This window comes from Pseudoalteromonas sp. CH_XMU1449-3 (genome assembly GCF_037027245.1).
In the GTDB taxonomy this organism is placed as follows: domain Bacteria; phylum Pseudomonadota; class Gammaproteobacteria; order Enterobacterales; family Alteromonadaceae; genus Pseudoalteromonas; species Pseudoalteromonas shioyasakiensis.
Genome location: NZ_JAYMDY010000007.1, coordinates 1 through 115343, shown reverse-complemented (window position 1 = coordinate 115343; position 115343 = coordinate 1). Strand labels below are relative to the sequence as shown.

Annotated in this window: 117 protein-coding genes (1 of these 117 running past the window's edge); 62 read left to right on the top strand and 55 right to left on the bottom strand. The window is 39.5% G+C overall.

The window, feature by feature from the left end:
- Positions 1–1730: the 3' portion of an ATP-binding protein gene (locus WA256_RS10705; protein WP_335991199.1), read on the top strand. The gene continues 670 nt to the left of window position 1, outside the view; 1730 of the gene's 2400 nt are visible here — the last part of the coding sequence; its start codon lies off the left edge, out of view; it ends in the stop codon at positions 1728–1730.
- Here the strand turns inward: WA256_RS10705 and WA256_RS10700 are convergent.
- The 6 genes from WA256_RS10700 to WA256_RS10675 all read right to left on the bottom strand — a co-directional run bounded on the left by WA256_RS10700 (position 1727) and on the right by WA256_RS10675 (position 8369).
- On the bottom strand, positions 1727–2560 hold the full coding sequence (locus WA256_RS10700) for a UDP-2,3-diacylglucosamine diphosphatase (RefSeq protein ID WP_335991197.1): 834 nt from the start codon (positions 2558–2560) through the stop codon (positions 1727–1729). The genes WA256_RS10705 and WA256_RS10700 overlap by 4 nt on opposite strands.
- A gap of 141 nt (positions 2561–2701) precedes the next feature.
- The gene (locus WA256_RS10695; protein WP_253108570.1) at positions 2702–4426 is read right to left on the bottom strand and encodes a proline--tRNA ligase; all 1725 of its coding nucleotides are present in this window, start codon (positions 4424–4426) and stop codon (positions 2702–2704) included.
- A 113-nt stretch (positions 4427–4539) separates the two neighbouring features.
- Positions 4540–5244: a tRNA (N6-threonylcarbamoyladenosine(37)-N6)-methyltransferase TrmO gene (gene tsaA / locus WA256_RS10690; RefSeq protein WP_335991194.1), complete on the bottom strand. Its 705-nt coding sequence runs from the start codon at positions 5242–5244 to the stop codon at positions 4540–4542.
- A gap of 98 nt (positions 5245–5342) precedes the next feature.
- Complete coding sequence (locus WA256_RS10685; RefSeq protein WP_055198360.1) at positions 5343–5915, bottom strand: outer membrane beta-barrel protein; 573 nt, start codon at positions 5913–5915, stop codon at positions 5343–5345.
- 239 nt (positions 5916–6154) lie between these two features.
- The gene (locus WA256_RS10680) at positions 6155–6619 is read right to left on the bottom strand and encodes an acyl-CoA thioesterase (protein WP_054561436.1); all 465 of its coding nucleotides are present in this window, start codon (positions 6617–6619) and stop codon (positions 6155–6157) included.
- Positions 6620–6722: 103 nt separating this feature from the next.
- Positions 6723–8369 carry an electron transfer flavoprotein-ubiquinone oxidoreductase gene (locus tag WA256_RS10675; protein ID WP_335991190.1) on the bottom strand — a complete coding sequence of 549 codons (1647 nt, stop codon included), beginning with the start codon at positions 8367–8369 and terminating at the stop codon, positions 6723–6725.
- Between the two features lie 193 nt (positions 8370–8562).
- Between WA256_RS10675 and WA256_RS10670 the strand changes: the two genes are divergently transcribed.
- Both WA256_RS10670 and WA256_RS10665 read left to right on the top strand, forming a co-directional pair.
- Positions 8563–9312 carry an electron transfer flavoprotein subunit beta/FixA family protein gene (locus WA256_RS10670; RefSeq protein ID WP_054561438.1) on the top strand — a complete coding sequence of 250 codons (750 nt, stop codon included), beginning with the start codon at positions 8563–8565 and terminating at the stop codon, positions 9310–9312.
- The gene (locus WA256_RS10665) at positions 9313–10239 is read left to right on the top strand and encodes an electron transfer flavoprotein subunit alpha/FixB family protein (protein WP_063527731.1); all 927 of its coding nucleotides are present in this window, start codon (positions 9313–9315) and stop codon (positions 10237–10239) included. It abuts the gene before it with no gap.
- Between the two features lie 65 nt (positions 10240–10304).
- Here WA256_RS10665 and WA256_RS10660 read toward each other — a convergent pair whose 3' ends face one another.
- The gene (locus WA256_RS10660; protein WP_335991185.1) at positions 10305–11234 is read right to left on the bottom strand and encodes a substrate-binding domain-containing protein; all 930 of its coding nucleotides are present in this window, start codon (positions 11232–11234) and stop codon (positions 10305–10307) included.
- Between the two features lie 153 nt (positions 11235–11387).
- On the bottom strand, positions 11388–12785 hold the full coding sequence (asnS, locus tag WA256_RS10655; protein WP_335991183.1) for an asparagine--tRNA ligase: 1398 nt from the start codon (positions 12783–12785) through the stop codon (positions 11388–11390).
- Positions 12786–13056: 271 nt separating this feature from the next.
- On the opposite strand from asnS, the gene WA256_RS10650 reads away from it, so the two are divergent.
- A complete protein-coding gene (locus WA256_RS10650; RefSeq protein WP_054561441.1) occupies positions 13057–13491 on the top strand; it encodes an ATP-binding protein in 435 nt (144 codons plus the stop codon).
- A gap of 50 nt (positions 13492–13541) precedes the next feature.
- On the opposite strand, the gene bioA is transcribed toward WA256_RS10650, so the two are convergent.
- Positions 13542–14834, bottom strand: coding sequence for an adenosylmethionine--8-amino-7-oxononanoate transaminase (gene bioA / locus WA256_RS10645; protein ID WP_063527893.1), 1293 nt, complete (start codon positions 14832–14834; stop codon positions 13542–13544).
- A 98-nt stretch (positions 14835–14932) separates the two neighbouring features.
- Between bioA and bioB the strand changes: the two genes are divergently transcribed.
- From bioB to htpX, 5 genes are all read left to right on the top strand, one after another.
- Entirely contained in the window at positions 14933–15973 is a 1041-nt protein-coding gene (gene bioB / locus WA256_RS10640) for a biotin synthase BioB (RefSeq protein WP_054553903.1), read from the top strand.
- A 7-nt stretch (positions 15974–15980) separates the two neighbouring features.
- Entirely contained in the window at positions 15981–17114 is a 1134-nt protein-coding gene (locus WA256_RS10635; RefSeq protein ID WP_130166358.1) for an aminotransferase class I/II-fold pyridoxal phosphate-dependent enzyme, read from the top strand.
- Positions 17111–17908 carry a methyltransferase domain-containing protein gene (locus WA256_RS10630; protein WP_335991177.1) on the top strand — a complete coding sequence of 266 codons (798 nt, stop codon included), beginning with the start codon at positions 17111–17113 and terminating at the stop codon, positions 17906–17908. The genes WA256_RS10635 and WA256_RS10630 overlap by 4 nt, the downstream gene beginning before the upstream one ends.
- A 7-nt stretch (positions 17909–17915) precedes the next feature.
- Positions 17916–18599, top strand: coding sequence for a dethiobiotin synthase (gene bioD, locus WA256_RS10625; protein ID WP_130166356.1), 684 nt, complete (start codon positions 17916–17918; stop codon positions 18597–18599).
- 174 nt (positions 18600–18773) lie between these two features.
- Positions 18774–19634: a protease HtpX gene (gene htpX / locus WA256_RS10620; protein ID WP_054561446.1), complete on the top strand. Its 861-nt coding sequence runs from the start codon at positions 18774–18776 to the stop codon at positions 19632–19634.
- A 38-nt stretch (positions 19635–19672) separates the two neighbouring features.
- Here the strand turns inward: htpX and WA256_RS10615 are convergent, their stop codons facing one another.
- A complete protein-coding gene (locus WA256_RS10615) occupies positions 19673–19876 on the bottom strand; it encodes a hypothetical protein (RefSeq protein WP_054561447.1) in 204 nt (67 codons plus the stop codon).
- Positions 19877–19956: 80 nt separating this feature from the next.
- Here WA256_RS10615 and WA256_RS10610 point away from each other — a divergent pair, with 80 nt between their 5' ends.
- The 11 genes from WA256_RS10610 to WA256_RS10560 all read left to right on the top strand — a co-directional run bounded on the left by WA256_RS10610 (position 19957) and on the right by WA256_RS10560 (position 25807).
- The gene (locus tag WA256_RS10610; protein WP_335991172.1) at positions 19957–20436 is read left to right on the top strand and encodes a GNAT family N-acetyltransferase; all 480 of its coding nucleotides are present in this window, start codon (positions 19957–19959) and stop codon (positions 20434–20436) included.
- Positions 20437–20518: 82 nt separating this feature from the next.
- Complete coding sequence (locus WA256_RS10605; RefSeq protein WP_054553896.1) at positions 20519–20950, top strand: DUF3859 domain-containing protein; 432 nt, start codon at positions 20519–20521, stop codon at positions 20948–20950.
- Positions 20951–20971: 21 nt separating this feature from the next.
- On the top strand, positions 20972–21382 hold the full coding sequence (locus WA256_RS10600) for a GFA family protein (RefSeq protein ID WP_335991169.1): 411 nt from the start codon (positions 20972–20974) through the stop codon (positions 21380–21382).
- A 5-nt stretch (positions 21383–21387) separates the two neighbouring features.
- The gene (locus WA256_RS10595; protein WP_335991165.1) at positions 21388–21699 is read left to right on the top strand and encodes an antibiotic biosynthesis monooxygenase family protein; all 312 of its coding nucleotides are present in this window, start codon (positions 21388–21390) and stop codon (positions 21697–21699) included.
- A gap of 257 nt (positions 21700–21956) precedes the next feature.
- Positions 21957–22343, top strand: a complete 387-nt coding sequence (locus tag WA256_RS10590; protein WP_335991162.1) for a group I truncated hemoglobin — start codon at positions 21957–21959, stop codon at positions 22341–22343.
- The gene (locus tag WA256_RS10585) at positions 22334–23218 is read left to right on the top strand and encodes a GGDEF domain-containing protein (protein WP_335991160.1); all 885 of its coding nucleotides are present in this window, start codon (positions 22334–22336) and stop codon (positions 23216–23218) included. The genes WA256_RS10590 and WA256_RS10585 overlap by 10 nt, the downstream gene beginning before the upstream one ends.
- 501 nt (positions 23219–23719) lie before the next feature.
- Positions 23720–23899, top strand: a complete 180-nt coding sequence (locus WA256_RS10580) for a hypothetical protein (RefSeq protein ID WP_335991157.1) — start codon at positions 23720–23722, stop codon at positions 23897–23899.
- A gap of 195 nt (positions 23900–24094) precedes the next feature.
- Positions 24095–24610 (top strand): hypothetical protein, encoded by a 516-nt coding sequence (locus WA256_RS10575; protein ID WP_304637022.1) that lies wholly within the window; start codon positions 24095–24097, stop codon positions 24608–24610.
- 103 nt (positions 24611–24713) lie between these two features.
- Positions 24714–25142, top strand: coding sequence for a hypothetical protein (locus WA256_RS10570; RefSeq protein WP_335991154.1), 429 nt, complete (start codon positions 24714–24716; stop codon positions 25140–25142).
- A 70-nt stretch (positions 25143–25212) separates the two neighbouring features.
- Positions 25213–25521, top strand: coding sequence for a hypothetical protein (locus WA256_RS10565; protein ID WP_130166351.1), 309 nt, complete (start codon positions 25213–25215; stop codon positions 25519–25521).
- Between the two features lie 49 nt (positions 25522–25570).
- Positions 25571–25807, top strand: a complete 237-nt coding sequence (locus tag WA256_RS10560; RefSeq protein WP_062565347.1) for a hypothetical protein — start codon at positions 25571–25573, stop codon at positions 25805–25807.
- A 528-nt stretch (positions 25808–26335) separates the two neighbouring features.
- Here WA256_RS10560 and WA256_RS10555 read toward each other — a convergent pair.
- A complete protein-coding gene (locus WA256_RS10555) occupies positions 26336–27544 on the bottom strand; it encodes a porin (RefSeq protein WP_062565348.1) in 1209 nt (402 codons plus the stop codon).
- A gap of 171 nt (positions 27545–27715) precedes the next feature.
- Positions 27716–28237: a TetR/AcrR family transcriptional regulator gene (locus WA256_RS10550; RefSeq protein WP_335991149.1), complete on the bottom strand. Its 522-nt coding sequence runs from the start codon at positions 28235–28237 to the stop codon at positions 27716–27718.
- 206 nt (positions 28238–28443) lie between these two features.
- Between WA256_RS10550 and WA256_RS10545 the strand changes: the two genes are divergently transcribed.
- The 7 genes from WA256_RS10545 (at position 28444) to WA256_RS10515 (ending at position 36882) form a co-directional block, all read left to right on the top strand.
- Complete coding sequence (locus WA256_RS10545) at positions 28444–30030, top strand: ABC-F family ATPase (RefSeq protein WP_082401562.1); 1587 nt, start codon at positions 28444–28446, stop codon at positions 30028–30030.
- Positions 30031–30177: 147 nt separating this feature from the next.
- On the top strand, positions 30178–30660 hold the full coding sequence (gene purE / locus WA256_RS10540; RefSeq protein WP_054553887.1) for a 5-(carboxyamino)imidazole ribonucleotide mutase: 483 nt from the start codon (positions 30178–30180) through the stop codon (positions 30658–30660).
- Between the two features lies 1 nt (position 30661).
- Positions 30662–31810, top strand: a complete 1149-nt coding sequence (locus WA256_RS10535; protein WP_063529038.1) for a 5-(carboxyamino)imidazole ribonucleotide synthase — start codon at positions 30662–30664, stop codon at positions 31808–31810.
- Between the two features lie 154 nt (positions 31811–31964).
- The gene (locus WA256_RS10530; RefSeq protein ID WP_335991145.1) at positions 31965–32195 is read left to right on the top strand and encodes a DUF2798 domain-containing protein; all 231 of its coding nucleotides are present in this window, start codon (positions 31965–31967) and stop codon (positions 32193–32195) included.
- Positions 32192–33124: a YeiH family protein gene (locus WA256_RS10525; protein ID WP_335991143.1), complete on the top strand. Its 933-nt coding sequence runs from the start codon at positions 32192–32194 to the stop codon at positions 33122–33124. Before WA256_RS10530 ends, WA256_RS10525 begins: the two co-directional genes overlap by 4 nt.
- Complete coding sequence (locus tag WA256_RS10520; RefSeq protein ID WP_335991139.1) at positions 33121–34284, top strand: endonuclease/exonuclease/phosphatase family protein; 1164 nt, start codon at positions 33121–33123, stop codon at positions 34282–34284. Before WA256_RS10525 ends, WA256_RS10520 begins: the two co-directional genes overlap by 4 nt.
- Positions 34285–34389: 105 nt before the next feature.
- Positions 34390–36882, top strand: a complete 2493-nt coding sequence (locus tag WA256_RS10515; RefSeq protein ID WP_335991137.1) for a prolyl oligopeptidase family serine peptidase — start codon at positions 34390–34392, stop codon at positions 36880–36882.
- A gap of 72 nt (positions 36883–36954) precedes the next feature.
- On the opposite strand, the gene WA256_RS10510 is transcribed toward WA256_RS10515, so the two are convergent.
- The gene (locus tag WA256_RS10510; RefSeq protein WP_335991134.1) at positions 36955–37548 is read right to left on the bottom strand and encodes a hypothetical protein; all 594 of its coding nucleotides are present in this window, start codon (positions 37546–37548) and stop codon (positions 36955–36957) included.
- Positions 37549–37600: 52 nt separating this feature from the next.
- Positions 37601–38185 (bottom strand): rhombosortase, encoded by a 585-nt coding sequence (gene rrtA, locus WA256_RS10505; protein ID WP_335991130.1) that lies wholly within the window; start codon positions 38183–38185, stop codon positions 37601–37603.
- Between the two features lie 85 nt (positions 38186–38270).
- On the opposite strand from rrtA, the gene ggt reads away from it, so the two are divergent.
- The 3 genes from ggt (at position 38271) to WA256_RS10490 (ending at position 42750) form a co-directional block, all read left to right on the top strand.
- A complete protein-coding gene (gene ggt / locus WA256_RS10500; RefSeq protein WP_063528475.1) occupies positions 38271–40028 on the top strand; it encodes a gamma-glutamyltransferase in 1758 nt (585 codons plus the stop codon).
- Positions 40029–40202: 174 nt separating this feature from the next.
- Positions 40203–41897: an NAD-dependent malic enzyme gene (locus WA256_RS10495; RefSeq protein ID WP_335991465.1), complete on the top strand. Its 1695-nt coding sequence runs from the start codon at positions 40203–40205 to the stop codon at positions 41895–41897.
- Between the two features lie 136 nt (positions 41898–42033).
- Positions 42034–42750 carry an SIMPL domain-containing protein gene (locus tag WA256_RS10490; RefSeq protein WP_062565358.1) on the top strand — a complete coding sequence of 239 codons (717 nt, stop codon included), beginning with the start codon at positions 42034–42036 and terminating at the stop codon, positions 42748–42750.
- 6 nt (positions 42751–42756) lie between these two features.
- On the opposite strand, the gene WA256_RS10485 is transcribed toward WA256_RS10490, so the two are convergent.
- Positions 42757–44109: a DUF2254 domain-containing protein gene (locus tag WA256_RS10485; RefSeq protein WP_335991122.1), complete on the bottom strand. Its 1353-nt coding sequence runs from the start codon at positions 44107–44109 to the stop codon at positions 42757–42759.
- Positions 44110–44228: 119 nt separating this feature from the next.
- Here WA256_RS10485 and WA256_RS10480 point away from each other — a divergent pair, with 119 nt between their 5' ends.
- The 5 genes from WA256_RS10480 to WA256_RS10460 all read left to right on the top strand — a co-directional run bounded on the left by WA256_RS10480 (position 44229) and on the right by WA256_RS10460 (position 47321).
- Positions 44229–44603, top strand: coding sequence for an MAPEG family protein (locus WA256_RS10480; RefSeq protein ID WP_304637013.1), 375 nt, complete (start codon positions 44229–44231; stop codon positions 44601–44603).
- A gap of 1 nt (position 44604) precedes the next feature.
- Positions 44605–45507 (top strand): substrate-binding periplasmic protein, encoded by a 903-nt coding sequence (locus tag WA256_RS10475; protein ID WP_335991115.1) that lies wholly within the window; start codon positions 44605–44607, stop codon positions 45505–45507.
- Positions 45504–46136 carry a sulfotransferase gene (locus WA256_RS10470; RefSeq protein WP_335991113.1) on the top strand — a complete coding sequence of 211 codons (633 nt, stop codon included), beginning with the start codon at positions 45504–45506 and terminating at the stop codon, positions 46134–46136. The genes WA256_RS10475 and WA256_RS10470 overlap by 4 nt, the downstream gene beginning before the upstream one ends.
- 45 nt (positions 46137–46181) lie before the next feature.
- On the top strand, positions 46182–46754 hold the full coding sequence (locus tag WA256_RS10465; protein ID WP_058585009.1) for a tRNA-(ms[2]io[6]A)-hydroxylase: 573 nt from the start codon (positions 46182–46184) through the stop codon (positions 46752–46754).
- Between the two features lie 195 nt (positions 46755–46949).
- A complete protein-coding gene (locus WA256_RS10460) occupies positions 46950–47321 on the top strand; it encodes a hypothetical protein (RefSeq protein WP_055197077.1) in 372 nt (123 codons plus the stop codon).
- Here the strand turns inward: WA256_RS10460 and WA256_RS10455 are convergent.
- Complete coding sequence (locus WA256_RS10455) at positions 47313–48020, bottom strand: metallophosphoesterase (protein WP_335991108.1); 708 nt, start codon at positions 48018–48020, stop codon at positions 47313–47315. The genes WA256_RS10460 and WA256_RS10455 overlap by 9 nt on opposite strands.
- Before the next feature lie 245 nt (positions 48021–48265).
- Here WA256_RS10455 and WA256_RS10450 point away from each other — a divergent pair, with 245 nt between their 5' ends.
- Complete coding sequence (locus WA256_RS10450; RefSeq protein WP_335991105.1) at positions 48266–49843, top strand: ATP-binding cassette domain-containing protein; 1578 nt, start codon at positions 48266–48268, stop codon at positions 49841–49843.
- A gap of 59 nt (positions 49844–49902) precedes the next feature.
- Positions 49903–50283 carry a hypothetical protein gene (locus tag WA256_RS10445; RefSeq protein WP_335991103.1) on the top strand — a complete coding sequence of 127 codons (381 nt, stop codon included), beginning with the start codon at positions 49903–49905 and terminating at the stop codon, positions 50281–50283.
- Between the two features lie 203 nt (positions 50284–50486).
- Here WA256_RS10445 and WA256_RS10440 read toward each other — a convergent pair whose 3' ends face one another.
- The gene (locus WA256_RS10440) at positions 50487–51242 is read right to left on the bottom strand and encodes a hypothetical protein (RefSeq protein ID WP_335991100.1); all 756 of its coding nucleotides are present in this window, start codon (positions 51240–51242) and stop codon (positions 50487–50489) included.
- A gap of 49 nt (positions 51243–51291) precedes the next feature.
- The gene (locus WA256_RS10435; protein WP_335991098.1) at positions 51292–52155 is read right to left on the bottom strand and encodes a hypothetical protein; all 864 of its coding nucleotides are present in this window, start codon (positions 52153–52155) and stop codon (positions 51292–51294) included.
- 204 nt (positions 52156–52359) lie between these two features.
- On the opposite strand from WA256_RS10435, the gene WA256_RS10430 reads away from it, so the two are divergent.
- Entirely contained in the window at positions 52360–52521 is a 162-nt protein-coding gene (locus tag WA256_RS10430; RefSeq protein ID WP_335991096.1) for a hypothetical protein, read from the top strand.
- A 218-nt stretch (positions 52522–52739) separates the two neighbouring features.
- Here WA256_RS10430 and WA256_RS10425 read toward each other — a convergent pair whose 3' ends face one another.
- Entirely contained in the window at positions 52740–53177 is a 438-nt protein-coding gene (locus WA256_RS10425) for a hypothetical protein (protein WP_335991093.1), read from the bottom strand.
- A gap of 1071 nt (positions 53178–54248) precedes the next feature.
- Here WA256_RS10425 and WA256_RS10420 point away from each other — a divergent pair.
- The 5 genes from WA256_RS10420 to WA256_RS10400 are packed head-to-tail and all read left to right on the top strand — an operon-like array spanning position 54249 to position 59782.
- On the top strand, positions 54249–54644 hold the full coding sequence (locus WA256_RS10420; RefSeq protein ID WP_054553848.1) for a response regulator: 396 nt from the start codon (positions 54249–54251) through the stop codon (positions 54642–54644).
- A 7-nt stretch (positions 54645–54651) separates the two neighbouring features.
- The gene (locus WA256_RS10415; RefSeq protein WP_062564391.1) at positions 54652–55545 is read left to right on the top strand and encodes an AAA family ATPase; all 894 of its coding nucleotides are present in this window, start codon (positions 54652–54654) and stop codon (positions 55543–55545) included.
- A gap of 3 nt (positions 55546–55548) precedes the next feature.
- Entirely contained in the window at positions 55549–56508 is a 960-nt protein-coding gene (locus WA256_RS10410) for a DUF58 domain-containing protein (RefSeq protein WP_335991089.1), read from the top strand.
- 2 nt (positions 56509–56510) lie between these two features.
- A complete protein-coding gene (locus tag WA256_RS10405) occupies positions 56511–58451 on the top strand; it encodes a transglutaminase family protein (protein ID WP_335991086.1) in 1941 nt (646 codons plus the stop codon).
- A gap of 8 nt (positions 58452–58459) precedes the next feature.
- The gene (locus tag WA256_RS10400) at positions 58460–59782 is read left to right on the top strand and encodes a Na+/H+ antiporter family protein (RefSeq protein ID WP_175081940.1); all 1323 of its coding nucleotides are present in this window, start codon (positions 58460–58462) and stop codon (positions 59780–59782) included.
- Positions 59783–59823: 41 nt separating this feature from the next.
- On the opposite strand, the gene WA256_RS10395 is transcribed toward WA256_RS10400, so the two are convergent.
- Positions 59824–61794: a response regulator gene (locus WA256_RS10395; protein ID WP_062564395.1), complete on the bottom strand. Its 1971-nt coding sequence runs from the start codon at positions 61792–61794 to the stop codon at positions 59824–59826.
- Between the two features lie 173 nt (positions 61795–61967).
- Between WA256_RS10395 and WA256_RS10390 the strand changes: the two genes are divergently transcribed.
- A complete protein-coding gene (locus WA256_RS10390; protein ID WP_063529898.1) occupies positions 61968–62873 on the top strand; it encodes a gluconeogenesis factor YvcK family protein in 906 nt (301 codons plus the stop codon).
- On the opposite strand, the gene WA256_RS10385 is transcribed toward WA256_RS10390, so the two are convergent.
- Positions 62838–63170 carry an Hpt domain-containing protein gene (locus WA256_RS10385; protein ID WP_062564397.1) on the bottom strand — a complete coding sequence of 111 codons (333 nt, stop codon included), beginning with the start codon at positions 63168–63170 and terminating at the stop codon, positions 62838–62840. The two genes, WA256_RS10390 and WA256_RS10385, sit on opposite strands and share 36 nt — an antisense overlap.
- A gap of 20 nt (positions 63171–63190) precedes the next feature.
- Between WA256_RS10385 and WA256_RS10380 the strand changes: the two genes are divergently transcribed.
- A complete protein-coding gene (locus WA256_RS10380; RefSeq protein WP_335991076.1) occupies positions 63191–64225 on the top strand; it encodes a glycosyltransferase family 4 protein in 1035 nt (344 codons plus the stop codon).
- On the opposite strand, the gene WA256_RS10375 is transcribed toward WA256_RS10380, so the two are convergent.
- From WA256_RS10375 to WA256_RS10310, 14 genes are all read right to left on the bottom strand, one after another.
- Complete coding sequence (locus WA256_RS10375) at positions 64194–65648, bottom strand: sigma-54-dependent transcriptional regulator (protein WP_335991073.1); 1455 nt, start codon at positions 65646–65648, stop codon at positions 64194–64196. The two genes, WA256_RS10380 and WA256_RS10375, sit on opposite strands and share 32 nt — an antisense overlap.
- Positions 65649–65751: 103 nt before the next feature.
- Positions 65752–67209 (bottom strand): SpoIIE family protein phosphatase, encoded by a 1458-nt coding sequence (locus WA256_RS10370; RefSeq protein WP_335991070.1) that lies wholly within the window; start codon positions 67207–67209, stop codon positions 65752–65754.
- Between the two features lie 8 nt (positions 67210–67217).
- Positions 67218–67916, bottom strand: coding sequence for a cellulose synthase operon protein YhjQ/BcsQ (locus WA256_RS10365; RefSeq protein WP_063527518.1), 699 nt, complete (start codon positions 67914–67916; stop codon positions 67218–67220).
- A complete protein-coding gene (locus WA256_RS10360; protein ID WP_335991066.1) occupies positions 67913–69979 on the bottom strand; it encodes an SLBB domain-containing protein in 2067 nt (688 codons plus the stop codon). The genes WA256_RS10365 and WA256_RS10360 overlap by 4 nt, the downstream gene beginning before the upstream one ends.
- Before the next feature lies 1 nt (position 69980).
- A complete protein-coding gene (locus tag WA256_RS10355) occupies positions 69981–70838 on the bottom strand; it encodes an OmpA family protein (RefSeq protein ID WP_054561489.1) in 858 nt (285 codons plus the stop codon).
- 8 nt (positions 70839–70846) lie between these two features.
- Positions 70847–71167, bottom strand: a complete 321-nt coding sequence (locus tag WA256_RS10350; RefSeq protein WP_054561490.1) for an STAS domain-containing protein — start codon at positions 71165–71167, stop codon at positions 70847–70849.
- A gap of 180 nt (positions 71168–71347) precedes the next feature.
- Positions 71348–73159: a sugar transferase gene (locus WA256_RS10345; protein ID WP_335991061.1), complete on the bottom strand. Its 1812-nt coding sequence runs from the start codon at positions 73157–73159 to the stop codon at positions 71348–71350.
- A gap of 9 nt (positions 73160–73168) precedes the next feature.
- Positions 73169–74248 (bottom strand): glycosyltransferase, encoded by a 1080-nt coding sequence (locus WA256_RS10340; protein WP_062564403.1) that lies wholly within the window; start codon positions 74246–74248, stop codon positions 73169–73171.
- Positions 74245–75720: a GumC family protein gene (locus WA256_RS10335; RefSeq protein WP_335991059.1), complete on the bottom strand. Its 1476-nt coding sequence runs from the start codon at positions 75718–75720 to the stop codon at positions 74245–74247. Before WA256_RS10335 ends, WA256_RS10340 begins: the two co-directional genes overlap by 4 nt.
- Positions 75721–75889: 169 nt before the next feature.
- Entirely contained in the window at positions 75890–77047 is a 1158-nt protein-coding gene (locus tag WA256_RS10330; protein WP_335991057.1) for a glycosyltransferase, read from the bottom strand.
- Positions 77044–77754 carry an acyltransferase gene (locus WA256_RS10325; protein WP_335991055.1) on the bottom strand — a complete coding sequence of 237 codons (711 nt, stop codon included), beginning with the start codon at positions 77752–77754 and terminating at the stop codon, positions 77044–77046. Before WA256_RS10325 ends, WA256_RS10330 begins: the two co-directional genes overlap by 4 nt.
- Positions 77747–79111, bottom strand: coding sequence for an O-antigen ligase family protein (locus WA256_RS10320; RefSeq protein WP_335991054.1), 1365 nt, complete (start codon positions 79109–79111; stop codon positions 77747–77749). The genes WA256_RS10325 and WA256_RS10320 overlap by 8 nt, the downstream gene beginning before the upstream one ends.
- Complete coding sequence (locus WA256_RS10315) at positions 79095–80513, bottom strand: lipopolysaccharide biosynthesis protein (RefSeq protein ID WP_335991052.1); 1419 nt, start codon at positions 80511–80513, stop codon at positions 79095–79097. Before WA256_RS10315 ends, WA256_RS10320 begins: the two co-directional genes overlap by 17 nt.
- A 9-nt stretch (positions 80514–80522) precedes the next feature.
- A complete protein-coding gene (locus WA256_RS10310) occupies positions 80523–81674 on the bottom strand; it encodes a glycosyltransferase (protein ID WP_335991049.1) in 1152 nt (383 codons plus the stop codon).
- Between the two features lie 220 nt (positions 81675–81894).
- Here WA256_RS10310 and WA256_RS10305 point away from each other — a divergent pair, with 220 nt between their 5' ends.
- Together WA256_RS10305 and WA256_RS10300 are read left to right on the top strand one after the other, a co-directional pair.
- Positions 81895–82812, top strand: coding sequence for a glycosyltransferase family 2 protein (locus WA256_RS10305; RefSeq protein WP_335991047.1), 918 nt, complete (start codon positions 81895–81897; stop codon positions 82810–82812).
- Positions 82809–83213 carry a response regulator gene (locus WA256_RS10300; protein ID WP_253108742.1) on the top strand — a complete coding sequence of 135 codons (405 nt, stop codon included), beginning with the start codon at positions 82809–82811 and terminating at the stop codon, positions 83211–83213. The genes WA256_RS10305 and WA256_RS10300 overlap by 4 nt, the downstream gene beginning before the upstream one ends.
- On the opposite strand, the gene WA256_RS10295 is transcribed toward WA256_RS10300, so the two are convergent.
- From WA256_RS10295 to WA256_RS10280, 4 genes are all read right to left on the bottom strand, one after another.
- On the bottom strand, positions 83186–84100 hold the full coding sequence (locus tag WA256_RS10295) for an endonuclease/exonuclease/phosphatase family protein (RefSeq protein ID WP_335991043.1): 915 nt from the start codon (positions 84098–84100) through the stop codon (positions 83186–83188). The two genes, WA256_RS10300 and WA256_RS10295, sit on opposite strands and share 28 nt — an antisense overlap.
- A 307-nt stretch (positions 84101–84407) precedes the next feature.
- Positions 84408–84842 carry an acyl-CoA thioesterase gene (locus tag WA256_RS10290; RefSeq protein ID WP_054561502.1) on the bottom strand — a complete coding sequence of 145 codons (435 nt, stop codon included), beginning with the start codon at positions 84840–84842 and terminating at the stop codon, positions 84408–84410.
- Positions 84843–84847: 5 nt separating this feature from the next.
- A complete protein-coding gene (locus WA256_RS10285) occupies positions 84848–85666 on the bottom strand; it encodes a M23 family metallopeptidase (protein ID WP_269408647.1) in 819 nt (272 codons plus the stop codon).
- Positions 85659–86516, bottom strand: coding sequence for a 6-carboxytetrahydropterin synthase (locus WA256_RS10280; protein WP_062564414.1), 858 nt, complete (start codon positions 86514–86516; stop codon positions 85659–85661). Before WA256_RS10280 ends, WA256_RS10285 begins: the two co-directional genes overlap by 8 nt.
- Before the next feature lie 207 nt (positions 86517–86723).
- Here WA256_RS10280 and fabA point away from each other — a divergent pair, with 207 nt between their 5' ends.
- Positions 86724–87239 (top strand): bifunctional 3-hydroxydecanoyl-ACP dehydratase/trans-2-decenoyl-ACP isomerase, encoded by a 516-nt coding sequence (fabA, locus tag WA256_RS10275; RefSeq protein ID WP_054553819.1) that lies wholly within the window; start codon positions 86724–86726, stop codon positions 87237–87239.
- Between the two features lie 78 nt (positions 87240–87317).
- Here fabA and rmf read toward each other — a convergent pair whose 3' ends face one another.
- Entirely contained in the window at positions 87318–87488 is a 171-nt protein-coding gene (gene rmf, locus WA256_RS10270) for a ribosome modulation factor (RefSeq protein ID WP_036968408.1), read from the bottom strand.
- A 374-nt stretch (positions 87489–87862) separates the two neighbouring features.
- On the opposite strand from rmf, the gene acuR reads away from it, so the two are divergent.
- From acuR to gloA, 4 genes are all read left to right on the top strand, one after another.
- Positions 87863–88495, top strand: a complete 633-nt coding sequence (gene acuR / locus WA256_RS10265) for an acrylate utilization transcriptional regulator AcuR (RefSeq protein WP_055021350.1) — start codon at positions 87863–87865, stop codon at positions 88493–88495.
- Positions 88496–88556: 61 nt separating this feature from the next.
- Positions 88557–89549: an acrylyl-CoA reductase (NADPH) gene (gene acuI, locus WA256_RS10260; protein WP_335991032.1), complete on the top strand. Its 993-nt coding sequence runs from the start codon at positions 88557–88559 to the stop codon at positions 89547–89549.
- A 90-nt stretch (positions 89550–89639) separates the two neighbouring features.
- A complete protein-coding gene (locus tag WA256_RS10255; RefSeq protein WP_055021352.1) occupies positions 89640–90056 on the top strand; it encodes a VF530 family DNA-binding protein in 417 nt (138 codons plus the stop codon).
- Positions 90057–90294: 238 nt separating this feature from the next.
- Positions 90295–90825 (top strand): lactoylglutathione lyase, encoded by a 531-nt coding sequence (gloA, locus tag WA256_RS10250; protein ID WP_335991028.1) that lies wholly within the window; start codon positions 90295–90297, stop codon positions 90823–90825.
- A 73-nt stretch (positions 90826–90898) separates the two neighbouring features.
- Here the strand turns inward: gloA and WA256_RS10245 are convergent, their stop codons facing one another.
- The 11 genes from WA256_RS10245 to WA256_RS10195 all read right to left on the bottom strand — a co-directional run bounded on the left by WA256_RS10245 (position 90899) and on the right by WA256_RS10195 (position 101728).
- Positions 90899–91111 carry a CPXCG motif-containing cysteine-rich protein gene (locus tag WA256_RS10245; RefSeq protein WP_253108750.1) on the bottom strand — a complete coding sequence of 71 codons (213 nt, stop codon included), beginning with the start codon at positions 91109–91111 and terminating at the stop codon, positions 90899–90901.
- 67 nt (positions 91112–91178) lie between these two features.
- Positions 91179–91598: a DUF6678 family protein gene (locus WA256_RS10240; protein WP_253108752.1), complete on the bottom strand. Its 420-nt coding sequence runs from the start codon at positions 91596–91598 to the stop codon at positions 91179–91181.
- Positions 91599–91609: 11 nt separating this feature from the next.
- Positions 91610–93433 (bottom strand): protein kinase domain-containing protein, encoded by a 1824-nt coding sequence (locus WA256_RS10235; protein WP_335991024.1) that lies wholly within the window; start codon positions 93431–93433, stop codon positions 91610–91612.
- A gap of 55 nt (positions 93434–93488) precedes the next feature.
- A complete protein-coding gene (locus WA256_RS10230) occupies positions 93489–93977 on the bottom strand; it encodes a hypothetical protein (RefSeq protein WP_062564421.1) in 489 nt (162 codons plus the stop codon).
- A gap of 108 nt (positions 93978–94085) precedes the next feature.
- Positions 94086–94847: an SDR family oxidoreductase gene (locus WA256_RS10225; protein WP_062564422.1), complete on the bottom strand. Its 762-nt coding sequence runs from the start codon at positions 94845–94847 to the stop codon at positions 94086–94088.
- Between the two features lie 9 nt (positions 94848–94856).
- Positions 94857–95747 carry a 3-hydroxyisobutyrate dehydrogenase gene (mmsB, locus tag WA256_RS10220; RefSeq protein ID WP_335991019.1) on the bottom strand — a complete coding sequence of 297 codons (891 nt, stop codon included), beginning with the start codon at positions 95745–95747 and terminating at the stop codon, positions 94857–94859.
- Positions 95748–95764: 17 nt separating this feature from the next.
- Positions 95765–96907 (bottom strand): enoyl-CoA hydratase/isomerase family protein, encoded by a 1143-nt coding sequence (locus tag WA256_RS10215; RefSeq protein ID WP_063528917.1) that lies wholly within the window; start codon positions 96905–96907, stop codon positions 95765–95767.
- Positions 96907–97686, bottom strand: coding sequence for an enoyl-CoA hydratase (locus tag WA256_RS10210; RefSeq protein WP_063528916.1), 780 nt, complete (start codon positions 97684–97686; stop codon positions 96907–96909). Before WA256_RS10210 ends, WA256_RS10215 begins: the two co-directional genes overlap by 1 nt.
- Before the next feature lie 10 nt (positions 97687–97696).
- Positions 97697–98854 (bottom strand): acyl-CoA dehydrogenase family protein, encoded by a 1158-nt coding sequence (locus WA256_RS10205; RefSeq protein ID WP_063528915.1) that lies wholly within the window; start codon positions 98852–98854, stop codon positions 97697–97699.
- A gap of 110 nt (positions 98855–98964) precedes the next feature.
- Positions 98965–100455, bottom strand: coding sequence for a CoA-acylating methylmalonate-semialdehyde dehydrogenase (locus WA256_RS10200; RefSeq protein ID WP_335991011.1), 1491 nt, complete (start codon positions 100453–100455; stop codon positions 98965–98967).
- 91 nt (positions 100456–100546) lie between these two features.
- Entirely contained in the window at positions 100547–101728 is a 1182-nt protein-coding gene (locus WA256_RS10195) for a thiolase family protein (RefSeq protein WP_335991009.1), read from the bottom strand.
- 341 nt (positions 101729–102069) lie between these two features.
- Here WA256_RS10195 and WA256_RS10190 point away from each other — a divergent pair, with 341 nt between their 5' ends.
- The 9 genes from WA256_RS10190 (at position 102070) to WA256_RS10150 (ending at position 111805) form a co-directional block, all read left to right on the top strand.
- Complete coding sequence (locus tag WA256_RS10190) at positions 102070–102504, top strand: MerR family transcriptional regulator (protein WP_036968456.1); 435 nt, start codon at positions 102070–102072, stop codon at positions 102502–102504.
- Between the two features lie 44 nt (positions 102505–102548).
- Positions 102549–103724, top strand: coding sequence for an isovaleryl-CoA dehydrogenase (locus tag WA256_RS10185; protein WP_135924632.1), 1176 nt, complete (start codon positions 102549–102551; stop codon positions 103722–103724).
- A 9-nt stretch (positions 103725–103733) separates the two neighbouring features.
- Positions 103734–105341, top strand: a complete 1608-nt coding sequence (locus WA256_RS10180) for a carboxyl transferase domain-containing protein (protein ID WP_135924635.1) — start codon at positions 103734–103736, stop codon at positions 105339–105341.
- Positions 105342–105351: 10 nt separating this feature from the next.
- Positions 105352–106122 carry an enoyl-CoA hydratase/isomerase family protein gene (locus WA256_RS10175; RefSeq protein WP_335990999.1) on the top strand — a complete coding sequence of 257 codons (771 nt, stop codon included), beginning with the start codon at positions 105352–105354 and terminating at the stop codon, positions 106120–106122.
- Between the two features lie 8 nt (positions 106123–106130).
- Complete coding sequence (locus WA256_RS10170) at positions 106131–108095, top strand: acetyl/propionyl/methylcrotonyl-CoA carboxylase subunit alpha (RefSeq protein WP_335990998.1); 1965 nt, start codon at positions 106131–106133, stop codon at positions 108093–108095.
- On the top strand, positions 108095–109000 hold the full coding sequence (locus WA256_RS10165) for a hydroxymethylglutaryl-CoA lyase (RefSeq protein WP_063528911.1): 906 nt from the start codon (positions 108095–108097) through the stop codon (positions 108998–109000). The genes WA256_RS10170 and WA256_RS10165 overlap by 1 nt, the downstream gene beginning before the upstream one ends.
- 11 nt (positions 109001–109011) lie before the next feature.
- Positions 109012–109710 carry a CoA transferase subunit A gene (locus tag WA256_RS10160; protein WP_335990995.1) on the top strand — a complete coding sequence of 233 codons (699 nt, stop codon included), beginning with the start codon at positions 109012–109014 and terminating at the stop codon, positions 109708–109710.
- 11 nt (positions 109711–109721) lie between these two features.
- The gene (locus tag WA256_RS10155; protein WP_054553796.1) at positions 109722–110378 is read left to right on the top strand and encodes a 3-oxoacid CoA-transferase subunit B; all 657 of its coding nucleotides are present in this window, start codon (positions 109722–109724) and stop codon (positions 110376–110378) included.
- A 548-nt stretch (positions 110379–110926) separates the two neighbouring features.
- Positions 110927–111805: a LysR family transcriptional regulator gene (locus WA256_RS10150; protein ID WP_062564433.1), complete on the top strand. Its 879-nt coding sequence runs from the start codon at positions 110927–110929 to the stop codon at positions 111803–111805.
- 45 nt (positions 111806–111850) lie between these two features.
- Here the strand turns inward: WA256_RS10150 and WA256_RS10145 are convergent, their stop codons facing one another.
- On the bottom strand, positions 111851–112198 hold the full coding sequence (locus WA256_RS10145; RefSeq protein ID WP_335990992.1) for a hypothetical protein: 348 nt from the start codon (positions 112196–112198) through the stop codon (positions 111851–111853).
- Positions 112199–112297: 99 nt separating this feature from the next.
- Positions 112298–112750: a hypothetical protein gene (locus tag WA256_RS10140; RefSeq protein WP_335990990.1), complete on the bottom strand. Its 453-nt coding sequence runs from the start codon at positions 112748–112750 to the stop codon at positions 112298–112300.
- A 372-nt stretch (positions 112751–113122) separates the two neighbouring features.
- On the opposite strand from WA256_RS10140, the gene WA256_RS10135 reads away from it, so the two are divergent.
- Positions 113123–113545, top strand: a complete 423-nt coding sequence (locus WA256_RS10135; RefSeq protein ID WP_055197207.1) for a hypothetical protein — start codon at positions 113123–113125, stop codon at positions 113543–113545.
- A gap of 69 nt (positions 113546–113614) precedes the next feature.
- On the opposite strand, the gene WA256_RS10130 is transcribed toward WA256_RS10135, so the two are convergent.
- Both WA256_RS10130 and WA256_RS10125 read right to left on the bottom strand, forming a co-directional pair.
- Positions 113615–114532 carry a hypothetical protein gene (locus WA256_RS10130; protein ID WP_335990986.1) on the bottom strand — a complete coding sequence of 306 codons (918 nt, stop codon included), beginning with the start codon at positions 114530–114532 and terminating at the stop codon, positions 113615–113617.
- 34 nt (positions 114533–114566) lie between these two features.
- A complete protein-coding gene (locus WA256_RS10125; protein WP_335990984.1) occupies positions 114567–114986 on the bottom strand; it encodes a hypothetical protein in 420 nt (139 codons plus the stop codon).
- Positions 114987–115343 lie beyond the last annotated feature (357 nt).

The following is a 115343-nucleotide window of genomic DNA, read 5'->3' as shown; positions in this document are numbered from 1 at the left end:
GTGAACAGAGCACTCATTATTTCTCGATTACCATGACACCTGTTTTTGATGCAGCGAAGCAGCAATTTCAAATAGCGGCAATACTACGCAATATTGATTCACTTAAGTGCGCTCAACATCAACTAGAAAAGCTTAATGTAACACTAGAAGAAAAAGTAAAAAGCCGTACAGCCGAGCTCGAAAAGGCCACCGAAGAAGCATTAGCTGCTAGTAAAGCTAAAAGTGAATTTGTCGCTAACATCTCCCATGAAATCCGCACTCCGATGAATGGTGTCCTTGGCATGCTCGAAATGCTTGAAGAAGAACCATTATCTACTCAGCAAATGCAATACTTACATTATGCAAATACCAGCGCTAACTCATTGATGACACTGAACAATGACATTCTCGATTTTTCAAAAATTGAAGCTGGTAAACTTGATTTAGATAGTCATGAGTTTGATGTTGTTTCAGTGTGCAGTGATTTAATAACATCAATGGCTGTTCAAGGTCAGAAAAAAGGTATTGAAATACTGTTCGATGCGCATGCTATTACTAAGCGTACCGTAATGGGTGATAGCCACCGCTTAAAACAAATTCTCAATAATTTATTGAGTAATGCATTTAAATTTACCCACAAGGGTCATGTTAGCTTAACGGTAAAAGAGCAGCTGCATTCAGATAACACGCTTTGCCTAAGCTTTGTAGTTGAAGATACAGGTATTGGTATTTCGAAAGAAAACCAAAGTAAATTGTTTGAAGTATTTACCCAAGAGGACTCAAGCACAACACGCCATTATGGTGGCAGTGGTTTAGGGCTTTCAATAAGTCGAAAGCTCGCTCAGTTGATGGGCGGTGATATTATCGTTGAAAGTGAAAAAGGAAAAGGAAGCCGCTTTTGTGCAAGTATCACAGTGTCACTCAGTGGCTCATTAAAAGAGCAGGGTGCGATTACGGCTTTGAATAACAAACAAGTTGGTTGTGCAGTTTTATATGCTCTACTTGGTCAGAACATTGAAACCCAATTAGAGAAAACTTGTCAGCCTGAGCCATCGAAAGTTTCTCGATTAAGTGATATACCTGAAAATGTTTTCAATCAGTTAGATTTACTTATCATTGATCATAAACACCCAGAACTAAATAATGTGTTGAGTTTTGCAAATCAATACCCTGACACCTGTGTATTAATTTTAGGTGTTATGGCATCACTTAAACAAAAAGAAACATTACCGAGCAATTGTACTGTTATTGCAAAACCTGTCACTCCAGATGAATTAGCCTATAAACTCGCGGTTTTATTTAATGATAATAACTCTGTTATTGAGCGTAAGAATACTGATACTAAAGAAATTATTGAGCTTGATTTAACATCTCTTTCAGTGCTTATCGTCGACGATAACATGATTAATATTGAGGTGAGCAAAGCGATTTTAAGAGATAGCCATGTTCATATTGAATCAGCCAGCGATGGTCTTGAAGCAATTGAGGTATTGAATAATAGCGAAACTCAATTTGATCTGATCTTGATGGATTGCCAAATGCCAAACTTAAATGGGTATGACTGTACCAAAGCAATCAGGCAGGGAAAAACAGGCGAGAAATACCAAGATGTGGTGATCATAGCCATGACCGCAAGTGCGATGGCTGGCGATAGAGAAAAATGCCTCAGTGTTGGTATGAACGACTATATCACCAAGCCAATTAAACAAGCCACATTGCGTAAAAAGCTATCAATGTGGCTGAAGGCTTAAGCGGCATCGCGTTCTTTATTAAATGAAGGTTTAGGCGTTAATGCACTAATATCAGCAGAGTGAATCACTTTTTGTGTTTCACTCCAGTGCAATAACTCAATACGGCCAGAGCTGTTTTCAACTAATGCAGTGCAGCTCTCAATCCAGTCGCCATCATTACAATACAAAATTTCATCAACCACTTTAACGGCTGGGTGATGAATATGCCCACAAATGATGCCATCGACGGCTTGTTTTTTTGCTTCGTGGATTGCCGCTTTTTCAAATGCGTCAATTGCTTCACGTGCTTTATGCACTCGCGCTTTTATCCAAGAGGCCAATGACCAATAATTACCGCCAAATAAACGGCGAATGCGATTAGTCCAACGATTTAAAAAAAGTAAAAAGTCGTATCCTGCATCGCCTGCAATACTGATTAATTTGTTGTAGCGGGTTGCTGAGTCAAAATCGTCACCATGTAACAGTAAAAACCGTTTGTTGGCTTTTGTGGTATGGATATATTGTTTATGTACTTCGATACCGAATAATGAATCATTAGCATAATGGCGAAAGGTTTCGTCGTGGTTACCCGGTATATAGATCACTCGAGTGCCGTCTTTTGCTTTTTGTTGAATAAGCGCTAATACATCATAATGGCTAGGGTGCCAAAAGAACTGTCGTTTCATTGACCATAAATCGACAATATCACCGACCAAATACAGAACATCGCATTCAATCGCATTTAAAAAGTCTAGTAAATACTGCGCTTGGCAGTCTTTATAACCTAAGTGAACGTCGGAAATCCAAACGGCAGGATAGTGGGTTTTACTACTGCAAGTGGTGTTATTCATGGCATTTACTCATGGTGTAATAAAGTAAATGCTAGGCAGAATCAATGACAGTTAAAAGACGCTTTAGCGAAACATCTATGACAATTAATAAAACAAAAAAACCGCCGAAGCGGTTTTTTAAATTTTGTAGAGCTGACTTAATTAGCCTTTAACAAGTGCGGCAATTTCGGAAGCGGCACTGTCTAAATCAAGCATTAGCTTTTCACCAGTACGACGGTTTTTAAGCTCCACCTTATTTTCATCAAGGTTACGCTCACCAATAACTAGCGTGAAAGGCACACCTAGTAATTCCATGTCGTTAAACATAACGCCAGGGCGCTCTTTACGGTCATCAAACAACACATCTAAACCTGCATCTTTTAAACCTTTGTAAAGGTTATCTGCAATGTCAGGAATACGATGAGACTTATGCATGTTCATAGGAACAATCGCTAAATCAAAAGGCGCGATAGGTTGCGGCCATTTAATACCGTATTGGTCGTTGTTTTGCTCAATAGCGGCAGCTACGATACGTGATACACCAATGCCGTAACAACCCATTGTCATTACTTGGTTTTTACCTGATTCACTTAATACGCCTGCTTTCATTGCTTCTGAGTACTTAGTGCCAAGTTGGAAAATATGGCCAACTTCAACGCCGCGTTTAATTTGCAGTGAACCTTGGCCACACGGGCTTGGATCGCCTTCCACGATATTACGGATATCAGCCACTTCGTAGTTTTCTACATCGCGATCCCAGTTGATACCGCTGAAATGTTCACCATCTTTATTAGCACCAGCTACAAAATCAGCCATTACGTTAGCTGTGCGGTCAACAATGATTGGCATTGATAGGCCGACTGGGCCTAATGAACCTGGTTTTGCGCCAATAGCAGCAACGATGTCTTCTTCTTTTGCCATTTCAAGCGGTGAGTCTACAAGCGGGTGTTTCTCAGCTTTTAACTCGTTTAGATCATGGTCGCCACGTAATACAAGGGCAACTAAACCACGTTGTTCGTTTTCATCTGGTGCGCCATACACGATTAATGTTTTCACGCCGCGGTGAGGTTTAACACCATAGTGCTCTTTAAGCTCAGCAATTGATTTTGCATCAGGCGTTGGGAATGCTTTTAGTTCTTTGCTTGGAGCTGGGCGCTCTTCAGTCGGTGCCAGTGCTTCTGCTTTTTCGATATTTGCAGCATAATCACTTGCATCACTAAATGCGATTGCATCTTCGCCTGATTCTGCAAGCACATGGAACTCATGTGACACGCTACCACCGATAGAACCGGTATCAGCGATAACAGGGCGGTAATCAAGACCTAGGCGCTCGAAGATGTTGCAGTATGCTTTGTGCATTACTTGGTATGTTTTCTCTAAACACTCATCACTTAAGTGAAAAGAGTAAGCATCTTTCATCGTAAATTCACGAGCACGCATTACACCAAAACGAGGACGAACTTCGTCACGTACTTTTGTTTGTACTTGGTAAAGAGTAAGCGGTAATTGCTTATAAGAGCTCACTTCTTTACGTACAAAATCTGTGATCACTTCTTCGTGTGTAGGGCCAAGTGCAAATGGACGGTTGTGACGGTCATTAATACGTAGTAATTCAGGACCAAACTGCTCCCAACGACCAGACTCTTCCCAAAGATCAGCTGGTTGGATAATAGGCATTAACATTTCGATAGCGCCTGCTTTATCCATTTCTTCACGTACGATGTTTTCTACTTTTTTAAGTACGCGTAGACCAGAGGGCAACCATGTATACAAACCCGACGCAACGCGGCGGATCATGCCTGCTCGTAGCATTAATTGATGAGAAACAATTTCTGCATCAGACGGAGTTTCTTTAAGTGTTGCGAGTATATATTGACTGGTACGCATCTCTATTCCAAGTAGTGTTAAAATTATTATCGTTTACTCAAGACGTTTGAGTAATAACAAGGCGCTAAGTTTACCAGTGGAAGCACTGACACTAAAGCGCTATATGCTAAAAACTAGCATTTTTCAATGCTGGTCACTGTATTATGATTGTCCTGAACATGCCACCTAATATTAAAATCATATAAGGTCATGCCGTAGCTTTGTTCTGAGTCACGTTGCTTTTTATAAGCAGGGCGAGGATCTTGCTTTAATACATTGCTTATAAACGCTTTTAATTCAGGTTGTTCGGTCTGTTTTTCGATAAACGCCAGGGCTTCTTCACTAAAATCAACACTCATATCGGTTTCTGGTCGGGTATCGGCAAAGCCTGCGGTGGCATCGGTCATTGCGTCTGAGTAGGGCAAATAAGGTTTAATATCTAAAATAGGTGTGCCATCGAGTAAATCGATACCTGAAAGCAATAAGCTTAATTGACCATTTTTATATTCAATGCCTTCAAGTTTTACAGCACTCATGCCAATTGCATTTGGGCGAAAGGTTGCACGTGTTGCAAATACACCTTTACGTTCATTACCGCCTAGGCGAGGGGGTCTCACCATTGCTGAATAGCCTTTATCTGCGGTTTCATGAAATCTGAATAGTAACCAAATATGGCTAAATTCATCGAGGCCGCGTACAAACTCTTCACGATTAAAATCGCTGCTGAATACCAGCTTTGCTTTAGCTTCAGGAACCAAACGAGGTTGGCGAGGTATGGCAAACTTTTGTTTATAAGGAGATTGAATATGGCCGACGGCAGTTAATTGATATTCGCTCATTGTGCATTGTCGTTAAGAAAATCTGCCGACATTTTACATGCAAACACAAAAAAAGGCAGTCGAGACTGCCTTTTAATATTTAGACTACGCAGTCTAAATTAAAACATGTATTGGAATGATACAGACGCTACATCCATATCTGGGTCAATATCATCTTCTAATTTATAGCGCTCATACTCTAAACGTACTTGCATGTTTGTTGTGAAGGCATATTCTACACCTGCACCATAAAATACATCACCACCGTCTGAGTCAGCACTGATGCTGCCAAGCTCGCCTAGGTCTTGCTCAATTTCAGCATCCCACTCTAGCCAACCACCTTTGGCATAAACAGAAAAGCTATCTGTAATTGGGGCTGCTAAGCGTGCTGCTAATGAAACACCGTCAATTTCAGCTTTAGAATCGATATCGCTTACTTCATCAAAATTTTGATAAGCAAGTTCAAGGCTTAAGTACTTGTTAAACTGAGTTCCAATATAACCTTTCAGCATTTGTGAATCGTCATCAAAGTCAGTGTCATTTTCACTGTCTTCAAACTCAAAAGAATATTGGCCGTAGCCGATACCGGTATAAATACGCGGAGAATCCATTTCGGTAATATCTGCATGTGCAGCATTATTAAAACCTAGTAGTGCTAAAGAAAGTGCAGAAAGTGAAATTGCTTTAATCATTTAATAGCTCCTTTATAAAATAAATAAACGAATGTTTCGCGTCATTCACAAGGAGTATTGCAACGGCAATGCCAAGCTGAAAACAAAGCCTAAAGTATTGTTTTTAGGCTTTATAAAGTGGTTTTTTGTTCAGTTTGTTGAAACTGTAATCAGGCATTCAGTTTGGCAGTCGTAACAATTTCAGGGTGCTCTGTAGAAGTTACTAGGTACAGTTTATAATTTTTTGTTGCTTTAAATTTTTAGGCTTTTTGTAAAAGGGTTTCTGTTTCTATCGCGATCTCTTTCATTTTTATCGCATAGTTTTCGATTTTCTTTTCTTCGTCTGTCACTGCAGTATATGAAGGGACTTCGATTGGATAGCCTGCTTCATCCATAGCAATAAAACTAATAACACAATGATTGGTTTCAACTAGGTTTTGGGTTTTAGGGTCGCCGCAGCGTACTTGAATGAAGATTTGCATGCTTGTTTTACCTGTGTGGGCAATACTGGCTTTAACTTCGACTATTTGGCCAACCAAAATAGGGCGCTGAAACTTTACACCCGCAACAGAAACAGTTACGCAGTAATGACCGCTCCAACCTGCAGCACAGGCGTAACCAGCTTGGTCAATCCACTTCATTACCACACCACCATGAACTTTACCGCCAAAATTGACATCGGTAGGTTCAGCTAAAAAACGAAAGGTTACACTTGAAGACGGCATACTTTACTCACTTTTATAAAACACGACATTTTCAGCATAGCCTAAAAAAGGGGCCGAAGCCCCTGCAATTTAGGATAAATTTTAATTAAATGAGTAACGTGCGTTACATATTAGGGTAGTTTGGCCCGCCAGCTCCCTCAGGTGTTACCCAAGTAATGTTTTGACTGGGGTCTTTTATGTCGCAGGTTTTACAGTGCACACAGTTTTGTGAGTTGATCACAAACTCTTTTTCACCTTCAACTTCTTGTACTTCGTAAACTCCCGCAGGACAGTAGCGTTGTGCTGGCTCATCAAATTGCGGTAAATTCACTTTAATTGGAATCGAGTTATCTTTTAGCTTTAAATGGCATGGCTGTGATTCTTCATGATTGGTATTTGATAAAAACACCGATGAAAGTTTATCAAAGCTAAGTTTGCCGTCTGCTTTCGGGTAGTCGATTTTTTCGGCCTGATCAGCTGCAACTAATGTGGCATGATCTGGCATGTTGTCTTCAAAATTAAACGGTAAGCTGCCACTAAATAGGTTTTGATCTAGGGTGTTATAAGCACCACCTAAGAACTTACCCAGTTTGTGCATAACAGGGCCAAAGTTACGTGATTGATAAAGCTCTTTGTACGCCCAGCTTTGTTCAAAAGCTGATTTATATTCAGCTAAATCGGCATTTTCTTTACCGTCGCTAAGAGCTGCTACTATCACATCAGCAGCAACCATTCCTGATTTCATGGCTGTATGATTACCTTTGATCTTAGCAAAGTTTAATGTGCCGGCATCACAACCCACAAGTAAACCACCCGGGAAGTGCATTTTCGGTAACGAACGTAGGCCACCTTTAGCAATGGCTCTTGCGCCATAGGCTATACGTTCACCGCCTTCTAAAACATCTTTAAAGACAGGGTGATGTTTCATGCGTTGGAATTCATCAAACGGGCTTAAATGTGGATTTGAATAGTTAAGGTCAACAATTAAGCCCACCACAACTTGGTTGTTATCGCTGTGATACATAAACGCACCACCACTGGTATCACCGGTTAACGGCCAGCCTGTGCCATGTACGACTGTGCCTTCTTTGTGTTTACTCGGGTCTATTTGCCAAATTTCTTTGAATCCCAAACCGTAATGCTGTGGTGATGCATCTTTATCAAGGGCAAAGTGTTTGATTAGCTCTTTACCTAAATGACCGCGACAGCCCTCAGCAAATACTGTGTATTTAGCTCTAAGCTCCATACCCGGCATGTAACCATCTTTTTCGTTGCCGTCTTTATCAAGGCCCATATCGCCAGTGATAATGCCTTTCACTGTTTCGTCTTCAATAATCAAAGAGTGAGCACTAAAACCAGGGAATATTTCTACCCCTAAGTTTTCCGCTTGCTCTGCTAAAAAGCGACATACATTACCCATAGAGACAATATAATTGCCTTCGTTGTGGAATGTTTTAGGGCTAGCAAAGTGGGGGATTCTGGTGGCTTTTTCACTGTTATTGAACCAGTAAATATCATCTTGCGTTACTTTAGTGGTAACTGGTGCGCCTAATGACTGCCAATCAGCTAATAACTCATCTAGTGCTTTGGTTTCAAAAACCGCACCCGATAAAATGTGTGCGCCCACCTCAGAGCCTTTTTCTACCACACAGATCATTAATTCTTGTTGTTTTTCTTGTGCTTGTTGAGCCAATCTAATCGCAGTTGATAAACCTGCTGGGCCTGCGCCTACGATGACTACATCAAATTCCATGGTTTCGCGTTCGACCATATAAACCTCTTCTCGGTGACGGACCTGCTGTAAAGAACCTTATTTCATACTTGCAAATGAAACGTTACAGGCTGTGAATACTTTAAGGTTATTTTAGGTTGACGTTTACGTCAACAGGAAGTAGTCTGAATTCATAAAATAAATAAGTTGACGTTTAGGTCAACTTTGAGAACACACAATTGATGGAGTCACGATGAAAGTCCTCGTTCCAATTAAAAGAGTAATTGACTACAACGTCAAAGCACGCGTTAAAGCCGATAAAACGGATGTTGATCTAGCTAATGTAAAAATGGCGATGAACCCGTTTTGTGAAATTGCAATTGAAGAAGCTATTCGTTTAAAAGAAGCAGGGACGGCCACTGAGGTTGTTGCTGTGACTATTGGTAATAAATCATCTCAAGAGCAATTACGCACGGCTTTAGCACTCGGTGCCGATAAAGCCATTCATATTGAAACAGAAGAAAAGCTTGAATCTTTACATGTTGCTAAATTACTGAGCAAGATTGTAGAGCAAGAATCACCTGAGCTGGTTATTTTAGGTAAGCAATCGATTGACTCTGACAACAATCAAACTGGTCAAATGCTTGCTGCTTTAACGGGTCGTGGCCAAGGTACCTTTGCATCTAAAGTCGATGTTCAAGCTGGTACGGTTAATGTAACGCGTGAAGTAGACGGTGGCTTACAAACAGTTGCTCTTAAACTACCTGCTATCGTAACCACAGACTTACGTTTAAATGAACCGCGCTATGCTTCATTACCAAACATTATGAAGGCAAAGCGTAAACCTCTTGATGTAATTGCTGCTGATAGCCTAGGTGTAGACCTTGCGCCTCGCGTACAGTTGGTAGAAGTAAACGAGCCAGAAAAACGCAGTGGCGGCATTGTCGTTGAAGATGTTGCGACATTAGTAGAAAAGTTAAAAACAGAAGCGAAGGTGATCTAAATGAAAACATTAGTGATAGCCGAACACGATAAAGGTGTTCTAAAGCCTGAAACCAATAAAACGATTACTGCTGCTGTTAAACTAGGCTTTGATGTAGATTTACTACTTGCAGGCGAAAACTTATCAGCAATGAGCGAGCAAGCAGCGTCAATTGCAGGTGTTAGTAACGTACTTATTGCTGATGATGCAGCTTATGCAAATCAACTTGCAGAAAACCTAGCTGATTTGGTTTTATCTTTAGCTGATAACTATTCACACATTGTCGCAAGTGCAACAACAACGGGTAAAAACTTTATGCCACGTGTTGCAGCACTTCTAGATGTTGCGCAAATCTCTGAAATCATCGACGTTATTGATGCAGATACCTTTAAGCGTCCTATTTATGCAGGTAATGCAATTGCGACAGTTAAATCATTAGATAGCAAAAAGGTTATTACTGTTCGTGCAAGTAGCTTTGATATTGCACAAGAGCAAGCGCCAGTAGCTGTAACTAGTGTTGCTGGTAAAGGTTCTGTTGGTCTGAGTGAGTTTGTATCAGAAGAACAAACTGAGTCTGAGCGTCCAGAGCTTACTGCAGCACCTGTGGTTATTTCAGGTGGTCGTGGTATGCAAAATGGTGAAAACTTTGCGTTATTAAATGGTATTGCTGACAAATTAGGCGCAGCCATTGGTGCTTCACGTGCTGCTGTTGATGCGGGCTTTGTACCAAACGATATGCAAGTAGGTCAAACCGGTAAAATTGTTGCCCCAGATTTATATATTGCTGTGGGTATTAGTGGTGCGATTCAACACTTAGCGGGTATGAAAGACTCTAAAGTAATTGTTGCTATCAATAAAGATCCTGATGCGCCAATTTTCCAAGTTGCTGACTATGGTTTAGTTGCTGATTTATTTGATGTGTTACCAGAGCTAGAAAGCGCTCTGTAATTCATAACGATTCTGGTTGTTAAAAGCTGTTCACCTTTTTAGGTGCGCAGCTTTTTTTCGTTTAACTATTTTACCGGAAGGTAACCAAACTCAAGCATTTTCTGTTGTATCTTGTTTGATTTAACAATCACAGCGAGCTTGTCGCCAATCTTTTTTGAGCGGGGTGATTGTGTGTTTACTATTAGCACCAGCGGCCTTACAAAGGCATAGTCGCCACTTTGAATTGATTCAACAGAAGGGCTTACACCGTCGATCTCAAGTAACGTTACTCGATTAATACGTCTGTCATTTTCTAATTTACTAATAGCGCCATATGAATCATAGGCAATGGCATTTGGAATACGCTGGACTATACCCAGCGCTTGATTGAACTGATCATAAAGCTCTACTTTTTGTTTAGAAAATAAACCTCTATTACCCGCCATTTTTAGGCGTATGTAATTACTGCCTGGCTCTTGTATATAATCTAAGTTTAAATATTCCAAAAACACATCAAAACTACCATGACTAGTGCCTTTACTAAAAAGCAGGATCTCATCATTTTTTGCGCTTAGCTCGGGAGTATAAGGAGAAACCTCAGACCACGCCTTTAGTTTTCCTTGGTAGATATCGCTCAGCTCTTTAGTGGTAAGTTCAGTGATGTTTAAGTTTTTATTTACAAAAAATGCGATTGCATCTTGGGCTATGATTATTTGCCGCAAAAAGGGCCAGCGTTGTTGCTCTTCTTTTGTTAAATATCGAGAGCTGGTGCCAATATCAATTACATTATCGGCAATGGCTTTAATCCCTTTGTCACTGCCCATTGGCCTAATTTGTATACTATTTCCAAATTCTTGGCTTAAGTCGTCTTTTATATCGACTAATAATTCTGTCACTGTGGTTGAGCCAGCAATAAAAATAGGCTTCGAATAAATATTTTCTTCAATTGCATACGCACTATGTGCAGAAATAAGAGTTGTAGATAGCAAAAGGGCTTTCATCGAGCGAAATAGCATATAGACACAAACTCCTTAATAGTTAGCTTCCTATCAATATAGGCAATGTGTCTGGCTTTGCTAATTCTTTAGGCTGTAAACTTTAAAATATTTAATGATTTACACACAAAAAAGCCGCTCGAAAGCGGCTTTTAAATTATGTGGCGTTACTTATTAGTAAGTCGCGCTGCCTTTTGTACGAGGGAAGGCGATAACGTCACGTACGTTACCCATACCTGTTACATATGCAACTAAACGCTCAAAACCTAGACCAAAACCTGAGTGCGGTACAGTACCGTATTTACGTAGGTCGCGGTACCAGCTGTAATCTTCTTTGTTTAAGCCCATTTCTTTTAGACGCTTATCTAATACATCTAGACGCTCTTCACGTTGAGAACCACCGATGATTTCACCAATACCTGGTGCAACTACGTCCATCGCTGCCACTGTTTTGCCGTCTTCGTTTTGACGCATGTAGAAGGCTTTAATATCACGCGGGTAGTTTTTAATAACTACTGGCGCATTAAAGTGCTCTTCAGCAAGGTAACGTTCGTGCTCAGACTGTAAATCTACACCCCATTCAACAGGGTATTCGAACTTCTTACCACACTCTTTTAAGATTTCGATAGCATCTGTGTAATCAACTTGTGCGAAATCTTTAGTTACGAACTCTTCTAAACGAGAGATAGCTGTTTTCTCAACACGTTGTGCAAAGAATTCCATATCATCACGACGCTCAGTTAATACTGCATTGAAAACATATTTCAGCATGTCTTCAGCAAGTTTTGCGATATCTTCTAAATCTGCGAATGCAACTTCAGGTTCAACCATCCAAAACTCTGCTAAGTGACGAGATGTGTTTGAGTTCTCAGCACGAAAAGTTGGGCCAAAGGTATAGATTTTTGACATTGCTGAGGCATATGTCTCACCATTTAATTGACCAGATACTGTTAAGAATGCTTCTTTACCGAAGAAATCTTCACTGTAATCGATATCGCCTTTATCTGTGCGTGGTAAGTTTTGCATATCTAAAGTAGATACACGGAACATTTCACCGGCACCTTCACAGTCACTTGCAGTGATGATCGGTGTGCTGATCCAGTAGTAACCTTGCTCATGATAAAAACGGTGAATCGCTTGTGCTAAACAGTTACGTACACGGGTTACCGCGCCAATGATGTTAGTACGAGGGCGAAGGTGTGCGTGCTCACGTAAATATTCAATGCTGTGACGTTTCGCAGACATAGGGTAGGTGTCTGGGTTCTCAACCCAACCTAATACTTCTACAGAGTTAGCTTGAATTTCGAAAGACTGACCTTGACCTGCAGAAGGCACAAGAACACCTGTTACAGATACAGAACAACCCGCAGTTAAACGTGTTACTTCATCATAATTATTGAGTGAATTAGGTACTACCGCTTGAATAGGATCAAAACACGAACCGTCATGAACGGCTAAAAATGAAATTCCTGCTTTTGAATCGCGGCGTGTACGGATCCAGCCTTTTACTGTTACTTGGCTGTCTACCGCAACCTTGCCTTTTAATAGCTCTGAAATCGCTAAATGGCTCATCTTCACTCCAATGATATAAGTTGCCTAATATAATAATGCTGTGCATTGCACTTGAATCGACTATCTTACCCTCGTAAATCAAATAAAAAAACTATTGAGGCGTACTCTTTAGTAGTTTTTCTTCAATTGAGTAAAATAGCAGCAATATTTTGCGTAAAATTTGCGTTTATTTAAATTCTCGCTGCGCTAATTGGTTATTTTGTGGCATTATTAACAATTCTCAACAGGATAACTGTCCTTTAGTCTTTAATTAAATTGTATAACAGGTGCTATGAAACAAGTTTTTATTCTTCGCGGCTTACCAGGCTCAGGTAAATCATATTACGCACAAAGCCTTGCTGATGAGTTGGTAGCTGGTAATGAAAGTGATTATGTCGTGTGCGCAACAGATGATTATTTTTACAATAGCGAAGGTGTGTATCAATTTGATAAGTACAAGTTATCTGAGTATCACAATCTAAACCTTGCACGCTTTATTAATGCCTTAGCAGAAGAAATTCCGTTAGTAATTGTTGATAACACTAATATTAAAAAGTGGGAATTTATCGCCTATGCACAAGCGGCTACCGCACTGGGTTATCAAGTAAAAGAAGTGATCGTTGGTGAAATTAAAGATAAATCATTGCAGCATCTTTACGCCAAGCGCTGTGAACATAAAGTACCGCTTCGAATGATCAGTAAAATGGCTTATATGTTTGAATGGTAAAGTTTAAAGGAAAAGGAAGCATTAGCTTCCTTTTTTAATTGCCTGGTTTTTCAATACGCCTGTTGTTCAATGGCTGCATAAATAGCATTGCATAACTTAGTTAAGCTTTGTTCGTCGCTTATGTAAGGCGGCATCAAATAAATTAACTTGCCAAACGGGCGTATCCACACACCTTGCTCTATAAAAAAGCGTTGAATTTTTGCTACATCAACAGCTTGATTAAGCTCAACAACTCCAATTGCCCCCAATGTTCGCACATCAACGACTGCATCAAGTTGCTTACACTTTGCAAGCTGGGTTGTTAGTACATCATTTATATGTTCAATTTGTTCTTGCCACGGTTGCTCTAATAGTAAATCAATACTCGCGCAGGCTGTGGCACAGGCAAGTGGGTTACCCATAAATGTTGGGCCATGCATTAATACGCCGGCTTCACCTTCACTAATGCCAATAGCGACTTTGCTGGTGGTTAATGTCGCTGAGAGCGTCATCATGCCGCCCGTTAATGCTTTGCCAATACATAAAATATCAGGCTCAATGTTGGCGTGCTCAACAGCAAACAAGGTGCCGGTGCGACCAAAGCCTGTAGCGATTTCATCACAAATAAGTAAAACATCATACTTATCACACAGAATGCGTAAGTGTTTTAAGTAATCAGGGTGGTAAAAATTCATGCCCCCAGCATTTTGCACTATGGGTTCAATGATAAATGCCGCAACATCTTGGTGGTGAGCTGCAAAGTAGCTTTCAAGCGTATCAGCTTCTGCAGGGCTAAACTCGCCATTAAATTTAGCACTCGGCGCAGGTACAAAAACATGCTCAGGTAAAAAACCAGAGTACATACTGTGCATTGAATTTACAGGGTCGCAGACACTCATGGCAGCAAAGGTGTCACCATGATAGCCCTTAAGTGGCGTCATTAGTTTTTGTTTACCAGTATGTCCTTTACTCAGCCAGTATTGAAGAGCCATTTTTATTGCTACTTCAACACTCACAGAGCCACTGTCGGCTAAGAACACCTTATCGAGTGACTCAGGTGTGATACTGACTAGCTTTTTACTCAGTTCAACAGCAGGCTCATGAGTTAAACCACCAAACATGACATGGCTCATTTTGCTAACTTGTGCTGTTATTGCTTCATTTAAAACAGGGTGGCAGTAACCATGAATCGCACTCCACCAAGAGGCCATACCATCTATTAGGCTTTCGCCTGTTTCTAAGAAAATACGATTTGCATTGGCATGACTGACTGGGTAAACGGGAAGGGGCTGAGTCATAGAAGTATAAGGGTGCCAAATATGCTCACGATCAAAATCTAAATCTATTGGTTGTTTATTAATCATATGTAAACTTTATATCGCTTCAGTTCGTTGACAATGTTACGACAAGTCGTAGACTAAGCCAATCAAACCGTCCCAATAATTTAAAAAAAGAGACTATTATGGAGCACGCAGTTGTCCGTCACGATTGGACTCACCAAGAAGTAAAAGCATTATTCGAAATGCCGTTCAATGATTTGTTATTTAAAGCGGCCAGTGTGCATCGTGAAAACTTCAATCCAAATGAAGTACAAATTTCTACTTTGTTATCGATTAAAACCGGTGCTTGCCCAGAAGATTGCAAATATTGTCCTCAGTCAGGTCATTATAAAACAGACTTAGACCGTGAACGCCTTATGGAAGTAGAAAAAGTGGTTGAGCAAGCGCGTGTTGCTAAAGAAAAAGGCGCAACCCGTTTTTGTATGGGTGCTGCGTGGTCTGATCCGAAAGAACGTGACATGCCATATATTTCAAAAATGGTAAAAGAGGTTAAAGAGCTAGGCCTTGAAACCTGTATGACGCTTGGCATGCTGGATAACGAAAAAGCCCATGCATTAAAAGACGCGGGCCTTGATTATTACAACCATAACTTAGATACATCACCTGAGTATTACCAGCAGATCATTACAACACGTACTTACCAAGACCGTTTAAACACCATCGATAACGTGCGCGATGCCGGCATGAAAGTGTGCTCTGGTGGTATTGTTGGTATGGGCGAGCAGGCTGCTGACCGTTTTGGTTTATTAATGCAATTAGCTAATTTGCCGCAGCAGCCAGAGAGTGTGCCAATTAATATGTTGGTTAAGGTTAAAGGCACGCCACTTGAAGATGTCGAAGACTTAGACCACTTTGAGTTTATTCGTACCATTGCTGTTGCACGTATAATGATGCCGAAAAGCTATGTTCGTTTATCTGCTGGCCGTACGGCGATGAATGAACAAATGCAATCTATGTGTTTCTTTGCTGGTGCTAATTCAATTTTCTACGGTGATAAACTACTGACTACAGAAAACCCTGAAGCAGACGCTGACATGATGCTGATTAAAAAATTAGGCATGAACCCAGAAACCCGTGAAGATTATTCTGATGAAGCGGTTGCAGCATCACTTTCATCAAAAGTTGCTGATAAAGCAACATCAGAACTATTTTACGAAGCGTAATATTTAAATGGCTTTTGATTTTATTGCCGAGCATCTTGTTGAGCGACAAGCAGATGCATTACTGAGAAAGCGCCAACTTGTTGAGCAATCAACCGGGCGCTTTATTCAGGTTGCAGGTAAACAGTATTTAAATTTTGCCAGTAATGACTACCTTGGCTTTGCTGATGATTTTATTGAAATACAAGCGCAGCATCTAGGTAGCCACAGTTCAGCATTAGTGAATGGTTATAATAAACCACAACAACAGCTTGAACAGCGTTTATGTGAGTTATTAGGTTATGAAAGCGCCATGTTATTTAACAGCGGGTTTAGTGCCAATAGCAGCGTATTAAAAGCGTTGTTTCAAGATAAAAGCGTGGCGCAATCATCGGCAATTTTTCAAGATAAGCTTAATCATGCCAGCCTAATCGATGGTGGCCTTCATTCTGCCGCTGCCATGGTGCGGTTTAATCATAACGACCTTAGGCACTTAGAATCTCGGTTACAAAAGTCAAAAGCAAAGCATAAGCTCATAGTGAGCGAAGGGGTGTTTTCGATGGATGGCGATCAAGCCCCCATTGAAGCGCTCTGTAAACTTGCTAAACAATACAATGCGTGGTTGATGATTGACGACGCCCATGGCTTTGGCGTATTAGGCGAGCAAGGCTTAGGGAGTTGTGAGGTAATCAAGCCTGATTTACTGATCATCACCTTTGGCAAGGCACTAGCAAGTAGTGGTGCTTGCCTGCTTGCATCAAAGAAAATGATTGATTACATGCTGCAGTTTAATCGTGAATACATTTATTCAACGGCAATGTCACCACTGATGGCAAGTTGTACTCTTGAACGACTCGAAAAGTTACTAAAAGCAGATAAGAGACGCTCTCAGCTTTCAGAGAATATTGCCTACTTTAGAGCGCTTGCCAAAGAGCATAACTTAGCATTAATGGAATCAACAACGGCTATTCAGCCTTTGGTATTGGGCGATGCAGAACACACGCTTGCCGTTGCTAATAAGCTTAAAGAGAAAGGCGTGTGGTTAACCGCTATTAGACCGCCAACGGTGCCTTTTAATACGGCACGACTTAGAGTCACCATAAGTAGCGCACATCAAGCTGACGATATAAAACAGCTTGTTGATTCGCTAGTGGAGTGTTTATGAGTGTTCAACTGCAAGCGCCTTTAAGCTTTCAACACAGTAATAAGCTAACAACACAAACTAAGTTCTCTAAAGCGGCTGCAAATTACGCGAGCCATGCTAATGTTCAAAAACAAGCGGCTGCGCACTTATTCAAAATGATGGCCAGTAAACATCAGCAGGGTACTTGCCTTGATTTAGGTGCTGGGCCTTTAGTTAACACGGCAATGCTTAAAACACACTTTGATACTGTATTAGCAATGGATTTAAGTCATTCCATGCTCAGCACAGAACAAAACCCGCATTGTTTAAAAGTGTGTGCTGATATGGATAACCTACCATTACAGCAAAATTCGCTAGATTGTGTGTTTAGTAATTTTGCAATGCAATGGTCTGCTGATTTAAAAGGGCTACTTAAAAGTCTTTTTTACTCCCTAAAAGCAGGCGGCAAGGTTTATTTAAGCTGTGTGGTAGATGGATCCCTTACAGAAATCAAACAGGCTTTTGCTTGTTTAGACGAGCAAAACCATATTAATCAGTTTCATTGTGCTAGTCATATTATTGAGTATGCAAAATTGGCGGGGTTTAAACTCAATTTTGCAGCTGATAGATGTTATGTAGATGCCTATAACTCTCCATTAGAAGCACTGCGTTCAATAAAAGCAATTGGTGCTACATCATTGCAAACTAAGCAAAAACGTCAAGGGTTATTAACAAGGCAGGCACTTAATAGTGTTTGTAAGGCTTACCCTCTGGTTGATGGGCATGCTAGAGTGAGCTATCAAGTTGTCCTTTTAGAACTAGAAAAAAAGAATTAACTCAAAAATGAAAGAATTTTTTATCACGGGTACAGACACCGATGCCGGAAAAACCCATGTCACCAGTTTATTATTAAACTTACTAGCTCAACATAAACAACGTGCGGTGGGTTTTAAACCCATTGCAGCAGGTGCAGAAGAAGCATTTGGGCAGCTAGTCAATGATGATGCATTAACCTTAATGGAAAGCTCATCAATTGGGGTTAAATATAACATAGTTAACCCCTTTACCTATGAGCCACCCATTGCACCGCATATTGCAGCTGCCCAAGTAGGTGACAGACTGACATTTGATAAGCTCGATACTGCTTATGCAAATGTAAAAGCACTCAATACCGATTATATTCTTACAGAAGGTGCAGGAGGTTGGTGTTTACCTATCAACGAAACCGATTTACTCTGCGATTGGGTTAAATCACAAAACCTTGATGTTGTGCTAGTAGTAGGCATGAAGCTTGGTTGCCTTAATCACGCACTATTGACAGCTGCTCACTTTAAAGCGCTCGGTGTAAATTGTGTGGGTTGGATAGCAAATCATGTAGACCCAAACATGCGTGAACAAGAGGCCAATTTAGAAACACTAAAATCAGCATTACCTTTCCCGCTTTTAGCGATTAGTCCGTATACAGACGGCACCCCTAAATTAAAAATTTACAAAACCTTACTTGAAATTTTATCTATCAACCCATAATAATTGAGTTGTTACTTTTGACATACTCTGTCACAATTGGTTGCAATTAGTTCCTTGCAACCAATTGCATAAGCCCTAAACTGAGTTGGTAGAACACCCAGATAATTTTATTAACTAACGATTTTTAACCATGTCGTTAGTTAATACAATTGGTATGTTTATTCTGAGGTTTTTATGAAGCGTGTATTTTTGTTTCTACTTACAAACTTAGCGGTAATGCTAGTGTTAGGTATTGTGTTGTCTATTGTGATGAGCGTACTGGGTATTAGCCATCGCAGTTTAGGCGGCATTTTAGTTATCTCAACTGTATTTGGTTTTGGTGGCTCGTTTATTTCGTTATTTATGTCGAAATGGATGGCAAAAAAATCAACCGGTGCACATGTTATTGAACAGCCTCGTTCTGAAACAGAACAATGGTTAGTTTCGACGGTAGCTGCGCAAGCGAAAAAAGCAGGTATCGCAATGCCAGAAGTGGCTATTTACGATAGCCCTGAAATGAACGCATTTGCGACTGGTCCAAGTAAGAACAACTCGCTGGTGGCTGTGAGCACAGGTTTATTACACAACATGAATCAAGATCAAGCTGAGGCGGTATTGGCTCATGAGGTATCCCACATTGCAAATGGTGACATGGTAACGCTTACTCTTATTCAAGGTGTAGTGAATACCTTTGTTATCTTTATGGCGAAAGTATTGGCAGGTATTGTTGATAACTTCCTTAATAGTGATGAAGAAGAGGGCGGTAGTAGCTGGACTTACTTCTTGTTCGATATGATTTTCCAAATGTTATTTGGTGTTCTAGCAAGTGTGATTGTTGCTTACTATAGCCGTAAACGCGAATTCTCTGCGGATGCCGGTGCAGCTAAACTAGTAGGTGCAGACAAAATGCGTAGCGCCCTTGAGCGTTTAAAACAAAACCACCCATCACAACTAGAAGGTTCAATGATGGCGTTTGGTATTGCAAGCGGTAAAGGTGTTGCCGAGTTATTCTCATCACACCCACCACTTGATGAGCGTATTAACGCATTACGTTAATTTTAAACACGAAAAAGCCAGCTTAATGCTGGCTTTTTTTATTGTTGGTTTTTCTCTCGCTCGAGTTGTTGTGGCAATAATACCTCAACAATTTCACGGGCCGGTAAGGTATACCTTACACCATCGAACATTACAGATGTGTGTTCATCAATACTGGTGATCCCTGTTAAGGTCCAGCCTTCACCGCGCTCTTTACAGTAAACTGTAGTGGTAGGTTGAATTACTTTAAATTCTTCACTCATCGAACTTAATCTAATTGCTTGAAATTGCGTTTATAGTAAGACAATAATGCCAGCTCATAAAGCAAAAAGAAGAAATTAACGTGTCTTGCCACGATGACTTAGCCTTTGACTTACGCCCAATTCGTCATAGAGATTGCCAAGCGATATGGGATATTTTAAAAGATCCCCAAGTGCAAACATTTAACGATTACGATGCTGATATAACGAAAGGTGACGTGTATGACTTTATTCAAGGCGACATAGAACGTTTTTATAATCAACAAGGCATTCGTTTAGTTATTGTTTTACGAAGTAGTGGGCAGGTTATTGGCAGCGTAGGCATATTTAACATAATTGACGGGCAGGGCATGTTGGGGTTTGAGTTATCGTCACAATACTTTGGCAAAGGAATAATGCAAAAGGTACTAGATATGCTATTTGAAAAACTCACGACCTTTGTACCTGCTCCGCTAAACAGTGTGTTAGCTTTAGTTAACCAAAATAACAGCGCCAGTATTAAACTTTTAACTAAATGTGGTTTTCAAGAACATGACGCACATTGGGTAAAATACATTAGTTAATTACTATAATAGTACAATCTTGTTCTGCTAGGGTTGCTACTATAAAATAGCGCCTCATTTTTAAAAAGGAGCGCTTGCAGCTATGGCAAAAGCCAAACCAATTACCAGTATTGAAAGTTACGGCATTTACAGTCATTGGGATGCAAAAGAAAAAGACCTGCCTCAAATCACCGAGTTTACAACAGACGTTCCTGCACAGTTAGATATTGAATTTGGCTTTATAGTTAACATTAAAAAGGCCAAAGGACAAAAAATTAAATTTTGCGTTTACCACCCAGATATCCCCGATGAAGATGGCGAGATCATGCCACCTTTCGAGGGCGAACAGTACGTTAAAACAAACGATTGGCAGTTTTATTTAGGTGATACGATATGGGCACCTGTTGATAATAAAGTAGGTATTTGGCGCATGACTATTGAGTTAAATGGCCATATAATTGCTGATAAATCCTTTAACTTATTAAAGGAAGCCGAAGGCACTGCCACTGAATTTTGGAAGCATCGCGGTTATTAATCTTTAAACCTGAGAGGGACTATGTATCAAGGAAGTTGTTTGTGCAGCAAAGTAAAAGTAACTATTGCTGGTGGCATAGACTCAATTATTCATTGTCATTGCTCCTTATGTCGTAAAAACTCAGGCACAGCCTACGCAACCAATGGCTTTATTCAACGAGATGGTTTTAACCTCACAGAAGGCAAGCAGCATTTAAGTGCGTTTGAATTTAAACCCGGCAGAATTCGCTATTTTTGTAGCTGTTGTGGCTCGCCTATTTATAGCGAAAATAAAGATGACCCAAGCCGCTTACGTATTCGCTTAGGTTTATTAGATAGCGATATAAACGAGCGTCCGATTAGCCATAACTTTGTAAGCTCTAAAGCAAATTGGGATACATTTGACGCAGAAATACCATGTTATGATGGTTTTGAACCAAGTAGAGGGAAGTAACAGCTATGATAGCGAATACACCAAAACCGCCATATTACGCCGTGATTTTTACGAATACCTTATCAGATGATACCGTCGGTTATGAAGAAGTGGCTAATAGAATGGTTGAGCTTGCAGAGCAACAACCTGGGTATTTAGGTATGGAGTCTGTTCGTGATGGTTTGGGTATTACGGTGTCGTATTGGCAAAGCTTAGATGCAATAAAAGCCTGGAAACAAAACGTTGAGCACTTAAACGCCCAGCAGCTCGGCAGAGACAAATGGTACAGTGCGTTTACAACGCGTATTGCTAAAGTAGAACGTGATTATTCGTTGTGATAGTCATTAATGATAAAAAGAACACATCATACTATATTGGGGTGAATTTCAATCTCAGCTTATCTTTAGATTTAAGATTTTTAATCAACAGATATGGTGTGTAAGAGGGGGGAAATAATATACACGTGCAAAAAATGAGAATAATCGCATTATTGCTTATTCAAAAAATGCAAAATCTCTTTTCCTTTCTATAATTTAAATATCAATAGCTTGCAGACTTTCTTGTCATCTTTTGCGGTGCCTTATTAGCTAGTTAAATGTTTATCGATAATACAGGACTCGGTGTGGAATCTTCTTTGTTCATCAAGTACGGTGGTTTTTCTAGAATTTATAATGTCATAGAAAAGTTTTATGACAATATTTTGAAGTCAGAAACCCTTAATTCACATTTTAAAAATACCAATATGGAAAGGCTGATTCATCATCAAACAAGTTTTATCTCATCTTTAATGGGTGGACCTGATTACATCAGTGATGAACAGCTAGCACAAGCCCATAAAAATTTAGGTATTAATCTTAAAGATTGGCAAGAAATGATAAATATCTTGTCGCTTACATTTTCTGAACAAGGAATATCAGAAGACGACGCGAAGCAAGTCATAGCTAAGCTTGAAACAAAACGAGACTTTATCGTATGTCATTAGAACAAAACAACGCGGATTATTCTGTTTTAAATTATTTGCAGTTACCTGTCGTTGTTTTTTCGGCTAATGAACACAAGGAAGTATTTCAAAACAACTCATTTCAACTTGTTGCACAGCATTATCTAAATGCATCGAACAATCCAACTAACAGAGGCTTAGTACAATTAATTATTTCAAAATTATTAGAAAATGATACAGATAAGCTTGAAGTAGAAATTAATGATGCTTCATATCGTCATATATTTAGGTTTACTGCCAATGTAGTCGGTGAGAACGTCATTGTTGAAGGTGAGGATATAACCGAACTTAAGAGAAATCAGTTTTTGTTTAACAGGACAAACTCATTGTTAGAAGACTACTGTAAGCAAATGTTTGAACTTGCTCATACTGACCAATTAACAAATGTGCCAAATAGGCGAGCCTTGTTTGCAAAATTCAGTCAATTACAATCAAATCATAAAGAGTTTAGTTGTACTGTTTCTCTGATCGATCTTGATCACTTTAAGCGTTTTAATGATTCATTTGGCCATGATTTTGGCGACCAAGTATTAGTCACATTTGCGAAGCATGTAAAAGATAGCATTGATGATACGTGTTATTTTGCAAGACTTGGCGGTGAAGAGTTTTGCCTTATTCAAATAAACAATAAAGACACGTTTTGTTTTGCCAATACAGAAAAACTACTTCAAACAACTAAGACCATAAAGCTAATGACACCTGATAATTCAAATATAGGCATGTCGTTTAGCGCTGGTGTTGCTGTGTATGGTAATGACGGCATTTCACTTGATGAGCTTTTGAATAATGCCGATAAAGCACTTTATATTGCCAAAGAGAATGGCCGTTCGCGTGTAGTAAAGTTTGAAGGTGCTTAAAGCGCTAAATTGATTACTGTTACTTAATACATTTTAGATTCGCTTAAAGATTAACATCTAACTTTGCAGCTCTCCTATCTATCTCTATATACCTAACACGTAAAGGTTATGTTCAAAAGTTAAGTATTAACCATCACTCGGTTTATCTGAAATTAGTGCCTTCTATTGTAAAGCTTTCTTTTGCCTAGCAATTAGTTAATTAGTCTGGTAGAAAGTAATAATAAAAAAGCGAATTTTCATGTTTAAATAAACACGCTACTAGTTAGCTATAAGCATATTTTTGGGCTTGGGATTATGTGTATCAACCTAGATTCATTTGAAGTTTTTAATCTTGTGTTGGGGAGCTGTTCAAGTTTACCTGATGGATATCATGAAAAAGGGAGTGTTAGTTATCATATTCAAGGTTCAATTATCAAATGTATATCTGTACGTTTAAGTGAATTTTACTCTAGAGGTGAAATTTATACTGGCGATTTGTTAGTTAATGAAGAAGTTGTTGCTATGAACCCACAATTTCAACCTGAAACTATTACGCATAAGTTCTCTAACCAAACTGACTATCGGGACGATGGGGTTGAAGTGAATTATCAATTTAAAGTTGAAAAGGTTAATATTGAATTTAGCTGGCATTGGCTTGCTGATAAATTAGCGCCAAACTATATCTGTATTGAAATTGATTAGTGTAAAATATGCTAACAAGCTAATTAATGAAGACAAATATTGGTTATCAGCTTTTATTTACTATGTATCCTTTGCAAGAAACTAGAAATATATTTGATAATTAAATGCTGTTGAAAAGTAGCTAAAGTAGATGTCACTTAGGCTGTTACATGCCTTAGAATAGATTTTCGCTTCTTAAGCTTTACAGGACTGACTATGAGTCTGGAAAAAGGAATCCATATTAGAGAACTTCATAATTTTTTTAATCATATCTTCGAATATGATGTTTCAGTTTATGAAGCGTATTCAGATTTTGATAGTGACCTGAAACATTTTTCCTCTTTAAATGAAATAAAAGATTACGTTACTTATAGACTTCAGAAAACTGAAGACCATCACAAAGATATAAATTTATCATTACATTATAGAGATTCTTGCGGCCAAGTATTTATTGAAAAGCACGACCTCAACGCAGATAAGTGTAATGGTGCCAAATACCGATATACCAGCGATGGGTGGGGCATTATTAACTTTAACGTATTAATTGAAGGCGACTATTTTTGTTTGTTTTGCTTACACTGTCGTTGTGAAAAAGAGGCGAAGGACTGGGAAGATACATTTCCTGAATTTGGTAATCCTAGTTCTTGGGATTGGAAAAAAGTAAATTATCATATTAATAGACTTACCAAGTCTTATAAAAATATTCATAAAAAGCTAGCAGTAAAACTCTAAATAGACCGTGCTCTAGGGCTATTTTAGTATGCATTGTATTCATTCTTCACTTTGTTTAGTCTATTATTTATAGCTTGTTATTTGAGCATTAGGTTTCAATATTATGAATAAATGGAAATTCCTTCGTTTTGCTTTAATAACCTGTGTAGCAGTCTCATCTCTATTTACACCGCTTGAGCCGAAGGCTAACCCGGCTATCAATTTGAGTGCATTAGGTGTTATTTTTGTATTTACCTTTTTGGCTCTTTTATTTGTTGTTGGCATGCAAGTTGTTAATCCACCATCAACAAAGGTATGGCACAAGCCAGATTGGAATCGCAATCCATTCAGCTTGGAAGATCCAATACAGTTCTTTCATCTTGCTGCGTATATAATGCTTGTTCAAGGCGCTGTTGTTTTATTTCGGTTGCTTCTCTCAAGTATTCCATTTTACTTAGAAAGCTTAGTCCCGTTCATTATAGGGGCTGGCGCACTAATTGGAATCAAGCTTGCTATGCTTTTTTTTAGGGTGAAGTATGCTGAAAACACCTAACAACAGAATTAGAACGTTCATTATGATGCGGTTATTTAGCTACCCTATATGTATTACGAAGAGTTGAATAATGAATGAAATAATGGAACAACTGAGAGACAAGAAATCCCAAAAACGTCGTTCAGCAGCGAAGAAGTTGCGGAAGCTAAAAGATATTAACGCTGGTCCGTATTTATTGGCTGCGCTTGAGAATGAACTCAATGATGAAAGGACTTGGGAAACACAGTATCTGATGATCATGGCTATAGGTGAATGTGATTATAAGCCAGCATTGCCATTTTTAAATGGACTCGTAAAGCAAGATAATAAAGCAACTATGCTTTACGTCGCTATTGGAGATGCAATAGTAAGACTTTCTACAGAGAGCTACAATATTTAAGCTTATTGATATTGGCAATGAGGCACTCATTGAAGGGGCTTTTCGAGCAATGGCTATGCTAAAAATGATACCGGGTGATAGTGAGATAGAAAAAATTATCAATTACGTTGCTGCAAAAGATTTGAACCAAGGTATTCATTTTTGGGTCGTAGCAGCAGCTCCAGGGTGGTCAGGATCAATAGTAGAAGAATGCTTAAATTATTGTGAAAGGTCACCGCGTGAAGAAATCACCAACGCTGTTGCTCTGGCACGTAAGGGAAAGTACAAGAAATGGAGTCCACTGTAAGATGAAAAGGAGTAAATACGCCTTAACGCGTAGCTACCTAGCATCATTTTTAATTTTATTTAGTGGCGGAGTCAATGCAGTTGTTGAGCTATAAATACTTAAAATGAACGGCTAATAGGGTAGTTATAATCTTTATAACAAGTTTAAGCCAAACGTTTTATGACTTGGCATCATACAGTTCCAAAAAACACTCAATATTTGTTTAACTTAAGTGTGCTTAATGTAACTAGCATCACACCAATAGCAAAGCCCATTACTAAACCTCCCGATAAATCGGAACTAACACCAAATACCGTATCCGATTCTCTGACATTTGTTAGCCAGTGAAAGAGCATGAACGAAACGCTAGAAATTGAAGAAAGTAGAATTAGCTTTACCTTGTTAGACACAACAACCTCAAATATTGACGTATTTTAGTTTTATGGTTGTTAAGTAATAGCAGACGTTGATTGATATTGCGAACAATCTTGAAAGTGTGCAATTGGATTAGAAAAAAGCCCACAATAGTGGGCTTAGTGTTTATCGTAACTACAAAGTGTAATTAAAACCAATGGCAATACCGTCATCTTCGGTTTGTGACATCTGTGCTTCTTGATCAGCGTCATTACTCGAGAAGTCGCTAAAATCTTTACGAGCTTCAATATATAAAATGGTGTCTTCTGCCATAAAGTAGTGCGCACCAATTACTGCAAATTGGCGTTTAAACACATCTTCAGGGTCGGCATTAAAGTTCGGCTGAATAACATAGTCACTACCTGCATCAAAAACGTTATAAGCAACAAAAGTACGTATGTCATTATCAAAGCGGTAGCTTAAAATTGACTCTAAACCAACAGCATCTTTTATTAAGCGGCCTAAGTTGTCGGTATCGTGGTTTTCGTTTTTATTTATATTCGCTGATGCATACCAACCCGGTTTATAAAAATCACCATAGGTAATGCCCATACCATAAATTAAATCGTTTACTGATTGATTTCTGCCACCTGCGTACACAATATCGAACTGGCCACGGTTAACACCAGCAGTGACTTTTAAATTAGGGCTAACCGAGTAGGTGAGTGCGGCGCCATAAGTCGAGTTAAATTCTACTTTTTGTGCAGCATTATTGCCTTGGTTCCAAAGTACTTCACAAGAGCTTCTTGAAATATCAACGATGTCGCAGGTATAAAATTCATCAGATTTTAGCTGTGCCTGAAGAGCAAGATGAAAATCACCCCAGGTATTACGATACTGCAGTACTTTATCGCCGCGGCCTGTGCCATTTACAGCTCCATCATCTTTATTGTAGGTATAAACACCTGCAGCATTACCATCCCACACTAAGCTGTAGTTGGTGTTATAAACAACGTCGTACCATGCGCCCCATTGTTTACCTAATGTAACTTGGCCGTAATCGTCATGTTTAAGGCCAACATAGCCTAAGCGGTTATATAAAAACTCATCTTGAATTGATTCAAAGCGATTGCTGTATACGATATCGCTGCTACCAACAGGGTTTACACCCCATTCAAGTAAAGCAAACGCTTGCCAGCCGTTCTTTAATTGGCGCTTAAAATCAAAATTAATGCGTGATGCACCGTTTACTACCTCAGTTTCGCCTTGCGTATTAATCACCCTTGCATCGATAAAGCCACCAACAGTAACGCTATTGGTTTGATCGTTATAGATCTCTATGGCATTGGCTGTAGGTATGGCAAGCATGCCTGCAACAAATAAGGCAGTGTGTGTTCTTTTCATAAAGTACCTTGATTAAATATTGTCCCTAATAGGTATAATTTAGTTAAGGAACGGAGATTATCAAAGCTAAAATAGGGTCAAAAGTGAAAAATTATCATGCAACAAACCGACTTTGAGGAAAAATTATTCACTTTAGGTTCACTATATCGAATTATCAATGAGTTACTGAGCCTAAAAAACAGACACTTTCTGGCTTAACGTTCTGAGCATGAGTTTAGTGTTTGGTGTTTCGGCGCCTAAACCATACAACAAGGTCATAAAATAGCAGTCGAGTAATATAGCTGCTTTTACTTTATTAAATTGCGGTTGGTCGGCAAAAACTAATGATTGGATTAGCTCCATGTGCTGTTGCTGGAATGATTGCGAAAACAATCGCTGGCTAAAAAGCACTTTATAAAAGCGGTTGTGTAAACAATAAAACTGATAAAAATATTGCGCGTAATGATTTATCTTTAAGCGAGCAGGGCGGTGAATATCGGTTTCTTTTGCGCGCTCTAACACATCATTAAATTTATCTTCGAGGCAAGCTTCTAAAACAGCCACTTTATCTACAAAATGATTAAACAAGGTGCCAACCGCTATGTTACTTGCTGCTGAAATTTGCCGCGTTGAAGTATCGTTAAATCCTTGCTCAGTAAAGAGTCGCCAAGCCGCCTCTAAAATACGTTGGTGAGTATCGCCATGTTTGCTCATATTTAACCTGCTGTTTTTATTTGGTTATTTTAAAAGTGAGCGTGCTCATATATATTAATGAGCGCGCTCATTAAAGGTAGACGATAGTGATGAGCCTGTAAAATGAGCAAGTGTATTTAATTAAACTTTCATGGCGTGCCAAGCGGCTTTAGTTTAAAATTGCCCGCAGTTTCGTTTTTACTTTTTACCCGCTGGAGGGTACCGCTATCATTAGTACAGCTAATATCACCATGCAATTTGGTGCTAAACCTTTATTCGAAAATATCTCAGCAAAATTTGGCGATGGTAACCGTTACGGTTTAATCGGTGCGAATGGCTGTGGTAAATCAACCTTCATGAAAATCCTAAGTGGTGAACTAGAGCCATCTTCAGGCAATGTCAGCACAGATCCAAACGAGCGTATTGCTAAACTAAACCAAGACCAGTTTGCTTACGAAGAGTTTTCTGTAATCGACACAGTGATCATGGGACATAAAGAGCTGTGGGAAGTAAAAAAAGAACGTGACCGTATTTACAGCTTACCTGAGATGAGCGAAGAAGACGGTATGCGTGTAGCAGACCTAGAAACTGAGTTTGCCGAAATGGATGGTTATTCAGCAGAAGCTAAAGCAGGTGAGTTACTAATTGGTGTAGGTATTGGCACAGAGCAACACTACGGCCCTATGTCTGAAATTGCACCAGGTTTTAAACTGCGTGTGTTACTTGCGCAGGTACTGTTTTCTGATCCAGATATCATGTTACTCGATGAGCCTACCAATAACTTGGACATTTACACCATCAAGTGGCTAGAAGACGTACTAAACCAGCGTGACTGTACCATGATCATCATTTCGCACGACCGTCACTTCTTAAACTCAGTATGTACACACATGGCCGACATCGATTACGGTGAGCTTCGTATTTACCCGGGGAACTACGATGAGTACATGTTTGCAGCTACGCAAGCTCGTGAGCGTCTACTAAGCGAAAATGCCAAGAAGAAAAGCCAAATTGCCGAACTTCAACAGTTTGTATCGCGCTTCTCTGCGAACGCTTCAAAAGCAAAGCAAGCAACATCACGTGCTAAACAAATTGATAAAATTCAGCTTGAAGAAGTTAAAGCATCTTCTCGTCAAAGCCCGTTTATTCGTTTTGAGCAAGAAAAGCAGTTATTCCGTAATGCCTTAGAGCTAACAAATTTAACACAAGGCTTTGAAGAAACATTATTCAGTGGCCTTGAAGGCCTAGTTGAAGTAGGCGAGCGTATTGCAATTATCGGTGAGAACGGTGTTGGTAAAACCACACTTTTAAATACTCTTGCTGGTCGTTTAGCACCGAAGCAAGGTGAATTTAAATGGTCTGATAACGCTAATATCGGTTATTACGCTCAAGACCATGCTGACGAGTTCGAACAAGACATGAACTTATTTGAGTGGATGGAACAATGGCAACAAGAAGGTGACGACGAACAAGTTGTTCGTAGTTTCTTAGGTCGTATGCTGTTTTCACAAAACGATATCAAAAAGTCAGTAAAAGTGATTTCAGGCGGTGAGCAAGGCCGTATGTTGTTTGGCAAAATTATGATGCATAAACCAAACATCTTATTAATGGATGAGCCAACCAACCATATGGATATGGAATCTATCGAAGCGCTTAACTTAGCACTTGAAGCATACGAAGGGACATTATTGTTCGTATCACACGATAGACAATTTGTATCATCGCTTGCAAACCGTATTTGGGAAATTAAAGACGGCAAAGTTATCGACTTTAAAGGTACATACACTGAGTACCTAGCAAGCAAAGAAGCTTAATTAGCTGATGAGTGATTAAAAGCCATGCATGTCATGGCTTTTTTGTGCTTCTAGAGTCGCATCTTAATGTGGTTTGGGTATATAATACCGCCACAAAATAAGGACAAAAGTCCGCTTTTTAGAAAACTATTTAACTGAGGTGTATTTATGACTGTTGGCATTATTATGGGTTCCAAATCAGACTGGCCAACGATGGAACATGCGGCGTTAATGCTAGAAAAATTCGGCATTGAATACGAAACTAAAGTTGTTTCTGCTCACCGTACCCCTCAATTACTTGCTGACTATGCAAGTTCAGCTGCAGATCGCGGCATTAAAATAATTATCGCAGGCGCCGGTGGTGCTGCGCACCTACCAGGTATGGCTGCGGCGTTTACATCACTGCCAGTGTTAGGTGTACCAGTTAAGTCTAAAACACTTAATGGTGTTGATTCATTATTATCTATCTGCCAAATGCCTAAAGGTGTTGCGGTAGGTACTCTTGCTATTGGTGAAGCGGGTGCTGCAAATGCTGGCCTTTTAGCGGCACAAATTTTAGGTTGCCAACAGCCTGAAATCTTCGCAAAAGTTGAAGCTTTCCGTAAAGAACAAACAGACACTATCTTAGCTAACCCTAATCCTGCAGAGTAATATGAATATTCTAATTTTAGGTGCAGGTCAGTTAGCTCGCATGATGAGCTTAGCGGGTGCACCGCTTGATTTAAATGTTGTTGCCTACGATGTGGGTAGTGAAAAAATCATTCACCCATTAACCGGTGAAGTTCATAACAGCACATTACAACAAGCTATTGATAACGCAGACGCGATTACAGCAGAGTTTGAACACATTCCTGATGATGTACTTACACTATGTTGTCAAAGCAATAAGTTTTATCCGGGTAAAGCGGCAATTAAAACAGGTGGCGACCGCGCACTTGAAAAAGCATTACTTGATAAAACAAATGTTGAATGCGCGCCTTACCAATTAATTACAGAAAAAGCACACCTTATTGCTGCTGTAGAGCGTTTAGGCAAGCCGCTTGTGATCAAAACTTGCCAAGCGGGTTACGATGGTAAAGGGCAATGGCGCTTAAAGTCTGATGATCAAATTGACCAAATTTGGTCAGAAATGGCAGATTTCATAGCATCAGGCACTGAAAGTGCGCCGCATTCTATTATCGCTGAAAAGATGATCCCATTTGACCGTGAAGTATCTATCATTGGTGCACGCGACAAAGCGGGTAACACCGTTATTTATCCATTGACTGAAAACCAACACACCAATGGTGTACTTACGCTTTCAGTTGCGGGTAAAGAAAAAGCAGCGATTCAAGAACAAGCAGAGCTGGCATTTAACAAGTTAGCGCAAGAGCTTGACTATGTAGGTGTATTAGCAATTGAGTTTTTTGATGTACAAGGTACGTTATTAGTAAACGAAATTGCACCACGCGTTCATAACTCTGGTCACTGGACACAGCAGGGTACACACTGCTCACAGTTCGAAAACCACATGCGCGCTGTTGCAGGTTTACCATTAGGTAGTACAGAGTGTCTTCGTCCTACTGCTATGATCAACGTATTAGGTCAGCCTTCAATCCCACACTCAGTACTAGCAACGCAAGACGTTACAAGTCACTGGTATGGTAAAACGGCTAAACCGGGTCGTAAAATGGGTCATATCAATGTATCGGCTGATAACCTTCACCAATTAGGTGAGCGTTTAGCGGCACTGGCTGAAATTTTGCCAGAGCAAGACTACCCAGGAGTAGCTGATACCAGCACTCAACTTATTTTAAACTAATCAGTTTAAATTCTTAAAAGCCGAGTTTATCTCGGCTTTTTAATCGCTATTATTTATCCACAAACTTCGCTAATTTTGTACCTCTTATCTCAAAGCACTTGCGTCAAGAACATCTTGCTATAGACTAATATTTTTATATTAATATTAGTTCGTTATGTTACATCCTCGATTTAGAACAGTCGTATTTGCGTTCTTTATGGCGCTGTTTATGTCTGGATTTATGTCTTTAGTGATCAGCATTTTTAACGTTGGTTTAATCGATAACATTGCAAGCATTTGGCTTAAAGCATGGGCTTTTGCATTTTGTGTGGCATTTCCTACCGTTATTTTTGTTGCACCTGTGGTGCATAAGCTAACCAATAAACTTATCAGAGCGCCGTTGTGATAGCCGAACGCCCAAAGCAGTTTCTATTTATTGCACTATTTTTAGTATCAGCATTACCATTTGTTGGCTCTGCTACGGCACTTGTAGTCGGTGCTTTATTTGCCATGATATTAGGTAACCCATTTGCAGCGCAGTCACAAAAAATAAGTAAATGGATGCTAAAGTTGGCGGTGATTGGCTTAGGCTTTGCTGTTGATTTTAATCAAGTAATAGAAGTAGGGCGTAGCTCTATTGTGCTTACCATAGTCAGTATTACCGCGATTATTGGCCTTGGTGAAATTTTATCTCAGTTATTTAAGTTAAATAAAAACACCGGTGTACTTATTTCATTTGGTACCGCCATTTGTGGTGGTAGCGCCATTGCAGCAATGGCGCCGGTTATAAAGGCCAAAGATCACGAAGTAGCTATCTCACTCGCTGTAGTGTTTTTATTAAACGCCCTTGGCTTAGTGTTATTCCCAATGATTGGCCATTACATTGGCCTGACTGAGCAACAATTCGGTGTTTGGGCAGCACTTGCTATTCACGACACCAGTAGTGTAGTGGGGGCTTCCGCTGCGTATGGCGCATCAGCGCTTGCTATTGCCACAACCATTAAACTAACCAGAGCGATGTGGATAATCCCTTATACAAGCATCGCGGGTGTGTTTTGGAAATCGGATGAAAAAGCCAGTATCCCATTGTTTATATTTGGTTTTTTAGCAGCTGCACTGATTAATTCGAGCTTTCCTGAGCATCAAACACTATGGCATGCACTCAATGTTGGTGCTAAACAAGTGTTAGTAATGACCTTATTTTTGATTGGTAGTGGTTTATCTATTTCAGTCTTAAAACAAGCGGGCATTAAACCTTTTATCATGGCGATGATCTTATGGATCATTGTCAGCAGTATTATTTTACTACTTATAGTAGACGGATTTATTTCATGAAAAACGCTTTATTAACTTCTTCAATAGCACTGGCTGTAGGCTTATTTGCTAATAATGTATCGGCTGCTGATTTACGTGTTGCCACCTTTAATGTGAGTATGGATGCAACTAACTATGCTAAAAAAGGCGAATCAATAGATAAAGATGCTTTAAGTAAAGCATTAGCGAGCAACCACCAGCAAATTCGTAACATTGCCGAAATTATTCAGCGAGTAAGACCTGATGTAATTTTACTAAATGAATTTGATTATATTGATGCAGACAAAGGCATTAACGTATTTCGTAAAAACTACCTGCAAGTATCGCAAAATAAGCAAGTTGCCATCGATTACCCGTATTACTTTATTGCACCTGTTAACACTGGTTTACCTACTGAGTTTGACCTAGACAACGATGGTGTAAAGGGGCATTACAAAGGTGACGCACACGGCTTTGGCTTCTTTGAGGGGCATTATGCAATGGCAGTATTGTCGCGCTATCCAATCGATTTAGATAAAGCGCGTACATTACAAACATTCAAATATAAAGATATGCCAAATGCACAAATGCCTATCGACCCTAAAACAGGTAAAGACTGGTATTCAGCTGAAGAATGGCAAGCAATTCACCTAAGCTCTAAATCATTTTGGGATTTACCAATTGATGTAAAAGGCAAAACGTTTCATTTGCTTGCTTCACACCCAACGCCGCCTGTTTTTGATGGTGACGAAGACCGCAACGGTAAGCGTAACCACGATGAAGTTCGCCTAGTTGCAGATTACATTAACAATGCAAACTATATTTACGATGATAAAGGTCAAAAAGGTGGCTTAAAAGCGAAAAGCCGCTTTGTTATTGTTGGTGACTTAAATGCTGCGCCAGAAGGGGGTAAGGCACGCCCGAATACCACTGACCAAATTTTAAAAAATCCATTAGTAAATACCTCTTTTACGCCAACAAGCAAAGGCGCTAAAGAATCGTATAAAGAAGATTACGCTAAAAACTATACCGCTTATTGGCAAGCCCGTGCTGATTACGTTTTACCATCAAATTATGGTATTGAGATAAACGATGGTGGAGTTTTTTGGCCACAGAAAAACTCTGAACTGTTCCGTTTAATTAAAGATCGTAACGCATCGTCTGATCATCGTATGGTATGGCTTGATATCAGCTTAAAATAAGCTGTTATTAAACGGAAATCTTTGGCTGTTTATCCTATAAAAATTGCTATTTCATCAGTGCTTCTGCTTAAATAGGGCGAATTATAATAACCCGTAAGAAGCACTATGAAATTCAAAACCACTGCTAATAAAACGTTAGTGGCTCTCGCAGTCGCATCTAGCTTCATGCTAGCAGGTTGTCAATCAACCGCCTCAACGCCTTCTGAAGAACAAGTTACCAATGTAGCACCCGTTGTTGCTACTCCTGCTGATACAGGTTCAGCTGAAATCACGTTAGAGCAAGCAATGGCTCACCCTGATTGGTTAGGCCGTCAGCCTGAGCGTGCTTTCTGGAATGGTGATTCTAACAGCATTGTTTATGCACAAAAGCAACAAGGCAATGAGTTACGCGATTTATACGTTCAAGCGGTAAATAGCCAATCTGCATCACAATTAGCGTTAAACAAACTACACACTGTAGGCGCTAAAAATGCCGTTTATTCTGCAGATAAGAAACAACAGGCTTATGCATTTGAAGGTAATATCTTCGTTAAAAACCTTAGCACTGGGCAAATTACACAAATCACTCACGACAGCGCACAGCAATCAAAACCACAGTTTTTAACTGATGGTAGCCTTGCATATCGCCAAGGTAATGCATTTTATAAAGTTGATTTAGCAACGGGTCGTCAAGTTGAATTAGTTAACTTACACCTAGACGATGCACCTAAAGGTGTACAAGAGCCAGACACTTACATTGCAAAAGAGCAGCACAAACTAATTGATTACATTGCGCTGACGCATAAAAACAAAAAAGATCGTGAAGAGCGTAAAGCACAAATTAACGAGCAAAACGACAGCATTGCTAACGCACAATTTTATTTAGGTAAAGGTAAGCGTTTAGCCGATGTACAGCTTTCACCAAATGGCCAAGCCCTTGTTGCAGTAACCACAGAAAGCCGTTCATGGCGTGATGAAGGCGATATAATGCCTAATTACATTGCCGATGATGCACGCGTAAAAGCTGAAAAAGTACGCCGTCGTGTTGCTGATGAAAAGCCAATCAGCTCAGACGTTGTTTACATTGACCTTAAGTCAGGAGAGCAAACAACCCTTGCATTCGATACCTTACCAGGTTTTGATGAAGACGTACTTGCAGCAGTTAAGAAAGAAAACTACGCTCGTGATGGCAAAACTTATAAGTCTGAAAAAGCACCACGTGCCATCAACTTAATGATGGATTGGGGCTGGGACCAAAGTGCAATCCAATGGAACACAGATGGTTCAAAAGTGGCACTTATGCTTGAAGCATGGGACAACAAAGACCGTTGGTTAGCCACTGTTGATACACAAAACAACAAACTTGTTTCGCAGCACCGCTTACACGACGATGCATGGGTTAACTATGCATACAACGATTTTGGTTGGTTGAACAACTCAGACACGCTTTACTACTTATCTGAAGAGTCTGGTTACAGCCACATTTATAAAAAGCCACTTAATGGTAAAGCAACGCAGCTAACTAAAGGCCAATTTGTTGTTTCTAACTTAACGTTAACAGCTGATAACTCAGCGATTTACTACAAAGCCAACGTTGAGCACCCAGGTCTTTACGAAATCTATCGTGTAAACCCTGCAACCGGTGAATCTGAGCAAGTAACAAACCTTGATGGTATGACTGATTACCAGTTAAGCCCAGATGAAAGCAAACTATTGCTAACTCATTCAAAAATTATGTCGCCGCCTGAGCTTTATGTTGCTGATGCAAAAGCAAATACTCAAGCGACGCAGTTAACGCACACGGTTTCTGATGAGTTTTTAGCGAAGAAACTAATTGCACCTAAGATTGTTGCTGTGCCTTCAAGCCACACTGATCAGCCAATTTATGCAAAAGTATATTACCCAGCTGATTATAAAGAAGGCGAAACAGGTAAAAACCGTAAAGCGGTTATCTTTAACCACGGTGCTGGTTACCTACAAAACTCACACATGGGTTGGTCTGGTTACTTCCGTGAGTTTATGTTCCACTCACTATTGGCTTCAGAAGGCTACGTAGTAATGGACATGGACTACCGTGCATCGAAAGGTTACGGCCGTGATTGGCGTACAGCTATTTATCGTCAAATGGGTACACCTGAGATCCAAGATTTAGCAGACGGCGTAAGATGGATGGCAGACAACGCAAACGTAGATACACAAGCTGTAGGCACTTATGGTGGTTCTTACGGGGGTTTCATGACGTTTATGGCGCTATTCACACAACCTGATTTATTCAAAGCAGGTGCTGCACTTCGTCCGGTAACTGATTGGGCTCACTACAATGGTCCTTATACGTCTAACATCTTAAACCACCCAGATGTTGACCCGATTGCTTATGAAAAGAGCTCACCAATTTACTTTGCTGAAGGTCTTAAGAGCCATTTATTAATTAACGCGCCTATGGTTGATGACAATGTATTCTTCCAAGACTCAGTACGCTTAGTACAGCGCTTAATTGAGCTAGAAAAAGAAAACTTTGAAACAGCTATCTTCCCAGTTGAACCACATGGTTTTGTACAACCATCAAGCTGGTTAGATGAATACCGCCGTATTCATAAGCTATTTAAAGAAACGCTTTAATTCAATAGCGTTAATTAAAAACAGCCACTTTAAGTGGCTGTTTTTGTTTGTAATAGAATTATCCAAAAGGGGTTATTTGCAGTAAAATTCACTCACATCGAGTACAGTCTTACCTTGCTCTGAGTCGTTTTCAAAAATTAAATTATCACCCTCTAAACTCATTTTATAGTCTTTCATCCATGATAGATTAGTTATTAACTCCAATTCATAGCGATTAAACGAAGCAGGGCACTTTAAATACACATAATGGTGAGCAGTTCCAAAAGCTCCAGGGTCTGATGTGTAGACATAAAAGGTGCGATATTCAAATGCCTGTTCTTGGTGAACGTAATCAGTATTTGAGTTAAACATGATGTTGAATAATATAAGTAAACCAATACCAAAGAACATTAAGCATGAATACAAAATACTAAGAATAAGGGTTAAATGAGCAATAATTTTATTCTTAAACGATTCTTTAACGATACTGTATTTTGCTAACAACAGACAAAACCCAATACAAAGTGAACAAAATACTATGGTGTAATAAATATTATCAAGGCTTGCCATAAACGTTGGTGAAACAAATTTTAAGTTTACCAATTGGCCAAATAGCCCAGCCAATAGAGGCCCGTAAAGGCAAAATAAGATAATGCGAAGGTAAATATGTCCTTTATTTTCATTCATTTAAAATTCCTTTTTCTAGTTAACAAAGAACAGTTGTAAAGCGCGAGTAAGGTTACCCGCACTTTTTTATTATTTTTATAAAGACAGGCAAAGCGAGTAGAGTGCCGCCAATTGCGCCGATAAAGTGGGCATCAATGGCAACATTAGAGGCGATTAGCTGACTCACCGATTCACTCGGGCCTGCTATTTGCTCCCAAATCACTTTAGCCCAAGTACCAGCAAACAATAACCAGCCAGAAAACATGCCTGCTTGTACATCTTTAACTGCTCCCCAAATGATCACTCCGTGCAGTAGAGCACTTAATCCGGTGTAAATTTGGATATCTGGGCAAAATAGCCACACACCTAAGCCACACCATAATGCAAGAATGGCAATATTAAACGCATAGCGAGCAGGGCTTGTATGCTCAGCGTGCAGAGCCCAAATTAATAAAATTCCGGCACAATTTAAGCCTAAATGAGGCCAATTTGCGTGCACGAATTGACTAGTGAAAATGCGCCAAAATTCACCATTTGCAACTAACTCACGGTTAAATTCGAGATATTCATTTAAGTTAAAAGTAGCAAATAAGGAACTTAGTATTACTAAACACAATGGCGGCAGAATATATTCTAGTTTCAGGGGCAGGTTTATCATGTTATTTTTGTTGTATCTGAGATTGTCGCCTATTGTGCACGTTTAATTTTAAGATGCCAAATACACTACGGGATTAAGTTTATTTATGTTATTCAAAACCAAAGCGCTGTTAGCTCTGTCCACCTCTTTAATTTATTCAACGGCTATTTTTGCAACCCCTGCAAAAATTGAAACTCGCGAACCTGAAGCTGCTACAGGCTTTGCTCATAAACAGGTTGTTGAAGGCGATAAGTACATGGTCGCAGCAGCAAACCCTTATGCAGTAAAAGCAGGGCAAAAAATGCTTGAGCTAGGCGGCTCAGCAGTTGATGCAGCCATTGCAACGCAATTAGTACTGACACTGGTAGAACCGCAATCGTCGGGCATCGGTGGTGGTACGTTTATGATGTACTTCGACAGCAAAACCAAAAGCCTAACCAGTTTTGATGGCCGCGAAACGGCTCCAAGCAATGCTGATGAAACACTATTTTTAGATAAGCACGGTAAAGCCGTAAAATGGATTGAAGCCGTTGTAGGTGGTCGTTCTGTTGGTGTTCCAGGTATTTTAGACGCATTTGCCACCGCCCATAAACGTTACGGCAAGTTAGAGTGGCAAACCTTGTTTGGCCCTGCTATTGAATTGGCTGATAAAGGCTTTATTGTTTCGCCGCGTTTACATCAATTATTGGCTAAAGAGTTAAATCCAGGGGTTACTAAGCTACCTGTTATTCGTGACTACTTTTTCCCAAATGGTAAACCGCTTGCTGTAGGTACGGTTAAAAAGAACCCTGAACTTGCCGCGCTTTATAAAGATATAGCGAAACAAGGCATTGATGCTTTCTATAAAGGTGAAAACGCCAAAAAACTTGTGCATGCAGTGCAAAACTCAGCAGTTGCACCGGGTACTTTAACGGTTGAAGACTTAGCTAATTACAAAAGTAAAGAGCGTGCACCTGTGTGTGTTGATTATCGCCAATACGAAGTGTGTTCAATGGCACCACCTAGTAGTGGTGGTGTAGCTGTATTACAGATTTTAGCCTTACTCGAACATAAAGACATGGCTAAACTTAAACCAAACTCTGTTCAAGCATTGCATTACTTTACCCAAGCATCGCGTTTAGCGTTTGCTGATCGCAACGTGTATATGGGTGACCCTGACTTTATGCCAATCCCAACACAAGGATTACTCGATAAAGACTACCTTGCAGGTCGTGCAAAGCTTATTTCTGAAAAAGATGCTCACGCAGAAGCAGGCACACCGCCTAATTCACTTGCGTACGCGCAAGATGATGCTTATGAGTTACCATCAACAACTCATGTATCGATTGTTGATAGCCAAGGTAATGCGGTTTCGATGACCAGCTCTATTGAAATGGCATTTGGTTCAACAGTAATGGTGAACGGGTATATTTTAAACAATCAACTAACAGACTTTGCTTTATCGCCTACCAAAAATGGTAAGCCATTAGCTAATCGCGTTGAAGCAGGTAAACGCCCGCGTAGTTCAATGTCGCCAGTCATGGTGTTTAACAAAGACGGCAGCTTACGCTTAGTGGTTGGTTCACCGGGTGGTAGCCGTATCATTGATTATGTAGCTCAAGTGGTTGTAGGTGTGCTTGATTGGAACCTAGATGCGCAAACAGCTATTAACTTACCGCGCATTACTAATCGCAATAATTACACAAGCCTCGAAAAGGGCACTGAACTTGCCAACGCCGAAGCTGATTTTGTTAACCGCGGACACACAGTTCGTATCCTAGATTTAAACTCTGGTTTACATGCTGTTGAAGTTAAAGACGGTAAACTTTATGGCGCAGCCGATCCGCGCCGCGAAGGCATCGCTTTAAGTGATAAAAGCCACTAAAAACAAGCTCAGCAGCCTTAAAGCTGCTGAGTTTTCATGTATACTATCTGCTATGCTATTTAGAGCATAAAATTCATTTTCTTCAATGGTCTGACAAGGTGAATTGTCATTGCAATTTCGCCTTCAAGAGTAATAATGTCAGGTCATAATTATGACGCATCAAAGCTTGGAAATATGACTACAAATACCGATCCAAATTATCTTTATATTCCTTATTCAGGCCCAGGTCTGATCGAAACGCCACTATTAAATAAAGGCAGTGCTTTTTCACAAAAAGAAAGGGAAAATTTCAACTTAGCCGGTTTACTGCCACCGCGTTATGAAACGATCGAAGAACAAGTTGAGCGTTGTTACCAACAGTATTCAAGCTTTAGCGATAATTTAAACAAGCACATCTACCTTCGTGCTATTCAAGATAACAACGAAACACTTTACTACCGTTTAGTGCGTGATCATCTTGAAGAAATGATGCCAATTATCTACACACCAACGGTAGGCGATGCCTGTGAAAAATTCTCAGACATCTACCGCAGTGCTCGTGGTCTATTTATCTCTTATGAAGATCGTTTCCAAATTGATGATATTTTACGTAACGCGACTAAAGGCAAAGTAAAAGTTATCGTTGTGACTGACGGTGAGCGTATTCTTGGTCTAGGTGACCAAGGTATTGGTGGTATGGGTATTCCAATTGGTAAATTATCACTTTACACAGCATGTGGTGGTATTAGCCCAGCTTATACGCTACCAGTGATGATTGATGTTGGTACGAACAACGAAAAACTACTTAACGACCCTATGTACATGGGTGCTCGTCATAAACGTATTTCGCAAGAAGAGTATGACGAATTCTTAGATCTATTCATCAAAGCAGTTAAACGTCGTTGGCCAAATGTGTTACTTCAGTTCGAAGACTTTGCACAACCAAATGCAATGCCATTACTAAAACGTTACCGCGATGAAATCTGTAGCTTTAACGATGACATTCAAGGCACTGCTGCGGTAACTGTAGGTTCTTTACTTGCTGCATGTCGTGTTAAAGACGCGAAGCTTTCTGAGCAAAAAGTTGTGTTTGTTGGTGCAGGTTCTGCGGGCTGCGGTATTGCTGAGCAAATTATCAGTACTATGGTTGCTGAAGGCATTAGCGATGAGCAAGCGCGTTCTCAAATCTTCATGGTTGACCGTTTTGGTCTGCTTACTGAAGGTATGGAAGGCTTACGTGACTTCCAACAAGCACTTTGCCAATCTAAAGATGGTTTAAGCGAGTGGACATACAGCGGTGAGTACGCATCGTTATTAGATGTAATGCACTGTGCACAACCAGATATCCTAATTGGTGTATCTGGCCAACCTGGTTTATTCACAGAACAAGTTATTCGTGCAATGCACGCATCTTGCTCACAACCGATTATCTTCCCGTTAAGTAATCCGTCTAAGCAAGTTGAAGCGCTTCCATCAGATGTTATCGAATGGACAGACGGTCAAGCAATTGTTGCCTCTGGTAGCCCATTTGATCCGGTTGAGTATAACGGCCAAACGTTCCCAATCCCACAATGTAACAACAGCTACATTTTCCCGGGTATTGGTTTAGGCGTAATTGCTGCTAAAGCTACACGTATTACAGATGCAATGCTGATTGTATCAAGTGAAACACTGGCTGAGTCTTCACCACGTGCAAACACTGGTAAAGGCAGCTTATTACCAGCACTCACTGAAATCCAATCGTTAAGTAAACGTATTGCTTTTGCAGTAGCGAAAAAAGCGATGGAAGAGGGTGTTGCACTAGAGCTGAGCGATGAAGCGCTATGGGCAGCAATCGAGAAAAACTACTGGCTTCCAGAGTACCGTAACTACAAGCGTCGTAGTATCTAAGCTATAACACGCTGAGTAATTGAAAAAACAGGCTTTTAAAGCCTGTTTTTTTATATCTTAATAATAGAGTCTTGTTCATATTCAATTAACCCTTTAAGGTGATAATGAACGGAGTTTTTAATTAAGGAACAGTATTATGCGTAAGTTAGTTTTTACCGCTATGGCCGCCGCGCTAAGTTTTAATGCGTTAGCAGAAGCAACACCTGATGCGCCTCATATTTATATTCAAGGTAACGCAACGGTTAAAGCAATCCCAGATAACGTTAAACTGACAGTAGGTATTGTTGAAGTAGATAAAGATTTAATTGCCGCTAAAAACAAAGCCGATGCAACCATGGCGAAAGCAATTAAGCTTGCTAAAAGCCAAGGTGTAGAAGAAAAGGGCATTTATGCCTCTAATATCTCAATTCATCGCCAAACAGAATATAACCGCGAAACAGGTAAGCAAAACTTTGTAGGCTACAGAGTAACGCGTAGTTTGTCTGTTACCTTAACTGATATTAAAAAATACCCGATTATGCTTCAGCAACTAGTGAACTCGGGTATTAATGAGATCAATCAAACTCAGTTTGTATCAAGCAAGTACGAAGAGCTACAAAAGAAAGCGCAAAAGCTTGCTATTAAAGATGCGCGTGCTGCTGCAAAAGAATTTGCCAGTGACTATGGGGTTGAACTTAAAGGCCTATATACTGCATCAAGTAGCCCTCTCGATACAGGTAGCCAACCTTATATGCGTGCCAGCAAAATGGTTATGGCAGAAGCTGCACCAGATAACTATGTACCTGATGCATACAACGGTGGTGAGCTTACGATTAGCGCAAGCAGCTATGCGGTATATCTAATCGAAAACTAAATTCAGTTATTGATTGCTGGCAAACCTTGCCAGCAATTTTTCACCTTGCTGCTCTGAAATACGAGCAATCGCTTTTAGCATATTAGTAATCTGTTCACGGTCGTACTCATTACTAATATGCGTATCTATATCTTCAATAATTGCCCCTAAGTAAACAAACAGGCTATCTTTGGCTTTCTCGTTATCAGATGCTCTAAACAATATGTTTTTAAATGCCTCAAGCACGTTAACCATTACATAGGCGTCATTTTTTGCATAGTTACGAATTGGCGTAAAGTTATCATGCAACAGCTCATCGAATGATGTTTCGTGTATAAATAAGTGTGGTTGATTGTTATCGCATCGTTTAAGCGAGTAGTTCACATCGTAAATGTCTAAACGCAATATGAGCAATATACTCAACATATCAATGGCTTTTACCGCAGTACCGGGATCGTTAATACCCGGGCTCATAGCTTTAACTGCGATTTCTGAAATTTGTGTCATACCGTAGCGGTAATGGTCACTAATATATTCTTCGATATAAAAAATAAAGCAGTCTAGTAATTGCTCTACCAGTTCAGGCTTGTCAGATAGGTCGGTATCACATTTTAAAAACGGATAACCTTTAACTGTAAAGAAGCCTTGCTTAACTGAAATATAAATTTTAATACCGTGCTGTTGGCATAGTGCGCACAATTTATCGGTATGAGCGCCTTTAAAGTAGCCTTCTGTTTTACTTTTAACACTATGCCAGTCATCAAACTCAGGAAAATGTTCAACAGGATTTTCTTGTTGCATGCCAATTATGCATTTAAGCTCACCTTTGGTATTTTTAAACAAGTCGTTTAGTACATTATCGACCTGAATTGCTTTTGAAATTGAGTGAATAAAAAACACAAAAAAGCCCAGCGAAATTAAACCAAACACCAAAGAAAAGAAGATACCGAGTGATGGGATCCCCATGTCGCCATCGCCAATGGTACGTATGTTTATCAACATTAATATGGTGTAGATAATACTGCCAAGATAAAACCCTAGCACTAATTGGTGTGACTTACGGGTAATAAGCCCAGGTAACACACGCGGTGAGAGGCTGGCACTGGCACTATTAAGCACCACCATAACCATAGAAAAGCTAAAAACCGTTAGCGAGATAATGCTGCCTGCAAGTGTACTGAGGATGGTTCGGGCGTTCTCTTCGCTATCGACCAGTAACACGCCGATCAACTTTTTAAATTCCATAGATAATGACGAATACTCGACCGCTGTAGTTATTAAACCAAATAATAAAAACACCACAGAGAGCAATGAAGGGTAAAAACCGATACTACTGATCATCTCGCGGTAGTTATCGGCGATTTTTCTTGGCGTAAACATGCACTTCCTTAAGAACTGTTAGACATTAAATATCATACTGAGCTAACCTAACTACTTACTTAACAGCCTAGCAATAAACAGTGCTAAGCGTCTAACTTTAAATAAAAATTGGAAAAACTGTGATTGTTTCAACGTTTGCTGCCATTTTGGCCATTTTATACATTCAACTTAGCTTTCGTGTAATTAAACTGCGTAAAGCAAAGCGCATTTCACTTGGCGATGGTGGCGATGCTAGCCTACAAGCGGCAATACGCGCTCATGCTAATTTTATTGAATATGTGCCATTTTCATTGATTATGCTATTTTTATTAGAGTACCAAGGTCTTCCAAGCCATTTTTGCTATATTTTAGGGGCAATGCTCTTGGCTGGCCGTTTTTGTCATAGTTATGCACTCGCTGATAATCTGATGAAATTACGTGTATTAGGGATGATGCTAACTTTCTTAACTATGTTGATCAGTGCCGTGATGTTATTAGTTACACAGGTATTCTAATATGCAGAAGGTTGTTTTTACTTTACTACTTTTGTTATTTTCGATTTCAGGCGTAGCTGAAGTAAAAACAATCAATGGCAAAAAAGAAATAACTATCCCTCCAGCAACACTCAATATTATTTATCCTAAAACCATGCCAAGCCTCATTGAGGATAATTATTACCCGTTGCTTTTACTTAAAACAGCATTAAAAAGAAGTGGTTATAGATATACACTTACCCCTGCGGCAGAAGTGTTAGGGCAAAATCGTGTTTTAAAAGAAATCGAAAAAGGCACCATTGATGTTTCTTGGACCATGACCAATAAAGAGCGAGAAGAGCGTTTATTACCAATACGCGTGCCGCTTTTCAAAGGTTTGTTTGGTTGGCGTGTTATGTTCATTAACGAGCAAAATCTAGCGCACTTAAGTCAGCTAAAAACCTTAGATGATTTAAAAAGTATCTATTTTTTACAAGGTCAGGATTGGCCAGATACCAAAATATTACGCGATAATGGCTTAGTAGTTTCTACCTCATTAGATTTAGAATTTTTGTTTGTCATGCTTGAAAGGGGGCGTGGCGATTTATTTCCTCGATCTATCCTCGAAATCAATGACGAATATGAAGTATTCAAAAACCAAATGCCGCTGGCGGTACTTCCTCAGTTAATGCTTAAATATAAAAGCCCAATTTATTTTTTCTTTAATAAGAACGAACCAGAAATAGCCAAAGCAGTTAATAAAGGCTTAAAAATTATGCGTAAGAGCGGTGAGTTTGATGAGCTTTTTGATAAGTACAACGGCGAAATTATTAAAAACGCCCACCTACACGACAAAATTGTTATAGAATTGCGCAATTATGATTTACCAAGGTTAACCCCAGTCAACGACAAATCGCTGTGGTTATCATTTGATCAGGTGCCATGAGCTCTAAAATATTTATAATCGGTTTACCACGAACCGGCACAACCAGTATCTGTAACAGCTTTTTACAACTCGGATATAAAACCGCCCACACAGCCTATACCCAACAAGCAATTACAACCGCAAACGTTATTGCCGATACCCCGGTATTTAGCGAATACGCCTTACTTGATAAACATTTTGCAAATAGCCGTTTTATCAACCTTGAGCGCGATTTAACTAAGTGGCTGCCTTCGATTAGGCAGTTATTAACACGTATGCACACTAATTTAATGCGCCCAGATGGTGGCTTTAATATCCATTTAAAGCGCTGTTATCTCGATGTTTTTGGTCAGTATAGCTTGGCAGAGTTAGAATCTGATGAATACTTAACAACGTGTTATAACCGTCATCAACAGCAGGTAGCAGATTATTTTAAAGGCCGTGAACAGCAGTTATTAAAACTGGATGTAGCTGATCCAAACAGCCCGCAATTACTTCAGCAGTTTTTAAACACTCAGCAGCCAATTAACTTTAAACAGCTTAATATAGGCGGTAAGGTCACAGCGTGGAATGATATAAAACATCCCGATAAAGTGTCGTCGACCCGAAGTGGTAAAATTGATAAATCTCTTGGTTATAATCACACGTAAAATACGTTAAAATCGCCGCCATTATAAGTTTAGTTGTTCCTTATCATGTTTGAATTGAAATACCACACGCCATTTGAATGGACAGAAGGTGTCTTAGCTGACTTCGATACCTTTTTACAAGATCATGCTGCAGCAGAGAAAAAAGCTTCTGGTATGGCTATGTCTATGCTTTCTCATTACCCAGACCGTCGTAAGCTTGTTAAAGCCATGACAGACTTAGCACTTGAAGAAATGATCCACTTTAAGCAAGTTTTAAAGCTATTAATGGAACGTGATGTATCACTTGGGAATGACCAAAAAGATCCTTACATCAAACAAATTCGTGCGGTATTTAGAAATGGTCGTGATGAATTTTTAATGGACCGTTTATTAGTAGCAGGCGTTATTGAAGCACGCGGTCACGAGCGCTTTTCGCTTGTTGCAGAAGCTTTACCAGCAGGCAAAGAAAAAGAGTTTTATGTCGCGATTGCTAAATCAGAAGAAAAACATAAGAACTTATTCGTCGAGCTTGCCTACGAGTATTTCGATAAGCAAGAGGTTGATACACGCCTTGAAGAAATCCTTATCGCAGAAGCCGAAATCTGTAAAAATATTCCGTTTACAGCAGCGCTTCACTAGTGTGATGCTTGTGTATTAGGCCTTTTAGCCTAATACACAAATTAATGTTTTACCCCAAAGCAGTAAATTAGGGACTAAAAACAATAATTAAGTCTCCAGAAAATAGTTTTGCCAATCCTAATTGATTAAATAAACAGCATACATTCATCTTTCTCTCCTATAGTTAAATTAGTACCTAACTTTGAGGAATAGAGCATGAAATGGATGATGACTCTTACAACGCTGTCGTTAATAGGGATTGTAATTACCGGTAATTCAATTTACACCGAAGTTAAAATCTTTCGTTCCAACGATAAGCCAACCGAAATAACCGCTAGTATGTATCGCTCGCTTATTTGGCATAGTGATATTTATAAAGACGATCAGTTTTTAAATACCGCGCAAAGCTACTTCAGCGATGGCAAAATTGATACGCGTGAATACAGTAAACTTACGAGTTTAGCGAGCAAAATTGCCGGCCCTATCATCTACATTCAAGAAACCGATGAGCAACTGTGGCATGCAAGGTTAACCTATAAAAAATACCTTGAAGAAAAAACGGTCGAACGACTGGCAAGTTTACATTGATGAAAACTGCTTGATCAGCGTGTTAAGCTCAACAATGGTGGGCTTACCGCTGAGATAGTTTGTATCAAGATGGTAACTATTGCCAAGCCAATAGGGCTTTTTGGTCGTGTTATGGCCATGCACAGAAAAATCGATACTTGGATTTATTAGCGGCTTTTTGGCTTTGGTTAAGCTTCTATCCCAAAGCAATGCGCCAATCGCTTGTTGTATATCTTGTTTAGGATTTTGCCAATCCCAATCAGCACAGGTAGTATGCGAAAAACCAATTTTTAATGTGCCGTATTCAACATAGTAAGAAAGCGGACAGTTAAGTAGTTGCTTACAGGCGAATTCGAGCTCTTCATCTGTTGCTTCTAGATGCCAGCGGCCGCCATTCTCAACCCATAAACGGTAGTAACCTTTATCCTTTGCAAGTAAAGACTCAAGCAACATATGCTCGTGGTTACCAAGGCACATATGAACACCAAGCTCTTTAAAACGTGCAAGTAACGCAATGCTGTGCTCACCCCGGTCAATCACATCACCCAGTGAAAACAAAATATCTTTGCTTGGGTTAAAATTAACAGAGCAAAGCGCCTGTTCAAATTTAGTTAAATCTGCATCTAAATCGCCAATAACAAATACACGTTTGCTTTTTTCAAGTTGCATCTTAACTTGAATTGGGTTTTGCGAGGCAAGAGGGCTTTTAACTAAATTCAAAATACATTCCTTTAAGCAGTGTGTAGCTTAAGACTATCATAACTCGTTGCTATTTGAGCACAGGGTGGTTATTATCTAGCCTCACTTTTTAGGAGTTACCGCCAACATGAACAACTAAACCTGTTATCCAATTTCATTTTTATCTTTTTGGACCAACAGGGTTAGTAGGCGTTGCTCACTATCACTTTTAATATATTATTTCTCGTGTGATCACACGCTTATGCCCCTGTAATACGTGAGGCACTATGCCACAACTTCAAGCTTTTAGTTTATGTTACCAACATGACAATGGCGATGTTGTATTTAACGACCTTTCATTTTCACTTACTGCTAAAGTCACCGCTATAGTCGGCAGGAACGGCTGCGGTAAATCTATATTAGCGTCAATACTTGCTAAGCAAAAAGAGCCTAGCTCTGGTACGGTTGTTTGTCATTCATCCCTCGGTTTTTACAGGCAAATGAACGATGTAAATCAGGCTGAAAAGCAAACTATTGCTGAGGCGATTGGGCTAGAGCCAGTGTTTAAAGCCCTTGAAGCGATTAATCAAGGGCAATTTACAGAGCAAAATTTAACTTTGCTTGAAGGCAATTGGGACTTAGCAGATCGCTTTAATGCAGAACTTGTAAGGCTTGGCGTAAACAACAAAACCCCTTACTCATTAAGCAAACATTTTAGTGGCGGTCAGCTTAGCCAATTAAAGCTTTGGGCACTATTTACCTGCATAAAGCCCGATATTTTAATATTGGATGAGCCATCAAACCACCTAGATGCAAAAGGCAAAAGCTGGCTTATAAAGCAAATACACAACTTTAAAGGCCAATTATTACTAATAAGTCACGATCAAGAATTATTAGAACAAGCCAATGAAGTTTGGGAGCTAACAACCCTTGGTTTAACCCAGTATGGTATGCGTTTTTCTGAGTACCAAACACTAAAACAGCAGCAAGTTGCTGCCCTTGAAAACAAGTTAAACCACGTTGTTAAACAGCAAAGTAAGCTCAAAGCAGCAGAGCAACTACAAAAGCAAAAAGCACAACAACGTGCAGGTCAGGGCGCAGCCCTCAGAAAATCAGGCAGCCAGCCTAAAGTGCTAATGGATGCTAAAAAAGATAAAGCCAGCGCTAATTTATCATCTCAAAGTAAAAATGCAGCTAAGCGAGAGGGTATACTCACTCGTAATAAACAAGAGCTTTCTAGCCAGCTTGAACAAACTAAAGCGCAGCAATTTTATTTAGCGCAATCAAATGAAGCTAAGCACCAAAAAGTATTTAGCCTAGAGAACGTTGTATTAGCACACGGCACAAAAAAACCAATTAATTTACAGGTGTTCAGTGATGATAAAATTCATTTAGCGGGTGCTAATGGCACTGGTAAATCAACCTTACTTAAAACTCTGACATACGACACACCAGTAAAAGCAGGGCAGTTACATTGCAATCAAGCACTCTATTATTTAGACCAACATTTTACATTAATAAGCAACAAGCTAACCCTGCTTGAAAACGTGATGACTTACTGTAAAAACCTAGATGAAAGCACCGCACGAACTCTACTTGCCAGTATTGGCTTTAGAAAAGACGCTGTTTTTAAACACGCCGCAGTTTTAAGTGGCGGCGAGAAAATGAAGCTAGCCATGTGTATCGTCAGTAATATTGAAAGCACCGCATTTTTGTTACTCGATGAGCCCGGTAATCATCTCGACCTTGAATCAAAACAGCTCTTGGCACAATCATTAAGGGGTTTTAAAGGTGGGTTTATACTCGTAAGCCATGATAAATATTTTGTAGAAAGTATCGGCTGCAATAGGCAAATTGTATTATAAAATAGCCATTTATAAATAAGCGTGCTAGGGTGGTTGTAGGTACATTACAAGGAATGACAATGAATTTTACAGCCGCTTACCGTATTTTTACTGCTTTATTCATGCTGATAGTAACTATTGGACTAGGCATGACACTGAATGATTTTACTTCGGTGATATACGTGTTCGTGCCGTTATTATTAATGCTAGTCAGTTCATTTATGCCGTTTTTTAAACAGAGAAAACTGCGATTAATGCTGTTTGCAGCCCCAATCATTATTCTTTACTGTTTTGGCTTTTACCCTTGGCTTACAAATTATCAAGAAGTCGCCGCTTCATCATCCACCTCAACCCTCGATTTTATCATCATCCCAGTGTGGGCTACCTTATATGGCGCGGGTTTTGTTGTATTGCATGAAATAGCGCTGGGTGTTGCTAGGGCGTTTGATTGGGGGAGGTGAGTAAGAAATCGCACCTTCAAGGCCATAAATCTCTGTGACGTTAATGTTTTTGTTTAAATGAGTTTGTTTATTCGGCACTATCTTAAAGTGAGAGCGTTTGGGTAAGGTTAGTGGTACTGTCATCGTTACCAGGCTTTAAGTAAAACACTGGTAACGAGTATAAAATTTAGGGGATTAGCTTTCGGCTGAAAAGGGGTTTACAGCTAATTAAATAGTTCACAAAAATCTTTGAGCTTTTTTTTATCATAGGGTTTTATTTTCAAATATTCGTTTTCATGTGCGATTAAAGCAACATCTTTCAAAAACTCTATTTCAGCTTCGATAGCAGGTTTATCATGCTTAAAAAATGTAAATTCAAGTACGCCTATTTTGAAAAATATCATTACATTGAAAACATGCTTATCTAACGTACCATACAAATTAAGTTTATATGCAGTTTTGTGTCTTTCATCACTAATTTGACGATACTGTTGAAATAAATAGGTTGCAGATACATTGAAGTTCACATCACAATTAGCAAGTAAATTGTATGTTTCTGTACAAACATCATTATCAGCTAGAATGTCAGTAACAAAGGAATCATAATATACGTTTAATGCTTCTACACACGATATAATAGGGACTTCATCTTCATCTGATATTTGCTTATTAAGTTTTCTCTTAAGATCATCCAAATAAGTTGATGTGGAGTCCATAAGAATATGGAAATTGTTATCGTAATTCTGCTGTTCTAATCCTAATTTCGTGTCCTTCCATGTTAAGTAGAGCAAAAAAATTGTTATGAACAAGAATATGGGAGAAAGTAAGTTGTTGAAGTAAGTTGCAGTGTCTATCCAATTTTTGAGTGGTGCATCAAAGTGGAAATCAAACCTTAAATAAAAGAACAATAAGGAAATAATAACAGAAGATAATGCAGCAAAAAGTGACCCTTTCGCATAGATGTTTTTATCATTTTTCATGATTATACTCTTAGACTTGACTTTTATTTGTGAATAAATCTTTTTTACTTTATGGTGCACTTTTAGAATTTTCCATAATTATTAAGTTGTTTTCTATTATAAGGCCCCAGGCTCTAGGTGAAAGGCCCTTCAGTAAAAGCTTACCTTCTGCATGGTTAAGCACAATATTTGCAATTTCAACAAAAACTGTGTTTAGGTCATTTTTTTTTGCAATTTCTTTAGAATCAAATAGGCTTGCTATTATTTCAAGGTAGAAAATCCAAGATAGCATACTCACTCGAGGGTAATATGTTGTTATTACAATTTTTTTGTACTTTTCTGAATTGATAAGCTGCAACAATAATCCCAAGGAAATTAGCTTTTCTCTATAATCAAAAAATAATTTTGAGTATGTAACTCCCTCCAATAAGTTACTTGAGTTTTCTTTTTTCATTTTGTTGATATGAGTGAAATGCTCTAGAAAGAAACTTTCTCTACTCATGTATTTTTTTAATATATTACTTTTTTCACCCTTGTAATTAATTCCCTCAATTGGATTTTTCTTGTCTGACTTGTGTACTGTAATATTATTTCCGACCATATGAATGCTTATTGTTTCTAAATCCAATTCTTTCAATGAGTTCATTAGTTGACTTATTAATTCTTGTAATGTTGAAAAGTTTTGTAAATTCAACTGTTCCTTAAGTGAATCCCTTGTTTGTGAAAGTTCAGCTTTGCTTGTTTGCCAAGTAAGGAAAATCAGAATAGAAGTTATTGCTAGTAATGGAGGTGTAAGAACCCCATTAAAATAGCTAGCAGTATTTACCCAATTTTCAATTGGTGTGTCGGGATTAAAGTTAAAATTAGAAAAGAAAAAACCGCAAAAAGTTAAAAACATTAAAACTAACGCTATCACATATATTGCAATACCCATCTACATTCCCTCGCTTAAAAATTCCTTTTTACACGAATCTCAATTACTTAACAACTAAGCAGCCCCACGTATAGAGCGGATAATTGCACCATTACTTTGAATGTTCGCTACAACAACACCCACCACTTCACGCGCAATGTCTTGGACAATAAGCTATTGGAAGAGCTTCTTAAGTTAGTTCAGGCATAAGGCATGGAGTAGGGCATGACAGTCGATGCAAACTCAATAAACTTACTTTTCATTGTTATTGTGCAAATTGGTGGTGCGTTCGCTACCGTTGCCGCATTAAGAACAGATATCACTTGGATAAAACAGGTAATTAAAAAACACGGTGAAGATATTACGAAACTACAGGATAAATTATAATAGCGTCATTAGGTAAATATTTAGCAGCCAAATTGCTAACAGAAGCATTTATAAAGCGTGTCTGTTTAGCTACCGCTAAGCACTTAGCGAGTAAGTCGGAAAACAAACTTGATGACGAGTTAGTAAGTGCGTTATCAGAAGCTTTAAATTAAATTAAAGTTTCTTCTGAAGGCTTTTAAACAAAAGCCCGCTAATACAGCGGGTTTCTTCAAATTTAATTAAACTAATCTGGCTTTATCGATTATTTGTATAGCACCATAACCCCGTGTAAGTACACTAGAACTTAAACTTAACCTTTTATGTGCTCTTGACGAACCCATCTCGAATAAACTTGGAGCTTCTTCCAGTAAATCTAAGAAATCTTTGATTACAGCATGTTCCAATAGATTTTCTTTTGGGGGGAACGTTATTTCCCTACAATATATAATTGCATTTAAAGCTCTCAAATGCTCTGAAATGCAAGTGTGTATATCATTGAATTCTTTATTGTTTTCTGCGATAAGGTATTCGCTAAAATAGCTCAAATCTGTTAGTTGATGTTCAAAATCATAAAGCACTTGAGACATATTATTTGCTTCATCTTTCCATAGATTAAAATCAAACTCTTCAGGTTTTCTATATTTTTCAAATAATGCACTTAATACAATTTTGTTCATGTCGACTAGCTCAGAAGAGAGTGGTCGCAATTGTGTTACAACGAATGACCTGAATTTTTCAGAGCCATTTCTGAGTCGATATATTAAATACTCCTTATATGCGAAAAATACAGCAGCAAGAGTAAAAACACCTCCATTGAAGCTACCAATTGAAGATAGAGAGTTAGCCGCCGATAGTTTTTCACTAATTATTAACCAAGTGCCGAAGAGTGAAAGTACACCAAGTAAGCACAAAAGTATCTTACTAAAATACTTAATATAAAAGTAAGAAAACGAAATTTTGGGTTTTATTTTCATATTTAAAAATGAGCTTAAAAATTGAGTGAAAAGGTTACAGTCAATATAGATGTTAGTAAATGGCCTGTATGGCCATTTACTATTTTTTATGCTGTTTTTTTATCTCCATACTTTAACACAATATCTTTTAAAGCAAGCTGATCACTCATTTTGATTAAGTCATTACAATTGATATTCAGCGTCTAGCTTACTTAAACCAAATCGTACAGCTATCCAATTTGATCTTGTAGGGCATCTACGTGGCTTTCGTTATTAGGAACAGCTTATTGTAAAAATAAATCATAGTTAATGAACTTAAAGGCATAACGGTTACAGGCAGTGAAAACAAAATTGGTTTTATATTTTTGTAAGCCATACAAGAAACACATTTCAAATCTAGGTTCGTAAAATTCACAGTTGTAGTCTTATTGAAATGAAGTAAGTTTGTTGAAAATTTACAAAGTAAAAATGAGCAGTTCATAAAAAGCTATAGAACCGTGAAAACCCAAATTAAGCAAAAAAGGGGCTAAAAAACCTTAAAATCTAACGACTAATGAGGCTGCTAATATACATAAATATGTTATTTAACATAATATAAATTATAGGAAGTAATGCATCTATACATAGCTATACCTATTCTCTGTGCATGTTAAGTCCAATACTAGACGGTATCGGACATTAAGATGGTGTTTTATCATATTATTCATTTTATTAGTGCTTGTTTCTTGAGCTTAGTTATCTCATGACTTATATTAAAACTATCAACTTGAGATGTAACGATAAGATGTAAACGATATGGAATTTGTGAAGCCGTTAGAACCTATTCTGATAATCGATGATATGCAAGATATCCGCGACTATCTAAATCAAATTTTAACTGGTCTTGGTTTTGACGATATTTTAGAAAGTCGAGATTTTGAATCAGCTAAAACCGTTATTGAAGAAAAGTCGCCTAACGTAATCTTTCTTGATATTGAACTACCTAATACTGACGGTACGGAAATTCTTGAATACTTAAATGACCGCCATCCCCATACTCATGTTGTTATGTGCTCTGGCCATAATAGTCTTGAGAATGTGCAAAACACCTGGGAATTAGGTGCTAAAGGTTTTATCGCCAAACCATTCAACGCAAAAAAAGTCGACTCTGTTATGAAACGTCTAGAATTGATGGAAACCATAACAAATTAAGTAGTTTATGAATTCGACAATCCAACTCATTATAGATGACCTATCAACGGTTATTTTTGGTAAGCAACAACAAATCAAACTCGCCTTAACGTGTTTATTTAGTGAAGGCCACCTGTTAATTGAAGATTTACCAGGCATGGGAAAAACCACTTTATCTCATGCACTTGCCGCAGTTCTTGGCTTGTCATATCAACGTATTCAATTCACTAGCGATTTATTGCCTTCTGACATTCTTGGTACAAACATCTTTGATGCTAAAGAACATAGTTTTTCATTTCATCAAGGCCCGGTATTTAGCCAAGTTGTATTAGGAGATGAAATTAATCGTGCAGGTCCTAAAACACAAAGTGCACTGTTAGAAGCAATGGAAGAAAAACAAGTGACGGTAGATTCGGTTAAACACGCCCTACCATCACCATTTTTTGTGATTGCTACGCAAAATCCAGTGCATCAATCTGGTACTTATCCGTTACCTGAGTCACAATTAGACCGCTTTTTCATGCGTATTAGTTTAGGCTTTCCTGATAAACAAGCTGAGAAAAACCTCATTTTAGGCCTAAACAATCGTAATTATGACGACTTACCTGTTCGTATTAATCCTGAGCAGCTTGCTGTTATTCAAAAAGAAATTAATAAAGTAACGATAAGCAACTCGGTGGTTGATTATATCCTTGAGCTAGTTGCGTTTACTCGCCAAGATAACCATTTTGTAAACCCACTATCTCCAAGAGCCAGCATTGCGCTTGCCCGAGCTGCAAAGTCATGGGCGTATATTGAAGGTCGTGATTTTGTAATGCCTGAAGATGTACAAGCGGTTTTCCCAAGCGTGACTGATCACAGGCTTGGCTTAAACGCTGGTGACAGTGGCTATGCACTTAAACATGTGCCTGTAAGCTTATAAAACATGTTTAAGCGCCCTGCTTTTATTGATCAATTTCGTCAGTCAGTTTTTAATAAGTTATTAAAAAATAAGCACAAAACCAACGAAATTGAGCTTCAACATAAAACGATTTATGTATTACCCTCAAAACTTGGTGGGCAGTTTTTACTAATTGCATTACTGAACTTTGTGATGGGCATTAACTATCAAAACAACCTGATTTTAGCCATGGCGTATTTAATGGTGGTTGTTTTGGTGTTTGCGATACTCACCGGCTATAAAAATGTGCGAGGTTTGTCAGTTAAATACCAGTCAGTAAACGAAAGTTATGCGCCAAAAGCCCCTATTGCGCTTTTTCAAATTCAAGCACAATCATACTGTGAACTTATAAAACTGATTAATGACAACCTTGAATCTGAAACTGTGTCACTACAAAGTAAAGAGAAAAAGACCGTTGAAATAGCGCTAAAATTCAGTGAACGTGGTGCATATGGCTTTGATAGAATCAAAATCATTAGTCACTTTCCATTTGGTTTGGTGTCTGTATGGAGTTATATAGAGCCAACCGAAACGGTTTATGTTTACCCTCAGCCTATCGCCACTGAAAAGCTTGATACTCAGCTCCATGACAATGACGTACATGACGGCGATAACGCACAAGTTAAAGCCGGTAATGATGACTTTTATCAGCTTACCCCTTTTGTGCAAGGAACAGCGCTTAATAAGGTATCGTGGAAACACTACGCTAAAACTCAGCAGCTATTAACGAAAGAATTTACCAGTGACGCATCACAGGAATTAGCACTTAAATTCAATATGTTGAGTGGCAATAATGAGCATAGATTAAGCCAGTTATGTTTTTTGGTTAATCAACTAACCGACCAACATATGGCGTTTTCGTTAACCTTACCCAATAAACACATTGCGAAAGGCCAAGGGATCAATCATCAAAAAGCCTGCTTGCAAGCATTAGCGGAGTTTTAATTTTGAAGACACCGCTTATAAATACCGTTTTATCACTGCTGTTTATTGTTACCAGTGGCTTTTTATTTACTGAAGTACCTACTCCATTCTTAGCCATATTGGCTGGCCTTAGCTTTTTAAACCTGTTTTTAGGTAAGTTTTATAAAAAACTAAATGGATTGGTGGCGAATATTTTGGCTGCGGTTTGCTTAGTTGCCTTATTTGTTCTGGTTGGCGTGGGCGATACGGTCAAGTTATTTGTATCCATGATGCTACTTGCTAGCAGCTTTAAATTGCTACAAGCGAAAACCGTTAAACAGTATCAAACCGTTTGTTTACTAGTATTTTTTAACCTTTCAACGGTGTATTTGTTTCATCAAGGGTTATTTGAAACCTTGGTAGTCAGTGTACTTTACATTGTTAACTTCGCGGTACTTGGCTATTTAACTAGCCCGCAAAGCTTTAAGGCCGCTAACAAACAAAGTTTTAAAACCATACTACTAGCCTTACCCATAGCGGCGTTTTTGATTTTATTTTTACCTAAAATTCCAGCGTTTTGGCAGCTACCGGGGCCAAAGCTTGCTAAAACGGGTTTATCAGAGCAAGTTAACCCCTTTTCTATTGCGAAATTAGCGGAATCTGATGACTTAGTTTTTCGGGTAGAACAACAGCCAGGGCAAACCTTACAAGCCCCCTATTACTGGCGCAGCCTTATTCATGATGAGTTTAATGGTAGTGAATGGCTAATATCGGACATTTTGAAGTCTCAACAATTTAACCCAATTCGCCGTACAATTACTCAAAGTAATAGCGTTAATTATCAGGTTATTGCAGAGCCCTCATCATCAAACTGGCTGTTTGGGCTTGGCTTTGCGCAAAGTGCTAATTCTGATGTGCACTCAACCTACAATGGCTTGTTAAAACGTAAAGGTAACTTAAACAAAAACATTAAATACGCGGTAACTAGTAGTGAGGCTAAGCTGAGCCTAAATGACTTTGAAAAACGCTTATATACCCGCTTACCGAAAACAACTAATCCGCAAACGACGGCACTGGCAAACGAGCTGGCTGCTGAGCATGAAAATGCGCAAGCTTACTTTAACGCGTTGCTTGATTACTTTAATCAGCAGCAGTTTGCTTACACATTAACTCCTACACCCATGAATGGTGATAATACGCTAGACCAGTTTGTGTTTGATACCAAACGTGGCTTTTGTGGTCACTATGCCAGCACCGCTGCATTTATGTTTCGTGTAGCCGGTTACCCTGCCCGTGTTGTGTCTGGTTATTTAGGCGGAGAACAAACTAAAGCCGCTACGCTGAACATTTACCAATATGATGCCCATGCATGGGTTGAAGTGTTCTTTGATGAAAAATGGCACATATTTGATGCTACCGCTGTTGTTGCCCCGGAACGTTTAAACGGTTCGTTATCACAACTGGGTGATTTAAACGAAAGCTTTAACGATAATCTTAACTTTGGTCTAAAACGCTGGAGCCATTTTAAAGCAATAAACTGGCTTAGAATTCATCTTGAAGAACTCGACTATAAATGGACTAACTGGGTGCTTACGTTCGACCAAGAATCACAACAAAGTCTATTTGATTCACTTTTTGGTAATAAGTCAGCATGGCTAACACCTTTAATTGTGTTAGGTACATTATTACTGAGCTTTACTGGCTATTTCTTATATAACAAACGCCCTATTCGAAGTAGAGAGCCGCTGGTTGATGACATCACTAAGCTTTACCTGTGGGCAAAAAAGCAAGGCATTGAGCCAGTTGATACCAACACGCCACTACAAAATATTGCTTTAATTAAACAGCAAAAGCCTAGATCAGAGGCATATTTAAGTGAGTTTGAGCAAATAATCATCGAAGTACGTTATCAACAGCAATCATATAACCAAAATCGCAAAAACCGCGTACGAGTTCTGTTAAACTCTCTCAAAACAGCCAAATAGAGAACAATATGAATGCAGTAATTGTCGGCGTTATGTTGATGCTGATCCTGACACTTTGTCGAATTAATGTCATTGTGGCGATGACGGTAAGCGCAATTGTAGCGGGTTTGACCGCAGGCCTTGGTTTATCACAAACCGTTAATGCATTTAATGATGGCTTATCGGGCGGCGCTGAAATAGCACTGAGCTATGCGATGTTAGGTGCATTTGCGGTGGCTATTTCTAAGTCAGGTTTAACACGTATTTTAGCGTCTAAGTTACTAAAGCAAGTGAACGAGAATAGCCATAAAGGCGAAACAACGCTTAGTTATCTTATATTAAGTATTATTTTACTGTGTGCGATTTCATCACAAAATTTGATACCCGTACATATCGCTTTTATACCAATTCTAATTCCGCCTCTACTTGTGGTGTTTAACAAGTTACGCCTTGATAGACGTGCCATTGCGTGTATCTTAACCTTCGGCTTAGCCACCTCTTACATGGTGCTACCTTATGGTTTTGGTGGCATTTACTTATACTCGATACTACACAAGAACCTCACTGAAAATGGCCTAGAAATTGTTAATACTCAAGTGCCGATGGCAATGATCATTCCAGCCATTGGGATGTTATTTGGTTTATTGGTTGCGGTGTTTATATCTTATCGAAAACGCCGTAGTTACGAGTCTCACAGCCTAACAGAGCAACAGCAAGAGGTTGTAATTGAGCAGCCTAAAAAGGTGTTAGCAGTGGGAATTACCGCCGTACTTTGTTCATTAGTGGCACAAAATATTAGCGGCTCTATGATCCTAGGTGGTCTTGTTGGGGTAGCTATATTTACCTTATTTGGTGTTGTAAAACTTGAGCAAAACGGCGATGTATTTAGCAAAGGCATTGCTATGATGGCGATGATTGGCTTTATTATGATTTCGGCGCAAGGCTTTGCTTCGGTGATGAAAGCAACGGGTGATGTTGCTTCATTAGTTAGCTCTGCTGCAGGAATGATTGAGGGTAACAAGCCACTTGCCGCAGCATTAATTTTACTCGTTGGCTTATTGATCACCATGGGCATTGGTAGCTCGTTTTCGACAGTGCCAATTATAGCCACCCTGTTTGTACCACTTTGTATGGAATTAAACTTTTCGGTCATGGCCACAGCTGCACTGGTTGGCACTGCTGGTGCGCTAGGTGATGCAGGCTCCCCTGCCTCTGACTCAACACTTGGCCCAACATCTGGCCTAAATGCAGATGGTCAACACGACCATATTTGGGATTCAGTGGTGCCTACTTTCATCCATTTTAATATTCCGCTACTTGTTGCTGGCTGGGTTGCGGCAATGGTGTTGTAGAGTCGAGTTACTTTTTGTTAAAAGCCCCATTTGGGGCTTTTTTATTGGCTAAACAAAATACGCAGTGCGCGGTTTAGATCATGAAAGCGAATGGGTTTTGTCAGCACTTTGTTCATCCCTGCTTCTAAGCAAGTGGCTTTATCTTGATGAGATGCATTAGCTGTTAAGGCGACAATGGGTAAAGTCATTTTTAATTCTTCACGCATGTATTTAGTTGCTGTAATACCATCCATCACTGGCATCATCATATCCATCAAAACTAAATCAAAGCTTTGCTGTTGTACTTTATCAATTGCTTGTTGGCCATTATCTGCAAGGGTGACATGGTGATTGAGCTTTTCTAAAAAGGTTTTTATAAGTACTTGGTTGGTTTTGTTATCTTCTGTAACAAGAATAGCCATTGGCTCAAGAGTTTGCTCATGTTCAATAGCTTGCTGATCATCGGCGACGATAGAGTATGGTATGTAAATATTAAACTTAGTACCAATATTGATTGCACTTGCCACTCTTATCTCGCCTTTCATTAAATCAACTAGGCTTTTGGTAATGCTAAGCCCAAGGCCAATCCCTTCTACTTGTCGATTTACACCGTAATCATGCTGTTTAAAGGCATCGTAAATGCTGGCTATTTGAGATTGAGAGATCCCCTGACCAGTATCTGCTATCTCAAATAACAAATGGGTGTCATTAAAATCGGCTCTGAAATTGACAGTGCCTACTTTGGTAAACTTAAAGGCATTATCTAAAATATTAAACAGAATTTGCCCGACCCGAACCCCATCGATATTAATTTTGTTTGGTAAGCCATCGCTTATCTCTGTGGTAAATAATACATTAGAGCCTTGAGTGGTTTCTTGAAACTGTGCAGTAATATTTTTAACCAGCGCATTTATATCTGTTGCTTTAACATCAAGCTCCATCGAGCCACTTTCAATTTTTGAAAAATCCAGTACATCACTGATCAAATCAAGTAATAAGTCAGCGCTTGAGTTTGCGTAATCGAGCCAACGTGTTTGCTTGTCATTAAGTTCTGAATCGGCTAACAACTCCAACATGCCTACAATGGCGTTCATAGGTGTTCTGATCTCATGAGACATCACCGTTAAAAACTGAGACTTTGCTTGGTTTGCTTCTTCGGCTTTTTCTTTTGCTAATTGTAGTGCTTGCTCGCGGTCTTTATTTACAGTGATATCTTTGGCAATACCTAAATAACCGCGAAATTTCCCGCTTGAATCAAATTGTGGCTTACCACTCAAAGAGACCCAGGCCGGAGGCGACGAATTAACTTCAAATTCAAAATCTAAAAATTCAGCATGATCTGCCAGCAAGTGTTTAAAGTGTGACCATTTTTTTAACTGATTTTTTTCCTGCTCAGTGATGATGGCATCGAAATTTTTATGTAAAAAATGGCGCTTGTATAAGTTACTGTGGCTGGCGGTAGTTAAAACATTAATAAAGTGCTCATCTTTATTAGTACGCCAAAACCATTCGCTGGCGAAGTCTCTGAATAACTCAGATAACTCGCCTAGTCTTGTTAGTAAAGAGGTTGAGTGAAACTTTTGCCTGTTAAGCCTTGTTTGCGCAGCTAATTGAACCGCTACTTGCTGTAATAAGATTTTAATTGCGGTTTGTGATTTATCATTAAAACTAGCCTGCTCTTTTATATCGAAAAAGACCAAACACTGCGTTGTGTGTTCAGAGATATCAACATGAAAAATTAGATTATTTACGAACTCATTACTATAAAACAGTGAGTTATCTTCATTAAATAACCACTGTGACTGCGCTTGTTGTAACTTTGACTTTAATATTGTTTCGTCAAATTCAATGTACTTAATAGTACGCATTTCGAGGGATGCTTTTGAATCTTCGAAGTTTATTAAGCAAAACTCTTTAAACGAAAAATATGGCAGAAGCACTTTTTCAAGTTGAGCTTTTAATGCACGGCTATCGTTTATGCCATGAAATGCCGTTAGCTCAAGTTGTAATTGCTCTAAGTTTAACTCTGCCATTGCCATTCCTAGTTAATATTGCATCGCATATTGCAAATATAGAAAACAGTTCTCAGTTTAGCCATAAAAATATCAAAATAAATTATTTAAATTTCATTGTGTTATATAAATCCGAACACTTGGTACGGCCCATGCTAACTAAATATTAATCAAGTTTAACCAAGGTGACTGTTATGAAAATAGTATGCATAGGCGGCGGACACGGTTTATCCCATATGTTAAGTGCAATTAGACCTCACTGCGCCGAACTGACAGCTATCGTTGCAACCACAGACAACGGCGGAAGCACAGGTAAATTACGTAAAAGCCAAGATGTAGTAGCCCTTGGTGATATTAGACGTTGTTGTTTGCAATTAGCTGATAGTGACTCATTAATCCATCAAGTTTTTCACCACCGTTTTGATGGTGGTGAACTTAATGGTCACAGCCTTGGTAATTTAGCCTTATTAAGCTTAACCCAACAAACTAACTCAGCAACTCAAGCGGTTGCATGGTTCAATGCCATGTTGGGTAATTCAGAAACGATTCTACCTATGTCAGACGAACCGACTGATTTACTAGCGGTTATGTCATCAGGCATCAAAGTATTTGGTGAATGCGATATTGATTCACAAGAAGAGCTCCCAGACTATTTAACGCTCTCACAAGATGTGAATGCTGCTCCTGGTGTGGTTCAAGCTATTGAAAGCGCCGATATGCTAATAATTGGCCCTGGAAGTTTAATTACCAGTGTAATGCCTGCCATGTTAGTTGAAGACATAGCTAAAGCGGTGCAACAAACATCAGCATGCCGATTATTTATCGAAAATATTGCCAAAGAAGCCAGCGTAATTAAATCGCTCGATATGCAACCGGTTGATTGGCTCGAAGGCATGCTTGGTTACCGGTTTTGTGACATGAGTATCTCTTTAGATGCGCTTAGTGAAATTGTGTCTCACTTTGACGATGTTGTTAAATCGCCAAACCAGCAGCACGACATTGAGCAGCTAAGTAATGTATTTGGCGAAATATTAAAAATGCCGTTAAGCCTAGAAGCTGAGCAACTAGTCAGTAGCAATCAAACTTTGCGCGTGAGTTAGCGTTTGTGCAAATTGGTCTTGCAGTAAGGCTATTAAGCTTTGTAATTCATCGTCATATTGTGATGTCTTCGCTTTTTGCTCAATTTGTTCTGCAAGGCCGCCTACGGCTAATGCCCCGTAACTACGGCTACTGCTTTTTAAACTGTGGGCATTTATTTCGATTTCGGACTGTTTCGTTGCGTCAGCAAGATCTGCAACGATTTGGCGGGACTCAGTGATATATACCTGCAAAAGTTGTTTTGCTAGGTCGTCACCAACATCCTGTTGTAATTGCGTAAAGGTCGCAGTATCTATCATGGTCTCACCTTGGAGTGAATATGAAATATAGTGTTATTTTATTCGTAGATTCAAGCTTAATTGGTGGCATCGAAAGCCATTTGATTGCCATGAGTAAGCTATTAGAACGATATAATATTATGAGCTCGGTACTATTTTATCAAGATCATAATAACCGTGAATTATATAAGCGCTTAGAAAATGCAAATATCACTTTCGGTTTTGCTGGCGGAAATTTAAAAAGCTTGAACGAAATACTAAAAATGTTTCCTCGCTCAGCGTTACTCCATACCCATGGGTACAAGGCAAGTATCATGGGCAAGTTAGTGTGTCGCTGGCAAAACCGCCCTTGTATTTCAACTTATCATGCTGGAGAAGCTGGCACGGGTAAGGTTTATTTTTACAATAAGCTCGACAAATTGCTAAGTTACTTTTCACTTAACTTTGCTGTTTCTAGCAAACTCACAGAAGAGCTTTACAATGCTGAATTACTTGAAAATTTTATTCAAGTAAATGAGCCTACTAAAGTTTTAGGTCTAAAAAATAATGATCAATTAAACGTTGGATTTGTTGGTCGTTTATCCCATGAAAAAGGCCCTGACATTTTTATTGAAACAGCCAAACGATTCAACACACCTAACTTAAAATTTCATATGTTTGGTGATGGCCCTATGGTCAATGAGCTTGATATGTCAGGGGTGAGTTATCATGGCCAGTGTGAGCAACAACAAATATGGCAACAACTTGATGTATTGGTGATCTGCTCTCGTGCTGAAGGTCTACCTATGGTGGCATTAGAAGCAATGGCACACGGGGTACTCGTTATTGCATCGCCTGTTGGTCAGTTACCACAGATAATAAAGCACCTATCAAATGGGTTAATGATGACTGAAAGTACAAGCGATGCTTTGCATAAACAGCTAAACAACGTACTTATGTTGAGTGTAGATCAAAGAAGTTACATGCTAGGCAATGCACAAAGACTTATTAAACAACGTTTTTCTGGAGAGGAGCAATTTAAGCAGCTAGATAGAGTCTATAACTCTAGCTTACTTGCATCTCTTCCCAGCTTTTAATTTTACGATAAATCGTAGATGGACTCACATCCAAAAGAGCGGCAGCTTTAGGTATATTGTTATCACAAGCATCAATGGCTTGCTCAATATAACGTTTTTCTACCAGCCAAAGCGGTTCAATATCGGCTTGAGAAAATGCTGTTGCAACTTCGCTGATGACTGGAGCGGCTTCCATTGATGGTGCTGCAAAACTTTGTGACGGCATCACCTCTGGGGTTACAGCATTAACCGTTGCTGCGGCTGGTTGTGATTGATTTTGTGCATTTGGTAATGCTGGGATCATACTCGCTTCAATGTAGGCTTCATCATGCAAAACAAGAATGTTACGTATGGTATTTTCTAATTGGCGAACATTACCAGGCCAGCCATAGCTCAAAAATAGATTTTTAACGCCTTCTGACATGCCTTTGTATGCACGGCCTTCTTCTTTACTTATTTTTTTAAATAATGCATCGGCAATTTCGATCACATCTTTGCCACGCTGATTCAACGGCGGTAAGGCAATAGGGATAACATGAAGGCGATAATATAAGTCTTCACGAAAACGGCCTTCTTGCACTTCTAATAATGGGTCGCGGTTGGTGGCGCATACAAAGCGTACATCCACTTTAACTTCTTTTTCGCTGCCTACTTGCTGGTAACAACCGGTTTGTATAAAGCGCAGTAGTTTACTTTGCAGATTGATGTCCATTTCACATAGTTCATCTAAAAACAACGTACCACCATCAGCTTGTCCTGCGGCACCTTCGCGATTGGCAATCGCGCCAGTAAATGCGCCTTTTAAGTGACCGAATATTTCACTTTCTATTAAATCTTTGGGTATTGCTGCACAGTTAAGGGCTACAAAGGGTTTATTCGCACGCGGTGACGCTAAATGTACCGCACGGGCGCAAAGTTCTTTACCGGTACCGCTTTCACCAGTAATAAACACAGTGGCTTTACTTGCCGATGCTGATTTTATGATTTGGTAAACAGATTGCATTTCTGATGAGCTACCAATCAAATCATAATATTTACCGTTCTCGTAAGTTGTTTGATAGCTTTTGACTGTTTGTTTTAAATCTTTAAGTTTTAATGCGTTGTTTACTGTAATGCGAAAACGATCGGCTTCGATTGGTTTTTCTAGAAAGTCACTGGCCCCGAGTTTGATGGCTTTTATTGCCATTTCTTTAGTGGCATGCCCTGTTAAAACAATCACTTGTGGAGCTGAGTCTGGGTCTAAAGAGGATAAAATATCTAGCCCGTTCATATCAGGCAGCATAACATCTAAAATCACTAAGTCAGGCTCAAACTCCTGTAATGCAACGACGGCTTGCTCACCATTGTAGGCAATGCGTGTTTCGACCCCGGTTGGGATCAAATATGATTGGTACATCAGCGCTAGCGATTCTGTATCTTCAACAATGAGTATTTTAGGTGGCATTACAGACTTCCTTTATTATCGTTTTATGCTGAGATAAAGTGATTATTTAACAGTTCCTTATTAGTAGCTTAGTGCGTATTTGACCGGTTTGTAAACTCAAACTTTAGTGTTTATTGATCACAATTAACGAGGCATCGTCTATTTCAGCAGTTAACTCAACTTGGCTTGCCTGCCAAAGTGCATAAGCAAACTCTTCACTTTGCACATTTTCGTCAGTTAATTTAGTAATAATTTGGTCTACATCACTTAATTGCTGATTATCAAGCCAACCATCGGTGAATAATAAAATGTGTTCAACGTCATTCAAGTCATAACTATAATGTTGATAAACATGATCATCACTAAGGCCCAGTAAGGGATCAGTGCCGCTTAGCTGGATCAATTTACCATTTTTGGTTATCACACAGGGGGCTGGATGACCTGCGTTAAACCAATGAAGTGTGTTATTTTCAATAAAACTTATTAGTAAAGTGACTAAACTAGTTTTACATAAACGCTGTTCATACAGGGCTTGGTTCAAGGTTGTTAAAACGTTTTGTATCGGGATTTCTGTCGCTAAACAGCCACTTAAAAAGCCCTTTATGGCAAAACTTTCTTTTAGTGCTGTTATACCGTGCCCCATCATATCGCCAATAATCACGGGCGCTTGTTGCTGGTGGGGATACATGCAAAAATCTCCTCCATTTTGGCTGATAATGGAGCCAAAATTATAGGTATTAAACCCCCCTATTTTTTGCCTTGTTTGCATACGCTCTTCATTAATTAAATACTTTAATGCAGAAAAGCGATGCACAATGCGCTCGATACTTTGCAATAAGCGAGTTTTGCTTACGGGTTTTACTAAATAATCATCAACCCCTAACAGGTTTATACGTTTTATAAGTTCTTCACTGTCATCACCTGTCAGCATAACCACAGATAAATTAGTTTTTAGGTTGGATTGATTAAGCTTTTTAAGTAATGGCTCACTGGTGCCATTTTTAAGTTTATAATCGAGCAATAAAATTGTTGCCCCAGAGGTGAGAATTTCTTGCCAACCCGATTCACTGTCTTCGCAGCAAATAACCTGAAAATGCTCAGATAAATAAGCATTCAGCAAAGCAAGTTGTGCTTTATCATCGTCTATGTAGATAAGCGTGGGTCGCTTATCGATATTGGTTAAACAAAAAGAGAATGTATTCTGTTGGCCAACAGTTTTATAACAAGCGTTTGGAAAGTAATGCTTGATGAGGGCAACGCCCATGCCCCCTTCCACTAACTCGCCACTGTCTAATTGCCACCCTGATGCTTGTTGATTAAATAAATCATAGCTTGGCATGCTGTCTTTAAATTCAATTAAAAGCTGTTTATCGGGCAGTTTATGCATAGCAAACTGCACATGCATTGACGTTTCTTGGCTATGGCGTAACAGATTAGTTAGGTACTCGGTTGCTACTAACCCTGCAGCATCAATATCTTGATTTTTAACACTAATCGCTGTTAAAACATGTTTTAAAATATGACGAATCTCACTAACTGTAGGCCAGTCTAAACTAAATGATTTTTGGTATAAGCAGTCCATACAGGTTCTCAATAAGGTAAAAACAACCAACGCTGTTTAATAACTTTGTTTAATAAGTACTCTGTGAGTTTAGGCCATTTTGGTTGAAACGCTTTGAGCGTTTTCACGATGCGGCTACCCAATGGAGCAAACTGATGCTGAGCGACAACAATTTTTACGTTATTAACTCCAGCGTGTTCTAGATTTGCCATACCGTGACATAGAGCTTCTTCGTCGTTATAACCAAGTGATACCGTTAAAAATGTCAGTTCGGTACATAAACTAAGCGCATGCAGCGGTACATTGCCGCGATTACATTTAAGAGCTGGGCTCATATCTAAAAAAATATAGTCATACTCTTGTTTTATGCGTTCTATTGCATCATTTAGTACGCTTTTATTTTTCACCGATTCAAGCTCTTTAAGGTGCGCCATGGTGAGCAAGTCTACCTGCTCTGTATTGATGATATTCAGCTGACACGAAATATCGCTGAAGCACCAAGACTCAGGGGTTTTTGGCTCATCAAACTTAAATGGATTTAACGGATTTAAGTCGATAATAAGCACTTTGGCAGCTTGCAAACTTAAGCGCTGTGCAACACTAGCACAAAGTGATGTAGAGCCTTCGTTACCGGTTAACGAAATAAAGCAGATGCAACGGGCTTTACTGTTATCTATTTCGTTACACACGGCTTCAAGTTCTTGGTATTGCGCTGGTATTAGTTTCATAAGCCCACCACTAAAGCTACAACAGTAATAAAGTCTAAGAAGTTTGATTTAAACTGGCTCATTAAATCTTGGCCTTTGTCTGGTACATATAAAGTATCGCCAGCACGTAACACAGGGATATACGCTGAGTTAGGGTTTTTAACGAATTCTTCTAAATCAAATACACGAGACTGTTCTTTACAACATGAATGATTTACCACCACGATTTTGTCGATAAGCGCTGAGCTTGATGGGCCGCCCGCTTCTGCTAATACGTCAAGTACCGTCATGGTGTCATCAAAGCTGTAACGACCTGGCTTTTCAACAGCACCCATGATGCGAACTACTTGCTCTTTTGGCGTACGTAACCAGTCTTTATCTTTTTCTGGGATATAGATGGTATCGCCCGGTAAAACATGTGGAAATAAGGTTTCATCACCGGTTTCAAAATACAGTGCAAGGTTTAATTTACTGACTCTTGCTGCATTTCCGTTACGATGAGTAATACGAATATTGCGTAAGTCAGCGTTATCTGTAGGGCCATCAGCAGCGGCTAAAATGTCGATAAAGTGCATATTAGTATTAAATGCATAGCGACCTGGTGAGCCCACCTGCCCCATAATGTAAATAGACTTGCTTGATTCTTGACGGATCCATTGAGATTTATTGTCTGCAGGGTCAACCGGTAACTCTTCAACAATAATGGTGTCGCCAGCCATTAAATTTGGCAGTTCATATTTGCCCGAATCATTAATAGTGTATTGCTCTAAATCGAAACGTTTGGTCACATCACCGTTTCTTACAATTTTAATATCATTGATATTGGCACCCTTAGTTGGGCCACCGGCATGCGCAAGTAAATCAGTAAAGTCCATTTCAGGGCTCCACTCATAACGGCCCGGAGATAAAATGGCACCAATAATTTTGATGGCACGTTTTGGCGGTACTTTTAACCAGCTTTTTTCGTTTTGATCGGTTTTCTCTGGTACAAAAATCACATCGCCTGGGTTAAGGCTTGGCACTTTTACTGTGACTATTCCTTCGCTGTAACCTTGTAAGTCAAATAAGATGCTTTCGCCTGCTGGAGTTAAGATTTTAATCTGACGAGTTTCAGCAAAACGGGTTGGGCCACCTGCATTAGCCAGAATATCTAAAAAGCTGGTGCTTTCGCCTGCTTCATAAGCGCCCGGCTTTTGTACTTCGCCCATGATATAAACTGTTCTTGAAGTGGTATTTACATCATCAACCATGATAGGCACATAAATAGTAGAACCCGCTTTTAGCTCAGGCATAGTGTCGTTATTAGGTTTATCTAAATACGCTTTTAAATCGAACACGACTGGGGTTTTATCGACGATAACGCGAATTTTGGTTACATCTGCATAGCGGGTTACACCCTCAGCACGCATTAGCGCATCGAGTACACTCATGTTTTCTTTAAATGAAAAGCTACCAGGATTGTGCACCTCGCCAAGCAAAGTAATAGCACTGTTATCACTTGCATCACCTGATGCACTTAAGGTTTGTGCATCAAAGTCAATTTGTACGTTACCTAACAGCGGAGACACTGGCACAAAGACAGTGTCAGAGCTTTGTAATGCTGGTAATAAGTCAATGTTGCCTGAATCTAAGTATGCTTTATAGTTAAACTCAATCATCTCGGTGCCACGGCGAATTTGTAAACGGTCTAATTGAGCGCCTGGTTTTAAGCCGCCTGCACGGGCGATGACCATTTGAATGTTGCCATCTTTAGGAATACTTACTTGTGATGGGTCGTTCACATAGCCCATAACATTGATAAAAATATCTCGTGAATGAATTTCGACATAAAAGTCATCCATCGCCACATACATTTCACTTAATGCTGTGCGTAGCTGGCTTTGCACATCATCTAGCTGTAAGCCTGCTACTTTAAAACGACCTAGCTCTGGTAAGGTAATAGCACCTTCTTTATCAACTTCAAACGGTTCGCTAAATTCAGCTTCGCCTGGTAGGTATAAGTAAAGTTTATTACCGACTTCAATCTCTTCTGCGAAAGTAGGTAACGCGAATATAAGTAAGCAAAGTAAGATTAACTGTTTCATGTTATTGCTCCTTAGGACCATTTAAGATTTTGGTCCAGCTGGATAATGCATGTTTTTGTTTAGTGGCTTTATCGTCACTCATGTCGATAATAATTGCCTCTACTCGTCTATCTGAATGACGTTTTGAGCGTGAGTCAGGTTCGTCGCTGTACGGTGTTAAACTTCCTTGCGTTAAGGTTGTTATTGTCGCAGGGTTTACACCATAAATACCTAGCCAGTGTTTTACTGTTTCGGCACGCTTAAGTGCTAACTCATAGTTGTTTTGTTGCTGACCACTAATGTCAGCATGACCAACAAGCAGTAAGTTAACTTCATCAACTTGTTTAATTAAGTCAGCCGCTTGTGCTAAACGTGTGATGTATTTAGGAGTAACCTGAAAATCATTCAGCGAGAACTGGTTATCACTATTTAAAAGCTCAGTGATCTGGTCTTTAAGTGATGCTGTCATGTTTTTTTCAGTATCAGTAACGCCTGCACATTGGCTCATCGCATTAACAGTTTCAAAGTGCTTCGCAAGCTGATTTAAACCGTGATAGTGAATAAGTAAATCATGCTCAGCATCAGACCACATTTGCGCTGCTATTAGACGTCTTATACGGTTTTCGTATATTTGTGCTTTTAGCAGTTGTGCTGGCATACATTGCTGTATACCTTGAGCTTTTAATAAATCTAACTTTAAAACATGATGTTCAAATTCGCTTAGCACCACGGTTTCTTGTGTGTCGTAAATCATCTCGTGTTGTTCATCAGTAAGCGGATAATTTTGATATTTTTCAGCCCAGCCTCCTTGCCCCTCATCAGGCCAAGAAGCACATCCACCAAGCGTTAGCAAAATGATTGTAAATAGTATGTGCTTCATAAATCACCTCACGCGATATCAGCTTGTTCGATAAATGGAATCGTCTTATCAACTCTTAATAGACTCATTAGTTTGTGTGGTTGCCCAGACACATTAAGCAGTGATAATTTTTGCCCTTTTTTCTCGATGCGTTTGTATAGGAACACCATGGCACCAATGCCAGATGAATCAATAAACGTAGTAGAGCTAAAATCGAGTACCACACTTTGCTGTTTGCCATGTGCAACTTCTTCAAACTGATCTTTAAAGCCATCGACGGCTAGACCAGAAAAGTCACTAGGTAGTGAAATTAGTTTGGTATCGTTAGAAAATGATGTGTTGTTAGCCATGATCTTCACCTTAGTTAAATTGGTTAGTCATAGTAACTAGTACAACTAAAATGCCAGTTTATAAGATGTTGAAATTTAAAGGCTAAATAATGGGGTGATGCATAATGCAATTAACTTTTTGCTGTTAATTTGCATTATGCAACGTGATTTGCTTAATTCATTTTGCAAAATTGAGGTGGTTTACTGCCCTTTACCAGTAAAAACGACCTGTAATGTTTTAATCACAATTGAAAACTCAAGCTTCGCCCAAGCACGCGGTGATGACATACTCAGTGAATAGGCGTAATCCCAGCCAATTTTACTGCGTGCATCGTCTATAGTTTCATCGTAGCCGTTCATCACTTGAGCAAGACCAGAAATACCTGGTTTAACACCGTAAGTACGTTGGCAAAAATAAGGGATGTCTTTTTCTAATTTACCATAAAACACAGGGCGCTCTGGTCTTGGACCAATTAGCGACATCTCGCCTTTAAGCACATTAATTAATTGCGGAAGTTCGTCAATTCGTGTTTTACGCATAAAGCGCCCTACTGCCGTTATTCTTGGGTCATCTTTACTGGCCCACACAGCACCAGAGCGTGACTCAGCATCAACCACCATAGAGCGAAACTTATAAACATAAAATAATTCAACGAAGTCATCTGAGCTTTCACCCACTCTAAGTTGCTTAAATATGATAGGACCTTTAGATGTAAGCTTTATAGCCAGCGCTGCAATTAAACAAACAGGCCAAACTAGACTTAACGCAAATAAGGCACCTGCAATATCTAAGCTTCGTTTGATGACTTTAATAACAGACTTGGTTTGTGCTTTACTCGCAGATTTTACACGTTGCCAAGGAGTGTCAAAGTAACCTTGTTCATAACGAATGATCCCCCAAAGTGCTAAAAAGTAGCTGTTTAAGATGTAATTAACTTTATCGACGATAGGAATACGTTTTTTAAAGGCGAATATAGTTTTAACCGCTTGCACTGTATGAAGCGATAAAATGCCTGTAGCAATAAATTGTGACCATACAGATTGCGTGACGATAGCCTCTATAAATACACAAGCATAAATACAGGCTAAAATAATTGGCATAACCCCACGTAATACTTTGTGCGAGAAAAAGTTCATACAAGTCCACCCTAAACGCGGATTAAGTAATAAAAGCAGCGCTTTTATTTGTTGCCAATTACCGGCACCTAATCTTACTCGGCGTTTATAATCTTCACTTTGCTCATCGCATTCGCGCTCGTAAATGACAACGTCTTCATCAACAACAGCTTTCCCGCCTTTGCTTAAAGCTTTCATTGATAGCACGAAGTCGTCGTTAATTGTGTTTTTGTCTAATTCATTTGCATACTCTGCGCGCATGGCAAACATAGCTCCTGGTACGCCAATCACAGCGCCAAGGTTCGACTCTGATTTTTTCACTTGGTTTTGGTACTGCCAGTAGGCTTTTTGCGCATCTGGTGCATTTTCATCTAAGGTGTAAACACCTGTAGAAATTGCCACTTGCGGATCTCTAAATTGCTTAGCTACTTTGTTTAATGCATCAATGCTCAATAAAGCACTAACATCAGTGAACAGTAAAATATCATTGTGATATTTCGCCATCCCCATCAAGGTATTTAACCCTTGTACTTTCCCTTGGTTTTCATCACGATGGTGAAAATAGCACTGCACGCCTTGCTTATGTAATACCTGCTGTGCTTTAAGAGCTTGTTGATAGCTTTTATCGGTGCAACCATCAAAATAAACATGAATAGAATAATGGTGAGTGTCATATACTAGTGATGCTAGGTTATAAAGCTTTTCTGCAATATGCTGTTGTTCATTGTAAGCACACATCAAAACAGCAATATTCGGTGTGTAGTTGTTATCAAAAACGGTTTGCTTGCTTGGTTTTTGCTTTTTGCCTGCAACACACTTTAGTAATAATGGGTAGCCAATATGATGATATGCAGCAATACACATTAAAATGATAAATAATGTAGTAAAAATAGTCATGGTTGGCTCCTACACTGCTAATGCAGAATATAAATTGTCGTATTTACTACTCATGGTTCTTGCATCAGCGACTGCAATTGCATGATGACGAATGCAAAGACCATGTGGCAGTTTACATGCTCTCAAAATAGCCGGTGCAAGCTTGTTAAACTCGTTCAACGATACAAGCTCACCTTCGTTATCGGTGACAACTTCATGAATTCCACCTACATCAGACGCTACAACTGGAATACCACATGCCATGGCTTCAATAATCGATAATGGCAAACCTTCACGCTGTGAATACAAACACATCACGTCGATACTCGAATAAAAGGCTCGCATATCGTGAACGTTGCCTAAAAAGTGCACACGCTCGTTAAGCCCTAAATTACGTACCAAATTCATTAAAATGACTTTTTGATCGCCATCTCCAGCAAACACCATATGGTAATCTTCAGGTAAGTAATGCAATGCATGAATAAGATCTTTGTGTCCTTTTCCTGCAATTAACCTTGCAGCACAGCCAACTAGCTTAACTTTGTGGGGTAAATTGAGCTGATTTCTGGCGGTTGATTGATTAATTGCGACAAAATTATCACAATCTATACCATTTAAAATGGTGCGCTCAGGAATGATTGCTGTTTTAGCTCTAAATTCATCGGCAACAATTCGTGCATCTGCGACCCAATAAATATTCGTTAATGAGTTAAGTAACTTAGTGAAAGTACATTGTTTAACGTTATTTAAATACCAGGCATCATGAATTGTTGATATATGACGAACCGTATCACCGGTCAACGCACAAGCAAGGCCTGCATAAATAACAGGGCCAACATGATGACTGTGAATAATATCGATATCATGCTCTTTTATTAATGCCTTTATCTTTGCGATAACAGAAATACTCACGCCTGGTTTTTTGTTTAAACAAATAACTCGATGGCTATATTGTTCAAGCTCTGGCCATTGCTCAAACGCAGATTGTCTGTCTCCTTCAAGAGAAACAATTATACTCGAGCTACTAAATTGACTGTTTTTGAGTAAAGTAATTGCCATTTTTTCTAGGCCACCTACTTGTAGGTGTTGAACTAAGTGCATGACATTCATGATTTATCTCCTTCAATATTACCGAAGTTAGTTTCGGCATTGACGATAGGAAGTACTGTTACCACCTCTGCGCTGGTAAGTTTTTCGATGGTTTTAATATCTTTTAAGTGACTATCACAAAGTGCAGCAACAAATACGCTTGCACTACCTGTGAAAATCCCAAGCACAATGCCAACGATAACGGTCATCAGCATTGAGGTATTGATAGGTTGTGTTGGGCTATAAGCTCGCTCGATAGTTTTAACTTTGTCAGGTCCTTCGTATTTAACTAATTTGCCCGTAACTTTGGCCATTTCGTAACGGCTCAGCATGTCTTTATAAAGTGACTGTTTAACATCGTAATCACGCTCTAGTTTACGTAATTGTTTTTCTACATCACTGGTTACTAACAGACGTTCACTGACAAGCTGCACTTGCTCTTCGAGCATTGCAAATTCTTGTTCTTGCTGAAGTAAATTATTACGGGCCTCTTCAAGCGCAAGAAGTTGTGAAACTAAAACGCTGCTCTCTTTACCATCACCAGACGGAAGCGTATTAACCATTTGCCATAACTGATCAAGATCCGTTGTGTCTAGCTCTTCACTAGATTCTAACAGCGCCTGTTGGCGACTTTTTAAGTTTGCCAGTGTGCGTTTTTTCTCGATAATCTTGCTATGTTTATCGGTATAGCGTGTTCTCAAAAGACTTAACTCTGATTCAGTACGAATTATCTTTTCTTCTAATTTGCCTAAAATTGGATTGGCTTGCCCTACTTTACTCACTAAGGCATTCAGTTTTGCTTTAGCCCCTGAAAGAGCAATTAGCTTTTGTTGTTTTTCACTTAGTAAGCTGTCGAAGGTTTGGCGATTGCTATGTAATACATCGGGTAAGGTATTACTGTTTTTGGTTTTAAAATCAGCCAGTGCTTCTTCAGATAATTCAAGTTCTTCGCGTAAACTATCGAGCTGTTTAAAGAAAAACTGCTCAGAAGTATCAAGTGACGCCTTTGTAGGCGCTAATAAACGTTCAATAAATTTTTCGACAACCTTTTCAAGCACTGGCTTCATTTGTGATTGGTCATGCCAAATAAAGTTTATGCGGACCAGCTCATCACCAATTAAAGAAAGTGATAACGCTTTAGATAGTTTTTGATGAATTTCTTCAACTTGTTTTGGAGTAGCATCTTCAGCTATTAATTGGGTTTCTTTTGCTACTGCAATAAGTACCTTACGGCTGATAACTAAGGTACGCAGTGCTGCCATACGATCAGAAAGTTGAAACGAAAAAGACAGATCATCTAAGTAAGGATTAAGTAGTGCAGACTCTTCGATTAAGATGGTTGCGTGATTGGTATATTGTTTTTGCGCAGATAAACCAAGTGCAATGACGACGATTGGCACAATGCAAAACGGAATAATAAAGAGCTTAATACGCGTGTAAAGCGCATAAAGCCCTAAATAAATTAACCGTTTGATCTGCTCTTTAACTAACATACTTTACCTTTTGCTTTGCATTTTGCGAAATTGCTCGGTTTTAATTTGCAAATTGATAAAAACAACCGAGATTTCTATAGATAGTTAGTTAATTGCAGTTAGTGAGCCAAAATGAAAAAAGCCGCATCTTGTAGCGATACAAGATGCGGCTTTGGGTTGAAAGATTTATTTAGCAAAACCTAAGTTGTTTACAGACTAACTTGGCTTTTGCTTGCCAGCTATGATCCTTTGCTTGCTGAGATTGGTTTGCTCGCCAATTCAAGTTGTTTGATTTACTTAGGCTTACAGCATAGTCTAATCGCTGAATAAAGCCTTGGTGGTTGTCTGCTATTAATATGGTCTCTTGGTATGGATTAACCGCAGCAAAGCGTGTTGTCACAATAGGTGTGCCTGTGGCTATGTATTCTTTTAATTTAAGTGGATCACAGGCTCTGATCTGCTCATTATCAACAAATGGCAATATAGATACCTGCCAATGCTGAGAAAATGAAGCTAAACGATCATGCTCTACAGCCGGTATATGGGATACATTGTCTAACTTAAGTAGCTCAGAGAAGTCTTCGACAAGGTGGCCTATCAATACTAATTGATACTCAGGCCTTTCTTTAGCTAGCTTCAACAATAAGGCTTTATCAAGCCAAGCATTCAAGGAACCATAAAAACCAATAATAGGTTTGCTTATTTGCTTCAGTTCAACGGCTTTTGTGGTTTGCGCGGTAAAGAGCTCTAAATCGACACCATGAGAAAGCATTTTAACTTTAGATTTCGGCATTTTGTTGGCAAGAAACTCACTCACAACATAAATGGTGTCTGCTTTGGCAATAAGGTCACTTTCAAAAGGCGCGACCATTTTATGATCAACACCCGCAAGTGCCGAGAAGTCATCTCCGCAGTAATAAATGACTTTATCCTGCTCTCGCGGTGAAATTAAACTAATTGCCGTAGGCACACTAAGCCAATAAACAATTGGCTCATCATCTATGAAACCTTTTCGATTAAAAATCCATTTATTAAATAGCCTTACTATAACGCTATCGTGCCAAGGTAAAACCGCTAATGTGTGTGCTGTTAAATTAATGTTCTGGCTAGTATTCGTTGTTTTAGCATTTGGCCTATTGCGCTTAGATGAAAAAAGGGTGCGCTTTGATAAAAAAAGACTTTTTAATTTATTAAAAACTCGTTTCAAATCAATCAAGCGAAATGTTGGTTTTCGCATACCAATCGAGTTAATCCAAATAACCTGATGTTGTTTTGCTAGTTGTTTAAATAGGTGCTGTGTACTACTTGGGTGACTTTGCCAGTCTTCGCCGAATACAATAAATTTCATAGCGTCCCCTCCAGCTGTTTAACAATTTTTGCTGGATTGCCAGCAACAATAGTATTTGCTGGCACATCTTTAGTAACTACAGCGCTTGCAGCAACTATAGCACCCTCGCCTATTGTTACACCTGCAAGCACAGTTGCGCCGGTGCCTATCCAAGCGCCTTGTTTGATAATGATATCACCAACTTGGCATTCATCATCAGGCTCACCTAGAGCACGTCTTTCAGAGTTTAAAGGGTGACCAGGAAAACCAGCTAAAAATACCCGACCTGCAAGGCGAACATCATCTTCTAAAACAATTTTTCGACCAACAGAAAACGCATTCTGCCAACCAATATCAACATTACTGCCAATTATAAGTTTGGGTGTGTAATTACCATGACTACGCCCACAAAAAGTACTGATGCCACTAATTCGTGTGTTGTCATTACAGCTAATTTCAAGTTTTCCTAAAATTTGCGGCATGCCAGAATACAGGTATAAATTTGCTTTTGAGCCCTTGATTTGGCTTTTAAATAGTGGTGTGTAATAAAAAATGCGCCCTAGCTCATTCACTACTTTTTTAACCAATAAATGCAATTTATATATAAATGAATGAATACCTGGGATAACCCACATTTGCGGATTGCGAATCGATTTCGCAAATTGAAAAAGTGATTTTGCGAATGGGCTGTCGCTTGATTTAAGCCATTGTTTAATATTTTCACTCATGTGAGGTCTCCCTTTGTTTATCGATTACAAGCTTTTCTAAGGCAATAGTTAAAGCAAGAATGATATATATAGGCCATGTAAATGCCTGAGTTAAAAAGGTGCCTGACACCATAAAGCCAATTAGGCCGCCCTTTAGCGCTTTCGCATTTACATCAATTTGTTTGTCATTAATCTGTTTATTCATTAAGAAAACACGGTTCAAGGAGCGATAAATACAGGCAATCACGAGCACAAAAATGCATATTCCTACGATGCCTGTTTCACCTAATACCTGAAACCACGTACTGTGTACTGCATGATTCTTGCCATCCCAATGTGGGCTATAAAAATAGTAATTAACGACAAAGTTATTAACCCCAACCCCAGTTAATGGATTATGTATTGCCATATTGATTGCAGCTTGCCAAGCGTAGATACGACCCATTGCAGATTCATCAACACCGCCTTCATGGGAGCCGCCACTTTGCCTATCTGCAATACCTGCAAAAGCAACCATGGCTAACATGCCCACGGCACCAATACAGCCGACCACTACAGGATTTTTAACTTTCTGGTAAATAAAGAAACTAAGTACAGCAGCAATGCCAAGTAAGCCTCCTCGGCTTTGTGTTGCAATAACACCGCTGATTGCGATAACTAAGCAAATAAATGCAATGATGCGTCTAAATTTATGGGCACTTGAATCAAATACTTCAGCAGCTAAAAAAGAAACGGGAAACATCATTACAAGTGATAAATCGTTAGGATCACCAAGTTGTGAGCGAAGTTCTCGCGAAATAGTGACGCGAGTTCCTTCTACTAGGCCGATGCCATTCATTTTGTTACTTAGGGCAACTAAGGCAATGGCGGCACCTGAGATCATGATGCCAATTCTAACCACATTAAAATGCTTTAATGTGCTCATCCACCACGAGATTGCAAATACCATAATGAGTACTTTTGTTAGTACACCTGACCAGTACTCCATCGCTAAACCCCGATTTGAGGCACTAAAAACGCAAACAGTCAGCCAAATAAACCAAACAAAAAATATCAGATGATTAGTATGCCAATGTGGCTTTAATTTTTGTGAGATAAATAGATGCCAAGCTATTCCCAATAGCGACGCAAGCGCGAGTAACTTAGGAATTTTAAAAGGCATTAAAAAAGGAAAAGCTTCGTGTAATCTAAAGTAGCTAAATAAAATAAACAAAATTATAAAAGCCACACTTACCTTTACTGCAGTGAAAGCGGCAAAAGGTAATAGCAGCAATGCAAAAACTGCTATCGGGCCCAAAATGGCATAGGTAACAACCACAAGTAAGGTTACTAAAATGCCATTAATGAATAACTGATTTTGTTTATAGTAATTGAGCATGGTGATGCTCCTTCATTAAGCTTTTTATTACTTGCTTAATTAATGCTCTATATTGATAAGCCAAACCAACAATATAGATAAAACATACGATCCATTTAGCCAAACTAAGTTCGATAAACTGTAAAGTGATCACTGTTATAGAGCCCAATGCTAACCAGCTTGGTACTAATGCTCCAAAGTTTAGCTTTAGAGGCTCGAAATACTGACTAACTGAGTAAAGGCAAACTAATTTAAAACTTTGCATAATGATTAGCGCCAAAATAGCGCCTTCAACACCAAGTTTTGGCACTAAAAAGTACAGCAGACTAAGACCTAAAAGTGCTGTAAAGAAGTTTATAATTGATACAAACACACCATTCTTATGCATGTAGCAACCAATATTGAAAATATCGCTGTGATGGCGTATGGCAACAACAATAATTAATAAAATCAGCCAGCTATCTTTGCCATGGTATTCAGCAGGAAGTACTGAGTTTAATACGATTGGTGCCAGTAAACTCATCAAAACACACATAGCTAAGCCTGCATTTAATGAGGTTATTGCATAATTTTGATATTGCTTTTTATCTTGCTTAATTAAGCTAAAGCGTTTGGCGAACCACCAAAGCCTAATGGGCTCAAATGTGAACGAAGTTATAATGGCAAATTGCGCTGCAACGTAATAACTCGCTAAAACACTCTCGTCAAATTCAGCAACGATAAACCAGTTTTCTGCCCCATTACCGGCATAAACAAATAAACCTGATGCGATAATTGAAGTTAAGAATACAGTCTGTGATTTTTTTATTCTCCAGCTAAAGCGAGAATAACTCACTTTAAGTGCACTTCGCATATCACTTAAGGTTAAACACATAATAATGAACGTGCAGACAACACCTGAAACCATTACACCGGTTACATTAAAACCAAGAACTAACAAAGTGATTGTTAAACAAGTTTGTATGACAGCATGCGCAATACTATAAAAACAATACTTTTGCGCGTGACCAAATAACCTGTAGTAGGTGTACGGGATAGCAAGTACCGAGGCAAAAGTTAAATTTAAAATAAGTAACCTAAAATCAATCACCTTTATTTGCGCAGGTAAGGTTGCAATAATTTGCTCGCTAAATATAAAGCTACAGCCTAAAAAGATCGCACTAAAACAGATTGTTAATACCAGAGAGTCTCTAAATAACGCCATTTTTTCACGAAAAGATGGGTACTGTTGTTTTAGTAGTAGCTCAGGTAAACCAAGAGAAACCACTAAAGAGCATAGCGCCGACATGGTCACCAAAAAGTTCAGCTCACCAAACTCGCTCTTTTCTAAAAAGCGAGTTGTAATTGGTAAAAGTAAAAAGCCAAACCCTTTTACTGCAAAAATAGCTAAAGCAAAGTAACCAATTTGTTTTAAGTTACTCATAAAACCTCCCTATAAAGATTCAACCCATTTGGAAAGTTGCTGAGCTTGCTTAACTGCGTTGTAATGCTCGTTAACATGTTGCTTAGCATTTTGACCAAGTAGATAACGCTTATGTGGAGATAATTGGTGAAATTTATAAAGCATTTTGCTGAGTCCTGAGATACTACCTGGCATACATTTCATACCAACACTTGGGGTTACAATTTCGTTTGCTCCCATTAAGGTGGTAGTGAGAACAGGAAGGCCACAAGCCATGGCTTCTTTTAAAACTAACGGGCCTGTATCACGATCGCCATTTTCTGCGACACAAAAAGGGGCGATAAGCGCAGAATAATAAATTAGGTTTGAGCTAACCCAGTCATGAGGTTTTTCACCTAGAAAGCGAATAGATTTACGAATACCAAGCTCTTCAGCCATATACATTAAATCGTTCAGCATTGGCCCGTCCCCCACTATATCAAGGGTTATGCCAAACTCTTTTGGAATATGCTTAAGTGCCGGTAATAGGAATTGCAGCCCTTTCTTTTCAACTAGACGGCCGATAAAAATTAAACGCACAGATTCATTTAGGGACGATGGTACAAACTTAAATTGGCTAGTATCGATACCGCAATGCAACAATTTAACATTGCTCTTTGAAAAGCGCTTAAATTGCATAGCCATTTCTTCACAAACTGCTATTGAAAAATCACAAAGAGCTAATTTGGGTTTTAAGTCTGCGTTGTTTACGTAAACATCATGGCCATGACCAATAGAAGATACGGTAATGTCTGCAAGTTTTGCCGCAACGATACCGTACGCAAGAGGCCCATGCATAAAATGGCAATGTAAATGATCTATCTTTGCAGCTTTTATATAACGTGCAATTTGATAACCATAAGCAAGCAAGGATTGTGTTGAAATTGATTTAAATTGAGCTGCAGTATGCGTTGCCCTTGCTAACTTATAAATGTTAAACATAGAAGGTAAGATCAATCTAAAAGCAGGTTTAGTGATTTTTTTAACTTCAATGGCACTGGTTAAATTAATCATCACACTGGTTTTTTCAAATGTAAGAACTGTCACCTTATGCCCTGCATTGAGAAGAGCTTTAATTTCCGTTACAACAAATGTTTCAGATGCAATTGGAAAGCTTGGGACCAAAATAGCAATGTGCTTCATAAAAACGCTCCTATAAAAACTGTTATAAGAGCTATGGCAAGTTCCATACCCGGCTATTAAACCTTTAAATTCCCGAAATGAGATTAAATTTTGCTGGAGATTTGCAAAATGCAACGCACAAAGAGAAAAGGCTGAGTAATTTCACAGAAAATACAGATTTAAAGCTGGCGTCTAAATTGCGTATCCTTTACTACGTGAAGAAATGCTTTTGGAGCATATTATGAACAGCCAAGTCAGTATTATCATTCCTAACTACAACTGTTTGCAGTATCTAGATACCTGTATTGACAGCATTTACCAGCAAAAAAATGTGCAATTCGAGATAATTATTGTTGATGATGGCTCTACAGATGGTAGTAAAGAATACCTTGAGCAACTTGCTGCTGACAAAAGTGAGGTACGCATCTTTAGCCAACAAAGAAAAGGCGTTGTCGCTGCTCGTAACCTTGCAATTACACAAGCAAAGTCAGAGTACTTAGCTTTTTTAGATGCCGATGATTATTGGTCAGCCGATAAGCTTGCAGCTCAGTTTGCATTTCATAAAAAACACCCAGACTGTGTGTTAAGTTTTACTGACTACATGCATTTTAATGAAAATAACGAAGATATAATTGGCTGTTTTGATTACTGGCCAGAATTTAAATGCAATAAAGAAAACACAGACTTCCAATTTCTAGATAATCCAATAAGCCAAATGATCACCACCAACATTGTTGGCACTTCGTCAGTCATGGTTAAACGCTCAACCATTGTTGATGTGGGTGGTTTTGACAATAAGTTAAGTAGCGCTACCGATTTAGATTGCTGGTTAAAAATAGCTAAAAAAGGTTATGTTGGTTATTCAACGCTATGTGCAATGCACTATCTAATGCGTGCTAACTCTATAACATCAAATAGAGAAAATAGACTAGCGGCCATGGTTGAAATTATTAATCGTAACCAATCTGTTGTATCAAACAATGAACTTAAAAAAATCAAAGCACGTTTAAGTGAATGTTATGGCGAGTTCTACCGTGAACTTGGTCAGTATTCAAAGGCACTTATGTATTCGAACAAAGCCTTTTGGCTATTCCCTCATAAACGAAATTTTAAACATATGCTCTATGACTTGAAGCACTTATTTGGAGCACATTCATGAGAAAAAACATTGTAATCATCGATGATGATGAAGCAATTTTACGTTCGCTAAAACGATTATTAGGTACTAATAACCATGTGATTTGTTTCAGCGATCCTCTATCGGCTATTGAGTATGCGAAACAGAACCCAATTAGTTTAGTCATTTGTGATCTGTTAATGCCTGCAATCAGTGGTTTTGCTGTTTTAGAGGATATTAAACTGCTGCAACCAAACTGCTCTCGCCTTTTGATTACCGGCTATGCAGAGCTAGAAGCTTCTAAAAGTGCGCTTAACGATAATATTGCTAATATGATTACTGCAAAACCTTGGGATAATTTTGAGCTAACTATGCTGGTTGATATATTAATTGAAAATAGTCACCTTAAATTTAATCAATGCGTAGAAAATGTGAGTTCATAGTGCAGCAGTTTGTGGTCGCTGCCGTTTACTGAGTTAACACCAATATTAGATAAAGAAACATCTTCACTCACTAAACAATGATCTATTGGTAAACCCAAAAGTTTTAAATCACTTAGCTGGTTTTTCAAAGACCAAGACGTATAAAAACCTGCGTGATTAAAACAACTGCTTTTATTATTTATAAAGAACCGTGACCAAGGTACTGTATTAAAATCACCAGCAACTAACCAACTGCCCTTTAACTTTTTAATTTCTGAAGCGACTTCTCTTAAGACTAAGTTTCTCTGACTCCACAAATTTTGAGTTCTAGGTGATGGAGGATGTAAAAACACACTATTTAACATAACGTTATTGTGTAAAAAACTAAGCTTTACATAGCCAAGCTTAGGATTATCAAAGCGTTTAATTTGCCTTTGTACGATTGGAAGTTTTGATAGAACAATAATGCCAAATGGCGCCCCTTCAACTTCAGCATAACCAAATAAATGATATTTCGAGTTTAGCTCATCAAGCACATGCCGCTGCGTATCATTAAACTCAAACAGTACTAAGATATCATTTTGCGCATTTATAAATTGGCTAGTGATGATATTTGCTAAGTTAGGGTTACTATATTGCAAATTTACCTGGGCGACTTTGATATCTGTGTTTTGAATCGCTTCAGATGATGAGTAAGGTTTAAAATGAAATATTACTAAGCAAATACTTAGAGCAATTAAACTCAAAGATAGTTTTTTGTTCCACCACAACAAAAAAAATGCAGGTAAAAAACTAAATACAATTAGCAACCCTCGCAAAGAGGCCGCCAAATCAAAAAAGTAACTATCAAATTGATTAAAAGCTAACACTAATATAGCTATATAACTGAATAAAAATAGTAAACGCATCGCACTCCCCCTCTGATAATTTATAGCCGCATATTTTGTACCTTGCTGAGATATACTTAAAACAAATATAGTATGATGTGTTCTTCTTATGTATTAAATTAAGCACCCGAAGGTACTTAATTTATTTAGAACTTACTGTAATACCAATTCGCTTAATTAAGTGGTCTATTTTGAGGCAATAAAACCTCGTTGATAGCAAGGCAAAAATTTCGTTATTTAGTTGTTCTAAATCAGAAATTTTTAACGCAGGTAGCAACAGGTTTAATCCCTCAAAATAATTAAGTATTATTGCGGATTGGTATAGGTCTTATTCAAATCCGTTGATCATTTTGTCGCACACTACCGGAGTTGGTCTGTGGTTATCATCAACAGCAACAAACGTAAAGCTACCAGAAATAGCTAAGTGTTTATCGTCTTTGTGCATTGTTTCTAAAAAGATTTCAACATCTACCTTAAGGCTAGTGTTACCTACGTGTACAACTTTAGAAATAAGCTCTGCAAATGTACCAGCCGGAATGGCTTCTTTAAAATCTACACGGTCAGACGAAATCGTTACAAGTGGCTTACGGCAAAAACGTGTAGCAGCAATAAACGCTACTTCATCCATCCATGCCAACGCGTCACCGCCAAACAAAGTATTGTGGTGGTTGGTACGGCCAGGAAAAACTGTTTTTGTTACCGACGTTGTTGAGTCAGCAATACGCTTTGCAATAATAGCGTCACGATCGATTTGTTGTGTCATAGTCTCTACTTTTTATTAGCTAATGTGTCTTGCATCATTAGCGCAGGGTCAAGGCGTTCATTTTTCCAATTAAAACGCCAGTCTAAATGAGGGCCAGTTACGCGACCGGTCGCACCGATCTCGGCAATTTTATCGCCACGCTTAATTTCGTCCCCTACTTTTACATCTAATTTGCTTAAATGAATATAAGTAGAGGTAACACCATGGCCATGGTCAAGAATCAAGGTACCACCAGAGTAATATAAGTCAGCATCAGCAAAAACAACTGTGCCGCTCACTGGCGCATACACTGGGCTACCCGTTTTATTGGCAATGTCTAAACCAAAGTGCGGGCGACGAGGCTCACCATTAAAGTAACGCTGGCTACCATAAACACCTGAAATGCGCCCCGTTGCCGGTTTATAAACAGGGTCTAAAAAGTATCTTAAGTCAGAATTAACTTGCCTAGCTTTACGTACAGCTACAGCTTCACGGCTAATACGCTCAGACACTTCTTTAGGTGGCGAAACATATTTTTTTGCTACACCGGTGATTTTATCGATTTTGTAATCACGCTTAGTGATCATAATTGCTTGTTCGTGGCTTACACCAGCACTATCAACCCAAGAAAGGCTATGATTTGTCTTAGCATCACGACCAAAGCCAAACACAAACTCACCATTTGTTGAAAGCTTAAGAGGCTCACCATTAAAGCTGACACTTTTAGCGCCTTCAATTTGGCCTGTTACTAAACCACCTTGAGTTAAATGTCCTTTTAATTCAACAGCACTTGCAGTTAAAGAAGATAATCCTGCAAATGCTGCTATTAATAATCCTTTAAGCATAACTGATTGACCCCTTACCAACCCCTTCGTAAGCGGTAATTTTAACTTCTGAATCAGGGTATTGGTTTTTAACTTGTGAACTTAAGTAGTCTGCAATGCACTCAACCGTAGTATCGCAAGGTAAAATGTCGCAGCGTGATTTGTCTATCGCCATTTCAAAATAACCTTGCTGTGATGTATATGCAAAGCACACATCGTTCTCTTGTGCAGTTACATGCTTGAGCTCTGATTTATTTATTTCATCTTCAGCTGTTGCTAGATAAATGTCTTCCCATTTATCTGCCCACTCTTTTTGTAAGCGAGGCATAGCCATACCATCAAGGCTAATACCAATCTGTGAGCGATGGCCATGAATAATACGCTGACAATTACCATCGTGCTTTTTAAGACCATGGCTGTAATGATAATAAAAACTTTGGCTATGCTCTGGGTATAAATTTATTTCAATCTTTTCGATGTTGCTAGGGAGCTCAGGCATAATAGTTTTAATTAAAAACTCGGTTACCGATTTTTCATCAATAACATCAGCATCGATTAAACAATATGCTTGGTTAGGAGCGCTCATTGCTAAGTGATAATTATCACCAAAGTGACAATCTAGCACGCTGTGATCAGCATGCTGTGTTAGTGAACCGTTTAGAGTGGCTGGCACAGCAAGTTTATGGTCGATACAGTTATCAATAATGCCCTTGATTTGCTTTTTAACTAAACCAAAATCAAGCACCATCGACTCATCATTTAATTGACCGTGCAGAGTTAAATCCACAATCCAGCTCTCGCCAACTGCGCCGCGTTTATTACACAAGTAAGAAAAATCAATCACTGTCAGTGAGTTTACAAAAAGGATCATAAATTTCCTTTAGACTGGTTAAAGAATCACAGCAATTATAATGATTTTTACTTCACAATGCGCGGTTTTATCTCCCTTTATCAGCGACAGTTTAATTAAATGGTCATAAAACAAGCTAAAAATAGCAAATAATTAACTGCTCCGAGTTGTTTAGCGTACAAGTGTACGCTAAAGTACGGAGCAATTTCTAAGCGATGAATGAGAGTTATGGAACCTAAAAACAGCTATACAAAAGAAGAATTGGTCCTTTGCGGTCAAGGTGAAATGTTCGGTGAAGGCAACTGTCGTTTACCAAGTGACAACATGCTAATGATGGACCGCATCATCTCTATCACTGCTGATGGTGGTGAGCACGGTAAAGGTCAAATCGTTGCAGAACTAGATATCAATCCTGATCTTTGGTTCTTTGACTGTCACTTTAAAGGTGACCCAGTAATGCCTGGTTGTCTTGGTCTTGATGCTATGTGGCAATTAGTTGGTTTCTTCCTAGGTTGGTCTGGTGGTCCAGGTCTTGGTCGTGCACTTGGTGTAGGTGAAGTTAAATTCACAGGTCAAATCTTGCCAACAGCTAAAAAAGTAACTTACCGTTTAGACATGAAGCGTGTTATTAAACGTAAATTATTCATGGGTATGGCTGATGGTACTGTAGAAGTAGATGGCCGCGTAATCTATGAAGCAAAAGATCTTAAAGTAGGTCTTTTCCAAGATACATCTGCGTTTTAATCTTTAATTTAAGATACAAAATAGCAGATACAAAAAAGCCCCTAAATGGGGCTTTTTTGCGTAAATAAGGTGCCTATATTAAGTTTTAAACATGTTTCGGTTTTCAATGGCTTCTCGCCAGCCACCTAACCACTCAGATTTAGGGTCGATTTGTTGATAAGGGCATTGTTCTTTGGAACGGCCTGCCAAGCCTGCTTTATAACCTTGAGAATGAGCTCTTTCTAAACGATCTCTTTTCTGTCTCTTCATAGGTAATATCCTCACCTTTTTATATTTATAGATATGTAGCGAAATTGACATCTACATTTAATGAATAGTTAATAAAACTGTTAAATTCAAATAGCAAAAAGCAATTAAATAAATTGACAATAACTAACGTGCTGATGCTCAAATGAATTAACATTTTAAATGACTAAGTGGTCGTACCTCTTCAACTAAAACCATCTATTAATACACTTAAATTCAGCTAAAAACGATACAGCTCTTTTAGCTTCATTATTTGTGACCAAGCCAATTTCGGCAAAGTTCCCAATTAAATTGTAATCATGACAAATTTATGATGATTACAATTTAGTCAATTTAATGCTTGCATATTAAAAACCGATCGGTCTAATATGGTCGGTATGGAAACAAATAACTCTGTGCCAAGCCGTCGTGGCAGGCCACCAAAAATAGCGCGTTCAAATGCAGATACCCGTGCCCTTTTGATTAATACGGGGCTAGCTGTATTAACCGAAAAAGGCTTTAGCGCAACCGGCATTGATTTAATATTAAAATCAGCTCAGGTACCCAAGGGCTCTTTTTATCATTACTTCAAAAGTAAGAATGACTTTGGCTTAGCACTCATTGATGCTTACGACAGCTATTTTCAGGCAAAGTTAAAACGCCACCTAAACAACGATTCAACAACCCCTCTTGAGAGGATTGTGCTATTTGCCAATGACGCCAAACAAGGCATGGCAAAGTTTGAGTTTAAACGTGGCTGCTTAATAGGTAATTTAAACCAAGAAATCAGTCACCTTGATGAGCCTATGATTGACCGCATAAAACAGGCTTACGCCAACTGGCAAGCTTTAATCGAGCAATGCTTAGTTGATGCTAAGAAGCAAAAGCAAATTCCTCAATCATCAGATTGCAAAATGCTTGCTGAGTTCTTTTGGATTGGCTGGGAAGGCGCAGTCATGCGCTCTAAACTTGATAAATCAAGTGAACCGCTTACCCTTTATACAGCACAATTTTTACGCTTAATTTTATAAAGCCGTTTAAATACGGTTTTATTTTAACCATTAAAAGACGATCGGTCTAAAAGGAGTCAACATGACAACATCAGTAAAATCGGTAGTTATCAACAAAGATGATCAAGGCTACCGTGCCGAATACACAGACTTTCCTGTAGAAAGCATCCACCAGCAAGATGTAAATATTGATGTTGACTACAGTACATTGAATTACAAAGATGCCCTAGCCATTACAGGTAAAGGACCTGTGGTAAGAACATTTCCTATGATCCCCGGGATAGACCTTGCAGGCACAGTAACAGACTCTAAAAGCGATGAATTTAAAGTAGGCGATAAAGTTCTGTTAAATGGCTTTGGTGTTGGGGAAAAATACCTAGGTGGTTTGAGTTCAAAAGCGTCTATGAGCGCTGATTGGCTTATCCCCCTCCCTGCTAATTTAACACCAAAACAGGCTATGCAAATTGGTACTGCAGGCTATACGGCAATGCTGAGTATTATCGCTTTAGAAAAACAAGGTATCACACCCCAAAGTGGCGAAATTCTTGTTACCGGTGCTAATGGCGGCGTGGGTAGTTTTGCTATCTATTTGTTAAATAAACTAGGTTTTGATGTAGTTGCGACAACAGGACGAATGAACGAAGCAGATCACCTTGAAAAATTAGGCGCAAAACGCGTTTTACCACGCGAAGAATTCTCAGCACCAGGGAAACCACTCGCTAAAGAGCAATTCGCTGGCGCAATTGATTCCGTGGGTAGCCACACCCTAGCAAATGTATGTGCATCGATTAAATATGATGGTGTTGTAACAGCGTGTGGTTTAGCACAAGGTATGGACTTTCCGGCAACGGTAGCGCCGTTTATCCTTCGTGGCATTAGTCTAATGGGTATAGATAGTGTAATGCGCCCTAAAGCTGACCGAATTGAAGCATGGCAACGTTTAAGCGAATTAGTTGAAGCTCAGTACCTCGATGCTATTTCGCAAGAAATTCCACTTTCTGAAGCCGTTGCAAATGCAGAAGCCTTATTAAAAGGTGAAATTCGCGGCCGTGTAGTGGTCAATTGTAAAGAATAAGCTCGAATATAAACATTCTTAGCAAGTTAGCTATAAAACTAGGGTAAAGGCAATTATACTTACCCTAGTTTTGTAATCCCGGAAAGTCTAATGAGTAATAAAGAAATTTTCAGCAATAACCCACTGCAAGGTGTTGGTATCGAGCAAGTCGTTACAGAGCTTGTCGAGCAATATGGCTGGGAATTACTCCACGCCTATATGCGTTTGAACTGCTTTAAGAATAACCCAGATGTAAAATCTGCGGTTAAGTTTTTACGTAAAACCCAATGGGCACAAGAAAAAGTCGAGAACTTTTATTTGTATCGTCTCAAAAATTTACCACGCCCAGACGATGTAAACTATGAATTACCGCCGCGCGATCGTGTGATCCCTGCTGATCAAAAACCAGGTGAACCTTGTGAGTTAAGTTTTACCGACGCTAAACGTATTCACGCTAAAAAAGAAGCCAAGCAAAAAGCCCGAACCCGTAAGCAACGTTCAAGTGCGAGTAACCCTTGGGGTAATTAAGCTTTAAGTTTTGAGCTATAAGCTGTTAGTTGAAATAAGCCGCCTTTAAGGGCGGTTTTTTATGTGAGTTAGCGAGTTAGCGAGTTAGCGAGTTAGCGAGTTAGCGAGTTAGCGAGTTAGCGAGTTAAGATTTGAAGGGCTATCTAAAGACGTCAATATTATTTGTTATTAATTTAAGGGTAACTTGAATATGTTAGACTGAGTTAATCATCATTAATGTCATTAAAAAAGGATGTGTATGTCTAACTACAACGAATCACCTGAACAAATTGCAAATGCAACGCAAGATTACGTGATGCAACAAACAATGTTGCGCATTAAAGATCCAAAGCCTTCTTTAGATTTCTATCAAAATGTTTTAGGCATGAAGTTACTGGGTAAATATGATTTTCCTAAAATGGAGTTTACGCTGTACTTTTTAGGTTATGAACAAGACATGCCAAAAGGCACCGATAAAGAAAAAGCACAGTGGGTATTTCGCCGCCCTGCTCTTATCGAGCTTACACATAATTGGGGCACAGAAAAAGACGACAATTTTGCTGGTTACCATAGTGGTAATGATGAACCAAAAGGCTTTGGTCATATCGGTATTAGTGTGCCAGATGTATACGCAGCATGCGAGCGTTTTGCAAAATACGATGTTGAGTTTGTCAAAAAACCAGACGATGGCTCGATGAAAGGCCTAGCTTTTATTAAAGACCCTGATGGCTATTGGATAGAAATACTCTCGGCAGAGGGGATCACTGAGATAATTGAAGAGCATAAGTAAAAGCCAATTACCCTAAAACCTGCTATTTAGCAGGTTTTTTATTTAATAAAATAGGAATCTTAAAATCTAACTTTTAAAAATTAGAAAAACCACTACTTTCATCATCACTTGATACTGTAACTGAAAGCTCTTCATCTATACTTTCAAAAACTAAAAAGTTAATTGGCTTACAGCAAACCTGGCAATCCTCAATATATTGCTGATTTACGTCAGCTGGATCCAATAAGATTTCTATTTGCTCACCACAATACGGACAAGTAATCTTTTTCTCTGTTAATTGATTCATCAGCCAGACTCCTTACTATTGTGATCACTTTTAGTGACTTTGTTTAAATACATTCAAGATGTAACTATTAAGATTCATCAAAATGCTCAAAACACTTAGGAAGATATCCCCAAATTCTTATTGTTGTTTTACCTTTATCGTAAGATAAACCTATCTTATCTAAAAGCTCAGTTAAGCTTTCAGAGTGATCAAACTCTTTTATAGAGTGATGCCTTCTGACATCTACTACCTCTTCTATAAAACATAAATCTAGCCACTGAGCACCAATAAAAGGAAATGGTAAATGATAGCACCACTCACAATCCCACTCTGATATATGCCCAGTTACCCATTTTGAACGAAAAGGTGGTTGCCAATTTTTCCATTCTCGCACTTCACAAATGAGCTCATTCCACTTTGTATTGTTTGCAGCTCCTACAAGATTCCGCATTTTAATACATCTTAATGCATCAATTTTGTCTTTCTCATTAGCCGATGCATCAGCCATAGGCAGAAGGCTCATATGTCTAACACTCTTTTTGGATCTCGCGGATAAAACTCATCGGGCTGTTTAGTACACAAATCAAATTCACGGGTATTTTTGTAAGGTAGCTTCATAAAGCCTGCTACACCAACATCGGTAATATTGACTGCGTATTGCATAAGCTTACTCAATAAGCGTTTAAATTCAGGCTCTTTACTGGCATCAAGCAAACGATAGTAATGATGTATTTTCATCCTATCAGGTAAGGCTTCGAAAATGATACAGCCCGTGTGGTGTATTTGGTTTAGCTCAAATACGCACTTTATAACCTTTTTCGGGAGCTGTAGTTGCTCATCAGGGTCTTTACCATCTTCAAAGTAAGAGTGTGGCCTGGTTACGTCTGATGCTTGTACATCCATTACTTCGTAATCAAGCTCAGGTAAATGTTCAAATTTAAACGCACCTGTGCCATCACGCTCGAGCTGAATGGTTTTACGCGCATCAAACAAGCAACATTTAAAGAGACCTTTTTGTTCAATCCCCTGTGCTAACATCACCGTGTTGTTAATCGCATCGGTAAACGCAGTGCCGAGCGTTTCATCATGTAAAATAAGTGAAGACTCAACAAACAGTGAGTTTTCTTTCCAATGAAAACTAAGGCCCCCTACTACTGGGTATTTTGCTAATCGGCTTATTGAGGCCAAAAATGCTTTTTCGGTGTCGCCGGTATCAAATAAAAACTCTTTGTAGTATCTGTCGAGCTGGGCATCGTTTACATCAAGTAATTGTTGATTATGGTCGGCTTGTCTTAAAAATTGTTTACGTGAGCTATAAACCACCGTGTCTGGGTGTTCATCAAACTCACTAAACCAATAAGGAATATACGGGCGAATGACTTTACGGGGCAGCTCAGGGAGGTAAGCTTTAGCCATTGTAGGCATGTTTCGCATAAAATAATCACCTGCGCCATCTCTGGTTGCCTTATCTTTTGAAAGCATACCGTCAATAACCCGGGCAAGCTCCATAGGTAAATTCAGGCTTGTAGCCGGAATCACCGCCGCACCAAACCGGCATGATTGTGCAGAGGCCAGTGCATAAAGGGTTGATGCGACACCTTGTTCATCAAAACGTGGCGATGACTGCCCGCCAGACATTTGCTCATCACCAATAAAATACACATCACCCATGCGTGCATTAGTGGTGCTAATATCAGCAGACATAAGATCCATAAAGTTGCTGGCAACCGGATTACCTTCAGCATCTATTTGTGCGTAAACAGAGCTGCCCCAGTCTACCAATGACAATTTATTGGTTTGTTCATCATAAACAATGTTAGAGGGTTTAATATCGCCATGCACAATTGGCTGAGGGCTTAAGCCATTTTTGTGTTCACGTAAATCTAAAAGCACATTACGTAGTCTAAGAGCCAGCGCCATAACTTTTGCTGCGCTAAAACGCCCCTGTTTGATAGAGATTTTTTCTAAGTCTTCACCTAGAGCGCGCTCCATCATTAAAATGCCTTGCTTTTTAATGCGTTCAAAGGCATAAAATTTTGGCACCAGCGGATTATTAACTTGCGAGAGCATGTACGCTTCGTCTTCTAGACGGTCACGCACACTTTGTGCAAGGGTTATCCGGGAAAACTTAAATACCCAAGGTAGGTTTTCATCATCAACACCGGCAAAAACAAATCCGAATGCACCAGAGCCAATTAATTCAACGTCACTGTAACCAAGCAAAGTAAGCTGTTTAATACAAATATTAAGCCATTGACGGTGCTTTTTAGCATCATGGTGAGACAGTAAATAAACAGACTGTTCTTCATTGATATAAAAATTGCGGATTTGTTTGGGATTCACTGCATCTCTCAAAGTTAAGCGGCTTTTAACCGCTTAATTATTGAATGCTAAACAGTTAATTACAAGGCTTTTGCTCTTCGATGATCCAGCCTTGATCTTTCAGAACCAGTTCTGATACTGCAAAGGTTAAGCAAAAAAAGATAACCAACTCTAATAAGGTAAGAATATCAGCGGCAAAACACCAGCCTAAAACCCCTGCAAATAAAAATGGGATTGCTTTTAAATACCAAGCAATTTGTCGGGTTTTACCATATGTGAGTTGATAACTGTGAACTAGCTCACCCTCACACTCTAATGTAATGGTAGAAGAAAACTTCCTGAATAAAGTCACTGAAATTGTTAATTGGCAGACTTTACCATCAACATTAAACTCATGAACAGATTTAGTTTTAAAGTTACGTGATTCTGCTATTAATTCACTGTCTACTTTCAAAACTTCTTTACCTGAGTAAGCAGAACCCCAGTATTGAATTAAATGTTCACCCAGCTTGAAGTTGGCTTTAATTCCCTTGCTCATTGATACTGTAATGCCATCCGTGTTCATAACAAATCTCCTTATCATTATGAATTTAAAATACTTTAAAAATAAAAAAACGGCAAGCTAGGCTTACCGTTTTGGTACTTTCAATGGGTAAAGGGTTACCATTTCAAACTAAAGGCGGATACCGCCATCAATTTCAACAACACGACCTGTAAAGAAGTCATTCTCTACAATGTATTGTGCTGTTTGAGCAATTTCTTCTGCTTCACCAAAACGACCCACTGGCGTAACCGCCATCATGCGTTGTTTTGCTTCTGGTTTCATTGCATCTGTCATCGCGGTGCGAATAACACCTGGTGCGATTGCACCAACACGGATACCAAAGCGACCTAATTCTTTCGACCAACCTGTTGTCATCGCAACAACACCGGCTTTAGACGCAGCATAGTTTGTTTGGCCAATGTTACCAGCACGGGCAACACTCGACATATTAACAATAACGCCGCCTTTGCCAGACTCAATCATGTGGCTTGCAGCTTCACGACCAGCTAAAAATACGCCTGTTAGGTTCACATCAATAACAGATTGAAATTGAGCCAACGACATTTTATCAACTACTTTGCCTTCTTTTGCTTTGATAAACATACCATCGCGTAAGATACCCGCGTTGTTAATTAACACGCCGATATGGCCAAAGTCTTTGTTGATAGTATTAAACGTTGCTACCACAGCGTCTTCGTCGGTCACATTAGCAGCATACGCCATGACTTTTGTGCCATACTTAGCAAGCGCTGATACTGCAGTATCTAGTACGTCTTGTTGCATATCGATAAGAGCGATGTTCGCACCAAGGGATGCAAATTTCTCGGCCATCGCAAAGCCTAAACCTTGCGCACCACCGGTAATTACGATGTTGTTGTTTTTAATTTCCACAACAATCTCCTACTTCGAGAATAATTTAAAAATAGCGCTAAAATCATCACTACCCGCACCTTGATGCTGAAGCATAGTGTATAGATTCTTCGCCATTGACCCCATTGGGGTAGATGAATTACTTTGCTGAGCCGCTTCCATAGCAAGACCTAAGTCTTTTGCCATTAAATCAACCATAAAGCCCGGTTTATAATCATTACTTGCTGGTGCTGTTTCCATTACACCAGGGCATGGGTTGTAAAGCTCAAGTGTCCAGTTACGACCAGAGCTTGCGCTCATGATGTCACTTAACACTTTTGGATCGAGCCCATTGTTGATGCCCATTTGTAGTGCTTCGCTAGTACCTGCCATTAAAATGCTTAGCAGCATGTTGTTACAGATTTTTGCGACTTGGCCTGCGCCAATATCACCAGCATGGAAGATGTTTTTACCCATATTTACTAAAGCCAGCTTGGCTTTTTCAAAGTGGCTTTGCTCACCACCGACGATAAAGGTTAAAGTACCCGCTGTTGCACCTGCAACACCACCTGATACCGGCGCATCAACAAAATCAATGCCTTTTTGAGCAAGTTCACTACCCACTTGACGCGCTGATTCTGCATCAATGGTTGAGCAGTCAATCACTAAGGTTTTGCTATCAAGTAAGTTAATAAGACCCGTTTCACCTAAGTAAAGCGATTTAACGTGTTTGCTTGCCGGTAGCATACTGATAAAAATATCAGCACCAATGGCACACTCAGCTGCATCGGTAGCAGCAATTGCACCTTTATCGGCAAGCTCATTAACCGCTGCTTTATTTAAGTCAAACACGCGAACTGTATGACCTGCATTGACAAGGTTTGCCGCCATTGGGCCACCCATGTTGCCTAAACCAATAAATCCTATTGTTAATTTAGCCATTTGTTTACCCCTTGGACTTAAGATGACGTTAATGAGTTAAGTGGATGAGATTGCTCATCCCAGCGTGCTGTAAAGAAGCTATCTACAACTGCTTCGTCGATATCGCTAAGCGATTTAAACTGCCAGTTTGGTGCACCGTCTTTGTCGATTAGTAGCGCACGAACTCCTTCTTGGAACTCACCTACTTCGCCACAACGAACTGACATGCCTAGCTCCATTTTGAAGCACTGTGCTAACGTCATCTCTTTTGAATTAGCTAATTGACGTTCAACCAGCGCACAACTAAGCGGACAACCATGCGCTAATGATTTTTGCGCACGATTAAGCCATTTATCTTCTGTTTCTAAAGCTTGAATGTAGTCAATTTTTCCCTGCAATGAATCAAACTCAGCCAGCTTTTGAATAACCCCAAGGTTATCTTTTACATTGCCTTTAGGAACACGGCCTGAAATATTATCAATCGAGATTAAAATGTTTGTCAGCTTTTCGTGGTTTAATGAGGCTGTTTTGCCCCACTTTTCAGTGGTGATAGCCGTTAAAATAGCGTCATATTTATCTGCTGATGCATAGTGATCAGCAAGATTAACAAACAAGGCATCTTCAGCATTGATAGACGCAGCAGTTAACCCTAAGAATAGACCCACTTGCTCAGGCATTTTATGTAAGAAGTAACTGCCGCCCACATCTGGGTATAAACCAATGGTTAGCTCAGGCATTGCAATACGTGATGTTTCGGTTACCACACGGTGACTTGCCCCAGCCATTAAGCCAAGGCCGCCACCCATAACAATGCCATTACCCCAAAGTAATATTGGCTTTTCATAGCAGTGAATTAGGTAGTCTAACTTGTACTCAAGGGTAAAAAAGTCTTCAATGTAGTTAGCAGGCTCACCTGTGCTCATTGCTTTATGTAGGCTTACTACATCGCCACCAGCACAAAATGCTTTTTCACCAGCCCCTTTTAGAATGACCATGGCAACTGCTTCATCGTCAGCCCATTTTCTAAGCTGCGGCTCAAGCAATTGGATCATGTCGTAATTTAAGGCATTTAACGACTTAGGCGCATTGAGTGTCGCAATTGCAATGAGGCCGCTCTCAGCCTCTGCAGTTTCAAACACCACAGGCGCATCTTGATGATTTAGTAGTGTTACATTAGTCATTAGCCATTTACCCAATTTGCTTTACGCTTTTCTAAGAATGCATTCACGCCTTCTTTTTGGTCTTGCGTATCAAACAACTGTACAAACAACTCACGCTCTAATGGCAATGCATGAGACATTGGCTGTGTGCGACCTTTTTGAATAAGCTCTTTACATGCAGTCACAGCAACTGGGCTTTGTTCGCCAACTTGGTTAGCAAGTTTCATTGCCGCCGCTAAACTTTCGCCAGCACCAACCACTTCTTCAACAAGGCCAATTTCGCGTGCTTTGTCTGCTTTTAGGCGCTCGCCACATAAGATCATGCGTTTTGCCCAACCTTCACCAACAAGCCATGCAAGGTTTTGCGTACCGCCAGCACAAGGCAGCAAGCCAACTTTCGCTTCAGGAAGTGCCATTTGAGCTTGCTCTTCAGCAATACGAATATCACAAGCAAGAGCCACTTCCAGACCACCGCCCATGGCATAACCGTTAATTGCCGCAATTGATACACCACGGAAATTTGTTAATGCTTCAAATGCATCACCAAACACTTTTGACATGGTGGCAGCAACGCCTTTATCACCACTAGCAAACACGTTTAAATCGGCACCTGCACTAAAGAACTTTTCACCTTGACCTGTAATCACTAATGCATAGACATTTTTGTTAGCATTTAGCTCAGTCACAGTGTCTTTAAGCGCGGTTAATGTATCTTGTGTCCAGGTATTCGCTGGCGGGTTATTCATGGTTAAAACCGCTACGTTACCTTCAATATTTAAATCAATCGATGGATTAGACATAGGTTGCTCCTTATAGAATGTCGCCAGCTGACTCAGCTAAGATACGACGTGCGATAATCACACGCATGATTTCGTTTGTGCCTTCAAGAATTTGATGCACACGTACGTCTCTGAAATGACGCTCTAATGGGTATTCTTTGATGTAACCGTAACCACCGTGAATTTGTAGTGCGTCGTCACAGACTTTAAAACCAACATCTGTAGCAAAACGTTTTGCCATCGCGCAGTAAGTGGTTTTTTCGCTGTCACCTGTATCTAGTTTAAATGCGGCTAAGCGCACCATTTGACGAGCAGCAACAAGCTCGGTGTTCATATCGGCAATCTTAAATTGCAGTGCTTGGAAAGCAGCTAATGGCTTACCAAACTGCTCACGCTCTTTTAAGTATTCGCGTGCAGTATTAAGAGCTGCTTGAGCTGTACCTATTGAACAAGTTGCAATGTTAATACGACCACCGTCTAAGCCTTGCATTGCAAACTTAAAGCCTTCGCCTTCTTGACCTAGTAAGTTAGCCGCAGGAATTCTGACACCTTCAAAGCTAATTAAACGTGTTGGCTGTGCATTCCAGCCCATTTTTTCTTCAGCTTTACCGTATTCAATACCTGCAGCATCTGCAGGCACAACAAATGCCGAAATACCAGCTGCGCCTTCACCACCAGTGCGAGCCATAACCACAAGTAAATCAGTTTCACCGGCACCCGAAATAAACATTTTAGAGCCTGAGATCACATACTCATCGCCCTCTTTAACTGCTTTGGTTTTTAGTGATGCTGCATCAGAGCCAGAGCCAGGCTCTGTTAAACAGTAAGAAGCAAGTAACTCACCCATTACTAATTGTTCACAGTACTGGGCTTTAACGTCATCAGTACCAAAGCTTGCAATCATCCAGGTTGCCATATTATGAATGGTCAACATAGCGGTGGTTGCTGTACAACCCATGGCAAGCTGCTCAAAGATAATGCTTGAATCTAGGCGAGATAAACCTAAGCCGCCCGCTTCTTCAGGGGTATATAAACCACAAAAGCCTAGCTCACCGGCTGCCTTAATGGTGTCTTTAGGGAAAATGTGCTCTTGGTCCCACTTTGCTGCATGTGGAGCAAGTTCAGACTCTGCAAACTGACGGGCTGTTTCAGCAAACGCTTGCTGATCTTCGGTTAAATTAAAGTCCATAGTAGACCTCTATTTTGTTGTCTTATTCTTGTGTGAATAACGATTATTGTCGTTTAAATGTGTGTTCTTTGAGCGAGCGTGTGCTCGCTCAGCAGTAAATTAATTACGGCTTACTTAAGGTTGATACTCATGTTCGGACCTGAGGCGATATCATCCTCGAACCAACGTGAAGTAATTGTTTTCGTTTCTGTGTAAAAACGAATACCTTGCTTACCGTAGGTGTGTTGGTCACCGTAGAATGAGCCTTTCCAACCTGTGAAAGAGAAAAACGGTAGTGGCACAGGAATTGGCACGTTGATACCAACTTGACCTACTTCGATTTCATGTTGGAATTTACGTGCAGCAGCGCCGCTTGATGTGAATAACGAAGTACCATTACCGTACGGCGAGTTATTGATAAGCTCAATCGCCTCTTCAAGAGTATCTACAAACATACAAGCCAGTACTGGACCAAAGATCTCTTCTTTGTATAAATCCATCTCGGTAGTTACATCAGTAAATAACGTTGGACCAACCCAGTTACCTTGCTCGTAACCTTCAACAGTAAAGTCAGAGCCATCAATTAAACAAGTCGCACCTTGTTCTTTACCACTTGCGATAAGTGATAAAATACGCTCTTTAGCTGCTTTTGATGTTTGTGGGCCGTAAGCCGCGTTAGCATCATCCCATACACCAGGGCGTACGTTTTCAAAGCCTGTTTTAATTTCATCAACCCAGTCTTTTGCTTGACCAACAAACACAGCAACCGAAATACCCATACAACGCTGACCCGCAGCACCTACAGACGCACCTACTAGATTGTTTACAACATGCGATTTACTTGCATCAGGCATAATAACCATGTGGTTTTTTGCACCTACACAAGCTTGTACGCGTTTAAGGTTTGCTGTGCCTTTTGAATAGATATATTCACCTACACCACACGAACCAACAAATGAAATAGCACGTACTGCTGGGTCTTCTAATAAACGGTCAACTTGTGGTTTTGTACCATGAACAACTTGTAACACCCCTTTTGGTGCACCCGCTTCAACAAATAGTTCAGCTAAACGCATCGGTGTTAGTGGATCTTGCTCTGAAGGTTTCAGAATAAAGGTGTTACCACACACAATAGCCAGTGGGAACATCCATAATGGGATCATCGCAGGGAAGTTAAATGGCGTAATACCCGCACATACACCTAGTGGCTGCATGTAAGAGTAAGTATCGATTTTACGCGCTACGTTTTCCATTGTTTCGCCCATCATCAGTGATGGTGCATTGGCTGCTTGCTCAACAACTTCAATACCGCGCCAAACATCGCCTTTGGCGTCTTCAAAAGTTTTACCCAGCTCATGACAAATAATCGTCGCAAGCTCATCATGGTTTTCTTTTAGTAGTGCAGCGTATTTCATCATAATGCGCGCACGCTCAGAAATTGGCACTTCTTTCCATGTTTTAAATGTTTCTTTTGCAGAGGCAATGGCTGCATCCATTTCAGCATCCGTTGCACACGGAACTTGCGCTAACACTTCTTGGTTTGCAGGATTGATAACATCAATCAACTGCGTTGAACTTGATTGGGTAAATTCGCCGTTGATAAATAAAGGTACTTGGTGCATGAGGCACTCCTCCCCAGTGGGTATAAAGAGGCCGCAACATGATAGTTTTTAAAATACGTTGCGGCTGTGAGAGATTAAAATTCGAAAGCGATTAAATAGCTTCAACTGCCATAGCAACAGCTTCACCACCACCGATACACAGTGAGGCAACACCCTTGCTAAGACCACGATTCTTTAATGCATGAATTAAGGTAACTAAGATACGCGCGCCGCTTGCACCAATTGGGTGACCAAGTGCACAGGCACCGCCGTTTACGTTTACTTTGCTTTCATCAAGTTTTAACTCGTTAATTGCAAGCATAGTCACCATGGCAAACGCTTCGTTGATTTCCCATAAATCAACATCATTAACAGACCAACCGGCTTTTTCTAAAAGCGATTGCATTGCGCCAACTGGTGCTAAAGTAAATTCGCTTGGTGCTTGAGAATGTGTGCTGTGAGCAACGATACGACAAAGTGGTGTTAAACCTTGTGCTTTAGCATCTGACTCACGCATTAACACAAGCGCTGCTGCACCATCAGAAATTGATGACGAGTTTGCAGCTGTAATCGTGCCGTCTTTTTTAAATGCAGGACGTAAACCTGGGATTTTATCAGGACGTGCATTGCCTGGTTGCTCATCAATCGCAACGGTCACATCACCTTTACGTGTAGAAATAGTATGCGCGGCAATCTCGTTTGCGAATGCGCCTGTTTCAATCGCACTATTTGCTTTAGTCAGTGAGCTAAGTGCAAAGTTATCCATTTGTTCACGACCAATCGAATATTGATCGGCAGTGTCTTGTGCAAAACAACCCATTGCTTTGTTGTCGTAAGCATCTTCAAGGCCATCACACATCATGTGATCTTTTACTTCGCCATGACCCATACGCATACCTGAACGTGCATTCGGTAACATATAAGGCGCATTACTCATGCTTTCCATACCACCAGCAACAGCGGTGTTTATAGAGCCTGATTTAATTAAGTCATGAGCAAACATTGCAGCCTTTAAGCCAGAGCCACATACTTTGTTGATTGTTGTTGCGCCAGTACCTTGGTTAAGGCCCGCTTTTAACATTGCTTGTCGCGCAGGTGCTTGACCAAGACCTGCAGGTAATACACAGCCCATGATCACTTCGTCAATCTTATCGGCAGATAAACCAGCTTGCTCTAAGCTACTTTTAATAGCTGTAGCACCTAAATCAGTTGCGTGAGCACCACTAAGTGCGCCCATAAAACCACCCATAGGGGTACGTTTTGCGGCAACAATAACAACGGCTTCAGTAGTCATAATTGGCTCCATGTAAGTGGTTATCATCATGTGTTCAAATCATGTGTAACCAAACAGTTAATTTGTTATAGTTTAGTTTCGATTTAATTCAGCATACATAATATTTACGTTTACGCCAACGTAAATCTAAAATCAACTTTTTTGCGGTCGTTAAAACTGTAAACTTATCTGTATTTTGTTGTATGAAAAATCGAACATCTGCTTACAAGGCTAGATAAATAGAGCTTTTCAACAAATCCAACCAGTTATCTTTATAAGTCTAAAGTATAACTCCCAAATCACCCTTTACCTTTACGTAAACTTCACTTATATTGGAGTTATTCGAATGAGGTAAATAAATCATGAAACAAGACAATCAAACAAACTTTGAAAGCGCAGCAGTTGAACCTGCTAGCAATGAGCAAACGTTTAGTATCAGCGAACTAGCAAAAGAATTTGATATTACCACCCGCTCTATCCGCTTTTACGAAGACCAAGGCCTGATATCACCTGAGCGCAATGGTCAAACCCGTATTTATTCAAAACGCGACAAAGTAAGACTAAAACTTATTCTACGCGGTAAACGCTTAGGTTTTACCTTAGCTGAAACGGGTCGTTTGTTTGAACTTTACGATGCTGATAAATCAAGCGCTAAACAGCTAGTGACTATGCTTGACCTTATCGCAGAGAAAAAAGCGGACCTAAGCCAACAAATGGACGACATTAAAGTTGTCCTGATGGAATTGGTTACAGCAGAACGCCGCTGTCGTGAAACCCTTAATAATTTAGACGAATAACCTGACAACAATCTCGTCAACAGACTCTCACAGGAACACACATTATGAGCACTATTTCACTATACAAAGAAATGAACTTCGGACTTGGCGAAACAGCAGACATGATCCGCGATCACGTTAATAGCTTTGCCAGCCAAGAAATCGCCCCACTTGCAGAACAAACAGATTTAGACAATGCCTTCCCTAATCAACTTTGGCCACAACTTGGCGAAATGGGTTTATTAGGTATGACAGTGCCTGAAGAATTTGGCGGTGCTGGCCTTGGTTACCTTGAGCACGTAATCGCAATGGAAGAAATTAGCCGTGCAAGTGCCTCGATTGGTTTAAGTTATGGTGCTCATTCAAACCTATGTGTTAACCAAATTAATCGTAATGGGTCACAGGCTCAAAAAGAAAAATACCTACCAAAACTTATCAGCGGTGAGCACATTGGTGCCCTTGCGATGAGTGAGCCAAATGCAGGTTCTGATGTTGTATCAATGAAATTAAAAGCTGAGAAAAAAGGCGATGTATTTGTACTTAACGGTAACAAAATGTGGATCACTAATGGTCCAGATGCCGATACCTTTGTTATCTATGCAAAAACAGATTTAAATGCCGGCCCTAAAGGCATCACAGCCTTCATCGTTGAACGTAACACTCCGGGATTCTCTACTGCGCAAAAACTAGACAAACTTGGTATGCGTGGCTCTAACACCTGTGAATTAGTGTTTGAGAACTGCGAAGTACCAGCAGAAAACATTCTAGGTAACTTAAACGAAGGCGTAAAAGTACTTATGAGTGGCCTTGATTATGAGCGTGTTGTTTTAGCGGCAGGCCCGCTTGGCATTATGCAAGCATGTATGGACATTGTGGTTCCTTATATTCATGAGCGTAAACAATTTGATAGTCCAATTGGGCAATTCCAGCTTATTCAAGGCAAAATCGCTGATATGTACACGCAAATGAATGCTGCTCGTTCATACGTTTACACGGTAGCTCGTGCATGTGATCGCGGCGAAACAACGCGTAAAGATGCCGCTGGCGCAATTTTATATGCCGCAGAGCTGGCAACTAAGATGGCCCTTGATGCTATTCAAATCTTAGGTGGTAATGGTTATATCAACGAATACGCGACAGGTCGTTTATTACGTGATGCAAAACTGTATGAAATTGGCGCTGGTACTTCTGAAATCCGCCGCATGCTAATTGGTCGCGAATTATTCACTGAAAGCAGATAGGACCTTGTTATGACGATTTTAAAATCGAGTGTAAATCCACACGATCCGCAATTTTTGCAAAATCACGACAACATGGCAGCACTCGTAACTGACTTACGTGAAAAAGTAGCTGATATCCGTTTAGGTGGTGGCCCTGCCCTGATTGAGCGCCACCAAGGTCGTGGTAAGTTGTTTGTTCGTGACCGTATTGAAACGCTACTTGATGAAGGCTCGCCATTTTTAGAGATTTCACAATTTGCAGCCTTTGGCGTGTATGAACAAGCGATTCCATGTGCCGGTGTTGTTGCTGGGATTGGACGAGTGAAAGGCGTTGAATGTATGATCATCGCCAATGATGCAACCGTAAAAGGCGGCACATACTTTCCACTAACGGTAAAAAAACATCTCCGTGCTCAAGATATCGCAGAGCGTTGTCATTTACCGTGTATTTATTTAGTTGATTCAGGCGGTGCAAACCTGCCTGAACAAGATGATGTATTTCCCGATAAATTACACTTTGGCCGTATTTTCTATAATCAAGCTCGTATGTCTGGTAAAGGCATTCCTCAAATTGCGGTTGTTATGGGTTTATGTACTGCAGGTGGTGCTTATGTACCTGCAATGGCTGATGAAAGTATTATCGTAAAAGAGCAAGGTACAATTTTCTTAGCTGGTCCGCCACTAGTTAAAGCGGCTACGGGTGAAGAAGTAAGTGCTGAAGAGCTAGGTGGTGCTGATGTTCACTGTAAAACATCAGGTGTTGCCGATCACTATGCTGAAAATGATGCCCATGCACTTTCTATCGCGCGCCAATGTATTGAACGAATCAACTATCAGCGCCCAACAGCACCGTTACTTGATGATGTTAAACCGCCGCGTTACGACATTAACGAAATTTACGGGATTGTGGGTACCGACCTTAAAAAGCCATTTGATGTACGCGAAGTAATTGCTCGTGTTGTTGATGATTCATCATTTGATGAATTTAAACGCTACTTTGGCGAAACATTAGTAACCGGCTTTGCAAAAATATTTGGTCACCCTGTCGGTATTGTTGCCAACAACGGCATTTTATTTAGTGAATCGGCGCAAAAAGGTGCGCACTTTATTCAGCTATGTGCACAACGCAAAATTCCTTTGGTGTTTTTACAAAACATTACAGGCTTTATGGTTGGTAAAAAATACGAAGCTGAAGGTATCGCCAAACATGGTGCGAAAATGGTAACCGCTGTTTCATGTGCTGATGTACCAAAATTCACCGTATTAATTGGTGGCTCGTATGGTGCAGGTAACTACGGTATGTGTGGCCGCGCGTTTGAGCCTACCATGATGTGGATGTGGCCAAATGCCCGTATCTCTGTAATGGGTGGTGAACAAGCAGCAGGCGTTCTTGCACAAGTTAAACAAGACGGTTTAGCCCGTAAAGGCGAAAGCATGACTGATGAGCAAGTCAGTGAGTTTAAAAAGCCAATTATCGAGCAATACGAAAAACAAGGTCATCCATATTACGCCAGTGCCCGCCTTTGGGATGATGGCATTATCGATCCTGCTGATACCCGCAATGTATTAGGGCTTGCCTTAAGCGCAGCTAAAAATGCACCAGAGCGCGATTCGCAGTTCGGCGTATTTAGAATGTAATGGAGGCCTTATGTCAGTAACACTCGAAATAACAAAATCAAATGTGGCTGTGCTGGTACTAAGTCGCCCTGAAAAACACAATGCTTTTAACGAAGAAGTCATCAGTGAGCTGATCCGTTTGATTGAACACGCAAATAGCTGTGATGTGCGCGCACTGGTTTTAAAAACCGAAGGTAAGCACTTTTCTGCTGGCGCTGATTTAAACTGGATGAAGTCGATGGCTGGCAATGACTTTGCAGAAAACTTAGCAGATTCAATGCAGCTGGCAAAGCTTATGAAAGTCCTTGCTACAAGCCCTCACCCTACAATTTGTGCCGTACAAGGTGCTGCTTTTGGCGGTGCGCTAGGCTTGATTGCGTGTTGTGATATTGCGATTTGCCAAGACGATGCACAATTTTGCTTAAGTGAAGTAAAGCTTGGTCTTATTCCTGCGGTTATCAGCCCTTATGTCATTAAAGCTATTGGTGAGCGCGCTGCACGTCGTTACTTTTTAACGGCTGAGATATTCGACGCTCATACAGCCAAGCAACTGGGTTTAATTCACCAGATCACCGGCGATTTGCAAACAGCGCTCGACAAACATTTACAAAACCTTGTGAACAATGGCCCTATTGCCGTTAAAGCAGCAAAGCAGCTTATAAATGATGTAGCTGGCAATGTAGTTGATGATGCACTTATTGAGTTAACCGCAGAGCGCATTGCACGCATTCGTGTATCTGAAGAAGGCCAAGAAGGTCTGACTGCATTTTTTGAAAAACGTGCCCCTAAATGGCAGAAATAGGAACCATTATGACAACAAAATCATTGAAAAAAATTCTCGTTGCCAACCGTGGTGAAATTGCCTGCCGAGTTATGCGTACAGCAAAACAAATGGGCTTAACAACGGTTGCAGTTTACTCAGATGCAGATAAACATGCTCAGCACGTAAAGCTTGCTGATGAGGCGTATCACATTGGTCCTGCGCCAAGTAAAGATTCGTACTTAGTTGCAGACAAAATCATCGATGTTGCAAAACAAGCAGGTGTTGATTGTATTCACCCGGGTTATGGCTTTTTATCTGAGAACTGTGACTTTGCACTCGCGTGTGAGAAAAATGATATTGCCTTTATTGGCCCACCAGCATCTAGCATTGAAGCCATGGGTTCAAAAACCCGCGCTAAAGAAATTATGCACCAAGCAAATGTACCTTTAGTGCCTGGTTATTATGGTGACAATCAAGATACTGGTTTCTTACAAGCCGAAGCTGAAAAAATTGGTTACCCGGTACTGATTAAAGCAGCCTTTGGTGGCGGTGGTAAAGGTATGCGAGTTGTTGAACACGCAAAAGACTTTATAAGTGCTCTTGAAGGCGCAAAACGTGAAGCAAAAGCCGGCTTTGGTAACGATTTAGTACTGTTAGAGCGCTACGTCACTAAACCTCGCCATGTTGAAGTACAAGTTTTTGCAGATAGCCATGGTAACTGTGTGTACTTAGGCGACCGTGACTGCTCTTTACAGCGTCGTCACCAAAAAGTAATTGAAGAAGCCCCTGCTCCGGGTTTATCTAATACACTTCGTAAAGAAATGGGTGAAGCTGCGGTACGTTGTGCCCAAGCGATTAACTATCGTGGTGCAGGTACGGTTGAGTTTTTACTTTGTGGTGATGAATTCTTCTTTATGGAAATGAACACCCGTTTACAAGTAGAGCACCCAGTAACAGAAATGGTAACCGGTGTTGATTTGGTGAATTGGCAAATCAATATTGCGGCAGGTGAAGCATTACCACTTAGCCAAGCAGATATTCAGCTACAAGGTCACAGCTTTGAAGCGCGTATTTATGCTGAAGATCCAAGTAATGACTTTATTCCGTGTTCTGGTCACATTGATGCTCTATTTACACCGAACGAATCTGAATTTGTACGTATAGATACAGGGATTGCAGCGGGTGATGAAATCAGCCCATTCTACGACCCTATGATTGCTAAATTAATTGTTCATGACGATAACCGTGAGACAGCGCTTGGGCGCTTATCAAAAGCACTAGAGCAGTTCCATCTAGCAGGTTTTAGCTGTAACGTTAATTTCTTACATAATCTTGCTAACCACCCTACTTTTCAAGCAGGTGCACCCGATACGCACTTTATTGAAGACCAAGGTGAGCGCCTTGTTGCTAAAAACGAGCAACAGTCTGTTATTGCGACCGTTGTGGCAGCCTATGCGTATGCACATCAACTAAAAGGTGAAAGCAGCAGCCCATGGCAACAATTAACAGGCTTTATGCTAAACAGTGACGCTAAGACAACGATTCCGTTTGTTGATTTAAATGTTCATGCGGTTAAAACATCAGAAGGCTTTAAAATTAGCTTAGATGGGGTTGACTATACAACCTCAGGCAAGGTTGAAAATGGCCTTGCGAACTTAGTCGTTAATGGCGAAAAAGTCGTTGCTCATATTAATCAAACAGACTCTCACATCACAGTGATGTACAAAGCTCAACAAACGGTGCTAGAGCTGATTGATAAACACTATATTAGTGAACACGAAAGTGATGCACTACCACTTGCTGCGCCACTCAATGGTACTGTTGTTAAGCATTTAGTTGAAGTGGGTAGTACTGTCGCTAAAGGTGACGCTGTTGTCATCATTGAAGCGATGAAAATGGAATACACCCTTAATGCCCCGCATGATGGTGTATTAACGAGCTATTGCTTTGCTGAAGGTGAATTGGTGAGCCACGGTGATATGCTCGCGATTGTAGAAGAGCCGGAGGCGTAATGGCACAGTTTCCTGATTTTGTTCGCATTGTAGAAGTTGGCGCCAGAGATGGCTTGCAAAATGAAGCCGCCGTTAGCACTCAAGATAAAGTCGCTCTTATCAACGCCCTTGCAGATGCTGGGCTTAAAGATATAGAAGCAGGCGCCTTTGTGTCACCTAAATGGGTGCCACAAATGGCTGACTCAAGCGATGTAATTAGCGCGTTAAATTTGCCTAATGTTAACTTAAGTGCCCTAACCCCAAATTTACGAGGTGCAGAGGCGGCAAAACAAGTCGGCATACAAGAATTTGCTATCTTTACAGCAGCAAGTGAAGCGTTTTGTCAAAAGAACATTAACTGCTCGATTGATGAAAGTATTGACCGCTTTAAAGATGTCATGGATTTTGCCAAGGCGAATAACATTCGTGTTAGAGGTTATGTTAGCTGCGTCATGGGTTGTCCATATCAAGGTGATGTCGACTACAATGATGTATTAAAAGTATCAGAGCGATTATTAGAGCTTGGTTGTTATGAAATAAGCCTTGGCGACACCATTGGTGTGGGTACGGCGAAAAAAGTCGATGAGTTATTAGATTTACTTTTACAACATATTGATAAATCAAAACTCGCTGTACATTTTCACGACACCTACGGACAAGCGCTCACAAATATTTACACCGCCCTAAGCCACGGTATAGCAACGGTTGACAGTGCTGTTGCAGGCCTTGGTGGCTGCCCTTATGCCAAAGGCGCGTCAGGAAATGTTGCCACTGAAGATGTAGTTTACTTACTACAAGGGCTTGGCATAGAGCATGGAATTGATTTAGAAAGACTGGCGAAAGCTGGTTGGGCTATTTGCAGTGCACTAAATAAACAACCTGTCAGCAAGGTATCACTTGCTCTAAAGAACACTCAGAATAATTAAGGAGTAGGCTCATGGCCGGTTTCGATAAAGTGGTTTCAAGTTATGAAGCTGCAATGGAAGGTTTAAAAAATGGCGATACTATTATCGCTGGTGGCTTTGGCTTGTGTGGTATTCCTGAGGGACTTATCAGTGAAATTAAGCGTAAACAAACTAAAAATCTAACCGTTGTTTCGAACAACTGCGGTGTTGATGATTTTGGCTTAGGTGTTTTACTTCATGATAAGCAAATTAAAAAAATCATCGCTTCTTATGTAGGTGAAAATGCGCTTTTCGAAAAACAACTACTCGATGGCGAAATTGATGTAGTACTAACACCGCAAGGTACACTCGCTGAGAAGATGCGTGCCGGTGGTGCGGGTATTCCTGCGTTTTATACTGCTACAGGTTACGGCACTCCTGTTGCCGAAGGTAAAGAAGTCAAAGAATTTGATGGTCGCCCGTATATCTTAGAAGAATCAATTACGGGTGAGTTTGCCATTGTTAAAGCATGGAAAGCCGACCGCTACGGTAACCTTGTATTTCGTCACACAGCAATGAACTTCAACCCGATGGCCGCAACAGCAGGTAAAATTACCGTTGCTGAAGTAGAAGAGATTGTTGAGCCAGGTGAACTTGAGCCAAGCCAAATTCATACCCCAGGTATTTATGTTAATCGCGTGATCAAAGGCGACTTTGAAAAACGCATTGAACGTGTAACAACTCGCGATTAAGGAGCAATAAAATGGCATTATCACGTGAACAAGTTGCAATGCGTGTTGCACAAGAACTACAAGATGGCTATTACGTAAACCTAGGTATTGGTATCCCTACTCTGGTTGCTAACTATGTACCTGACGGTATCGAAGTTATGTTGCAGTCTGAAAATGGCTTATTAGGTATGGGTGCGTACCCAACCAAAGACCAAGTTGATGCAGATATGATCAACGCGGGTAAAGAAACCGTGACAGCAGCCACAGGTGCAGCAATATTTAATAGTGCAGATAGTTTTGCCATGATACGGGGTGGTCATGTAGACTTAACAGTATTAGGTGCATTTGAAGTTGACCAGAACGGTAACATCGCATCGTGGATGATCCCAAAAAAGCTAATTAAAGGCATGGGTGGCGCGATGGACCTCGTTGCTGGCGCGAAGAATATTATTGTTACGATGACTCATGCAAGCAAGCATGGCGACTCTAAGTTATTAGAAAGTTGCACTTTACCGCTAACTGGGGTTAACTGTGTAAAGAAAATCGTAACTGATTTAGCCGTACTAGAAGTTAAAGACGGCGCATTTCATCTAATCGAACGCGCTCCGGGCGTGTCGGTAGATGAAATTATTAGCAAAACGGCAGGCAAATTGCTTGTTGAAGGTGATGTTCCAGAGATGGTTTTTTAAACCACTCATACCAGTCGTGTTGAGTTATTAGGCATTTATAGCGACGGAAAAATAGAGTGATAACAAGGCAGAAATTTAGACGTGTAGTTACTCTACATTAGAAATTTCTAACGCAGTTAGCGCTTTATTTAGCACGCTAGAATGACTAAGTATTTAAGTCGATTGGTATCATCCCATGTACCGACCTCATTCCCAGTGCCAATGGCGCTGAGTTACCCAAAATCCCTCGCAAGAGGGATTTTTTTTATCTAAAGCCAGCCTTTCGCCGCACCATTTTGTCACATAAATAGTATAAAATGCCCTGCTTTAGTGAATTGGCAGTATCTAATACTGAGACTATGACGAAATAGCTAAAACTGCTAAGATCACTTTTTTACTAAACATTTGCCTAAACATAGATTAAACGAGCGATTCACGATTGTTTTTTATACAATATGGCAAGAGTTAGCTATATTTATTCTTTACTCTCTATTTTTTACATTTTGGGATAATAATTGCTTAGCAGTTAATTAACTAACAAGCGCTATTGAGACTTACTGAAATTAACTATGCAAACACCTATTCGTGGCTTACGCTCATTTTGTTTTGCTGCACGCACCCTTAGCTTTAAAGATGCTGCAAACCAACTTTACCTTACACCGTCTGCCGTAAGCCATCAGATCAAACAATTAGAAGAACAATTGGGTATTGAACTATTTGAACGTCAAACCCGCTCTATACGCTTAACTGCAGCGGGGAAGAATTTTTATGACTCTGTATCACCGCTGATCAAAGCGCTAGAAAAAACCATCAATGAGTTTAGTCAGTTACAAGAAAACGTAACGATCAGTATTACGCTACCTGAGTTTTTTGCCAGTGAGCTTTTAATGCCAAAACTGAGCGAATGGACCAGTGAGCACCCAAATACAAACTTACAGCTTAATACCTTAAAAACGCGTAAAGAGCTGACTAAGCAAAGCGATTTGTCGATTGTATTGTCTTCATCTAAACCGCACGAAGGCGTTGTACATGAGCTATTTTCGCTATCGTATACACCAGCTTGCAATAAAGAAAACTGGCAAGCATGGCAAGAAAACCCGTTTCAGGCATTAAATGAAGTACCTCTTATACTTCATAAAGCGCGTCCTTGGGCTTGGCACCAATGGGCAGAGCATGCTGGTATTGATGACTTTGCACCAAAACAAATTATTCAGGTTGATAGTATGTTTGGTGTGGCACGTGCCGCGCAACAGGGTATGGGTATTGCCCTAATCCCCTTACCTATCAGTCAGACTTGGTTTGATGAGCAGTGGTTATTTAATTTCACCGATATGCCATTAAAAACAAAAGATAAATATTACTTAGTGCAACACGATCCTAGCGAAACTAATGCACAATTAGAGCTATTTATAAAATGGATGATTGATACTTTTAAACATCTAAAATAATAAATAAAGGACCCTCAATTTTGTTGAGGGTCTTTTATTGCTATTTTAACTTTTCGACTTGGTTACTAAAATACTCACTTTGTTTTCACCAATTTCAAAAGAAGCCTGTTTACCATATTCCACAACAAAAGAAGGAGTAAAAGATCTTTCAGCGAGTGTGATTGATGTTTCTACAGCTGCCGTATTATTTTGTTGTGGTGTAACTTTAACTTCATAACTAAACCCCTCACCTATAGAGATGGTCGCAGGTTGTTTTTCTTCCACCAGCATTACTGGCGATGCTAGTAGCTCATTCGCTTTATAAACAGATGTTTCAACTTGAAAGCTATCAGCTGCGAAGCAACTTGTTGATGCTAAAAATACTCCAGCTACTAAACCTAACTGTTTTTTCATATTTATTTCCTTATCTCATTTATAGGGTTTGTCCGTAATTAATATCAGTTAGTACGTTTATTTGATACACGGAAATTTCTGAATCTATAACTATGTCTATTAAAGCTCTCGGTAATAAACATCGATAGTATGTGATATTGCTTCATAGCGATTGTTTTTATGATTAAAGCATGCTTTACGCAGTTCCTTCTCTTCGTAGTTTTTACCTGCTACTACGACTTGATCTAAAGTTTGTGAATTTGCACAGAATTGATTTGATGAAATTGTTTCTATTATAACTGATTCAGCTTTTGAGCGCGGTAATGAACTAGGCTTTGGGTTTTGCTTCATGCCTTCAAGTAACTGAGCTTTAGTAACAGGTACAGTATCTGACCCTATGCCTGGAATATGCAATGTTTGTCTAATCGTATAGTTTTTACTTAATAATGGCGTAAACAAAGATACATCATTGCTCAAATAAGCCTGCTCAAAATTAAGATAAACAGCAACTTTATCTTCAGCTGCATTGGCAATAACAGGCCCTAAAAGTAACAACGCAAGTATCAGTTTCATGGTTATACGCTTATTCTAAATAAATTAAATCATCAACTATACATACCATCATAAAGTACCGATTTTATTTCTAATTAACAACAATTTGTTTGTTTTGCATACTCTGCCCCTATATTTTTCTTTATCGTAAACTTTAGCTATTTAAACCCCGTGTCTACTTTATCGGGGTCAGATCACAGATCAGACGGCTGACGGCTGATGGCTGATGGCTGATGGCTGACGGCTTTAAGACTAACTCATTACATTAGACTAAAGTCTATAGGTTAAATTTCTTCATCTATTAGGTCATTTTTTATCGTTTGTTGAATTTGCGCTGTTCAATTAAAGTTCATTTGTCGGCGATTGATACCGATTCAAATAGAGGAAAAGATTATGTTTAGTACACTTATGAAACGCGTTGCACTTAGCTCTTTATTAACTTGTTCAGCTATGGCAGTGGCTGATCAGAGTGACTACAAATTGATGGTAATTGACCAATCTATCACTGCTGATGTTGCAGAGAACCGTCAATACGAACAAGCATTTAATGACTGTGCTTTGAGTGTTAAAGAGAAAAAATTCTCTGAAGCTGAAACACTATGCTCAAAAGCAATCAGCTTACTAAGTACGAGTAAAGTACCTAGCTATAAACGTCGCGAATTAACGTCGTTTACCTTAAGCAACCGCGGTGTTGCACGCATCATGTCTGAAAACGACACTGCTGCATTGTCTGACTTTTACGAAGCAGTACAAATTTCAGGTAACGAGTTAGTTGAGCACAACTTAACGCGTGCGAAAAAGAACTTAGCTTTATAAGTTCTCACAGAATTGTGTTGTCTCAAAACCCAGCTTAGGCTGGGTTTTGTCGTTTAGGGGTTTCGCTTTTTAGTCTTCCGCTTTTATTAATAAATTAAGCTCTTTTAGTAATAAGCTCTCTACTGTCTGTTTATCCATTTTAGCCAATTGCTCTAAGCTGTAATTTTTGCCAATTTCTTTAGCTAAAATAAAACCTAGGTAATAACCTCTTCGGTATGGCAGCTTTGTCTCGTCCTTTGCGAAGTTGAAAAATGAAGAATATATTTCAGGTTTTTTTGAATAAAACTTTTTCTTGAGGTCAACGAGAGAATCGAGCTGTCTTGAGCGAATCTTTTTCACCAGATTGCTAGGTATGTTTAGCATCAATTCATCATCACTGGCTGACGGAGTTAATTTATATGAAACGTAAGTAGCTAATCCCTCAGTCCAAATAGAGCACCATAGCTCATCCTTACAATGGAATAATTTTTCATGATAAACATGAAATAACTCGTGATGAAAGAATGGCGTATCGTTTTTCCAGGTATGATATTTGGCCATAAGGTCTACACCAAACATTAAGTAAGATTTACCATTTAACTCTCGCGTTGCCCCATTGAACCTTCCTAATGAGTGAAGTATGTAAATGGGGGTTTCAGATTTGAAATCAGGGAAAGTAGCAATAAATGATTCCATACTGCTGTTTAAATCTTTAGATAAACGCCTATTTTTTGATAAATATACTTCTTCTACACCACTGAAACCCTCAATAGCTTTAACAAAGCTTTTATCTCTATAAAAAGGCGCAAATTGAGAGGTGAAATGTTGAGAAAACTGCTCTGCTCTATTTTCTGCAGTCAACGTCTTGCTTGACTGATATAAAGTATAAAAATCATCAGCGAGATTAATGACTTCGAAATCAGCTGACTGCTTGTTAGCAAGCGTCTTAAATGAAAGCACTCCAGATATGAGACTGGAGAGTAAAAGAAATTTAGATAATTTTTGCATAATTATAGTTAAAAGTATTTGTTAGGTGAGTAGTCTATTGTGACGATATCTCAATACTCGAGGAAATATAACCGTTAATAATCTCGATTTGAGAAGGCAGACCATGGATAGGCTCTGAAACAGCTTGAATTGGAAAGTTTAGTTTTGGTAAATCAATTGTATTGGGTGTTGATATGCCAAACCAAAAGCCAACTGGTTCATCATCAACAAACATACATGGTTGCGTATACTCAATCCCGGCTAAGCCGATATTAATGTAACCCAAGAATTTATTGCCATTAGCATCAGTAAACAGGGATTTTACGAGTAAATGATTATTTGGGTTTAAGGTATCAGCTTCAGTTGCTGGTGTTACAATCGTTTCATCAACTGAATCATCCTTACAATACTTAAAAAGCCAAACAGCATGTTCATTAAGATCTTGAACAGTAATTTCCCAACAAAATTTATCCATGACTTCCCTTATCTATTCTAATGTCTATTCATTATTACACTGCAGAGAACACTGACACTTAAAGTTAGCAACAAACTATAACTACCTGATTTTATATAATTTTGAAATTGTTGTTACTTTTCTAGGTCATGGTAAACATTTGGATTCCAAATTTGCATAAACATCTCTGGATTTTCAATTGGTAGAAAACCATATTGCGCGTACAAACCATGCGCATTGATCTGACTCCATAAAAGTAGACACCTCTTTGGAGTCAGTAATCATGAAAGTAAAGTCACAGCGTAGATATTCCCTCGAATTTAAAATAAAAGTCGTTCAAGAGTCGTTAGACACCACAGATACAGTTAAGATGGTCGC

What these genes read in the sequence shown, in the direction of transcription:
- WA256_RS10700 (WP_335991197.1), bottom strand. Translation starts at nt 2,560, where the DNA reads ATGAATAACACCACTTGCAGTAGTAAAACCCACTATCCTGCCGTTTGG.
- WA256_RS10695 (WP_253108570.1), bottom strand. Translation starts at nt 4,426, where the DNA reads ATGCGTACCAGTCAATATATACTCGCAACACTTAAAGAAACTCCGTCT.
- tsaA (WP_335991194.1), bottom strand. Translation starts at nt 5,244, where the DNA reads ATGAGCGAATATCAATTAACTGCCGTCGGCCATATTCAATCTCCTTAT.
- WA256_RS10685 (WP_055198360.1), bottom strand. Translation starts at nt 5,915, where the DNA reads ATGATTAAAGCAATTTCACTTTCTGCACTTTCTTTAGCACTACTAGGT.
- WA256_RS10680 (WP_054561436.1), bottom strand. Translation starts at nt 6,619, where the DNA reads ATGCCGTCTTCAAGTGTAACCTTTCGTTTTTTAGCTGAACCTACCGAT.
- WA256_RS10675 (WP_335991190.1), bottom strand. Translation starts at nt 8,369, where the DNA reads ATGGTCGAACGCGAAACCATGGAATTTGATGTAGTCATCGTAGGCGCA.
- WA256_RS10670 (WP_054561438.1), top strand. Translation starts at nt 8,563, where the DNA reads ATGAAAGTCCTCGTTCCAATTAAAAGAGTAATTGACTACAACGTCAAA.
- WA256_RS10665 (WP_063527731.1), top strand. Translation starts at nt 9,313, where the DNA reads ATGAAAACATTAGTGATAGCCGAACACGATAAAGGTGTTCTAAAGCCT.
- WA256_RS10660 (WP_335991185.1), bottom strand. Translation starts at nt 11,234, where the DNA reads ATGCTATTTCGCTCGATGAAAGCCCTTTTGCTATCTACAACTCTTATT.
- asnS (WP_335991183.1), bottom strand. Translation starts at nt 12,785, where the DNA reads ATGAGCCATTTAGCGATTTCAGAGCTATTAAAAGGCAAGGTTGCGGTA.
- WA256_RS10650 (WP_054561441.1), top strand. Translation starts at nt 13,057, where the DNA reads ATGAAACAAGTTTTTATTCTTCGCGGCTTACCAGGCTCAGGTAAATCA.
- bioA (WP_063527893.1), bottom strand. Translation starts at nt 14,834, where the DNA reads ATGATTAATAAACAACCAATAGATTTAGATTTTGATCGTGAGCATATT.
- bioB (WP_054553903.1), top strand. Translation starts at nt 14,933, where the DNA reads ATGGAGCACGCAGTTGTCCGTCACGATTGGACTCACCAAGAAGTAAAA.
- WA256_RS10635 (WP_130166358.1), top strand. Translation starts at nt 15,981, where the DNA reads ATGGCTTTTGATTTTATTGCCGAGCATCTTGTTGAGCGACAAGCAGAT.
- WA256_RS10630 (WP_335991177.1), top strand. Translation starts at nt 17,111, where the DNA reads ATGAGTGTTCAACTGCAAGCGCCTTTAAGCTTTCAACACAGTAATAAG.
- bioD (WP_130166356.1), top strand. Translation starts at nt 17,916, where the DNA reads ATGAAAGAATTTTTTATCACGGGTACAGACACCGATGCCGGAAAAACC.
- htpX (WP_054561446.1), top strand. Translation starts at nt 18,774, where the DNA reads ATGAAGCGTGTATTTTTGTTTCTACTTACAAACTTAGCGGTAATGCTA.
- WA256_RS10615 (WP_054561447.1), bottom strand. Translation starts at nt 19,876, where the DNA reads ATGAGTGAAGAATTTAAAGTAATTCAACCTACCACTACAGTTTACTGT.
- WA256_RS10605 (WP_054553896.1), top strand. Translation starts at nt 20,519, where the DNA reads ATGGCAAAAGCCAAACCAATTACCAGTATTGAAAGTTACGGCATTTAC.
- WA256_RS10600 (WP_335991169.1), top strand. Translation starts at nt 20,972, where the DNA reads ATGTATCAAGGAAGTTGTTTGTGCAGCAAAGTAAAAGTAACTATTGCT.
- WA256_RS10595 (WP_335991165.1), top strand. Translation starts at nt 21,388, where the DNA reads ATGATAGCGAATACACCAAAACCGCCATATTACGCCGTGATTTTTACG.
- WA256_RS10590 (WP_335991162.1), top strand. Translation starts at nt 21,957, where the DNA reads ATGTTTATCGATAATACAGGACTCGGTGTGGAATCTTCTTTGTTCATC.
- WA256_RS10585 (WP_335991160.1), top strand. Translation starts at nt 22,334, where the DNA reads ATGTCATTAGAACAAAACAACGCGGATTATTCTGTTTTAAATTATTTG.
- WA256_RS10580 (WP_335991157.1), top strand. Translation starts at nt 23,720, where the DNA reads ATGAACCCACAATTTCAACCTGAAACTATTACGCATAAGTTCTCTAAC.
- WA256_RS10575 (WP_304637022.1), top strand. Translation starts at nt 24,095, where the DNA reads ATGAGTCTGGAAAAAGGAATCCATATTAGAGAACTTCATAATTTTTTT.
- WA256_RS10570 (WP_335991154.1), top strand. Translation starts at nt 24,714, where the DNA reads ATGAATAAATGGAAATTCCTTCGTTTTGCTTTAATAACCTGTGTAGCA.
- WA256_RS10565 (WP_130166351.1), top strand. Translation starts at nt 25,213, where the DNA reads ATGAATGAAATAATGGAACAACTGAGAGACAAGAAATCCCAAAAACGT.
- WA256_RS10560 (WP_062565347.1), top strand. Translation starts at nt 25,571, where the DNA reads ATGGCTATGCTAAAAATGATACCGGGTGATAGTGAGATAGAAAAAATT.
- WA256_RS10555 (WP_062565348.1), bottom strand. Translation starts at nt 27,544, where the DNA reads ATGAAAAGAACACACACTGCCTTATTTGTTGCAGGCATGCTTGCCATA.
- WA256_RS10550 (WP_335991149.1), bottom strand. Translation starts at nt 28,237, where the DNA reads ATGAGCAAACATGGCGATACTCACCAACGTATTTTAGAGGCGGCTTGG.
- purE (WP_054553887.1), top strand. Translation starts at nt 30,178, where the DNA reads ATGACTGTTGGCATTATTATGGGTTCCAAATCAGACTGGCCAACGATG.
- WA256_RS10535 (WP_063529038.1), top strand. Translation starts at nt 30,662, where the DNA reads ATGAATATTCTAATTTTAGGTGCAGGTCAGTTAGCTCGCATGATGAGC.
- WA256_RS10530 (WP_335991145.1), top strand. Translation starts at nt 31,965, where the DNA reads ATGTTACATCCTCGATTTAGAACAGTCGTATTTGCGTTCTTTATGGCG.
- WA256_RS10520 (WP_335991139.1), top strand. Translation starts at nt 33,121, where the DNA reads ATGAAAAACGCTTTATTAACTTCTTCAATAGCACTGGCTGTAGGCTTA.
- WA256_RS10515 (WP_335991137.1), top strand. Translation starts at nt 34,390, where the DNA reads ATGAAATTCAAAACCACTGCTAATAAAACGTTAGTGGCTCTCGCAGTC.
- WA256_RS10510 (WP_335991134.1), bottom strand. Translation starts at nt 37,548, where the DNA reads ATGAATGAAAATAAAGGACATATTTACCTTCGCATTATCTTATTTTGC.
- rrtA (WP_335991130.1), bottom strand. Translation starts at nt 38,185, where the DNA reads ATGATAAACCTGCCCCTGAAACTAGAATATATTCTGCCGCCATTGTGT.
- ggt (WP_063528475.1), top strand. Translation starts at nt 38,271, where the DNA reads ATGTTATTCAAAACCAAAGCGCTGTTAGCTCTGTCCACCTCTTTAATT.
- WA256_RS10495 (WP_335991465.1), top strand. Translation starts at nt 40,203, where the DNA reads ATGACTACAAATACCGATCCAAATTATCTTTATATTCCTTATTCAGGC.
- WA256_RS10490 (WP_062565358.1), top strand. Translation starts at nt 42,034, where the DNA reads ATGCGTAAGTTAGTTTTTACCGCTATGGCCGCCGCGCTAAGTTTTAAT.
- WA256_RS10485 (WP_335991122.1), bottom strand. Translation starts at nt 44,109, where the DNA reads ATGTTTACGCCAAGAAAAATCGCCGATAACTACCGCGAGATGATCAGT.
- WA256_RS10475 (WP_335991115.1), top strand. Translation starts at nt 44,605, where the DNA reads ATGCAGAAGGTTGTTTTTACTTTACTACTTTTGTTATTTTCGATTTCA.
- WA256_RS10470 (WP_335991113.1), top strand. Translation starts at nt 45,504, where the DNA reads ATGAGCTCTAAAATATTTATAATCGGTTTACCACGAACCGGCACAACC.
- WA256_RS10465 (WP_058585009.1), top strand. Translation starts at nt 46,182, where the DNA reads ATGTTTGAATTGAAATACCACACGCCATTTGAATGGACAGAAGGTGTC.
- WA256_RS10460 (WP_055197077.1), top strand. Translation starts at nt 46,950, where the DNA reads ATGAAATGGATGATGACTCTTACAACGCTGTCGTTAATAGGGATTGTA.
- WA256_RS10450 (WP_335991105.1), top strand. Translation starts at nt 48,266, where the DNA reads ATGCCACAACTTCAAGCTTTTAGTTTATGTTACCAACATGACAATGGC.
- WA256_RS10445 (WP_335991103.1), top strand. Translation starts at nt 49,903, where the DNA reads ATGAATTTTACAGCCGCTTACCGTATTTTTACTGCTTTATTCATGCTG.
- WA256_RS10440 (WP_335991100.1), bottom strand. Translation starts at nt 51,242, where the DNA reads ATGAAAAATGATAAAAACATCTATGCGAAAGGGTCACTTTTTGCTGCA.
- WA256_RS10435 (WP_335991098.1), bottom strand. Translation starts at nt 52,155, where the DNA reads ATGGGTATTGCAATATATGTGATAGCGTTAGTTTTAATGTTTTTAACT.
- WA256_RS10430 (WP_335991096.1), top strand. Translation starts at nt 52,360, where the DNA reads ATGACAGTCGATGCAAACTCAATAAACTTACTTTTCATTGTTATTGTG.
- WA256_RS10425 (WP_335991093.1), bottom strand. Translation starts at nt 53,177, where the DNA reads ATGAACAAAATTGTATTAAGTGCATTATTTGAAAAATATAGAAAACCT.
- WA256_RS10420 (WP_054553848.1), top strand. Translation starts at nt 54,249, where the DNA reads ATGGAATTTGTGAAGCCGTTAGAACCTATTCTGATAATCGATGATATG.
- WA256_RS10415 (WP_062564391.1), top strand. Translation starts at nt 54,652, where the DNA reads ATGAATTCGACAATCCAACTCATTATAGATGACCTATCAACGGTTATT.
- WA256_RS10410 (WP_335991089.1), top strand. Translation starts at nt 55,549, where the DNA reads ATGTTTAAGCGCCCTGCTTTTATTGATCAATTTCGTCAGTCAGTTTTT.
- WA256_RS10400 (WP_175081940.1), top strand. Translation starts at nt 58,460, where the DNA reads ATGAATGCAGTAATTGTCGGCGTTATGTTGATGCTGATCCTGACACTT.
- WA256_RS10395 (WP_062564395.1), bottom strand. Translation starts at nt 61,794, where the DNA reads ATGGCAGAGTTAAACTTAGAGCAATTACAACTTGAGCTAACGGCATTT.
- WA256_RS10390 (WP_063529898.1), top strand. Translation starts at nt 61,968, where the DNA reads ATGAAAATAGTATGCATAGGCGGCGGACACGGTTTATCCCATATGTTA.
- WA256_RS10385 (WP_062564397.1), bottom strand. Translation starts at nt 63,170, where the DNA reads ATGATAGATACTGCGACCTTTACGCAATTACAACAGGATGTTGGTGAC.
- WA256_RS10380 (WP_335991076.1), top strand. Translation starts at nt 63,191, where the DNA reads ATGAAATATAGTGTTATTTTATTCGTAGATTCAAGCTTAATTGGTGGC.
- WA256_RS10375 (WP_335991073.1), bottom strand. Translation starts at nt 65,648, where the DNA reads ATGCCACCTAAAATACTCATTGTTGAAGATACAGAATCGCTAGCGCTG.
- WA256_RS10370 (WP_335991070.1), bottom strand. Translation starts at nt 67,209, where the DNA reads ATGGACTGCTTATACCAAAAATCATTTAGTTTAGACTGGCCTACAGTT.
- WA256_RS10365 (WP_063527518.1), bottom strand. Translation starts at nt 67,916, where the DNA reads ATGAAACTAATACCAGCGCAATACCAAGAACTTGAAGCCGTGTGTAAC.
- WA256_RS10360 (WP_335991066.1), bottom strand. Translation starts at nt 69,979, where the DNA reads ATGAAACAGTTAATCTTACTTTGCTTACTTATATTCGCGTTACCTACT.
- WA256_RS10355 (WP_054561489.1), bottom strand. Translation starts at nt 70,838, where the DNA reads ATGAAGCACATACTATTTACAATCATTTTGCTAACGCTTGGTGGATGT.
- WA256_RS10350 (WP_054561490.1), bottom strand. Translation starts at nt 71,167, where the DNA reads ATGGCTAACAACACATCATTTTCTAACGATACCAAACTAATTTCACTA.
- WA256_RS10345 (WP_335991061.1), bottom strand. Translation starts at nt 73,159, where the DNA reads ATGACTATTTTTACTACATTATTTATCATTTTAATGTGTATTGCTGCA.
- WA256_RS10340 (WP_062564403.1), bottom strand. Translation starts at nt 74,248, where the DNA reads ATGAATGTCATGCACTTAGTTCAACACCTACAAGTAGGTGGCCTAGAA.
- WA256_RS10335 (WP_335991059.1), bottom strand. Translation starts at nt 75,720, where the DNA reads ATGTTAGTTAAAGAGCAGATCAAACGGTTAATTTATTTAGGGCTTTAT.
- WA256_RS10330 (WP_335991057.1), bottom strand. Translation starts at nt 77,047, where the DNA reads ATGAAATTTATTGTATTCGGCGAAGACTGGCAAAGTCACCCAAGTAGT.
- WA256_RS10325 (WP_335991055.1), bottom strand. Translation starts at nt 77,754, where the DNA reads ATGAGTGAAAATATTAAACAATGGCTTAAATCAAGCGACAGCCCATTC.
- WA256_RS10320 (WP_335991054.1), bottom strand. Translation starts at nt 79,111, where the DNA reads ATGCTCAATTACTATAAACAAAATCAGTTATTCATTAATGGCATTTTA.
- WA256_RS10315 (WP_335991052.1), bottom strand. Translation starts at nt 80,513, where the DNA reads ATGAGTAACTTAAAACAAATTGGTTACTTTGCTTTAGCTATTTTTGCA.
- WA256_RS10310 (WP_335991049.1), bottom strand. Translation starts at nt 81,674, where the DNA reads ATGAAGCACATTGCTATTTTGGTCCCAAGCTTTCCAATTGCATCTGAA.
- WA256_RS10305 (WP_335991047.1), top strand. Translation starts at nt 81,895, where the DNA reads ATGAACAGCCAAGTCAGTATTATCATTCCTAACTACAACTGTTTGCAG.
- WA256_RS10300 (WP_253108742.1), top strand. Translation starts at nt 82,809, where the DNA reads ATGAGAAAAAACATTGTAATCATCGATGATGATGAAGCAATTTTACGT.
- WA256_RS10295 (WP_335991043.1), bottom strand. Translation starts at nt 84,100, where the DNA reads ATGCGTTTACTATTTTTATTCAGTTATATAGCTATATTAGTGTTAGCT.
- WA256_RS10290 (WP_054561502.1), bottom strand. Translation starts at nt 84,842, where the DNA reads ATGACACAACAAATCGATCGTGACGCTATTATTGCAAAGCGTATTGCT.
- WA256_RS10285 (WP_269408647.1), bottom strand. Translation starts at nt 85,666, where the DNA reads ATGCTTAAAGGATTATTAATAGCAGCATTTGCAGGATTATCTTCTTTA.
- WA256_RS10280 (WP_062564414.1), bottom strand. Translation starts at nt 86,516, where the DNA reads ATGATCCTTTTTGTAAACTCACTGACAGTGATTGATTTTTCTTACTTG.
- fabA (WP_054553819.1), top strand. Translation starts at nt 86,724, where the DNA reads ATGGAACCTAAAAACAGCTATACAAAAGAAGAATTGGTCCTTTGCGGT.
- rmf (WP_036968408.1), bottom strand. Translation starts at nt 87,488, where the DNA reads ATGAAGAGACAGAAAAGAGATCGTTTAGAAAGAGCTCATTCTCAAGGT.
- acuR (WP_055021350.1), top strand. Translation starts at nt 87,863, where the DNA reads ATGGAAACAAATAACTCTGTGCCAAGCCGTCGTGGCAGGCCACCAAAA.
- acuI (WP_335991032.1), top strand. Translation starts at nt 88,557, where the DNA reads ATGACAACATCAGTAAAATCGGTAGTTATCAACAAAGATGATCAAGGC.
- WA256_RS10255 (WP_055021352.1), top strand. Translation starts at nt 89,640, where the DNA reads ATGAGTAATAAAGAAATTTTCAGCAATAACCCACTGCAAGGTGTTGGT.
- gloA (WP_335991028.1), top strand. Translation starts at nt 90,295, where the DNA reads ATGTCTAACTACAACGAATCACCTGAACAAATTGCAAATGCAACGCAA.
- WA256_RS10245 (WP_253108750.1), bottom strand. Translation starts at nt 91,111, where the DNA reads ATGAATCAATTAACAGAGAAAAAGATTACTTGTCCGTATTGTGGTGAG.
- WA256_RS10240 (WP_253108752.1), bottom strand. Translation starts at nt 91,598, where the DNA reads ATGGCTGATGCATCGGCTAATGAGAAAGACAAAATTGATGCATTAAGA.
- WA256_RS10230 (WP_062564421.1), bottom strand. Translation starts at nt 93,977, where the DNA reads ATGAACACGGATGGCATTACAGTATCAATGAGCAAGGGAATTAAAGCC.
- mmsB (WP_335991019.1), bottom strand. Translation starts at nt 95,747, where the DNA reads ATGGCTAAATTAACAATAGGATTTATTGGTTTAGGCAACATGGGTGGC.
- WA256_RS10215 (WP_063528917.1), bottom strand. Translation starts at nt 96,907, where the DNA reads ATGACTAATGTAACACTACTAAATCATCAAGATGCGCCTGTGGTGTTT.
- WA256_RS10210 (WP_063528916.1), bottom strand. Translation starts at nt 97,686, where the DNA reads ATGTCTAATCCATCGATTGATTTAAATATTGAAGGTAACGTAGCGGTT.
- WA256_RS10205 (WP_063528915.1), bottom strand. Translation starts at nt 98,854, where the DNA reads ATGGACTTTAATTTAACCGAAGATCAGCAAGCGTTTGCTGAAACAGCC.
- WA256_RS10200 (WP_335991011.1), bottom strand. Translation starts at nt 100,455, where the DNA reads ATGCACCAAGTACCTTTATTTATCAACGGCGAATTTACCCAATCAAGT.
- WA256_RS10195 (WP_335991009.1), bottom strand. Translation starts at nt 101,728, where the DNA reads ATGACTACTGAAGCCGTTGTTATTGTTGCCGCAAAACGTACCCCTATG.
- WA256_RS10190 (WP_036968456.1), top strand. Translation starts at nt 102,070, where the DNA reads ATGAAACAAGACAATCAAACAAACTTTGAAAGCGCAGCAGTTGAACCT.
- WA256_RS10185 (WP_135924632.1), top strand. Translation starts at nt 102,549, where the DNA reads ATGAGCACTATTTCACTATACAAAGAAATGAACTTCGGACTTGGCGAA.
- WA256_RS10180 (WP_135924635.1), top strand. Translation starts at nt 103,734, where the DNA reads ATGACGATTTTAAAATCGAGTGTAAATCCACACGATCCGCAATTTTTG.
- WA256_RS10175 (WP_335990999.1), top strand. Translation starts at nt 105,352, where the DNA reads ATGTCAGTAACACTCGAAATAACAAAATCAAATGTGGCTGTGCTGGTA.
- WA256_RS10170 (WP_335990998.1), top strand. Translation starts at nt 106,131, where the DNA reads ATGACAACAAAATCATTGAAAAAAATTCTCGTTGCCAACCGTGGTGAA.
- WA256_RS10165 (WP_063528911.1), top strand. Translation starts at nt 108,095, where the DNA reads ATGGCACAGTTTCCTGATTTTGTTCGCATTGTAGAAGTTGGCGCCAGA.
- WA256_RS10160 (WP_335990995.1), top strand. Translation starts at nt 109,012, where the DNA reads ATGGCCGGTTTCGATAAAGTGGTTTCAAGTTATGAAGCTGCAATGGAA.
- WA256_RS10155 (WP_054553796.1), top strand. Translation starts at nt 109,722, where the DNA reads ATGGCATTATCACGTGAACAAGTTGCAATGCGTGTTGCACAAGAACTA.
- WA256_RS10150 (WP_062564433.1), top strand. Translation starts at nt 110,927, where the DNA reads ATGCAAACACCTATTCGTGGCTTACGCTCATTTTGTTTTGCTGCACGC.
- WA256_RS10145 (WP_335990992.1), bottom strand. Translation starts at nt 112,198, where the DNA reads ATGAAAAAACAGTTAGGTTTAGTAGCTGGAGTATTTTTAGCATCAACA.
- WA256_RS10140 (WP_335990990.1), bottom strand. Translation starts at nt 112,750, where the DNA reads ATGAAACTGATACTTGCGTTGTTACTTTTAGGGCCTGTTATTGCCAAT.
- WA256_RS10135 (WP_055197207.1), top strand. Translation starts at nt 113,123, where the DNA reads ATGTTTAGTACACTTATGAAACGCGTTGCACTTAGCTCTTTATTAACT.
- WA256_RS10130 (WP_335990986.1), bottom strand. Translation starts at nt 114,532, where the DNA reads ATGCAAAAATTATCTAAATTTCTTTTACTCTCCAGTCTCATATCTGGA.
- WA256_RS10125 (WP_335990984.1), bottom strand. Translation starts at nt 114,986, where the DNA reads ATGGATAAATTTTGTTGGGAAATTACTGTTCAAGATCTTAATGAACAT.